This window comes from Streptomyces sp. SAI-127, assembly GCF_029894425.1.
Lineage (GTDB): Bacteria > Actinomycetota > Actinomycetes > Streptomycetales > Streptomycetaceae > Streptomyces.
In genome coordinates this window covers 9,368,465-9,481,342 of record NZ_JARXYJ010000001.1, presented here as the reverse complement: position 1 = coordinate 9,481,342, position 112,878 = coordinate 9,368,465, and the positions used below count along the sequence as shown (strand labels likewise).

Sequence of the window (112,878 nt, the reverse complement as noted above, 5' to 3'; positions counted from 1 at the left end):
TTCTCCCCCGGTTCCAGGGCGGCGCAGGAGCCGGCGCTGCTCGATGCCCTGTACCTGTCGCTCGTCACGGTGGCCACCCTCGGGTTGGGCGACATCGCGCCGGCCGAGGGATGGCTCCGTCTGGTCTCACCGCTCGAAGCCCTTGTCGGTTTCGCCCTCCTGACGGCCACCGTCTCCTGGGTATTGGAGATCTACCCGGCGCTGACCCGCAGGAGGGTCCTGGCCATCCGACTGGCTCTGCTGCGCGACGCGGATCCGGCAACGCGGCAGATCGACTGCACCTCGGGGGCACTGCTGCTGGACAGCCTGTCCACTGAAGTCGTGCGGGTCCGCATCGACTTCACCCAGTACGCCGAGGCGTACTACTTCCATGACGGGGAGGACCATTCGTCGCTGGCGGCCATGATCGGTTACGCCGCCGTGCTGGCCCAGCGCGGGGAGGCGGCTGGACGGCCGGAGGTGCGACTGGCCGGCACCCTGCTCGCCGGGGCGCTGAAAGACCTCGCCGACATCCTCGACCAGCGTTTCCTCCGTACGGGCGGCCCGCCGACGGAAGTGTTCGCCGCGTATGCCGCCGACCACGGCCGCGACGGCGCTCAGTCTTGAGCGAGCAGCCTGCCTCCCGCCAGGACCTGATGGGTGTGGAGCCTCTGTCTCTCACAGATCTGGTGATCGCCTATGCCCTGTCCGGCCCAGGCCATGAAACGTCATACGGCTCCGAACGCGATTGAGACCGTAACGGCCGCTGTGTGGCGCCCGCTGTCGGCCAGTACGTCGTCGAGCGGACCGCCACGCGATGAGGTGTCGGCCTGTTCCCCCGCAGGCGCAAGGGCGGAGAGGAGCCGCCACTGGCCAGGAGGACGAGACCGTCTCGCGCAGCCTGGCCCGCCCCGTCAGATCAGTCTTCGCCGGTGTCCGCATGACCGCAGCGTAACCAGCGACCGTGACCGTTACCGGGCATGTCTTCGATGGGCTGTACGAGTGCTTCCGGCAGGCGAGGTCGCTGGGCCGCGAACCGGCCTGACGGAACGGGATTCAGGAGATCACGCCTTCTCAAGGTGGCTCTGCCAGAGCCAAAAATCACAGCGATTGGCCCAGTTACGGGTCCGCCTTGTGCGTCGGTTTGTCAGGCGTCATCGAAAGGCTGGTTGGTTCTCGATCCATGCGAGCCCTCCGAGGTCCAGTTGATGCCGGGCGCGAGTGACGGCGACGTAGGCGAGACGGGCGTCCGTTTCGCTGACAGGTTCCGGGATCGGGTGGCCCCTGTCGTCCAGTTGATCGCTGTCCGGCGGCGGCAGAAAGTCGTCGGCAATTCTGACCTCGAGCCATTCTCGGCCTTTTGCCTTGTGAGCGGTGGAAACCGTCACCTCGGCTTTGTCTTCGCCGGTCAGCGCGTTGACGGCCGCGATGATGGCTTCGGGCCCGTGGGTGTCGACGAGCTCCACGAACGGCTGGAGATCTCGGCCGGCGGGATCGTATTCCGCGTACTCCTGCAATTCACCCCATGAGGCGAAGAGCACCAGTTCGGGATGGGATGTTCGTCGGCCCTCCTTGAGATCCCGGGCGGCGCGCGCCAGCGCGAGAAGTGTCTGCCCGCCCCGGGCCAGAGCTACCCGGCGGCCGGTTTCCAACTGCCCTATGACTTCGGTCATGGCGCCGATGTTGGTGCGCCACAGCACCGCGTTCGGACGCGTGACCTGGCCGACCTTCGTGGGAATGGTGTCGGAACCGGTCAGCCGGATCGGCGCGTCGGTGAGCGCGAGCCACCGGTTGGCTTGTTCGGCGAGGAGCGGGCCGAAGCGGAAGGAGCGGGTCAATGTGAGGTGGGTGGCGTCGAAGCCTGTCATCACGTCCCGGGCCCCGCGCCACCCGTAGATGGCCTGGGCGGAGTCGCCGACCATGACCAGCTGGGCGTGACCGCGCTGGGCGGCGAAGACCTGCTCCAAGACGGGATTGGTGTCCTGGGCCTCGTCGAGGAGGAGGAAGTCGGCCTGGATCTTCGGCTCGGTCAGGGCCCACATCTTCAGGTAGTGGTCGTGTTCGAAGCGGACCACGCCGTCATCGGGATTCTGCAGATCCTTCCATGCCTTTCCGACGAACGGCATGACGGCTTCCACGAGTTGGGCACGCTCGTTCGGAGTAACCAGCCTGCGGAGCGCCGGCACGTGGTGGGGAGCCGGGACTTTGTCGGCGGACTGGCAGAAGCGGGTGACCGTACGCAGCACAGTGTGGGACAGGGTCCGGTGGCTGATCTCGTGGTCACCGATGCGGACGGGGGATCCGACGCCGAGGGCGTGCCCGATCCGCCAGGCCGGCTGGCGCGGGCTGCTGAGCCGACGGGCGAACTGGTGGCCGACGGCTGCGAAGGCAGTAGCGTGCGCTGTCCTGCACTGCATGGAGCGCGGGAACCGGGCGGCGGCGTCGTCGGCAATGTCCTTGTTGAAAGCGAGATAGCGGCCTCGGCGTCGAGTACTCGCGGCCAGCAGCCCCAGCGTGCTGGTCTTGCCAGTGCCGGCGCCCGCCTGCAGCACCAAGTGGTGGCCCTCCCGGAAGGCGTCGACGGCGTGGGCCTGTTCGTCGGTCGGCGTGTGCAACAGGAGCTCCGCGGTGCAGAAGGGTCAAGGGGTCGTACGTGCGGCGCTTCGCGGCCTGTCGTCCACGTCGCTTGAGGAGTTCGAAGTTGGGCGCTGGTGGTCGAGCAAGGCACGTGCCGCGCAGGCGAGTACGGCTTCAGGGGTGTGATGGGCGAGGAGGCCCTCGAGCTGGGTGGTCAGGAGCCAGGTGCGAGCTCTCTGGTCCCGTCCAACTGCTTCCACGGCGGTTCGGGCTACGAAGTCTGCGGGCTTCCGCCCTTGAGCTGTCGCGGCCTGGCCGATCACGGAGCGCATGGCGCGGGTGAACGCGACGTTGAGCAGGACATGGCCCGATGCGTCGGGGTAGCGGGACGTCAAGACGTCGATGGGCAGGAGCCGATCGAGTTCGCAGCGGAGTGACCGCAACGCGCGTCCCGGTGACTTGGCCGTGCGCACAGCCATCAGGCGGGTCCAGGCCGCGTTCGTCGCGAGCGGCACCCTCCGACAGGCTCTTTGCGGCTCCGCTCGGGTAACCGGCCTCGTGAGAATGATTTCTACGGCGTGCTGCCTTCTCATCGCCGGGCCGCCTTCTGCGCTCCACCGCCAGGATGTGGCCGGCGGCTGTGAGTGGGGAGGCGTCGCTGTACGTGCGCGTGGTGGACGAGCGGGTCGAAGGGTTCCCAGTCAGTGAGTGCCAGGTCCGCGGCTGTTGGGGTTTCCGCGTGCTGGGGGGCAGCGCTGTGTTCGCCAAGGGCTTCCGTCGCGGCAGCGTCTCCCGGCGGAGCCAGGTCCACAAAATCCTCGTCACAGCAAGCTATCGCCGTACCCGCGGCATACCCAGACCGATCCACGAGATGATCTCCCGCTGGATCTCGTTGTTGCCCCCGCCGAAGGTGAAGATCACCGCCGAGCGGTAGCCACGTTCCAGCTCGCCGTGGAGGACATCACCCGCAGAGCCCTCCTTCAGTGCGCCGGCCGCCGCGACGATCTCCATGAGCCACGCGTAGGCGTCCCGGCGGGCCTCGGAGCCGTAGACCTTGACCGCGGAGGCGTCCTGCGGGGTGAGGGTGCCGTCCTCCACGGCGCCCACCATCCGCCAGTTCAGGAGCTTGAGCGCGTCGAGGCGGGTGTGGGTCTGGGCGAGGCGGCGGCGCACCCACGGCAGGTCGATCACGCGGCGGCCGTCGGCGAGCTTGGTCTCCATGGCCCAGCGCTGCACGTTCTGCAGGGCGCGGATCGCCATGGTGCCGTGGGCGGCGAGGGTGACCCGCTCGTGGTTGAGCTGGTTGGTGATCAGCCGCCAGCCCTGGTTCTCCTCGCCGACCCGGTGCGAGACGGGGACGCGGACGTTCTCGTAGTAGCTGGCCGTGGTGTCGTGCGAGGCGAGGGTGTTGATGACGGTGCAGGAGTAGCCGGGGTCGGTGGTCGGCATCAGGAGCATGGTGATGCCCTTGTGCGGCGGGGCGTCCGGATCGGTGCGCACGGCGAGCCAGACCCAGTCGGCGGTGTCGCCGTTGGTGGTCCAGATCTTGTGCCCGTTGACGACGTACTCGTCGCCGTCCCGCACCGCGCGCGTCTTCAGGGAGGCCAGGTCGGTACCCGCGCCGGGCTCGCTGTAGCCGATCGCGAAGTCGATCTCCCCGGAGAGGATGCGCGGCAGGAACCAGGACTTCTGCTCCTCGGTGCCGTACCGCATGATCGTCGGTCCGACGGTGTTGAGGGCCATCAGCGGCAGCGGTACGCCGGCCTGGGCGGCCTCGTCGAAGAAGATGAACTGTTCCATGGCGGTCAGGCCGCGGCCGCCGTACTCCTTGGGCCAGCCGACGCCGAGCCAGCCGTCCGTTCCGAGGCGCCGGATGGTGTCACGGTAGAAGCGCTTCTGGGCGTCGCGGTCGGTGAAGCGGGCGTGCGCGTTGTCCGGGACGAGCTCGGCGAAGTAGGTGCGCAGTTCGGTGCGCAGCCGCTGCTGCTCGGGTGTGTGGTCGAGATGCACGGCGCCTCCAGGGCTCCCCTGAACCGGTCCTGACGGCGCACACCGTAGAACGTGTTCCAGAAATTGGGAACGGCCAGGAGGGCTCCATAGGCTCTTTCAGACGAGGGTCGCCATGAAGTCCGTGCACGCCTGGGCGCACTCGCGGCACGCCTTGGCGGCGTCCTCGGCGCCGGCATGCCGGTCAAGGACCTGCGCGCACTCCAGGCAGACCGACCGGCACCATTCCAGCTGGACACGGATGCCGGCCTCGTCGAGATGGTTGTCCTCGGACAGCACACGGCAGGTGGCGTCGCACACCTCGGCGCACATGATGCCCTTGCGTCGCAGTAGTTCCTGCTCCTCGGTCCCGTCCGGATCGACCAGGCTCGCACGCAGCGCACAGGCCCGCGCGCACTCGGTGCACGCCTGGGCGCACGCGAAGCGGTCCTCCAGGAACCGGAAGAGCTCCTGCTGGGAAGTCGAAGTCGTCACACCAGGCGGGTAGCCTCGCTCCGAGCAGCCAAACCCGGTGTTCCCGGGGTTTCCTCCGTCCGGAGGACGAGTCGGTTCACCCGGGGTGCCAGGGGTACTCGCGTGGCATGAACCAAGCCCTGAACACCGAATGGATGGACATGGCCGCGGGCCGGGGCGCCCTTGCGGCGGGAGTGATCGCGGCGGGTGTCGTGGTCGTGGCCGTGCTGATCGGCGCCTTCTGGCTGGGTATCCGCGTCAAGCGCCGCGAGTCGCCGCCGCCCACCCCCGAGGAACAGCCGAGGCTGCCGGAGGGCGGACCGGTCCGTGAGGTCAGGGAGAACCGGGAGCCCGACGAGGTGCCCAGGAGCGACACCCGGTTGACCCCGCACGAGCTTCCGGGCCACGGCAACAGTCCGACCCGGACGGGCCCGGCAGGAGAGCGGCCTCGTTGGAACGAGGGCAGCAGCGGCTCGTTCGGCAGTGGCGGGCCGGGGGGCGGCTGACCTCCACAGCCGTATCGTCGCCCCAACCGTCCAGGACACGTCTGGAACAGCTGGAGGCGGGCGCGCGGCTCACTCACCGAGCCGGGCGGCCGTCTCCAGCAGCAGTGCGTGGACGAAGGCCTGCGGGAGGTTGCCGCGCAGCTGGCGCTGGGCGATGTCGAACTCCTCGGCGTACAGGCCGGACGCGCCGCAGGCACCGCGGTTGCGTTCGAACCAGCGGTACGCCTCGACGGTCCGGCCCTGCTGGTGTTCGGCGAGCGCCATGACGAACCCGCACAGCAGGAAGGCACCCTCGGCCTCTTCCAGAGGGCGCTCGTCGTGGCGGAAGCGGTAGAGGAAGTGCTCGTCGGCCAGTTCGCGGCGGCACGCGGCGAGGGTGGCCCGGGTGCGCGGGTCGGCGGCGGGCAGGGCGCCGCGCACTCCGGGCAGCAGCAGGGCGGCGTCCACCGATGGGTCGTCGGGGGTGCGCTGCCAGTGGCCGTCGGGGTGGAGGCAGGTTCGCCCGGCGGCGTCGAGGAGGGTGTCGGCCAGGGCGGTGCAGGTGTCGGCGAGTGGACGGCGGGGCGCCGCGGCGGCCACGGCCCGTAGACCGGCGACGCAGATGAGCCTGCTGTGGGTCCAGAGCCGGTCGCTCAACTCCCAGATACCGGCGTCCGGTTGGCGCCAGCGGTCGGCGACGGCCCGCACGGCGGTCTCGACGGCCTTCCAGTGCCCCTCGTCGAGACGCCCGTGGCGTTCGGCGGCCGCGAGCAGCAGCAGGGCCTCGCCGAAGCAGTCGAGCTGGAACTGCTCGCCGACCTGGTTGCCGACGCGGTCGAAGCCGCCGGGGTATCCGGGCAGGTCGAGTTCGCGCTGGGCGGGGACCGGGTCGCCGTGCACGGTGTAGGCGGGCACCAGGCTAGGGCCGTCCGCGTGCAGGCGTGCGGTGACGAAACAGACGGCGGCGTCGAGGAGGTCGTGGGCTCCTACGGCGGCAGCGGCCTGTCCGGCGTAGCTCTGGTCGCGGATCCACACGTACCGGTAGTCGTAGTTGCGGCCCTCCTCGGCGCGCTCGGGCAGGCTGGTCGTCGCCGCCGCGACCATGCCCCCGCCACGGGTGGTGAGGCCGCGCAGGACGGCGCACGCCCGCCGCGCGTCTCCGGGTGCGACGGTGTCGTCGAGCGCGGGGACCGTCTCGTGCCAGGCCGCTTCGGTCGCCGCCCAGGCCTGCTCAGGCTGCGGAAGGCCGGCGGGCAGTGGGGCTACGGCGCACTCCAGGACCAGTTCATGCCGATCGCCTGGCTTCAGCTCGATGTCGGCGGTGAGACCGCGCTCCCCGGCGACGGCCTGTGGGGCGCCCTGCCAGCGCAACCGGTGCCTGCCCGTGCGTAGTTCCCATACTCCCTCGTCGCTGCGGCGGACGGACTCGACCGGAGCTGTGCCGTACCCGCTGTGCGGGTCGAGGAGCACGGAGAGGCGGGCCGGCCCGTCGACCGCGCGCAGCTGCCGCAGCAGGACGAACCGGTCCGGGTCGCCGGGGAAGGCCAGCGCCTCACGGCACTCGACGATTCCGCCGTCGGTGACCCAGCGGCTGCGCCAGATGAGCGTGCCCTCTTCGTAGTAGCCACCGAAGACGTACCGGCCGGTGGGAGTGATGGCGTACGCGCCCCGTCCCCCGACCAGGTCGCTGAAGACAGCCTCGTCGTGCCAGGCGGGCGCACACAGCCACCCGATGGCGCCGTCGGGCCCGATGAGCGCCCCACGCTCTCCGTCGGCCAACAGCGCGTAGTCGTGCAGCGCATGGGGCGAGAAGGGGGAGCTCATGGCGCACGGGTACCCAGGGGGCGGGGAGGTCAACGGTGGTGGCGGAGGGCGGGGCGGGCGGGGGCGGGGACAGGGGGTACGGGGGCACCGGCCCCACCACCCAGTCCAGGCCGACGCCCAGACAACACCGCAACCCGCTGCAGCAACGCCCCGCCAACGCACACCGCTGGACCGGCCCCCACCACCCACCCCGGCCCGTCACACCTCAACCACCTCGACGGACGCCGCACCCCCCGCCCCACCCGACGCGGCGATCTGCGTGTGGCCCGCCCCCGCAGTCCGGGGCCGGCGCAGCAGCACGACGGCCACCACCGCGGCCAGCAGTGTGAGCGACCCCGCGACCGTCAGGCACAGCCGCAGCCCGTCCAGGAAGGCCTCCCCCAGGGCCCCCATGACGTGCCCCGTGTCCGCACCGAGGTCGAGCCCGGCGACCGCGCCCAGGCCTCCTTGGTCAGCCGCGGTCTCGATCCGCTCGCCCGCCGTCCCGGTCACCCCGGCGTCGGCGAGGTGAGCCGGGAAGCTGTCCAGTGCCCGCGTGGTCAGCAGCGCCCCCAGGACGGCCGGGCCGAGCGCACCGCCGAGCTGGCGGAAGGCGTTGTTGCCCGCCGCGGCCATACCGGCCAGGTGATGCGGCACGGAGGCCACGGCCGTCGCGGTCATCGGCGTCATGACGGCCCCCATTCCCAGCCCCAGCGGCGCCAGCCGCCAGGCCAGCGAGACGAAGGAGGTGTCCGCGCCGACACCGGTCAGCGAGAACAGCGAGGCGGAGACGACCAGCAGACCGACCGTGATCAGCACGCGCGCGGAGACCCGGTGCATGAGGCGTCCGACGGGCCCGCCGACCAGGATGGAGCAGGCGGTCACCACCAGCATCCGCCAGCCCGCCTGCAGGGTGTCGAGATGCTGCACCATCCCGAAGTAGAGGCTGAGCAGGAAGAAGAAGCCGATCAGTGCGAGAAAGGCGATCATCGCGACGAGCGTGGTCGCGGTGAAGGCCGGGCTGCGGAACAGCGCGAGGTCGAGCATCGGGCTGTCGCTGCGCCGCTCGGCGAGCACGAAGGCGACACCGGCCACGACGGCCACCGCGAGGGCCGTCAGCACCTTCGGGGCGGTGAAGGAGTCGGCGCCGCCCTCGATGACGCCGTAGACCAGGGCGGTGACCGCCAGCGTGGCGGTGATCTGGCCGGGCCAGTCCAGCCGCCGCTCGTAGGGCGCGCGCGAGTCGGTCAGCAGCCGTGCCGCGAAGACGGTCGCGAGCAACGAGACGGGGATCGCCAGCAGGTAGATCCAGCGCCAGGCGAAGTGGTCGAGGATCACTCCGGCGACGATCGGTCCGACGGCCAGCGCCGCCATGAGCGAGGTGGCCCACAGGCCGATGAACTTTCCGCGCTCCCGAGGGTCGGGCACCGCGTGACTGATCAGCGCCAGCGTGATGGGCAGCAGCGTGGCCGCGCCGAGTCCGGCGAGGGCCTGCCCGATCCACAGCACCCGCACCGACTGTGCGGTGAGCGCGACGACGGCACCGGCCGCGGAGAACAGCAGCCCTGCCTGGAACACCTTCTTGCGCCCGTGGACGTCGCCGACGACACCTGCGGTCAGGATGAACGCGGCCATGGGCAGGACGAACGCGTCCTGGACCCATGACAGTTGGGCGGTCGTCGCGCCGAGCGCCGACTGGATCGCGGGCAGGCTCACGGCGACCGTGGTGACCGGCAGATAGGCGACGAAGGCGCCGAGGCAGGCCATGACGAGCGTGGCCGCCCGCCGGTCCGCCGACCCGGTTGCCGGAGTCGTGACATTCACGGGGGACTCTCCTCTACGGCGACGCGCGCCGCGGTCGTTCAGTGGTTCTCTGGCGCCAGCATCGGTGACAGCGAGCCGGATCCCCAACGCCACAGCCACAAGTGGACATAAACATCCACGCAGACCCATCTCGATGACAGACTTCCCTCATGCCCGATGAGATCGACAGAAAAATCCTCCGTGCCCTGCACTACTCCCCCCGTGCCTCCTTCCGGCTCATCGGCGAGGTCGCCGGAGTGTCGGAGCAGACCGCCGCCCGCCGCTACCAGGCCCTGCGGCGCGACGGGGTGATGCGGGTGGTCGGCCTGATCAACCCGGAGGCGCACGGCCAGGCCCGCTGGATCACCCGCATCCGCTGCCGTCCCGACCGTGTCGCCCCGCTCGCGGACGCCCTCACCCGCCGGCCCGACATCGCCTACGTCGGTCTCGCCTCCGGTGGCTCCGAGATCATCTGCATGATCCGCTCAGCGTCCGACGCCCCTCGCGACGACGTCCTGCTGCGGCAGTTGCCCAAGACGGCCTCCGTGCTGGACGTCAGCATCGACCTGCTGATCCACACCTTCGGCACGGTCGGCCTCTCCGAGTGGGGCGGCTACGGCGGCCACCTCACCCCCGACCAGGTGAGCCTGCTCACCGCGGACCGGCCGCCCGCGCCCAGCGGCGCCCACCACCCGCCCACCGCGGAGGACGCCCCGCTCCTCGAAGCCCTCGCCGAGGACGGCCGTACCACCCACACCCGGCTCGCCGAACTCACCGGCTGGTCGAAAGCTCGCGTCGCCCGCCGGCTCGACGCCCTGGAGTCCTCGGGTGCCCTCTCCTACGACGTCGACCTGCTCGCCGAGCGCTTGGGTCACCACCTCAACGCCACGCTCTGGCTGCGGGTCGCCCCGGCTCACCTGCACCGTGTCGGCGAGGAGTTGGCCGGACACGACGAGGTGGCCTTCGTCGGCGCCATGAGCGGCGACCACAACATCATGGTCGTCGCCACCTGCCGTGACGCGGAGGACTTCTACCGCTACCTCACGACCCGCGTTGCGGCCGTCCCCGGCATCGACGCCTACAGCGTCAGCATCCGCGTCCGCCGCCTCAAGCAGGCCGCTTCCCTCATCTCCCACGGCAGGCTGGTCCCTCTGGGCCCGGCGTGAAGGCGCGCCGAGGTCAGCACAAGGGCTGGGGGAAGCGCGACGGCAGCTGTCATGGGGACGTCCCCGTTCAGCAGTCCGGCGCGCTCACAGGGTCGGATGGCGCCGCCTGCTGATCGATTCTTGATCGCGTCCCCTCGCCCGGCATCGGCCGTTCGGCCGGGAACCGCCGCCGATGGCACGGCGCCCGCTCGGCCGAATGACCGAGGCGGACCTCGCCGACGCCTGAGCCCCCTCGCGCGGTCGCCGCTTCTTCCGGGCGCCAACTGCTGTTCGGAGCACAAGCGTTGACCCGCCCCTGAGGCGACAGCAGAATGATCCCGCCACTTTGAGAGCGCTCTCACGCTGTGCTCGCACCTCCCGAGGAGACCCATGACCGGCCGACCCCGCCCACCCCTCAGCCGCCGTACGCTCATCGGGACAGGTCTCGGTGTCGCGGTCCTCACCGCGACCGGCACCGGCACGGCCCGCGCCGCGCAGCACACCTCCGCGACCTCCGCGCCACACCGCGCGCAGGCCTTCCTCGCCGCCGCCATGGACGCCTACCCGGACCACGGCACGATCCGGCTCACCCAGAGCTACACGGACCAGGCGGGACTGTTCAGCACGGCGTTCACGTACGACAACGCCCTCGCGATCCTGGCCCATCTCGCGTGCCCCGCGGGCGAGTCGCGGGCCGTGGCCCTCGGTGACGCGCTGCTGTACGCCCAGGCCCACGACCCCGTGTACGACGACGGCCGACTGCGGCAGGCCTACAACGTCGGGCCGTACACCTTCTACGACGGCTCCCCGCAGCCGGACGGGTTCGTCAAGGCGGACGGCACGGCCAACGTCGGTACACAGTTCGGCTTCACCGGGACCGCCGTGGGCGACATGGCGTGGGCGGGTATCGCGCTCGGCGCGCTCGCCGGGCGCACCGGTGAGCGGCGCTTCCTCACCGGCGCGGTGCGGATCGGCGAGTGGATCGAGCGGGTGGGGCGGACCGACGAGCCGCTGGGCGGCTACAAGTTCGGGGTCAACGGGGCCGACGAGAAACTGCCGTTCACCTCGACCGAGCACAACACCGACCTGATCGGCCTGTTCGGACGGCTCGCCCGGCTGACCGGGGACAAGGTCTGGCGGGAGCGCCGTGCGCGGGCCCGAGCCTTCGTCGAGAAGATGTGGGAGCCGTCGGGAGGCTTCTTCTACACGGGCACCAACGACGGCGTGACGATCAACAAGTCCCCGATCCCGGAGGACACCCAGACCTGGACCCACCTCGCCCTCGCCTCCCCGGCCCACGCCCGCTCCCTGGACTGGGCCGCCACCGAGCTGGCCGTGCTGGACACGGCCGACCGCCCCAACAGCACGGTTCCCTCCGGTCAGTCCTACGAAGGCGTCACCTTCAGCTCGGCGAGCCTGCTGGCGAACGAAGGTGTCCCGATCGCGGACGGCCAGCCCAGGCCGGACCGCAACGGCGTCTGGTTCGAGGGCACCGCCCACCTCGCCCTCGCCCTGCGCCACCGGGGACACTCCGGCGACGAGAAGCGCGCCCGCCGCCTGCTCGGCTCGATCGATCGTGCTCAGGACCTCCTCGGCGCCGCCCAGACCGTCGGTGGCACGGCCCTTCCCGCCCGCTCCGGGGTCGTCTCGGCGAGCAGCCCGCTCGACACCGGTTTCGGGTTCGGCTACTACCCCTACCGGCACGCCGGCGCCACCGCCTGGTACCTCCTGGCCGCGGCCCGCGCCAATCCCCTGCGGGCCTGACTCCCCGCCCGGTCACCACGGGGTCGACCGGCGGCGCGCGTCCTCGAGTTCGGCGGCGCGCCGCTTGCCGCCCCGCGGAGTTCGGCCGCCACCACGGCATGGTCGCCGAGGCCGGGGCGCGACGGCCGACGGCTCTGCCGCGCGCCAGGCGGCACGGAACGGCGGCACAGACCAGCAGTCCGCTGCCGACGGCTGCCGTCGGCTGATCGATCGCTCTGCCCTGCCCTGCCCTGGCCTGGCCTGCCCTGGCCTGCCCTGCCCTGGCCTGCCCTGGCCTGCCCTGGCCTGCCAGGTCAGCGTGGCGGCACCCGCGCCGGTGATCGTGATGGTCATCGGGCGGCGTCGCCCAGCCGGCCTCCGGTGGTGGTGCCATCCAGGGCAGGGCGAGGAGAACGGCGCCCGCCGGAATGCCGGCCCAGAAGGCGGCCGTCGGTCGGCTCGGGGTGGTGAACGCGCGCTGTCGGCGCCCTCTGCTCAGTCCGAGCCGCGCGCCGCACATCCCGATGACGGCGATCTTTGCTGCCCCATTGCGCTGACATGACCGGATAACTGCTGATCCATGACCGGACAGCGGCATACCCGCACGCATGATGGTCGGCGTAGGTAAGGCGTGCCTTCGCTAACCAAACGACGTCGGCGGCCGAGGACAACTGTCAGGAAGGGTCGCCGCAGCCATGTGGGACGACGCGTTTCCGAGCTTTCTCATCGGGCTGAGGGAGGGTCTCGAGGCCGGGCTCATCGTCTCCGTTCTCATCGCCACGCTGGTGCGGTCCGGTGCCCGGTCCCGGCTGCCGCAGGTGTGGACGGGCGTCCTGGCCGCGATCTCCCTCGCGCTGAGTTTCGGCGCGGTCTTGACCTTCACCGCCGCGTCCCTGTCCGCGACCGCCCAGGAGGCGTTCGGCGGTGCGCTGAGCGTGGTGGCCGTCGGGTTCGTCACCGCGATGGTGTTCTGGATGCGCCGCTCGGCGCGCACCTTCTCCAGTGAGATCCGGGAGAAGGTCACCGGAGCGCTGGGCATGGGGGCGGGCATGCTGATCGTCACCTCGTTCCTGGCGGTGGGCCGCGAGGGCCTGGAGACCGCGCTGTTCCTGTGGACCACGGCCCGCGCGGCAGGCGAGTCCGCGGGCCCGCTGACCGGCGCCGGGATCGGCCTGGTCCTCGCGGCGGGCCTGTGCTGGGCGCTGTACCGCCGCGTCCTGCACATCAACCTGACGAAGTTCTTCACCGCCACCGGTGCCGTCCTCATCGTGATCGCGGCCGGTGTGCTCGGGTACGGGCTGCGCGACCTCCAGGAGGGCAGGGTGCTGCCCGGCGGGACGTCGTACGCCGTCGATCTCGGCGCCGGCGTGGACGCGGGGGCCTGGTACAGCACCCTCGTGCAGGGCGCGTTCAACCTGACGCCGACCATGACCTGGCTGCAGGTGGCCGGGTACGCCGGCTATCTCGCGATCGTGATGACGCTCTTCCTGCGCGGCGCACCGACCCGGACGGCGGAGCCCGCCCCGAAGGCACGGAGGACGAAGCCCGCCGGTCCGGCGCCCGCTCGCGGTCGCCCCGCCTGGGTGGTGCCCGTCGCGGTCGTCGCCGCACCCGCCGTACTGGCGGGCGCAGCCGTCGCCCTCGGTGGTTCCCGGCCCGCCGGTGCCCAGACCGTGGCCGTGTCGGCGACGGACTGCGGCAAGGGCTTCACCGCGCCGAAACCCGGGCGGCGGACCTTCCAGATGCGCAACACCGGTGACAAGACCTCCGAGGTGTACCTGATCGACCCGGGCACCGGCGCGGTCTACGGCGAGGTCGAGGGCCTCGCTCCCGGCACCACCCGTGACCTGGTGGCGACCGTCGCGGGCGGCACGTACGCCTGGCGCTGTGTGCCCAGCAGCGGCAAAGCGGTCACCTCCCGCGCGGTGCGGGTCACCGGTGGCGGTGGGACCACCGCGGTCGTGCCCGTCTCCGCCCACGACCTCGCCGGGCCACTCACGTCGTACAAGGCGTACGTCAACCGGGGCCTGACCACCCTCGTCGCCCGGACCCGCCGGCTCAGCGACGACATCGCGGCCGGCCGTCTCGGTGCGGCCCGCACCGACTGGCTGACCGCTCAGCGCACTTACGCCTCGCTCGGTGCCGCCTACGGGACGTTCCAGGACTACGACCAGAAGATCGACGGAAGGCCCGACGGGCTTCCCGGTGGAGTGCACGACAAGGCCTTCACGGGCTTCCACCGGATCGAGTACGGACTGTGGCACGGCCAGAGCGCGAGCGAACTGACCGCGCCCGCAAAGGAACTCGCCGCCGACGCCGCCGGACTGCGCAAAGCCTTCCCCGCCCAGGACTTCGACCCCGGCGACCTCCCCCTGCGCGCCCACGAGATCCTGGAGAACACCCTCCAGTTCGAACTCACCGGCGACGCCGACCAGGGCAGCGGCACCGAACTCGCCACCGCCGACGCCAACCTCACCGGCACCCGCGAACTCCTCACCGTCCTGCGGCCGTTGCTGACCACCCGTGCCCCGCACCTGCTCCCCACCGTCGACGCGGACCTCGCCCGGCTGCAGAAGTTGCTCGACTCCGCGCACCACGGCGGGAGTTGGACCCCGGTCGACCGTCTCGGCGCGACCGCGCGGGCGCGGCTGAACGGAGCCACAGGGCAGCTCCTGGAGGACCTCTCGCCGGTGCCGGACCTGCTGGAGATCAGGAAGTCCGCGTGAAGACCCACGACCACGATCGCCCCGAAGGGAACCACCCCATGCCGTCCACCGAAGCATCAGGCTGTCCCGCGGGCGCCGGCCGCCGCTCCTTCGTGAGGACGGCCCTCGGTGCCTCAGCCGCGGGCGCGGCACTGGCCGGCGGCGCCTTCGCCCTGAGCGCGAGCGGCGGCACGGCCGAGGCGCAGGCCGCGGACGCCCCCGGCGCCGCGAAAGTGCCCTTCCACGGCGCCCACCAGGCGGGCATCCTCACCCCGGCACCGGCCGCGGCCACCTTCGTCTCCTTCGAGGTCATCACCGACGACCGCGCACAACTGGCAGACCTGCTGAGGACGATGACGACACGCGCCCGCTTCCTCACCTCCGGCGGCGCCCCGGCCGACCTCGGAGTCGGCGCCCCGCCCTCCGACAACGGCATCCTCGGCCCGGACGTCCCCGCCGACGCCCTCACGGTCACCGTGGGTGTCGGAGCCTCGCTCTTCGACGACCGCTACGGCCTGGCGAAGGCGAGGCCGCGCCGCCTCACTTCAATGCGGACCTTCCCCAACGACAACCTTGACCCGGCCGCCTGCCACGGTGACCTGTCCCTGCAACTCTGCGCCGCCCGCCAGGACACGGTGCTGCACGCACTGCGCGACATCGCCAAGCACACCCGAGGCGCGATGCAGATCAAGTGGCGCGTCGACGGCTTCCAGAACGTCCCCCGCCCCAGCGGCGCCCAGCGCAACCTCCTCGGCTTCAAGGACGGCATCGCCAACCCGGAGGTGACCTCGGCCCGTGAGATGAACCGTCTCGTGTGGGTCGGCGCCGGGCAGGGCGAGCCGGCCTGGGCGACCGGCGGCTCCTACCAGGTCATCCGTGTCATCCGGATGCTCGTCGAGTTCTGGGACCGGGTCTCGCTGTCCGAGCAGGAGCTGATGTTCGGCCGCCGCAAGGACACCGGCGCCCCGCTCGACGGTGCCAAGGAGACCGACGTCCCGCGCTACGCCAAGGATCCGCACGGCACCGCGATACCCCTCGACGCCCACATCCGCCTCGCCAACCCGCGCACCAGCGGGACCGACAACTCCCGCATCCTGCGCCGGGGTTACAACTACGACCGCGGGATCGACAACGTCGGCAACCTGGACATGGGCCTGGTGTTCTGCTGCTACCAGCAGGACGTACAGCGCCAGTTCGAGGCCACCCAGACCCGTCTGATCGACGAACCCCTCGTCGACTACATCTCCCCGACCGGCGGCGGCTACTTCTTCGCCCTGCCCGGCGTCCGCGACTCCACCGACTGGCTGGGCCGGGAACTGCTCACGACGTGAGGTGCGGCTCGGCCCGGCGCATGCCGTCCCGCTGAACTTCCGGGCGATGACAATCGTTGTATCCGGCGCGGAACATCGCGCACACGACACGACGAGGGGGTTTGCGGTGACGGAACGGGCGGCCGCGGTCGAATCGGTGGCTCAGCTTTCCACGGTCTGGCGGGCCATGGTGCTCGACCGCGACAAGGACGCGGACGTACGGGAACTCCCAGGTGTCACCGTCCGCTGGGCGGACTGCCGCTTCGCCTTCTGGAACGCGGTGACACTGACCGAGGCCGGTGCGGACGCGGCGCTCCTCGAACGGCGTATGGGTCAGGCGGCGGACATCATGCGGTCCAAGAAGCAGCCCGGCTTCCTGTGGCTCTTCGAGGACCTGCTCGCGGACGACGCGCGCGCGGCACGGGAGGAGGCGGCACAGCGAGCCGGACTGGCCCACGCCTTCCCCGGCACCGGGATGGCCGGCGACCTGCTGCCGATCCCCGAACCCCGGCATCCGGACCTGACGTTCGAGCGGGTGACCACCGACGAACACCTGCGGGCCTACGCGGACCTCAACTCGCGCGCCTACGGCTTTGCCTTGGAGGAGGGCCGGGACGGCCTCGTCGGCTCGACGCTGTGGAAGAAGGAGGTCTACGCCTACCTGGCCCTGCGCGACGGTGTCCCGGTCGCCTGTGCCGCGACGGTCGAGGCGGAAGGCCGGCTGTTCGTGCTGCTCGTCGCCACCGATCCGGACGCGCAGCGCCGAGGATACGGCGAGGCGGTGACGCGCAAGGCGCTGTACGAGGGTGCCCGGGCCACCGGACTGACCCGTGCCACTCTGCACGCGACCGTCGCCGGAGCTCCGGTGTACCCGCGGATCGGCTTCGAGCCGAACTCACCGATGCACTTCTACGGACTGGCGGACTGACCCGCCGACGGCGCCGTCGGCTACTGGCCACACTGGTTCTGAACTGTTAGAACGCAGACCACGAGCCCATCTGCCATCCTGACCCGGAGGAACTCATGAAGATGCTGATCAACGTCCCGGAAACCGTGGTCGCGGACGCCCTGCGCGGTATGGCGGCCGCCCATCCCGAGTTGACCGTGGATGTCGAGAACCGTGTGATCGTACGGCGGGACGCCCCCGTAGCCGGGCAGGTCGCCCTGATCTCCGGTGGCGGCTCGGGGCACGAGCCGCTGCACGGCGGTTTCGTCGGACCCGGCATGCTGTCCGCGGCCTGCCCGGGCGAGGTGTTCACGTCCCCGGTGCCGGACCAGATGGTACGGGCGGCGGCCGCCGTGGACAGCGGGGCCGGTGTGCTGTTCATCGTGAAGAACTACACGGGCGACGTGCTGAACTTCGACATGGCTGCCGAACTCGCCGAGGACGAGGGCATTCAGGTGGCGAAGGTCCTGGTCAACGATGACGTGGCGGTGACCGACAGCCTCTACACGGCCGGTCGGCGGGGCACCGGCGCCACGCTGTTCGTGGAGAAGATCGCGGGCGCCGCGGCGGCGGAGGGGCAGCCGCTGGAGCGGGTGGAGGCGATCGCCCGGCAGGTCAACGAGAACTCCCGGAGTTTCGGCGTCGCGCTGAGCGCCTGCACCACGCCCGCCAAGGGCAGCCCCACCTTCGATCTGCCGGCCGGCGAGCTGGAGCTGGGGGTCGGCATCCACGGCGAGCCCGGCCGGGAGCGGCGGGCGATGATGACCTCGCGGGAGATCGCCGACTTCTCGGTGCACGCGATCCTGGACGACATGAGCCCGCGCAATCCCGTCCTCGTCCTGGTCAACGGCATGGGAGCCACCCCGCTTCTGGAGCTGTACGGCTTCAACGCCGAGGTGCAGCGGGTGCTCACCGACCGCGGGGTCGCCGTCGCCCGCACCCTGGTCGGCAACTACGTCACCTCGCTCGACATGGCCGGCGCCTCGGTCACCCTGTGCCAGGTGGACGAGGAGCTGCTGCGGCTGTGGGACGCGCCGGTAAAGACGCCGGGGCTGCGCTGGGGAGTGTGAGCAAGCGATCAACGTACCGACCACGCAAGGAGATCCAGTGCTCGACGCCGACTTCTTCCGCCGTTGGATGACGGTGACCGCCGCCTCCGTCGAACGCGAGGCGGAACGTCTCACCGCCCTCGACTCCCCCATTGGGGACGCCGACCACGGCAGCAACCTTCAGCGGGGGTTCACCGCGGTGGCCGCGACCCTGGAGAAGGAGGCTCCGGACACTCCGGGGGCGGTCCTCACCCTTGCCGGACGGCAGCTCATCTCGACGGTCGGCGGTGCTTCGGGGCCTCTGTACGGGACCCTGCTGCGACGGACCGGCAAGGCACTCGGCGACGCCGGCGAGGTCAGTGAGGAGCAGCTCGCCGAGGCGCTGCGGGCGGGGGTGGAGGCGGTCATGACGCTGGGCGGGGCCGCCCCGGGCGACAAGACCATGATCGACACGCTGGTGCCGGCCGTCGATGCGCTGGGTACGGGCTTCGCCGCGGCCCGGACGGCCGCCGAGCAGGGAGCCCTGGCCACCACGCCGTTGCAGGCCCGCAAGGGCAGGGCGAGTTATCTCGGCGAGCGCAGCATCGGACACCAGGATCCGGGCGCGACCTCGGCCGCCCTGCTGATCGCCGCGCTCGCGGAGGCCTCAGGTGAGTGACGGGAAGCTGGTCGGAATCGTGCTGGTGTCGCACAGCGCGGAGGTCGCCGCGTCCGTCGCGGAGCTGGCGAAGGGGCTCGCGGGCGGTGGCGCGGAGGTGCCCGTCGCGGCGGCCGGGGGCACCGAGGGCGGCGGACTCGGTACGAGTGCGGAGCTGATCGCCGGCGCCGCCGCGGCCGTGGACCGGGGGGCCGGGATCGCCGTTCTGGTCGACCTCGGCAGCGCGGTGCTCACGGTCAAGGCGCTGCTGGCGGAGGGCGACGAACTCCCGGACGGCACCCGCCTGGTGGACGCTCCGTTCGTCGAGGGGGCGGTGGCCGCGGTCGTCACGGCGGCGACCGGAGCGGACCTCGCGGCGGTGGAGGCGGCCGCCGCGGAGGCGTACAGCTACCGGAAGGTCTGACAGCCCCCGCCAACGCCCCCTGTCCGACTCCACATCCCTATCCGACCCCTCCCGCAGCGACGGCGAGGGCCGCGCGCAGGGTCTCCATCAGCTCGGTCTCCGCCGTCGCACCGTCGGTGCCCGTGTCGGCGGTGCGCCACGCGTGGTGCTCGACCGCCGCGCGCAGGGCCGCGTTGAACATCGCCGCCTGGATCGTCGGTTCGAGTCCGTCGGCGGGGAGTCGGGCGCGCTCGGCCAGGCCGCGGGCGAACGCCGGCTCCGCCTCGTCGTACGTCTGGAGCCAGACGGCGCGCAGGCCCGGCTCGGTGCGGGTCAGGCGCACCAGGTCGCGGACCGTGGCCCGTTCGAGTCCGCCGATGACGCCGATCTCGGTCGCCAGGGTCCGGTCGAAGAGCCGCTCCAGGGGCTCGTCCGGCCCCCACTCCCGCAGCAGGGCCGCGATCAGCTCGATGCCCTCCGAGAACAGCGGGCTCACGCAGCTCTCCTTGCTGGGGAAGTAACGCCACACGGTCCGCGCGGAGACGCCGACGGCCTGTCCGATCTGTTCACCGGTGGTGGCCGCCACGCCCTGGGTGACGAACAGCTCCACGGCGGCGCGGGCGATCTCCAGCCGTATCTCGGCCCTGCGCTCCTCGGTGAGGGGCGGTCGTCCCGTGCGTCCGCGCGCTGTGGTCATCAGGTCCTCCGGCTCCGGTGATCACGGTGATCACGTGTCCCGTGCTCCCGGAAATTCTCCCTCACCATTTTATGTCACTCACCGACATTAAGTCGTATGGTGGCGACAGCGCAGGGCGGAGCGCTCGCGCGGGACCGGGCACTGACCGACGGGAGCACCCCATGGCCGGAGAATTCGAGGGACGCGGCGTCATCGTCACCGGAGCGGGTTCGGGCATCGGGCGCGCGACAGCGCTGGCGTTCGCCGCCCGGGGCGCCCGGGTCCTGGTCGCGGACCTCAATGCCGTGGCCGCGGAGACCGTCGTCAAGGAGATCGGCGAGGCGGGCGGCACCGCGGTCGCCGTCACGGGCGACCTCAGCGAGCAGACCGTGGTGGACCAGGTGACCCGAACGGCCGTGGAGCGGTTCGGCGGCGTGGACGTCCTGGTGAACAACGCCGGGATCATGGACCGGATGTCGGCGCTCGCGGACGTGAGCGACGCGGAGTGGGAGCGGGTCATACGGGTCAACCTGACCGCGCCGTTCCTGCTCACCCGGGCCGTGCTCCCGCACATGCTGGCGGCGGGCAGGGGCGCGATCGTGAACACCGCCTCCGAGGCGGCCCTGCGCGGCAGCACGGCGGGCGCCGCCTACACGGCCTCGAAGCACGGGATCGTGGGCCTGACGAAGAACCTCGCGGTGATGTACCGCAAGCAGGGGATCCGCGCGAACGCGATCGCCCCGGGCGGTACCGCGACCTCCATCGTGGTGGACGCCGACCGGGAGGCCCACGGCCCGGCGGCGCTCGGCCCGCACTTCGTCAATGCCGGCCGCCTGGCCGAGCCCGAGGAGCAGGCCGCCGCGATCGTGTTCCTCGCCTCGGACGCGGCGAGCAACATCAACGGCGTGGTCCTGCCCGTGGACGACGGCTGGTCGGCGGTCTGACGGATTCGCCCCGCCTCATCTCCCTGCGAACAGTCTCGCCAGCCGCTCCCCCGTCGCGACGGCGGCGGCATGGTCCTCGATCGGCTTCACCTGCGCGTCCTTGAAGACGATGTAGGTGACGCCGGAGGGCGCTCCGCCGCCGTGCGGATCGGGACGGATCCCGAGGGCCTTCGCGGTGGCGTAGGACGCCTCGCCGATGATGTGGCCCGGGCCCACGTCCCCGACTACGGCGTACTGCACCCGGTCCCCGTACACGACGGCCGCGACCGCGCCGCCGCGCACCCCGTGCTCGCGGTAGTCCCAGATCCCGCTCGCGGCCGGTACCACGATGTACGGCAGGCTGTCGGCGCTCAGGTAGCGGCCGTCGGACTGCTGGTAGGCGGTGGAGTCGGAGAACAGCGGGTCGGTGCGGCTGTTGCAGTGGCTGCCGGGCCGGCCGTCGCAGTCGATGTCCATGTCGGCCTTCCAGAAGACGGCCTCCCGGGTGCCGCAGACCGGGATGGTCGCGGCCGTGCCGTCGTCACTGCGGTAGCGGCCGCGTGAGACGGGGGCGCACTCCCGCACCCTGGCCAGGAGGTCGGCGGCCTCGACGGCGCCCTCTCGCCGCACCGCCGACTCCGTCCGGGTGGCGGCGAACTGCGTGGCGGGGGACGTCGTCGGGGCGAGCAGAGCGGCACTTGCCACGGCCAGCGTCAGCGACTGGACACGCACGATAGGGGACCCTCTCCTGGGAGGCATCGACGAGCACGCAGCCCAATCTGATGCCGTCTCAACAATGCGGCCACCGTAAGGGGTCCGGACGGGGCAGGGACCGAGGGCCCGAGCCCTCGACGGACCCGGGCCCCCCGGCCACCCGTACGGCGCGGGGACAGCGACGACAGCAGCCCGCGCCACCAGCACGAACTCCCTTTTCCTGCTGGAGAGTTCGGCCGTGAAGACCCTCAGCATACGTAACCCGCCCGAGCCGGCCCACACGGTCCGCCCTCTTGATACGAACACACAGCGGCGCCATATTGGTCCGGACCATTGCAGTGATGTCCTCACCGGGGAGGCAGCGACGTGCCCGTTCCCCTACGACGTTCCGGGCTGCTCTGCGCACTGCTCGCGCTGCTCACCTCCTGCGCGTGGGGCGGGACCGACGATGTCGAGAGCGGCCGGCTGCCCGCCGCACCCGTGGGTGTCACCGCCGCCGCGGGCAGCGCGACCAGCGTGCACGTGATGTGGAACGCCGTGTCCTCCGAGGCGGGCATCCACGGCTACGAGGTATATCGCGGCACTACGAAGGTCGAGGATGTGCCGGGTTCACAGCACATGGTGGATGTCACCAGGCTCAGGCCCGCCACCCCGTATGTCTTCAGCGTGCGGGCCCGCGACACGGAGGGACGCCTCGGCCCACCCAGCCGGGAGGTGCGGGCGACGACTCCGGCGGCCACGGCGGCGGACCGTTCCGCCCCGACCCGCCCCGGCGAGCTGCAGGGCCGGACGGCGGGCAGCCGGGCCGTCCAGCTGACATGGGCCGCCTCGGCGGACGACGGGGACGTGGTGTCGTACGACATCTATCAGGGCGATACGAAGATCCACAGTGTGGGCGGCAACCAGACGGCGGCCGTGGTCTCCGGGCTGCGTCCGGGCACCCGCTACTCCTTCACCGTCCGGGCCCGGGACGCGGCCGACAACCTCTCGCCGGCCGGGGACAGCGTCCGTCTGACCACGCCGGGCAGCGACGACGGCCGGGCCACGGCGCCGGCGGACTTCCGTGCGGCCACGCGGCGGGAGGCCGACGGCGCCTACTACCTCGACCTGGCCTGGGCGCCGCCCGAGACGGACGGTGTCGTCACGGAGTACCAGGTCCACCTCGACGGCAGGGCGGCCACCTCGCTCGTGTTCGGCGGGACGCCTCCGCGCGGGAGGGCGACGTACAGCTTCTATCTGGGACGCGAGGCCGGGCAGAGCCACCGGGTGCGGATCAGGGCCCGGCTGCCCGACGGCACCTGGGGCGGACTGTCGGCCGAAAGGACGGTGACGACGGGCACCGCCACGGACGGGTGACGGCTCCTCACGTCTGCGCCGGACGAGGGAACCCGTCACCTGCCCGGCGGCGCTCCGCATGCGGCCCGGCCCGTATGCACGTTGGCTCTCCCTGAGGCAGCACGGCCCTTCCCCCACCTCGGCGGCGCCACGGATGTACCGCCAACCGTGCCGCCGGAGGGCAGTCCATGCGCACTACTCAGCCACTTCTCCGCTCCGGCCTGACCGTCGCGGCCGTCGCCGCGCTGCCGCTCGCCCTGACCGCCGGGCCGGCCGCCGCCGCGCCGGGCATCTCCGTGAGCACCTCCGGATCAACGGTCTCCGTCACGACCACGGCATGCTCCCGCACCGCGCCCACCGGCGGCTGGGGCACCGCCTCGCTTCTCACCAGCAGCCAGGCGAACTTCAGCCAGGGCCGCCAGGCGGCCCTGTCGGGAACCACTTCGCTGCAGTCCGCGGCCTGGTCGAACGTGAGCCCCGGGACGTACACCGTCATCGTGAGGTGCGCCTTCAACAACAGCACGGCGGGCACCCAGTCGATCATCGTCTCGGGGGCCGCGACGCCCACGATCTCGGCGACGGCCACGGCCTCCCCGTCCCGCGGTGTCATGGGCGGCCTGGGCGGCGGCACCAAGGACTACGGCACCCTGACGCTGGCGGTCGGCGGCGGTCTGGTGGCGGTCGGCGGGGTGGCCGCGGTCTGGTTCCTGCGCCGCCGGTCACGGCCGTACCGCCTCTGAAGGCGCGGCCGTACGCCCCTGGAAACCTTCAGCTGTCCGGGAGTCCGGCGAACTCCTCCAGTGCCTCGGTGAGCCACTGCGTCCAGAAGGTCTCCAGCTCGATGCCCGCGCGCAGGACCAGGTGCTGAAGCCTGGCCTGCGCGCCGTCGTTCCCGGGCGGGAAGTCGCGCTTCTCGATCTCCTCGTACTCGGCCAACTGCCGCCGGTGCAGGTCGAGATGGCGGCGCAGGTCTGCTTCGAGGCCCTCCGTACCGACGACGGCCGCCGCGCGCAGCCGCAGCAGCAGCGTGTCCCGGTGCGGCTTGGGGTCCTGCGCCGCGGCCGTCCAGCGTTCGAGTTCGGCGCGGCCCGCGGGCAGGACCTCGTAGCTCTTCTTCTGCCCGCGGGTCGGCTGGGCCGCGGGCAGGGCCCGGATGAAGCCCTCGGCCTCGAGTTTTCCCAGCTCGCGATAGATCTGCTGGTGCGAGGCCGACCAGAAGTAGCCGATCGACCTGTCGAACCGACGGGTCAGGTCCAGCCCCGCCGACGGCCTTTCGAGCAGAGCGGTGAGGATCGCGTGCGGGAGTGACATGGGGTCATCCTAGGGACGCCCTTCAGAGGGCGGCCGCGACCTCGGTGCCCTGCTTGATCGCCCGCTTGGCGTCCAGCTCGGCGGCCACGTCGGCCCCGCCGATCAGGTGCGCGCTGCGGCCCGCGGCGACGAGCTCCTCGTACAGGTCCCGGCGCGGATCCTGCCCGGTGCACAGCACGACGGTGTCGACCTCCAGGACCGTGCTCTCCTCGCCGACGGTGACATGCACTCCGGCGTCGTCGATACGGTCGTAGCGCGCACCCGGGACCATGGTGACGCCCCGGTGCTTGAGCTCGGTGCGGTGGATCCAGCCGGTGGTCTTGCCGAGCCCGGCACCGACCTTGCTGGTCTTGCGCTGGAGGAGGTGCACGGTGCGCGGCGGGGCGGGGCGTTCGGGGGCCGCGAGTCCGCCGGGTGCCGTGTAGTCCATGTCGACGCCCCACTGGCGGAAGTACGTCTCAGGGTTCTCGTGCGCCTTGTCGCCGCCGTCGGTGAGGAACTCGGCGACGTCGAAGCCGATGCCCCCGGCGCCGAGGATCGCCACCCGGTCGCCGACAGGGGCGCCGTCGCGCAGGACATCGAGGTAGCCGACCACGCTGGGGTGGTCGACGCCCGGGATGTCGGGAGTGCGCGGGGTGACGCCGGTGGCCACGACGACCTCGTCGTAGGCGGACAAGTCCCCCGCGTCCACGGGGGTGTTCAGCCGTACGTCCACGTCGTGGGCGTCCAGCTGGTGGCGGAAGTAGCGGATCGTCTCGTCGAACTCCTGCTTGCCGGGGACCCGGCGGGCCACGTTGAGCTGGCCGCCGATCTCGCTCGCGGCGTCGAAGAGCGTGACGTCATGGCCGCGTTCGGCGGCGGAGACGGCGCAGGCGAGTCCCGCCGGGCCGGCTCCCACGACCGCCACGCGTTTGCGCAGCCGGGTCGGGGCCAGCACCAGCTCGGTCTCGTGGCAGGCGCGCGGGTTGACCAGGCAGGAGGTGATCTTCCCGCTGAAGGTGTGGTCGAGACAGGCCTGGTTGCAGCCGATGCAGGTGTTGATGGCCTCGGGACGGCCCTCGGCCGCCTTGTTCACGAACTCCGGGTCGGCGAGCATCGGGCGGGCCATCGACACCATGTCCGCGTACCCGTCGGCGAGCAACTCCTCGGCCAGTTCGGGGGTGTTGATGCGGTTGGTGGTGACGAGCGGGATCGACACCTCGCCCATGAGCCGCTTCGTCACCCAGGTGTAGGCGCCGCGCGGCACCGAGGTCGCGATGGTGGGGATGCGGGCCTCGTGCCAGCCGATGCCGGTGTTGATGATCGTGGCCCCGGCGGCCTCGACGGCCTTGGCCAGCGTGATCACCTCGTCCAGCGTCGAGCCGGCCGGGACGAGGTCCAGCATGGACAGCCGGTAGACGATGATGAAGTCCTCGCCGACGGCCTCGCGCACCTGCCGCACGATCTCCACGGGGAAGCGCATGCGGTTCTCGTACGACCCGCCCCAGCGGTCGGTGCGGTGGTTGGTCTGCGCGGCGATGAACTCGTTGATGAGGTAGCCCTCGGAGCCCATGATCTCCACGCCGTCGTAGCCGGCCTGCCGGGCGAGGCGGGCGGCGCGGGCGTAGTCGCCGATGGTCCGCTCGACCTCGGCGTCGGTGAGCTCGCGGGGCGGGAAGGGGCTGATCGGCGCCTGGAGGGGGCTGGGGGCGACCAGGTCCTGGTGGTAGGCGTACCGGCCGAAGTGCAGGATCTGCATCGCGATCCGGCCGCCCTCGCGGTGCACGGCCTCGGTGATCTGCCGGTGCTGCTCGGCCTCCGCGTCGGTGGTGAGCTTGGCGCCGCCCTCGCCGGGCCGCCCCTCCTCGTTGGGCGCGATGCCGCCGGTGACGATCAGGCCCACTCCCCCGCGCGCTCGCTCCGCGTAGAAGGCGGCCATGCGCTCGAAGCCGCGCTCGGCCTCCTCGAGGCCCACGTGCATGGAGCCCATCAGGACGCGGTTGGGCAGCGTGGTGAAGCCCAGGTCGAGCGGGTTCAGCAGGTGCGGGTAACGGCTCATGGGGCCCCTCCGTCGCGGTCTCGTGCCTCTCTGTTGTAGAGGACCGCACCATCTTTATGCAACTAGTTGCACAACCGGGGAGGGGTGATCCGAACCACGTCGGTGACCTCAGGTGTACGTGTTCTTGTCGGCGGCCTCGTCGGAGTGCGCAGCGTCCGCGGCGAGACTCCCGAGCAGGGAGAGCGCCTGCTCGGACGGGCTGCCCGGATCGGCCTGGTAGACGACCAGCTGCTGACCCGGAGCACTGTTGACGGTCAACGACTGCGCGACCATGGCGGCCGTCGCCCACCTCACGCGCAATCTGCGCGCCGAACTCGGGCCGCGCGGCGTCCGCATGAGGAACATCAGCCCGGGGTCACCTCCACCGAGCTGGGCACGGGCATGCGGGACGCCGAGACACGCGCGTCCCTGTCCCGCATGCGCACCGACCTCGATCCCCTGACCGCGCCGGACATCGCCGAGGCCATCGCCTTCTCGGTCGCGGCCCCGCCGAGCGGCAACGTCGCCGAGACGGTGGTGGTGCCGGTGCGGCGGGGCTGATCAGACCAACAACCCGTCAACGGCTCTCGAGCCGCACATGCAGCTCCCGCTCCTGATCTCCCGACGCGGACGCGAGGTCCCGCACCGTGAACATCGAGTCCAACGTCGTCCGAAGCCTCTCGATGGCCCAGTAACCTCCCTGCGCATCGGCCTCGACAGAGGACGACAACGGTGCCGGCGGCGGACATGAACGCGCTTCCGTCACCTCGAACGTCCCCAGCCACACCATCGGCCGCGACTCATGGAGCTGCTGCGGCACCTCGTCGGTACCCCGGTCGGACTCGAAGCACGCGGCCAGCGTGTCGAAGACGATCCGGGCGTCCTCCTTGCTGCAACCGCTGATCTCCAGGGAGACGGACTCCTCGTGTGCTCGCTCACGATCCATCGTGATCGCTCCTCTCATGGCGATGACCGGACCGCCGGGTTCCCCGCGAACCGCGCCACACCCTCAGAAAAGCACCACCTTTCGCGGAGCACTACCGGCGGCGGTGTCAGCGAGGCGGGCGATCGCGGTGCGGGTCGAACAAGGGAACGGCGATACCGGCGAGCACCAGACCCGCGGCCACGAGAATGCCCTCGGGCAGAGCCATCCCCGCGGCCAGGAGGGTCACGGCGACGGCGAGGCTCCCCCAGGCGCGGGTGCGCCGGTACTCGCGGGGCCGGGCGGGGCGGCCCGACCCCAGGGCGCGGGCGAACCGTGGGTCGTCACGCTCCAGCCGTGCCGCGAGATCGACCAGGTGTTCGTCATCGGGCTGGCGCATGACTCCTCCTTCGCAGGGGCCCTACCGTTCGGCGTCGGCGCCCACCGCGACCGAAACCGGCTCCGGTGTGACGTCGTCCCCCTGCTCGCGGGCACGACGTGACCCCAGCACCCGGGCCAGCAGCTGGGCCCGCCCCGCGGCCACCGGGCCGAGAACGGCCAGGACAAGGACATACCCGGCGATGAACGGCGCCAGACGTGCGTCGAGCCCCGCGCCGGCCGCCATCGCGCCGAGGATCAGGGCGAACTCCCCCCGGGCCACGAGGGTCGTGGCGATGTCGGCCGCGGGGTGGGCGCCGTAGCCGTAGAGACGGGCGACGAGCAGGCCGGCGACGACGTTCATCACGACGGTCACGGCCGCCGCGGCGGCTACGGGTCCGGCGACGGACGTGACGACTCCGGGGTCGATGGACAGCCCGAAGGCGAAGAAGAAGATCGCGGCGAAGGCGTCGCGCAGCGGGTGCACCAGTCGGCGGATGCGGGGGCCGGAGGGTGTGCCGGCCAGGATCAGGCCCACCATGAAGGCGCCGATGGCGTCGGCGACGCCGAGGACCTCGGAGACTCCGGCGACGAGGACCGCGGCGCCGAGGAAGCTGATGACCAGGAGTTCGTTGTCCCGGACGTGGATCAGCCGGCCGATCCAGCGCGTCCCGTACCGGGCGGCGACGGCCAGCACCAGCAGGAACCCGAAGGCCTTGCCCGCCTGCAGGAGCACCTCCATCGGTCCGCGCGCGCCGCTGACGACCGGCTGGAGCGCGGCGAGGTAGAGCGCGAGGAAGATGTCCTCCACCACGATCACGCCGAGGATCAGCCGGGTCTCGGGGCGGCCGATCCGCCCCAGGTCGATGAGGATCTTGGTGACGATCGCGGACGAGGAGATGCCGAGGACCCCGGCGAGCACCAGTGCCTCCCGGGTCCCCCAGCCCAGGGCGAACCCGAAGCCGAGACCGGCGCCGACGTTCGCCAGGAGGTAGATGCCGCCCGCGGCGAGCAGGCGCCTGCCGCCGGTGCGCAGGTCGTCGACGTGGAACTCCAGGCCCAGGTAGAACAGCAGCAGCACCAGGCCGAGCGCGGAGAGCATCTCGAAGTCGTGCGCGTCCTCGACGAGGACGAGGCCGGGGGTGTGCGGGCCGAGCAGAATACCGGCGAGCATGAACAGCGGGATGGTCGGCAGTCCGATCCGGCCGCCGAGGCGGGCGAGGAACGCGGCGGCCAGGAAGGCGCCGCCCATGGCGAGCAGGGTGTCAGCGTGTCCCATGGTTCACCTCCCGCGAGGGCGCAGAAGGACGTGCGGGCTGTGCTTCACGGGGATGGATGCGAGAACTCCCTTTGTGTGTCGGGGATGTTCGTGTCACCGTCGCATCCGGCCGCGGGGCCCCGCCATCGGTGCCGACCCTCATTTCCGCGAGGGTCGGCACCCGCCCGTGAGGGGCTCAACTCCTGGTGAAGCGGTACGTCTTGCTGTCCGTCAGCACACAGAAGCCCGGTGAGACGACGATCACACGCAGGGTTCCGGTACGGCGGTCGTAGTCGATGCCCTCCGCCTCGAACCCGCCCGAGCAGGAGCTCCTGAGGGGCAGTTGGCGCAGCGCCGTGACATGGCCGGTGACGTTCGCCGAGCCGGTCGGGGCGGCGGACAGGTCGATCTGGAGGAGCGGCTTGGTGTAGCCGAAGAGCGTGCCCGCGGGGTCGTCGGAGGAGCACAGCAGCCGGGTGGCGCTCAGGAAGTCGCAGCCCTGTACGTCGCGGACGGCGTGGTCGAGGGTGACGGTGGCCGCCTGCGGAAGGTTCGCCGAGGGCGAGGTGCTCGCGTTGACGCCGGGCGTGGGGAAGACCAGGAAGCGGCTCATGGTGCCGTACTCGCCGGAGAGCATCCACTGTCCGTCGGGCGAGATCGCGACCCAGGAGTTGTTCAGCGCCTCCCCGGAGCTGAGGGTGTGGACGTACTCGGACCAGGTGCCGTCCGGCGCCTGCACCCGGAACATCTTCGCGGTACCGGAGTCGGCCTGGTAGGGCTCGATGTAGTGGCCGTCGTAGGAGGCGTCGGGGTCGCCCACGTGGTTCCAGCCGCGGCTGGAGACGCCGATGGGGATGGTGCCGATGCCGGTGTACCGGTTGGCGGCTCCGGCGGGGACCTCGACCGAGGTCAGGCCCTGGCTCTCGGTGAGCGGGTTGGCCCGGTCGGAGCCGGTCTCCGTCCAGGTGTCGGCGGCGGAGGCCGGCGGGGCGGCGGCCAGGAGGGCCGTCGCGGTGAGGGTGACGAGGGCGGCGAGGAGCGCGTGACAACGCTGTCTGGCGCGCAGGGGCATGAAGGACTCCTGAGGCTCCTGGGGCGGAGGTGAGGTGGGTCGGCGGACAGTCTGGCGCCCTCAGGTGGTCATGTACAGGCCAATCGAATGAACAAGCGGTCTTCGTCACCCCGTCGGACTTCACCGGACGCGCGCCCCCGTGTTGAGGGATGGTGGAAGAACACGACCGCGTGGTCACGGAGACGGTTGAGCGCGGTAGAACAAGGGGAGTCGGCACGGGGGTACGGCGTGCCGCGAGGACGGTCTAAGGCGGTTCGTGCAATGGGTGCAGCCGGAATACCCGCGGCCGAGGGCGCAGAGCCCCCGCGTGGGGCGGTACGGCCGAGCGGGCTGCTCGACGAGTTGGGCATGGCCTCGGTGGTGCTGGACGCCCGGGGGCACATCGTGCTGTGGAGCCCGCAGGCCGAGGAGCTGTTCGGCTACACCGCGCGGGAGGCGCTGGGGCAGTACGCGGCGCATCTGATGATCCACGAACAGCATGCCGACCTGGTCGTCAAGCTGTTCGCCGACGTCATGGAGACCGGGCAGAGCTGGGCCGGCGCCTTCCCCGTCCGGCAGAAGGACGGCGGCACCAAGCTGGTCGAGTTCCGCAACATGCGGCTGCTGGACGACCACGGGGACGTCTACGCGCTGGGGCTGTGCGCCGACCAGCAGACCGTGCGCCGGCTGGAGCGGGACGTGGCGCTCTCGACGCGCATGGTCTCGCAGTCCCCGATCGGGCTGGCCGTGCTGGACACCGAGCTGCGGTACGTCTCGGTGAATCCGGCCCTGGAGCAGCTGAACGGTGTGCCGGCCGAGGAACACGTCGGGCGGAAGATCGGCGAGGTCCTGCCGCATCTCGACGTGGCCGCCTTCGAGGCCGCCGCCCGCGAGGTGCTGCGCACCGGCACACCGCTCGTCGACCAGCACACGGTCGGTTACACGCCCGCGGACCCGGACAGGGAGCACGCCTGGTCGGTCTCGCTGTACCGCCTCGAGGACGCGCTGGGGACCGTCCTGGGCGTGGCGGGCTCGGTGCTGGACGTCACCGAGCAGCATCTGGCGACCGTCGAGGCGGAGACGGCCCGGCGCCGCCTCGCGCTCGTGGCCGACGCCTCCGCCCGTATCGGCACCACCCTCGACCTGGACCGCACCGCCCGTGAGCTGGCCGACGTGGCCGTGCCGGAACTCGCGGACGTGGCGGCCGTGGACCTGCTGGAGGCGGTGGTGCAGGGCAGACCCAGCACCCTCGGCCCCGCCGAGCCCGCCGTGATGCGTCCCCTGGCCGTCGACGCGGCCGGTGCCCCCGAGGTCCTGAGCGCGGCCGATCCGCCCGGGCAGGTCGCCCGTTACGCCCCCGAGCGCCTGGTCACCGAGTGCGTACGCACGGGAAGCCCCGTCCTGGTGGCCCAGGTCGGGCCCGACGACCTCGCCCGTATCGCCCGCTCACCGGAGGCGGCCGCGCTGCTGGCCGAGGCCGGCGTGCGCTCCTATCTGGCCGTGCCGCTGATCGCGCGCGGCGAGGTGCTCGGCGCCCTCGACCTCAAGCGCGTCCACAATCCGGAGCCGTTCGGCGAGGACGACCTGCTGCTCGCGCGGGAGCTGGCGGCCCGCGCGGCGGTGCAGATCGACAACGCCCGCTGGTACCAGGACGCCCGCAACACCGCTCTCACCCTGCAGCGCAGTCTGCTGCCCAGCCACCCCTCCGTGACCGGCGGCCTCGAGGTCGCCTCGCGCTACCAGCCCGCGGGCGCCACCGCCGAGGTCGGCGGCGACTGGTTCGACGTGATTCCGCTGGGTGAGGGCAAGACCGCCCTCGTCGTGGGTGACGTGATGGGCAGCGGCATCACCGCCGCCGCGACCATGGGCCGGCTGCGCACCGCGACGAACACCCTGGCCTCCCTCGACCTCGACCCGGCCAAGCTCCTCGAACACCTCGACCGGATCACCGAGGACCTGGACCACTCCATCGCCACCTGCGTCTACGCCGTGCACGATCCGCGGCTCGGACAGTGCCGGATCGCCAACGCCGGGCACCTGCCTCCGGTACGGCTGCGCCCCGGCCGCCCGCCCGAACTGCTCGAACTGCCCACGGGGGCGCCGCTGGGCGTGGGCGGTGTCGCCTTCTCCACGACCACCGTCGACCTCGCACCCGGCGACCGGCTCGTCCTGTACACGGACGGTCTCGTCGAGACCCGGCAGCATCCGCTCGACGAGCGTCTGGACGCACTCCTCGACCTGCTCGACAGCCCCGACGGTCCGCTGGAGGAGGTCTGCGACCTGCTGCTGCGCACACTGCACCAGCCGGACAACTCCGACGACGTGGCGCTGCTGATCGCACGGGTGCAGACGCCTGTGACCTGACGGGGTCTGCGGGGTGGTGCCGTGCACGGCGAGGAGATCGACGGCGACCGGTGAAGAGCGACACCAGGGTGGTCCGCGACGGCACCTCCGGGACGCGGGGCGACACGGTCTTGGTGACCGGCAGCCTCACCGAGGCCACCAGGACCGCTGCCCAGGTCTTCACCGGCACCTGGGAGAACGCCCCGGCACGGCAAGGGAGACCGGCGTCAGGGGGACCCGGCGGAAGAGTGCAGGGCGTCCTGACTCGCCTCGGGCACGGCGGCGGGCCGCCGGGGCAGCAGGAGCGGGGTGGCCAGTAGCAGCAGCCCGGCCAGCGCGATCGCTTCACGGGTTCCGGTGAAGGTGGCGAGCACACCCCACAGGGCGGTCAGGGCCGCGGTGGTCAGCTTGCCTGTGACCGACCAGGCGGAGAGCGTGCGGACCAGACGGTCCGTCGGCGTCGTCTCCAGCCGGAAGGTGGAGAACACCGGGTTGAAGACCGCGCAGGAGGTGATCACCCCGAGCTCGACGGCCATCACGAGCAGCAGCCCGGCGGCACCGGGGCCGACGAAGGCCAGGCCGAGCGGCCAGCACGCGCGCAGGACGCCCGAGGTGAGCAGGACGCGGTGCCGTCCGAACCGGGCGACCAGCGGGCGCGCGATCCGTGAGCCGAGCAGGCCCCCGAGACAGGGCACCGAGAAGGCGAGGGCGTAATGCCAGGGGGCGAAGCCCAGCGGGCCGAGCATGAGGACGGTCAACAGCGGCACCGGCACCATGATCAGGGCGTTGACCAGGACCGTGTTGAAGAACAGCGGGCGCAGGACGGGACTGGCCAGGATGTACCGCCAGCCCTCCAGGAGGGACCCCTTCGCCGCCCCGGTGGGCGCCGGCCGTGGCTCGCCGCCACCGATCGCCCGGATCCCCAGCGCGGACAGCAGATAGCTGACGGCGTCGGCCAGCAGGGTCGTCACAGGACCGAAGAGCCCGATGGCGGCACCGCCGAGGGGAGGCCCGATCACGATGGTCGTCCAGTTCGTGGCCTCGAACCGCCCGTTGGCGATCAACAGGTCGTCCCCGCCGACGAGGGACTTGAGGAAGGCTCCCGAGGCGGCGCCGAAGGTGATGTCGGCCGCCGCCACGACCACCGACACGGCCAGCAGCTGGACGAAGCTGAGCACACCGAGCACGTATGCGGCGGGCACGCTCAGCAGGGCGGCGAACCGGACGAGGTCCATTGCGACCATCACCGGTCTCTTGCGGCGGAACTCCACCCAGGGTCCGAGCGGCACCGCCACCGCGGCCCCGACCGCGAGTCCCACGGCCGCCAGTGCGGACACCGCGGCAGGGCCGGAGTGCAGCACCAGGACGGCGATCAGCGGGAAGGCGCCGAACGACAGCGAGGTGCCGAACGCACTGACCGCGTAGGCCGCCCACAGCCACCCGAACCGCCGCCCCAGCGACCGCTTCCCGTTCACGCCCGAAACCCCCTCGTCGACAACCTCACGTTGACCGACGCCATCCAAGCGAGTGCCGGGCCCGCAGATCAAACAACCGCGGCACCTGCAGCCCACAACCCGCGGTTGTGGCATGACGGTCTAGGCTTCCGGCATGGATCTCGACGCCGTACGCACCTTTGTCGCCGTGGCGGACGCGGGGCGGTTCCAGGAGGCCGCCGACCGGCTGACGATCACCCAGCAGGCCGTGTCGAAGCGGGTCGCCGCGCTGGAGAAGGACCTCGGGGCGCGCCTGTTCACCCGCACGCCGCGCGGTGCCCGGCTCACCATCGACGGACAGGCGTTCCTGCCCCACGCCCGCGAACTGCTCCGGGCCGCGGAACGGGCGGCCGCTTCGGTGCGGCCGGGCAGCCGGGCCCTGCGCGTCGACGTGATCGGCCGCCGCCTCGCGCCGGCCGAACTGCTGCGCGCCTTCCACCGCACGCACCCCGACATCGAACTCGACGTCGTCACCCTCTTCGACGCCGACGCGGCCGTCGCCGCACTCCGGTCCGGCACGATCGACGCCACCTTCCGCGCGGTCCCGCATTCCGCGGGACAGTCGGCCGACGACATCGAGTCCGTACGGGTCTACGACGAGCCGGTCCAACTGCTCACCGGCCCCGGCCACGCGCTCGCGGGAGCCCGCTCGGTGGAGCTCCCCCGACTGGCCGGGCACCGCATCTGGATGCCCGGCCTGGTCACCGGAACCGAGTGGGGCACCTACTACGACGACCTCGCCGCCGCCTTCGGCCTCACCATCGAGGTCACCGGCCCCGACTTCGGCACCGACCCCCTTCTCGACACCATCGCCGACTCCTCGGCCCTGGCGACCCTCGTCGGCGAGCTGACCCGTCTGGTCTGGCCGTCCGGCCAGGACCTGCGCCGCATCCCGGTGCACGGGCCCACGCCGGTCTACCCCCACTCCCTGATCTGGCGCGCCGACAACGCCCACCCGGCACTCGCCGCCCTTCGGGCGCACCTGCACGCCACCCGGCCGGAACCGCCGGGCGTGGGGACGTGGGCACCTGGCTGGGCCTAGGCCCAGGTGCCGATCACGACGTGGGCGTAGTGCTCCTCGGAGACCGCGAGGCGGGGTGTCAGGCCGCTGCGGGTGAAGGCGTCGACGGCGGCGGAGGCCTGGCGTTCGCTGGTCTCGACGAGGAGGCAGCCGCCGGGGGCGAGCCAGTGAGGGGCTTCGGTGGCGACGCGGCGCAGGATGTCCAGGCCGTCCGCGCCGCCGTCGAGGGCGACCAGGGGCTCGTGGTCGCGGGCCTCGGTGGGCAGGAGGGCGACCTCGTCGGTGGGGACGTAGGGGACGTTGGCCGCGAGGATGTCCACACGGCCGCGCAGGTCGGCGGGGAGGGCGTCGAAGAGGTCGCCGGTGTGGGCCCTGCCGCCCGCGTCGGCGGTGTTGCGGCGGGCGCAGTCCACCGCGGCCGGGTCGATGTCGGCGGCGTGCAGCTCGACCGGGCCCAGCGCGGCGGCGAGCGCGGCGCCGACCGCACCCGAGCCGCAGCACAGGTCCACGACGACGGAGGCGTCCGGCGCCTGGGCGAGGGCCTGTTCGACGAGGAACTCGGTGCGACGGCGGGGGACGAAGACGCCGGGGCCGACGGTGATGCGCAGTCCGCGGAACTCCGCCCAGCCGACGACGAGTTCGAGGGGGTGTCCGGTGACCCTGCGGTCCACCATGCCGGCCAGTTCGTCCGGGGTGCGGGCGGCGGCGAGGATCAGGCGTGCCTCGTCCTCGGCGAAGACACAGCCCGCGGTGCGGAGTGCGGCGACGACGGAGTCGGCAGAGGTGAAGCGGGGAGAGAGTGAAGGCATGGAAGCCGAGAGCCTTTCGGGAGCCGAAGGGTGCTCCCGCGGTCACCTACGGGCGGTGATCCGCGCCGATTCGAGGAGAGAGCACCCGATCTGACACAGCGTCGATGGGTCTCACCTCCTTGGTCCCGCACGGCTGGGACCGCCCTCAGCCGGAGCGCCACCCTACCCCAGAACGGCACGAGTTGTACTCTGCAACCAGTACTGCGAGGGAGGTCCGGTGGAAGCAGCAACGGCCGTGGAGACGATCCAGCGCGAGATGACGGTCTTCGCGCGACGGGCCCGGGCCTCGGCGGGCCGCCTGCATCCCGAGCTGTCGCTGGTGTCGTACACGCTCCTCGGGCATCTCGAGGAGCGCGACGGCTGCCGCGCCACCGACCTGGCCGCCCACTACGCCCTGGACAAGTCCACGGTGAGCCGCCAGGTCGCCGCTCTGGAGCGGGCCGGTCTCGTCGAACGGCGCCAGGACCCGGAGGACCACCGGGTCCAGGTGCTGCATCTGACCGAGGCGGGTCGGCACATCCTGGGCCAGGTCACCGTGAGCCGCCGCGCGGCCGTCGGCGAGCGGCTCGCGGACTGGTCGCCGGAGGACCTGGAGCGGTTCGCCGGGTACCTGGTGCGTTACAACGCCTGGCCGCAGTCCGGCTGACGGGGACTAGGACACCGTCTCCGGCAACCGCTCGGGCACCCGTGCGGCGAGGAAGGCGGTGGTGCGCCGGAGCCGGAAGCCGAGGGACTCGTAGAGCCGGATGGCACCGGTGTTCTTCGCGCCCGTGTGCAGGAACGGGGTCTCGCCGCGCTCGCGTATGCCGTGCGCGACGGCGAGGATCAGCCGGGTCGCGAGACCCTGGCCGCGGACTCCGGCGTCGGTGCAGACCGCGCTGATCTCCGTCCAGCCGGGCGGGTGCAGCCGTTCCCCCGCCATCGCGACGAGGGCGCCGCCCCGGCGTATGCCCAGGTAGGTGCCCATCTCTATGGTGCGGGGCAGGAAGGGTCCCGGCCGGGTCCGTTCGATCAGGTCGAGGATCTCGGGGACGTCGGCGGGGCCGAGCCGGACCGCCTCCGGGTCGGGTGCGGTGGTGAGGCCGTCGTCCACCAGCTGGACGCCCTCGACGTGGAACGTGATCTCCCAGCCCTCCGGGACCTGTCCCGCGTAAGCCGTCAGCGGTACCTCTGCGCCGGGGCCCGCGAGCGCCGCGAGGTCGGCCCAGTCGCCGTCGTCGGGCTCGTCGGGCAGGGCCAGCCACGGCGAGACGTCGACGGGGTAACGGAGGACCCGGCCGCGCTTCTCGGCGAAGTGGGCGTGCGGGCCGGTCAGGGAGGCGAGGGCGGGGTTGTCGAGGACGTGCGGGGCGCCGGCGGTCATCGGGCGACCTCGATGACCGTCTTGCCGCGGGCATGGCCTTCCTCGACCGCGCGCAGCGCCTCGCCGGCACGGTCGAGGGGAAACGTTTCGGTGATGTGCGGGTCCAGGTCGCCCTTGAGCACGAGCCGCGCCAGCTCCTCCAGTACGGCCGCGTCGCGGGCCCTCGTCACGCGGGTGCCGCCCAGCCGCCGCACGTCCTCCTCCGGGGCGCCGGCGGTGATCAGCCTCGTCCGGTCGGTGAGCAACTCGGCGGCCTCGGCGAGCACTTCGCCGCCGACGAGGTCGTACACCCCGTCGATGCCGTCCGGCGCGGCCGCCCGGGCCCGCTCGGCCCAGGCCGGCCCGGAGGAGACGTGCTCGGCGCCGAGCGACTCGACGAAGTCCTTCTTGCCCTCGCTCGCGACGCCGACCACGCGAAGCCCGAAGGCACGGGCGATCTGCACGGCCGCCGCGCCGACTCCCCCGCCCGCGCCGGTCACCAGCAGCGTCGCGCCCCGGGGCAGATCGAGCTGGCGGACCCCGTCGTAGGCGGTCGCGGCGGCGACGGGCAGGGTGGCGGCGGCCACGTGGGACAGTTCGGCGGGCTTGTGCGCGGCGATCACGACCGGCACCAGGGTGTACTCGGCGTAGCCTCCGCTGAGCGTGTTGCCGAAGACGTCGTCCCCGACCGCGAACCCCTCGACATCCTCGCCGAGCTCCGCCACGACACCGGAGACCTCGCTGCCGAGCACCGCGGGGAAGGCACGGTCACCGCTGTCGCCGGGGCGCCGGTAGCCCGAGCGGATCTTCCAGTCCACCGGGTTCACGCCCGCCGCACGGACGGCCACCAGGAGCTGACCGGGTCCGGGGCTCGGCCGGTCCACGTCCACGAACGCCTCGGTCTCCGGTCCGCCGTACCGCGTGAAGACGTACGCCTTGGGCATCTGCTTCCTCGCTCTCCTCGCACTGTCACCGGGACACCGTCCCGGCACTCCAGCGCCAAGGAGCGGCGCGCGACGGCTATTCCCGGCCCCGCCCAGTGTTCATACGGCCGCAATGATCGGGGCACTGACCTGGGACGGAGCAGGGTGCGGCGACAGCGTACGGTTTAAGGCATGAACGTCACCCGAGGCTTCACCGGACGCCCCCGCGCCCAGAACACCGGGCTCCCGCCGGGCCAGTACGACGCGGGCGACGACTGGCCCGTGCTCTCCGCCGAGGTCACGCCGGACCTCTCGCCCGCCGACTGGACGTTCCGGGTGGACGGACTGGTCGAACAGCCGCGCACCTGGGACTGGGACGAGGCGCACTCGCTGCCCGCGTCGGCCTACGAGGGCGACATCCACTGCGTGACGAGCTGGTCGAAGTTCGGGGTGCGGTTCGCGGGTGTGTCGCTGGACGCGTTCCTGGCTGTGGTCCGGCCCCATGGGTCCGCCACCCATGCCGTCGCGTACTCGCACACCGGGTACACCACGAACCTGCCGCTCGCGGACCTGACCGGCGGGCGGGCGTGGATCGCGTGGGAGTACGACGGGAAGCCGCTGCCCGCCGAACACGGCGGGCCGGCGCGGCTGCTGGTGCCGCACCTGTACTTCTGGAAGAGCGCCAAGTGGGTGGCGGGGCTGACGCTGCTGGATCACGACGAGCCGGGTTTCTGGGAGCAGAACGGCTATCACGCGCGGGGCAACCCGTGGGAGGAGCAGCGGTACTCCGGTGACTGAGACCTTCGCCCCCGTCACGCGGTTCGCGGTGCCAGGACGTATCGAGGTGAGCAACCGCGCCGCCGAGTGGCAGACCGCCACGCTCACCGAGGTCCGCCGCGAGACCCCGTACGCCGCCACGTTCCGTTTCGCGGTGCCCTCCTGGCAGGGGCATCTGCCCGGCCAGCATCTGATGCTGAGGCTGACCGCCGAGGACGGCTACACGGCCCAGCGCCACTACTCGATCGCCTCCCCGCCGGAGGACTCCGGGCACATCGAGCTGACCTTGGACCGTGTCGAGGGCGGTGAGGTCTCGGGGTGGTTCCACGAGGTGGCGGAGCCCGGTGACGAGGTCGAGGTGCGCGGGCCGCTCAGCGGGTTCTTCGCCTGGCCCGGCGACCGGCCCGCGCTGCTGATCGGGGCCGGCTCCGGGGTCGTACCGCTGATGTCGATGGTGCGGCACCACCGGGCGCGAGGGCTGTCCGTGCCGCTGCGGCTGCTGGTGTCGGCGCGCAGCCCCGAGGAACTCATCTACGCGCGGGAGTTGGGCGCCGAGACGATCCCTGTGTTCACTCGGAGCGCTCCCCAGGGGGTGCCGGTGGGACGTATGGCGGCCGCACATGTGGCGCCGCTCCTGGCTGCGCAGCCCGAGGGTGGGTGGGAGGCTTATGTGTGTGGATCCAACGCGTTCGCCGAGCACGCCTCGCGGCTGCTGGTGGAGGCCGGTCAGCCGGTGGACCGTATCCGGATCGAGCGCTTCGGCTGACGGTGGTGCGCATGTGCGCTCCCCCACAAGTGAACGACGCGGATGGAGGGGTACTACATCTGTGTGACCACTCGCAGGCGGGCGTGGTGCGGAGGTCGACATGCGAACCCGGGTGCGCGGCTGGCGCTGGCGGCGTAATCCGCTCAGGCGCCGGTCGGACGTCGTCGAGGCGTGGACGGTGCTGGCCGTCACTGCTCTGATGCTGCTGGGTGCCCCGCTGGTGGGCGCGGTCGTGGGCTGGTGGGCCCATGACGACGCCCGTGCGGTGGCGGCCGCGCAGCGCTCCGAACGCCACCGGGTCCGCGCGGAGGTCGTCGGCAGGGTCCCGGACTCGCTGCCCACGGTCCAGGGCGGCCGGGAGCGCTCCTACCGGGTGACCGTGCGCTGGACGGAGGCCGGTGGCGCCGCGAAGACGGCCACCGCCCGGGTCCCGACGGGTACCGACCAGGGCGAGAAGGTCGACGTGTGGTTCGACTCCCGGGGCCGGAGCGTGGCCCCGCCGCCGGACGAGACCGCGGTCTGGCAGCACACGGTGACGATGGGTGCCTGTGGCGCGGGCGCCGCGATCGCGGTGATCCTCCTCGGCCACACACTCGTCCGCGGTGCGGCGGCCCGCCACCGGCTCGCCGAGTGGGAACGGGACTGGGCTCTCACCGAACCACTGTGGACCCGCCGCCGGGCCTGACCGAGCGGTCCGGGCCGGCTCCCTCACGTCCTCACCGACGGCCGACGCCTACGCCCCCTGCTGCATCCGGCGCGCGATCGTCCCGTGCGTACGCAGCGCGTCCGTGAGCCCCGGCAGCACGGGTTCACCCCGCTCCACGAGGATCCGCCCGCCGACCACCGTGATCCAAGCGCCGGGCCGGACCGAGCACGCCCGGCCGGCTCCCTCGGACGGCCGACGCCTACGCCCCCTGCTGCATCCGGCGCGCGATCTTCCCGTGCGTGCGCAGCGCGTCCGGGAGCCCCGGCAGCACGGGTTCACCCCGCTCCACGAGGATCCGCCCGCCGACCACCGTGGTCCAGGCGCGGGCCGGACCGCAGCGCAGCCACGCCTCCACCGGGTCGGTCAGCGCGCCCGCGAGCGCCACCTCGTGCAGGTCCCAGACGACCAGGTCGGCGCAGGCCCCCGGGCGCAGGTGACCGATCTCGTCCGCGCGGCCCAGACAGCGCGCCGAGCCGCTGGTCGCTAGGTCGAGCGCGTCGCGTGCGGTCATCGCGCCGGGTCCACCCCGGTAACGGCCGAGCAGCAGCGCTCCCCTGGTCTCCATCCAGAGCGAGGCGTGGTCGGTGGAGGCCGAACCGTCGCAGCCGATACCGACCGGCATCCCGAGCTCGCGCATCTCCGCCACCCGCGCGGTCCCCCCGCCGATGAGCATGTTGGAGCTCGGACAGTGGGCCACGCCGACACCCGCGGCCGCGAGGCGGCGCAGCTCGGCGTCGTTCGGGTAGATGCAGTGCGCGACCCAGGTGCGCTCACTCATCCAGCCGGTCTCCTCGAAGTACTCGACGGGCCGGCAGCCGTACGTCTGAAGGCAGTAGGTGTCCTCGTCGCGGTCCTCGGCGAGGTGGGTGTGCAGCCGGACGTCGTGGCGCTCCGCGAGTTCGGCGGTCGCCGTCATCAGCTCCTTGGTGACGGAGAACGGGGAGCAGGGAGCGAGGGCGACCCTGATGAGCGCGCCCGGCGAGGCGTCGTGGTGCGCCTTGATGAGTCGCTCGCTGTCGGCGAGGACCTCCTCGTCGGTCTGGGTGACGCTCCGCGGCGGGAGCCCGCCGTCCTCCACCGAGCGGGTCATCGAACCCCGCGTCGCGTGGAAACGGAAGCCGATGTCCCGCGCGGCACGGATCTCCGCGTCCACGAGGTGGGGGCGCGGATGGACGTAGAGATGGTCCGAGGACGTCGTACAGCCACCCATGAGCAGCTCGGCCATGCCGACGTACGCCGAGACGTAGGCGGCCTCCTCGTCGAGAGCGGCCCACAGGGGGTAGAGGGTGGTCAGCCAGTCGAAGAGGGAGCCGTTCACCGCGGGGGCGTAGGAGCGGGTGAGGTTCTGGTAGATGTGGTGGTGCGTGTTGACCAGGCCCGGGGTGACGAGGCGGCCGGCCGCCGAGAGGGTCGTCCGGGCCTCGGGCTCGGTGCCCGCGGTGCCGACTGCGGTGACCCGACCATTCGCGACGGCCAGCCAGCCGCCGGCGATCTCCCGCTCCCCGTCCACGACCAGCAGTCCGGCGTCCTTGACCAGCAGATCCACGGCTGTCGACATGGCGTCATGGTAGCCAGCCGGTGCCGCAAAAGGCCTGGCGAGTCGTCCGACCACGCACGTACGGTGTGATCATCCGGCACTGTCCCTTTCGCAAAGGCGGTCCTACATGGCCCTGTTCGACCTCCCCATCGACGAGCTGCGCGAGTACCGCAGCGAGTCCACCGAGCCCGAGGACTTCGACGCGTTCTGGTCCAAGACCCTCCAGGAGGCCCGCGAGTTCGACCTGAACGCCCGCTTCGACCTCGTCGACACCGGCCTGACCACGGTCAAGGTGTACGACGTGACGTTCGCCGGGTTCGGCGGCCACCCGGTCAAGGGCTGGTTCACGATCCCCGCCGAGGTCTCCGCCCCGGTGCCGGTGGTCGTGGAGTTCATCGGGTACGGCGGCGGGCGCGGTCTGCCGCACGAGCATCTGCTGTGGGCGTCGACGGGCCGGGCGCACTTCGTGATGGACACCCGGGGTCAGGGCAGTGCCTGGGGCGGCGGTGGCGGCACCGCGGATCCGGTGGCCGGCGCGCCCGCGTACCCCGGGTTCATGACGCGGGGCATCGACGCGCCCGAGAACTACTACTACCGCCGGGTGTTCACGGACGCGGTGCGTGCGGTGGAGGCGGCCCGTTCACACCCGCTGACCGACCCGGCACGCACGGTCGTGCTCGGCGGCAGCCAGGGCGGGGGCATCTCGATCGCGGTCGGCGGCCTGGTCCCGGATCTGGCGGCGGTCGCCCCGGACGTGCCCTTCCTGTGCGACTTCCCGCGCGCGGCGACCGTGACGGACCGTCACCCGTACCGGGAGATCGGCCTCTATCTCAAGACGCACCGCGGCCGCTTCGAGGACGTCCTCGGCACCCTCGCCTACTTCGACGGCGTGCACTTCGCGAGCCGCGGCCGTGCGCCGGCGCTCTTCTCTGCGGCCCTGGAGGACCAGACCTGCCCGCCCTCCACCGTCTTCGCGGCCTTCAACGCCTGGGGCCACGACGACAAGGCCATCGAGGTCTACGACTTCAACGACCATGAGGGCGGCGGCCCCTACCAGGAGGCGGCGAAGCTGGGCTGGCTGCGCTCCTACGCCTGAGTCCTGCCGGATGCCTTCCACCCAGTCCGACCAGTCGGTATGTTCTGGGAGCCCGGGTCGCGTCGCGGCCCGGGCTTCCGGCGACGACGGAGGGCCCATGTCCGAGCACCAGCCACTTGTCCACGGCCACTGCGACGAGCGCTTCATGGCAGTGCGCACGGCGTTCGAGGAGAACTTCCGGGACCGTGCCGAGCTGGGCGCAGCGGTGAGCGTCATGGTCGGCGGCGAGATGGTCGTGGACCTGTGGGGCGGCTGGGCCGACGCGGCCCGCACCCGCCCCTGGGAGCGCGACACGCTGGTCAACGTGTGGTCGACGACGAAGGGCCCGACGGCCCTGTGCGCCCACATCCTCGCCGACCGGGGCCTGCTCGACTTCGACGCCCCGGTGGCCGCCTACTGGCCGGAGTTCGCCGCCGCGGGCAAGGAGAAGGTCCTGGTACGGCACCTGCTGTCGCACCGGGCCGGGCTGTCCGGGCTGCGCGAGCCCCACTCCCTCGCCGAGCTCTTCGACTGGGAGCTGACGACGGAGCGGCTCGCCGCGATGGAGCCCTGGTGGGAGCCGGGCACGGTGTCCGGGTACCACGCGTTCACGTACGGCTTCCTGGTCGGGGAGGTCGTCCGGCGGGTCTCGGGGCTGCTGCCGGGCGCCTTCCTGGAGCGGGAGGTGACGGGGCCGCTCGGCATCGACTTCACCATCGGACTGCCGGAGAAGGAGGCCGGGCGGGCCGCCGAGCTGGTGCATCCGCCGGCCGCGTCGGCAAGCGAACAGGCCGCGATCTTCGCCCAGTTGGCGCCCGCGGCGATCGCCGCGCTGGCCAACCCCGGGGCGGGAGCGGCGGAGGCGAACACGCCCGAGTGGCGAGCCGCCGAGATCCCCGCCGCGAACGGCCACGGCACCGCCCGGGCCGTCACCGCGCTCTACGGGATCTTCGCGGGCCGCGGTGCCCACGACGGCCACCGGGTCCTGTCCCCCGAGGCCGCCGAGCGGGTCCGCGAGAGCCAGGGCAGGTGCCGCGACCTGGTCCTGGGCGCGGGACTCGGCAGCGATACGGAGCTCGGGCTCGGCCTGTGGCTCAGCGGGCCGAACGGCTCGTACGGGCCGAATCCGCAGGCCTTCGGACATGACGGCTTCGGCGGATCCTGCGGTCTGGCCGATCCGGAGGCGGGGGTCTCACTGGGCTATGTGATGAACCGGATGGGTCCTCACATAGCCGACGATCCCCGGAAGATGGCGCTGATCGACGCGTTGTACAGCGTGCTGTGACGGCGGGACGTCCGCGAGGGTTCACGACGGCCCGGACAAGGTGGGCATCCGGGCCGCCTGGACCGGACGCCTCGCCACGACCATCCGGACCCGTGGGCTGCCGTCCCGGCGCACGCCGAACTCGGGCAGGGCGTACAGCTCCACCCGGAGGCCTGCCCCTTCCAGTTCCCGTCGTACGTCCCCCAGCCGGAAGTCCCGGTAGTACATGACGAACGGCGGTCGCCAGAGGGCGTTGCGCACCCGCATCGCGGCGTCGAAACCGAGGAGCGTCCAGTAGGCGGGAGACGAGGGGCGGGGCGGGGCGACGACCGGGAAGGCGAAAGTGCCGCCCGGCCGGAGCACCTCGCGGGTCTGGGCGAACAGGCCGGGCAGTTCGGCAGGCAGGAAGTGGCCGAAGGCTCCGAAGCTCACGACGAGGTCGAAGGAGGCGGGGGCGAACGGCAGGGCGCGCGCGTCACCCCGTACCCAGGACACCCGCGGCCCCCCGGACCGCGTCCGCTGTCGGGCCACGTCGAGCATACCGGCGCTGAAGTCGACCCCGGTCACGCTCTCCCGGCAGACCCGGGTCAGCACCCGGGCTCCGGCGCCGGTACCGCAGCACAGGTCGAGCCCGGCGTCGAAGGGGCCCATGCGGCGCAGCGCGGACGCGACGGCGTCCAGCACCGAGTCCGGCGTACGGAAGGGGGTGTGGTCGAACTTGGGGGCGAGCAGGTCGTAGCCGCGCTCGACGGACGACAGCGCCTGCACGGCGAGTTCACGGAGGCTGGGGCCTTCTGGGCTGAACATCCGCGTCAGCTTAGGGGAGCGCGGCGTTTCAGAATGGCAAGAGCGCGCTCGCACCAGCGGATGACGTCCGTTTCGAGGGTGATTCCGCCCATGAGCGTGAGGTAGGGGCCGATCCGGTCGGCCTCCGCGAGATATCGCTCTTCGGTGCGGCCGTCCAGAAGCCTCTCCCGTAGACGCTCATAGCGGGCGAGTTTCCCACGCGCCCAGGACATGCGCTCCTCGACCAGCGCCCGGGTGGCCTCGGGGTCGACGCCGTCCATGGCCTGGATCTTGATCAGGAACTCGTCACGGAGGGCGGCCGGTCTGCGGGGCGGTTCGGCGGCGAACGCGCTCAGCTCGCATCGGCCGGTCTCGGTGAGGGTGAACAGCCGCTTGTTGGGCCTGCGTTCCTGCTGCACCACGCGAGCCTCGATCAGCCCGTCCTGCGCCAGTCGTTCCAGCTCGCGGTAGAGCTGCTGAGGTGTCGCGGGCCAGAAGTTCGCCAGCGAGACGTCGAAGGACTTGGACAGTTCGTAGCCCGAGGCCTCGCCCTCCAGCAGGGCCGCCAGGACGGCGTACTTGAGCGACATATGGACACGCTAGCAGCAGGTGATTAATCTACTCCACACCTACTCAACAAATTGACTATGGAGGCTCGATGCGAGCGTTCCGAGAAGCAGTCGAAGCCGGTGACCTCGACGCCGTGGAGGCCTTGCTGGCCGAGGACGTGGTCTTCACGAGTCCGGTGGTGTTCAAGCCGTATGAGGGCAAGGCCATCACGGCGGCGATCCTGGGCACCGTCATCAAGGTCTTCGAGGACTTCCGCTATGTGAGCGAGCTGAGCAGCGAGGACGGCCGCGACCACGCGCTGGTGTTCGCGACCCGGGTCGGCGAACGGGCGCTGGACGGCTGCGACTTCATCCACCTCGACGAGAGCGGCCTCATCGACCGGCTGATGGTGATGGTCCGTCCGCTGTCGGGCGCACAGGCTCTGGCGGCGGCCATGGGGGCGCGGTTCGAGCAGATCGCGAAGGAGGCGGAGGCACGGTCCGCGTCCGCTTCCTGAGCTGAGGGCTCCTGCTCTCACGCGCCGGTCAGGGCGAGCGCACCCGTGCCCGGTGAAGGCGATCACGAACGCACTCGACGGCGCGCGACGTCGGCTTTCGGCAGGGGCTCCGCGGTCCGGCTCCGCGGCGCGCGCAGCAGCACCAGCGCGCAGCCGATGCCGGCCACCGCGAGCGCGACACACGCGGTGAACGCCGCCTGATAGCCCGCCGTCAGGGCCGCGAGCCGCTCGGTGCCGACGGTGTGCGACACGCTCGCGGAGGTGACGACGGCGACCCCGAAGGCGCCGCCGATCTGGAACGCGGCCGTCTGGATGCCGGAGGCGACTCCCGAGTCCCGCTCGCCGACGCCGGTCAGGGCGGCGATGGACCCGGCGACCGCGCAGGCCCCGACGCCCGGTCCGAAGAGCAGCAGCGCGGGGAGCAGGTCGCGCAGGAAGCCGCCGCCCACCGGCACCCCGGACAGCAGCAGGGCGGCGAGTGCGGACAGCGACAGTCCGCCCACGGCGACGGGCCGGGCGCCGATCCGGGTGACCAGGGCCTGTCCGGCGTACGACCCGACGACCGCGCCCAGCGGCATCACGACGTTGGCGAGGCCGAAGCGCAGCGGGGACCAGCCGAGGACGCCCTGGCCGTACTGGGACAGCGTGTACGACATCCCGAAGGCGGTGGCACCGAGCAGGAACACGACCAGGTTGGCGCCGCTCACCGTCCGGGAACGCAGCAGGCGCAGGGGGACGAGCGGGGCCGCGGCTTTGGACTCGGTACGCAGGAAGACGAGGGCGAGGACGACGGCGAGGGCCAGCAGGCCCGTCGTCCGCGGCGACAGCCATCCGGCGCGGGGTGCCTCGACGACGGCGTACACACAGGCGACCAGGGCGCCGGTGGCGGTGAGGGCGCCGATCGGGTCGAAGGAGCGGGTGCGCGCCTCGGTGCGGCTCTCGCGCAGCAGCAGCGGGCTCAGGGCCAGCATGGCCAGGGCGACGGGTGCGTTGAGGAAGAAGACCCACTGCCAGCCGAGGACGTCGGTGAGGGGGCCGCCGATCAGCAGGGCGGCGGTGGCGCCGAAGCCGCCGCTGCCGGACCACAGGGCGAGGGCCTTGTTGCGCTCGGGGCCCTCCTCGAAGGTGTTCAGCAGGATCGACAGCGCGGTGGGCGCCATGACGGCGGCCGAGACGCCCTGCACGGCACGCGCGCCGACCAGCACGGCCGCGGTACCGGCGAACCCGCACAGCAGCGAAGAGAGCCCGAACAGCAGCGTGCCGGTCATGAAGACCCGGCGACGGCCCAGCAGGTCCGCGACCCGCCCGCCGAGCAGCAGCAGTCCGCCGAAGCTGAGCAGATAGGCACTCATCACCCATTGAGCGCCGCTCGCGGAGAAGCCGAGGCCGTCAGCGATCGACGGCAGGGCCAAGACGACGATCTGCGCGTCCAGGATCACCATGAAACCGGCGACACAGAGCAGACAAAGGGCGTACCAGCGGCGGGAGTCGGCGGCGGTCATGGGGGCCTCCGGTGTCTCGGGGCTGCCTTCACCCCACCGACGAACGGCAGCTACGGGGATCGACACTCCCCGAGGCGTTTTTCGAGGAAGTGCCGCTCGGCGTCGTTCTCCACCAGCTCCAGGGCCCGCTCGTACGCCTGCGCCGCCTCGGTCGTACGGCCGCTGCGGCGCAGCAGGTCGGCGCGCGTGGCCGGCAGCAGGTGGTAGCCGCTCAGCTCACCCTCCCGCTCCAGTTCCGCGACCAGCGCCAGTCCCGCCTCCGTGCCCTCCGCCATGCCGACGGCCACCGCACGGTTGAGGCGGACCACGGCCGAGGGCACGAAGCGGACCAGCTCGCCGTAGAGAGCGGCGATGTCGGCCCAGTCGGTGTCCTCGGCCGTGGCGGCGGTGGTGTGACAGGCGGCGATGGCGGCCTGGATCTGGTACGGCCCGGGACGGCCGCGGCGCAGCGCGGTCTCCAGCAGGGCGGCGCCCTCGTCGACCTCGGCGTGGTCCCACGCGGTGCGGTCCTGCTCCTCCAGCGTCACCAGTTCACCGTCCGCGTCCACGCGGGTCTCGCGGCGGGCGTCGTGCAGAAGCAGCAGCGCGAGCAGACCGAGGGCCTCGGGTTCGTCGGGCATCAGCCGGGCCAGCACGCGGGCCAGCCGGATCGCCTCCGCGCACAGGTTCCGTCGTACGAGATCGGCCCCCGAGGTGGCCGCGTACCCCTCGTTGAACAGCAGATAGATCACGCCGAGCACGCCGGTCGTGCGCTCGGGCAGGAGGTGGGCGGGCGGTACGCGGTAGGGGATGCCGGCGTTGCGGATCTTCTTCTTGCGCGCGCACCAGGCGCTGTGCCATCGTCGCCTCGGGGACGAGGAAGGCGCGGGCGATCTCCGGTGTGGTCAGGCCCGCGAGGGTGCGCAGGGTCAGGGCCACCCGGGCCTCGATGTGCAGCGCGGGGTGGCAGCAGGTGAAGATCAGCCGCAGCCGGTCGTCCTGGACACCGCTGTCGTCGTACGGCTCCTCGGGTGCCGTGAGCATCGCCGCCTCCCGTAGTTTCCGTGCCCCGACCGCCTCCCGGCGCAGCACGTCCATGGCCCGGTGGCGGGCGGTCGTGGTGAGCCAGGCACCGGGGCGGCGCGGGACGCCGTCGCGCCGCCACCGGTCGAGGGCCTGGGCGAAGGCGTCCTGCGCGCACTCCTCGGCGAGGTCCCAGTCGCCGGTCACCCGGATCAGGGTGGCGACGACCTGGCCCCACTCCTCCTGGAAGGCGGCTGCGACCGCGTCCTCAGCATTCACTCCCACACTGGCCGTACTTCCACCGAGCCGCCCCCGAGCACCGCCGGATGCCGGGACGCGAGGGAGATCGCCTCGTCCAGATCGGCGACCTCGATGAGGTCGATGCCGGCGATGTACTCCTTGGACTCGATGAACGGCCCGTCGGTGAGCAGGACCTCGTCGCCCTGGACGCGCACGGTGGTGGCGTCGGAGGCGGGACGCAGACGGGCGCCGCCCTTGACGAGGTCGCGGCTGCGGACCTCCTCGATGTAGGAGGAGAAGCGGGGGTCGTCGGCGATCTCGGCGGGGCTCAGTTCCTCGCCGCCGACGGGGGTGCAGATCAGCAGGGCGTACTTCATGACGTGGCCTCCGTGACGTGTTCGTGGACGATCAGCCAGCGCGGCCCGGCGTTGCGGTAGCCGGTGGTGACGCGCAGCAGGTTTCCGTCGCTGCGGATGAGGGCGTGGCCGAACGCGATGCTCTCGTCGACGTGGACCCGGAACTCCAGTACCTCGCGGGTGACCGGCCCGGTGGACGCCTCCGTCAGAGCCTTGCGGAGCGCTTCGGCGCCCCTGTGGTGCCGGCCCTGCGCCACGATCTCCGCGTCCGGCGCGTAGCAGGCGACCGTCCGCTCGACGTCCCCGGTGCGGGCCGCGTCCGTCAGTTCGGCGTCGAGGCGGCGGATCTCCCCCTCGGCGTCCTCGTCCTCCCAGAACGGCCGCACCTCCATCGCGCCGATCGTGGCCACGGGGTGCTTCGCGGCCGCCTCGACCGCCTCCTCCAGGCTGTCGCACTCCAGGATGTCGAAGCCGGCGACGTACTCCTTGGTCTCCGCGAACGGCCCGTCGGTGCGCAGTACTTCACCGCCGCGCACCCGCACGGTGACCGCGTCGGCGGGCAGCGCGAGCCGGTGCCCGTGCCGCCGTACGCCACGGTCGCCGAGTTCCTCGACCCAGGGTTCGACGGGGGCCATGCCCGAGGCGTCGTTGGTGTCGTCGCCGCAGACGAGCAGCATGTACTTCATGGATCCTCCCGGTCCTCATGAGCTTCCTACACCCACCCGACGAACAGGACCGACTCGAATCGACACCCGACGCGCACGAAAAATGAGGGACCGGAGATCCGGCGCGTCGCGGCCCGGTTCGCGGTTGGATGGTGCCATGACGTCCGACGAGCAGGCGCGGCTGATGCGGGCCAACCAGGCCAACTGGGACGCCCGCACCCCCGTCCACCTCGCCAGCCGGTTCTACGGCCTCGACCAGGACCTCGATCCCGAGCGCTGGTTCGCCGCCTTCGAGTGGGAGGACCTCGGCGACCTCGCCGGCCGTGACGTGCTCCACCTCCAGTGCCATCTCGGCACCGAGACTCTCGCCCTGGCCCGCCGCGGCGCCCGCGCCGTGGGGCTCGACTTCTCGGAGGCGTCGGTGGCGGCCGCGGCCGGCATCGCGGCGCGGGCGGGCGTGGCCGTCGAGTACGTGCAGGCGAACGTCTACGACGCCGTGGAGGCGTTGGGCGGGCGACGCTTCGACGTCGTCTACACCGGCAAAGGCGCCCTGTGTTACCTCCCCGACCTCGAGCGATGGGCAGGCGTGATCGCCCAACTGCTGCGTCCGGGCGGCCTGTTGTACGTCGTCGAGTTCCATCCGCTGCTCAACTCGCTGGGCCCGAAGCCCGCACCGGGCGAGGGACCCGAGCTGCTGCTGCGCCACGACTACCTGGGTGGCGAGGGGCCCGTGCACCGGGACGCGACCCACACCTACACCGACGGCCCGCCCGTCGAGGGGGCCACCGAGAGCTACGAGTGGATGCACGGAATAGGTGAGGTCCTGGGCGCGTTGACGGAAGCGGGACTGAGTGTCCGGCGGCTCCGGGAGAGCGAGGAGCTGCCGTGGCCCCGCTGGCCCCACATGAACCGCACGCCGTCCGGCTGGTGGCGGCTTCCCGAGCCGCGGATCCCGCTTCTCTACGGACTTCTGGCCCATCGCTGACAGTCGCGTGCTATTCTGCCGACAGCACTTGTGTACGCCCTGCTGTGGGCGCCGGTGCCAGTTCCTCCTCAGTTCGCCGGTCGATGTACCGGCTTCTCCTCACCATCTCGTGATCAGTGGCCCTGCCACACCCGAGGTGCTGTTTCCCGCCGCCGAAGGCGCTGTCCGCCTTCCCTCTCGCGGCTTCCCCCCTTCCTTCCGCATGTCCCATGCCTTCCGTCCTCGAAAGGACAGACCACCATGACCACCACTCTCGAACACCCTCCAGTCCAGCAGCAGCCCCCGGTCCGGGCCGTCACCGGCGTTCTCGACATCGACGCGAGCGGGAAGGGCCACCTTCGCGCCGCCGGCCTGCTGCCCTCACCCACCGACCTCCAGGTCTCCCCCGCGCTGATCCGCAGGTTCGGCCTGCGCAAGGGGGACCTCGTCGACGGGGTGCGCGGCACCCAGCGCGCCCTCACCGAGGTCGCCCGGGTCAACGGCCGCACGCCCGGCAGCAACCGCCGGGCCTTCCGGGACCTGACTCCGCTGCACCCGCGCGAGCGGATCCGTCTCGAACACCCGGCGTCCGGCCTGACCGGGCGGGTCGCCGACCTGATCGCACCCGTCGGCAAGGGCCAGCGCGGGCTGATCGTGGCCCCGCCCAAGACCGGAAAGACCGTACTGCTCCAGCAGATCGCGGCCGCCGTCGCCGGCAACCACCCCGAGTGCCGCCTGATGGTGGTACTGCTCGACGAACGCCCCGAGGAAGTCACCGACATGCGGCGCTCCGTGCGCGGCGAGGTGTACGCCTCCACGTTCGACCGCACGCCCAAGGAGCACATCGCGCTCGCCGAGCTGGTGATCGAACGGGCCAAGCGGCTCGTCGAGGCCGGCGAGGACGTCGTGATCCTGCTCGACTCCCTGACCCGGCTGTGCCGGGCCCACAACAACGCGGCCCCCGGCAACGGCCGCACCCTCAGCGGTGGCGTCGACGCCACCGCGCTGATCGGGCCGAAGAAGTTCTTCGGCGCCGCCCGGCTCGCCGAGGAGGGCGGCTCGCTCACCATCCTCGCCACCGCCCTGGTGGAGACCGGCTCGCGCGCCGACGACTTCTACTTCGAGGAGCTCAAGAGCACCGGCAACATGGAGCTCCGGCTGGACCGCGAGCTCGCCTCCCGGCGCGTCTTCCCGGCCGTGGCCATCAACCCGTCCGGCACCCGCCGCGAGGAACTCCTCCTGCCCCCGGCCGAGTTGGCGACCGTGCACGGTCTGCGCCGGGCACTGCAGAGCCGGGACGGACAGGCCAATCTGGAGACCCTCCTGGAGCGCATGCGCGAGACGCCGGACAACGCGACGTTCCTGCGCCGGATCCAGCCGACACTGCCCACCGGCTAGCCCGCGCACTCCGCGACACGCCGGGCAAGCGTGCGGCATCCGGGTGCTCGTGGCCGCCCCACGGCCCGGCCAGCGCGGTGGAGGGCCAGTCCGTTCCTAGCTTTGCGGTATGACTATCGGATTTCCCTCACGGTTTGCCGTCTCGGCCTGCGCACTGTGCATGACGGGACTGCTGGTGTGCGCCCCGGCGACGGCGGCCGCGCGCACGGGCTCCGACCCAGCCGCGCCCGGCGGACCAGGGGCCGCGGCCGCTTCGCCCGACCTGCTGTACCACTCCGGCACCCAGGTCCGGCCGCACCGGGACGCGCCCCGGGTCCCGGACGTGTCCGCGCTGTCGTGGGTGGTGGCCGACGCCCACAGCGGGGAGGTCCTCGCGGCGCACGACGCCCACCGCAGGCTGCCACCGGCCAGCACGCTCAAGACCCTGTTCGCCCTGACCGTCCTGCCGGTGCTGCCCGGCGGCCTCCGGCACACGGTCGGTGCGGAGGACCTCGCGGGCATCGGCCCCGGCAGCAGCCTCGTCGGGGTCGCCCAGGGGCGGACCTACCAGGTAGCCGACCTGTGGCGCGGGGTCTTCCTCAACTCCGGGAACGACGCCGTGCACGTGCTGGCCCGGCTCAGCGGCGGCTGGCGTACGACGGCCACCCGGATGCAGGCCAAGGCGCGCGCCCTGGGCGCCCGAGACACCCACGTCCGCTCCCCCGACGGCTACGACGCCCCGGGGCAGGTCTCCTCCGCGTACGACCTCGCGGTCTTCGGCCGGGCGGGGCTGCGCAACGCGGACTTCGCGCGGTACTGCGGCACGGCCGAGGCGAGGTTCCCCGGCCGGGGCGGATGGTCGTACGGGATCCGGAACACCAACCGGCTGCTGACCGGCGCCGACGGGGTGGAGCCCTATGACGGGCTGATCGGGATCAAGAACGGCTACACGAGTCAGGCCGGCAACACGCTCGTCGCCGCCGCCCGCCGGGGCGGCCGGACGCTGGTCGTAACGGTGATGAACCCACAGTCGGGCGGTGGCTTCGCGGTCTACGAGGAGGCGCGCCGGCTGCTCGACTGGGGGTTCGGCTCGGCCGGGCGGGTGGATCCGGTGGGCTCGCTGGACGCGCTGCGGGCGAGACCGAGACCGCGGCCGGGGCCCGAGGCCGTACCGGTCGCGGCGGCGGTCGCACCGGACGATGACGACGGGCCGGGCTGGCTGGAGACCTGGGCCATCCTGGGCGCCGCCGGAATCGGTGCGGGGTCGATGGCCGTGGCGTTGGGGTCCCGGGTCGGGCGTTCGGCTCGCGGCTGACCGACGGGCAGCCACAGCAGCAGGCCGAGGGTGATCCAGGTGTAGGTGTTGCTGCCGAGGAAGCCGTCGATGCCCGACGCGTCGTCGAACCACAGCCACACCACGCTGGTGCACAGCACGGCGTACAGGGCGCCCGCGATCCGCAGGTGCCCGGTACGCACGAGCACGGCGAAGGAGGGCAGCAGCCACACCAGGTGATGCACCCAGGTGATCGGGCTCACCAGACACGCGGTCAGACCGGTCAGCGCGAACGCGGCCGCCCAGTCCCCCGCCACCACGGCCCGCCGGCCCCGTACGGCCCACACGCCGAGGGTCAGCACCACGGCCACCGCCCAGACCGCGCGGTCCGGTTCGCCGAGCCGCGCCAGGATGCCCTGCAGCGACTGGTTGGAGACATAGTCGAGGCGGCCCACCCTGGTCGTGTCCCACATGGCGTCGGTCCAGTAGAAGCGCGAGGCGTCCGGGGCCACGACGGCCGCGAACCCCGTCGCAGACAGGGCCACGACCGTGGCGACCGCCGCCGCGCGCCAGCGCTTGGCGACCAGAAGCAGGCCGATGAAGAGGGCCGGCGTGAGCTTCACCGCGGCGGCCAGACCGATACCGACACCGGCCCGGCGTCCCCGGCCCGTCGCGAGCAGCCACGCGTCGACCAGGACGAGCGCCAGCAGCAGGAGGTTGACCTGGCCGAAGCTGAAGGTGTCGCGCAGCGGTTCGAACAGTGCGAGCACGCAGGCGCCGAGAGCGCAGCCGTACCAGCCGTGCCGCCGCCAGGCCCGGCCGGTGAGGAGGCGCACGACGACGGCCAGTGCCGCCAGGTTGAGCAGCAGGCCCACCGCGATCGCGGTGCGCAGGTCGAAAAGGGCCATCGGGAGCATGGCCACGGCCGCGAACGGCGGGTAGGTGAAGCCGTACGTCGTCCCCGGCACCCGGTAGTCGTAGAGCCGTCCGCCGTGGTGGACCCAGGTGTCGACGGCTCCGTGGTAGACGCGCAGGTCGAACCAGTCGCGCAGGAGCGGCACGGTCGCCGTGAAGGCGGTGACGGCTGTGACGGCGGCGAGGACCAGCAGCAGTCGGCCGCGATCCGTGGTCGGCGCCCTCATGCCGTACGCCCCGTCACCGGGGCCTGGGCCGTCTGGTGGGCCTGGACGAGCACGACCAGGGCGAGGACGCCTCCGGAGACGGCGAGGACGAGTTGCCCGGCGTCGGCCGGGCCGCCGCTCGGGAGGGTGGCGAGCGCGAGCACGCCCGTCACGGCGGCCACCCGGTGCCGTACCGAGGCGCTGGGCGCGGCAGCCGCTATCAGGAACAGTCCCCACAGGGCGTACCAGGGGCGGATCGCCGGGCCGAGGGCGGCGACGGTGGCGAGGCTCAGGCCCAGGGCGTAGACCGGGCGCGGGCGAAGGCGCAGCCATATGTGGCCGATGACGGCGACGGCGGTCACGACGCCGAGGGCGTGCCAGGCCGGGACGGCCAGCGGGGCCAGGTCGCTGCCGAGACGTTCCAGCAGGGCTCCGGTGGCGCGGCCGAGAAGGCTGGTGAGGGCCCAGTTCCCGGATGACACGGGGGTGTCGAGGGCGCCGATCCAGCCGTAGCCGGTGCCCGCGACGGCCGTGGCGGCGACCGTGGTGGCGGCTGCCGAGACGACGGCCGTCAGGACGGCCCTCGCCGGGTGGTCACCGGCCCGGATCCGCAGCACGACGATCGCCGCCAGCCCCAGGGCGGCGGGCGCCTTGACCAGCGCGGCGAGCGTCACGAGGACCGCGCCCAGGATCGGCCACCGGCCAAGGGCGGCCACCAGGCCGAGGCCGAGCAGACCGAGCATCACGGCGTCGTTGTGGGCACCCGCGACCAAGTGGAGCAGCACGAGCGGGTTGAGGGCACCGAGCCAGAGCGCGGCGGCCGGATCCGCGCCGCTGTGGCGGGCCAGGCGCGGCAGGACCGCCGCCATCAGAGCCACGCCGAGCAGGGCGACGAGCCGCATCCCGAGCAGACCGGCCGGGAGTTCGCCGTGGGACGCCTTGGCCAGCGCGGAGGCCACGCCGAGGAACACGGGGCCGTACGGGGCGGCCGTGTTGCGCCACATCGGGGCGACCTCGTCCGCGAGGGGACCGCCGAGCAGGGCCGGGCCATGGCTGTAGACGTCCATGTGGGCGTCGGCCATGGCGCCTTGGGCGAGGTAGCTGTAGACGTCCCGGCTGAACAGGGGCGGTGCGAGCAGCAGCGGGACGGACCAGATGACGAGGACGGCCATGAGCTCGCGCGTGCCGGGCCGCTTGTCGGGGCTGCGCACCAGGCGGCCGAGGAGGAGCCAGGCCGCGATCAGCAGGACGACGCCGAAATAGGCACCGACCAGGCCGAGTGCCGCTTGGGGCGAGGCAGGGGTGAGGAGTTCGCGGACGGGCAGAGCCCCTGAGGTCTCACCACCTGCGGCGAGGAAGGCGGTGCCGACCAGACCGAGGATCTGGCAGCGACGGAGATCTACGGGAACCTTGGCCAACACATCGGCAGCGTGTCAGTTTCGGGTGGCTGGAAGGCGACGAGGTGACGACCGGGGTATGACCGGTGCGTGGTCGGGTCCGGGATGCGCTCACCCGCTTCTCAGAACACCGAGAGACCCGTCAGCGTCGTGAACCGGTCCAGAGCCGCCACCCCCGCCACGGAGTTGCCCCGCTCGTCCAGACCCGGGCTCCATACGCACAGCGTGCAGCGGCCCGGGACCACCGCGATGATGCCGCCGCCCACACCGCTCTTGCCGGGCAGGCCCACGCGGTAGGCGAAGTCACCCGCCGCGTCGTACGTCCCGCAGGTCAGCAGCACCGCGTTGACCTGCTTGGCCTGGCTCTGGGTGAGCAGTCGCGTGCCGTCGGCGCGCACGCCGTGCCGGGCCAGGAACGTGGTGGCCAGGGCGAGATCGGCGCAGGAGGCCCGGAGGGAGCACTGCCGGAAGTACTGGTCGAGCAGGACCGGGACCGGGTTGCCGATGTTGCCGTACGACGCCATGAAGTGGGCCAGGGCGGCGTTGCGGTCGCCGTGCGCGGACTCGGAGGCGGCGACCTCCTTGTCGAAGTCCAGGGCGGGGTTGCCGGACTCCGAGCGGAGGAAGGCGAGCAGTTCGCCGGTCGCGTCGCCGGTACGGGTGTGGAGGCGGTCGGTGACCACCAGCGCGCCCGCGTTGATGAACGGGTTGCGCGGGATGCCGTTCTCGTACTCCAGCTGGACCAGGGAGTTGAAGGGGTTGCCGGAGGGCTCACGGCCCACGTGCTCCCAGAGTTGGTCGCCCTCGCGGGCCAGGTTCAGGGCGAGGGTGAAGACCTTGGTGATGGACTGCGTGGAGAACGGCTCCCGCCAGTCGCCCACCCCGTACACCGTGCCGTCCAGCTCGGCCACGGCCATGCCGAAACTGCGCGGGTCGCAGGCCGCGAGCGCGGGAATGTAGTCGGCGGGCCGGCCGCGGCCGGGGGTCCGTTCGATCTCGGCGGCGATGCGCTCCAGGACCGGTTGGAACTGCGAGGACATGAGCGTCATCATGCCGCACGCCTGTCTCGCGAGCGTCTCCGGGTCTCCGCCGGCGGTACCGGCAGGAGGCCAATCAGGCATGTCTTGAACCGAACTCCGCGTGCTGGCCCGCTGATCCCGGCCTCACACGTCAGGGTGAGTCTGCGGCCTCCATGAATCGGGGTCCGCTCGGCCATCGAGCAGACAGGAGCGATGTTGCGCCAGCGGAACGAAGGCGACGGAGCCACCGGCTTGCAGCGGTCGGCCCACCGGAAGAGCACGAGGGCGGTCGCCGGTCCGCTGCGGCGAAGTACCGCGGCCGGCCTGTGCGCGACGGCGTTGCTGCTGGCCGGGTGCAGCGCGCCCGCCCCGTACGTACCCCTGCTGGAGAACCCCAGGGACGGACGAACGTTCTATCTCAGTCCGCAGGGAGACGACCGCGACGACGGTCGGACACCGCAGACCGCCTGGCGCACACTCCTGCGCGCCGACGCCCTGCGGTTCAAGCCGGGCGACCGGCTGCGGCTGAAGGCGGGGGCACGTTTCCCGGGCAGACTGACCATCGGTCAGGGGGACGCCGGCAACGCCCGCAAGCCCGTCGTGATCGAATCCTACGGAGAGGGCCGCGCGACGATCGCGGCCCGCGGCACGCGCGCCATCGAGGTGCACAACACGAGCGGCGTCGTCGTCCGTGACCTGACCCTCGTCGGCGACGCCGCGTCCTTCAGATCGCACGAGGGCATCGCCTTCGTCAACGACCTGCCCGGCGACCGGAAGCTGCCGTACGTCCGGGTCTCGGATGTCGAGGTGTCGGGCTTCCGCAACGGCCTCCGGCTGCACGGCGGCACCGAGGCATCCGGCTTCCGCGACGTGGTGATCAGTGACTGCGCACTGCACGACAACCAGGACGCCGGTCTCGTGGCGGACGGCCCGCCCTTCTCCGCGGACGCGCCCGCCTACGCCCACGACGAGGTGACGGTGTCGAGGGTGACGGCGTACCGGAATGTCGGAGACCCCCTCGCGTCCGACCGCAACACCGGCAGCGGCATCGTCCTCGGCAGTGTCCACCGTGGCAGGGTGGAGCGGTCCGTCAGCCACGACAACGGGAGTTCGTCCTCGCCGGACGCCGTCGAGGGTCCCGAGGGCATCTGGACCTACGACTCGTCGTGGATGACGCTGGAGAGGAACGTCTCCTACCGCAACCACACCGGTTCCACGGTGGACGGCGGCGGGTTCGGCCTCGACAACAACGTGTCCCACTCGCTGGTGCAGTACAACCTGGCCTACGGGAACGACGGTTCGGGCTTCCTGGCCTACTCCGCCGCCCCGAACACGGCGCACCGGGACAACACGATCCGGTACAACATCAGCCACAACGACGGCCGCAAGCTCCCGCACTACGGCGGCATCGTCGCGCTGGGATGGCGGGTCGCCGACCTCTCGATCTACCAGAACACGGTGCTGACCACGGCGAACGGCGCCGTCCGCGCACCGGCGCTCCGGCTCGAGCCCAGCCTGCGCGGCGTCACCGTGCGCAACAACGTGTTCGTCACGGACGGCTCGCCCGTCGTCGCGGCGCAGGGGGCCTTCGACGCGTCGTCCGTGCTGATGCAGGGCAACGACTACCACAGTTCGGGAAACTGGGCCCTGCTGTGGGGCGGCCGCGAGTACCGCGACATGGCCACGTGGCGCCAGGCGACGAGTCAGGAGTCGGTGGGCGCGCAGCCCACCGGCACCGACCGCAACCCGTGCCTCGCCCAGGCCCCGGTGCCCGCGGCCGGTCCGAACCTGCGCGGCAGCGAACCGACGCGCGGCGCACTCGCGGGACGGTGTGTCGACACGCTGGCCGCTGCCGCGGTGGACCTGCGGGCCATGGGGATCGACCCCGGGCAGGTGGACTACTTCGGAGCGCCGCTGAGCGGATCGCCCGGCGTGGGAGCCGTGGAGACCGGTCCGCCCGCCTGAGGGATCGTCACCCGAAGGGTGTCGCCCGGCCCCGGCGTCGGAACGTGGACCGGGCGGCCCAGGGCGCGGACGTGCCAGCCGGCCTCCCGCCACAGGACCGGGTCCAGGGCGTTGCGCGCGTCGATCATCCGCGGGGCCCGGACCACCTGGGACAGCTTCACCGGGTCCAGTGCCCGGTACTGGCGCCACTCGGTCAGGTGCAGCACCAGATCCGCGTCCCGGCACGCCTCCATGACGTCCGTGGCGTAGGACGGTCCGGGCAGTGCCAGCCGCGCGTTGTCGATGCCCTCCGGATCGTGCACGCGGACGTCGGCGCCCTGGGCGACGATCTCCGCGGCGACGGCCAGCGCCGGCGAGTCCCGCACGTCGTCGCTGTCGGGTTTGAACGTGGCGCCCAGCACCGCGACCCGCCGTCCGGCGAACTCACCGCCCAGGAGCAGCCGGGCCAGGTCGACGGTCCGCCGCCGCTGCCGGTGGTTGATCTGGTCGACCTGGTGCAGGAAGGACACGGCCTCCCCCACCTGCAGTTCCTCGGCCCGAGCGAGGAACGCGCGGATGTCCTTGGGCAGACAGCCGCCGCCGAACCCGAGGCCCGCGGACAGGAAGGCACGCCCGATGCGGGCGTCATGGCCGAGGGCCTCGGACAGGGTCACCACATCGGCGCCCGAGGCGTCACACACCTCCGCCATGGCGTTGATGAAGGAGATCTTCGTCGCCAGGAAGGAGTTGGCGGCGACCTTCACCAGCTCCGCGGTGGCCGGATCGGTGCTGACGTAGGCGACACCGGCCCGCAGCATCGGTTCGTAGACGTCGCGCAGTGTCCGGTCGGCGTGGGGCGAGGTGACTCCCACGACCAGCCGGTCGGGGCGCAGCGTGTCCTGGACGGCGAATCCCTCGCGCAGGAACTCCGGGTTCCAGGCCACCTCGGCGTCGACGCCCGGGCGGACCTGGGAGGTCACCCTGCGGGTGAGCGTCCGGGTGGTGCCCACCGGCACGGTCGATTTTCCGACGATGAGGCTGTCGCGGGTGAGAAGCGGTGCCAGACCGTCGACGACCGCCTCGACATGGCGCAGGTCGGCGGCGAGGGAGTCGGCGCGTTGCGGTGTGCCGACGCACACGAAGTGCACGTCCGCGAAGTCGGCGGCCTCCTGCAGGGAGGTGGTGAAACGCAGCCGCCCGGCCCGGGTGTTGCGGATGAGGATCTCCGGCAGGCCGGGTTCGAAGAAGGGCGCCCGGCCTGCCGCCAGCGCCGCGATCTTCCCGCTGTCGGTGTCGACACCGAGGACGTCGTGTCCGATGTCCGCCATGCACGCGGCGTGCACGGCTCCTAGGTAGCCCGTACCGATCACGGTCAACCGCATGGGAGTACTCCTGTCTTGGGGCCGCCGAGTCGACGGGTCAGCGGGCGTAGCCGTGGGGGTTGAGTTCCTGGAACCGCCAGGCGTCACGGCACATGGCGGCGAGGTCACGCGTGGTGGTCCAGTCCCAGGCCTCGGCCACCGCGCTCGCGTCGGCGACGAGCTCGGCGACGTCGCCGGGTCGGCGGTCGACGACCTGGTAGGGAATGGGCCGGCCGCTCGCCTCTGCGAAGGCCGCGACCAGTTGCAGGACGGAGGTGCCGGTGCCCGTGCCCAGGTTGAACACCCGCATGCCCGTGCGGTCGTCCAGGTGCTGGAGGGCCACCCGGTGTCCTTCGGCGACATCCATGACGTGGATGTAGTCCCGCACTCCGGTGCCGTCCGGCGTGGGGTAGTCGTCCCCGAAGACGTTCAGCCGCTCCCGTCGGCCCACGGCGACCTGGGCGACATACGGCATGACGTTGTCGGGGACGCCCTGCGGGTCCTCCCCGAGCAGTCCGGCGGGGTGGGCTCCGACCGGGTTGAAGTAGCGCAGGGCGAGCACCTTCATGTCCGTCAGACGGGCGCAGACGTCCTCCAGGATCCGCTCGCACGTCAGCTTGGTGCGGGCGTAGGGATTCGTGGGCGCCACGGGGCTCTGCTCGGTCAGGGGCACGGTCCGCGCGTCGCCGTAGACGGAGCACGACGAGGAGAAGACCAGCCGGCGGACGGCGTGCTCGTGCATGACCGACAGCAGTGCGCAGGTGCCGCCCACGTTCGTGTCGTAGTACTCGACCGGCAGCGCCACCGACTCCCCGACCGCCTTGTGGGCGGCGAAATGGATGACCGCGTCCACCTGATGCGTGGTGAACACCTGCGCGAGGGCGGATCGGTCGCGCACGTCGACCTGGTAGGCGGCGGCGAGCGGTCGGCCCGCGGTCTTCGTGATGCGCTCCAGGGCGTGGGGAGAGCTGTTGACGTGGTTGTCGACGACGACGACTTCGTAGCCGTGGGCGAGCAGTTCGACGCAGGTGTGGCTGCCGATGAAGCCGGCGCCACCGGTCACCAGGACGGTTTCGGTCATCGGGAACCTCGTTCTTCGTCAAAGGAGTGGGACGTTGCGGGCGGGGCTCCGGGCGGCCACCGGCCTCAGCCGGAAAGGAACCCCCGCACATAGGTCGGGAACAGCATCAGCGCGAAACCCAGCGGCACGAGCACGACGAGACCCGAGGCCAGCGGCAGGATCGCCGTCCGCAGCGCCCGGTGCACTCCCACACCCGCGGACCTGGCGGTCTCACGGATGTGCAGCACGCTGACGGCGAGGGTCACCAGCGCGTAGGACAGCGAGCCGAGGAGACACAGGAACACATAGCCGACGGCGGGGCCGGTCAGCTGGCCGACCACGGCCGCGCCGGACAGGACGACGGTGATCAGGAGGTAGGGGAGCATCAGGCGCAGCGGCAACGGCTCCATGCCTTCGCGGACCTTGGGCGTCACCTTGAAGACGACCTTGCTCGGCCTCAGGCGCTGCACCAGCGCGGCCGCGGCTCCCCAGGCCACCCACGGCCAGCGGGTCAGCCCGAACAGCCAGCCCTCCCAGCTCAGCAGCGGCGCGTCGACGGGGCGCAGCAGGCCGCGTCTGCGCAGCAGCCAGGTGAGCAGGATCAGGAAGAACGACATGGCCCAGAAGTGCAGGAGGAAAGCGCCGTAGTTCACGTTGATCCAGGGCTGGCCGGTGATCGCGGCGATCGGCGGCAGCAGCAGGCCGGTGGTGGTCGTCAGCGCGAGCAGCGGATAGTAGGAGAGGGCGAAGGCGAAGCGGATCCGCAGCCGGCCGGGCATGCGCCACAGATGCTTCGGGAGCATGCCCAGCAGCATGTACACCAGGCTCCGCGACCACTGGAACTCCTGTGTCGCCATGGCGGCGAAGGTGATGGGCCCGTCGCCGTGCGCCTCCGCGTCGATGGCGAACGCCCCGTGCCAGCCCGCCGAGTTCAGCAGGAACGTGGTGGCGAAGTCCTCGGCCAGTTCGGGACCGAGCCCGCCGATGTCCTGGAGGGCGCGGGTCCGTACGGCGTAGTGGGAACCGATGCACAGCGGTGCCAGACCGTCGGAGTGGCCCAGTTGCATCGGTCCGTGGAAGGTGGCCTCGCGGTACAGCCGTCCGCGCGCCGACCACGAGGAGCGGGCGTTGGCGTCGCACACGCTGGGTGCGGCGACGTAGCCGACCGCCGGGTCGGCGAACGGCCGGACCACTTCCCCCAGGTAGCGGGGGTGCGGTACGTGGTCGACGTCGAGCTGGGCGACCACGTCGTAGTCGGAGTAGCCCCAGTGGTCGTAGAAGTGCGCGAGGTTGCCCTCCTTGCACCGGGTGCGGCGGGGCCAGACGTCGCGGTGGTACGACGCGACACCGCGGCGGCAGGACACGCGCACGGCGTTGGCCTCGCACCAGTCGAGGATCTCCTGGCTCGGGTCCTCGTCGCACAGCCATACGTCGTAGGGGTGCGGGAATTCCTGGCGCAGCATCGCGCTCAGGGTGGTGCGGGCGACCGGCCAGGGCTCCGACGGTGCCCGGGTCACCACGAACGCGGTCCGCAGCCGGGGCACCTCGACGGCGGGGTCGAAGGTGCGCAGCCTGACCATCACGACGACGAAGTACAGCGGCAGCACGGACAGGTACAGCAGGAGGGCGCTGTTCACCGCGAAGCCCACCAGGCCGATCCGGTGTTCCGGACGCAGCCACCACTCCCAGAAGGTGACGAGGGCGGCCCACCAGCCCACCGCGAGCAGGGACACCTTCATCTGGTCGAGGCGCCCCAGCCGTGGAACGCAGGACGCGGGCCCGGGCGTGAGTCGTTTGCGCGGTTTGGCGAAAACCGGTCCGTCGGCGGGCATGTCGACGACGTTGCCCGCCGAGAGGGTCCGCAGGTGGCTTCTCAGCATCGCCTCGTCGGTGTGCGCCGCATCCGGAGCACCGTCCAGGGCGGTGCCGGGCGTCCTGCCGTGATCCGTCTGGGTCACGACGCGGCGGCGACGGTTGCGCCGACCCCGCAGGAGGCCGCCGTGACGACGCCGTCCTGCTGCCCGCCCCGGATCGCGGAGAGCGCGGCGGCGATGTCGTCCGGCCGGGAGGCGAACCACTCCACCGTTCGCCGCAGACCGTCCTCGATGCCGACCTCGGGGCTCCAGCCCAGCCGCTGCGCCGCTCGGGCGATCGCGGGCCGACGGCGGGTGGGGTCGTCGACCGGCAGCGAGTGGAACTGGATCTCGGCCTGCGATCCCGTGAGGTCGAGAACGAGTTCGGCGAGTTGCAGGACCGTCAGTTCGACGGGATTCCCGAGGTTGACCGGTCCGGGTTCGTCGTGGTCGAGCATGGCGACGATCCCGCGCACCAGGTCGTCGACGTAGCAGAAACTGCGGGTCTGCTTTCCGTCTCCGTACACGGTCAACGGCTCCTGGGCGAGGGCCTGGACGACGAAGCTGGAGACGACCCGGCCGTCGTGCGGGCGCATGCGCGGACCATAGGTGTTGAAGATCCGCACGATTCCCGTGTTCGTTCCGCGGTTCGTCCGGTAGGCCTGGGTCAGTGCTTCGGAGAACCTTTTCGCCTCGTCATAGACGCTGCGCGGTCCGACGGGATTGACATGGCCCCAGTACGTCTCGTCCTGAGGGTGTACCTCCGGGTCTCCGTACACCTCGCTCGTGGAGGCGAGGACGAAGCGGGCGTCGTGGCGTGCCGCGAGCAGCAGCGCGTTCTCCGTACCTCGGCTGCCCACGGCGAGCGTCTCCAGCGGGCGGGCGAGGTAGTCGGGAGGCGAGGCGGGGCTGGCGAGGTGGGCCACCGCGTCGACGGTGCCCGACACCTCCACGGACAGACTGACGTCCCCGCGGACGAGTTCGAAAGCCGGGTCTCCGAGAAAGGGGGCGATGTTCGCCGGGTCGCCGGTCGAGAAGTCGTCGAGGCACACGACTTCGTCGCCGCGCCGAAGGAGTGCTTCGCAGAGATGCGAACCGAGAAAACCGCCGCCACCTGTCACGGCCACACGCATGAATTCTCCTGGACTCACCGAAGGGATTCCATCGCTCCGCCCGGCGCAGAGTGTGCAGGGTCTTCCACCAGGACAGGAGACGGCCTGTTTCGAAGGCCGCACAATTCACGATATGAGTATTAATAAGACTTTACCGGCAATAACGACACGGGCTGCGCCGATCAGCGGGTACCGCCCGAGGGGGCGCTGACTCCCGTCCTCCCGCCACCACTCGGATGTGTCGGGTGCACCACCCCCGGCGCGGTTCACCCCTGGGTGTGACGGCTTCGCGTGTCGGTGCGGCGCGGCACACCGGGACTCACGCGGCACGAGGAGACCGCCCGTCAGATCGCCCGTGCCGGGCCGCTGCCGGCGAGTACCTCCGGACGCAGGAGATCCGCCAGCCGCTCGGCCGGCAGCAGACCCTTCTCGAGGACGAGTTCGGCCACTCCCCGGCCGCTGGCGAGGGCCTCCTTGGCGATGTCGGTGGCAGCCGTGTACCCGATGTGCGGGTTGAGGGCGGTGACCAGGCCGATGGAGTTCTCGACCGTCCGGCGCAGCGCCTCGGTGTTGGCGGTGATGCCGTCCACGCAGCGTTCGGCGAGCGTGAGGCAGGCCGCGCGCAGGTGGGTGATGGACTCCGACAGGGAGTGCAGGATGATCGGCTCGAACGCGTTGAGCTGGAGCTGTCCCGCCTCCGCCGCCATCGTGATGGTCACGTCGTTGCCGATCACCTCGAAGGCGACCTGGTTGACTACCTCGGGGATCACCGGGTTGACCTTCCCCGGCATGATCGACGAACCCGCCTGCACCGGCGGCAGGTTGATCTCACCCAGCCCCGCGCGCGGCCCCGACGACAGCAGCCGCAGGTCGTTGCAGCTCTTCGACAACTTCACCGCGACCCGCTTGAGCACACCGGACATCTGCACGAACGCACCGCAGTCCTGCGTCGCCTCCACCAGGTTGGCCGCGGTCACCAGCGGCAGCCCGGTGATGGCGGCCAGGTGACGCCGGGCGGCCTCGGCGTACCCGACGGGAGCATTGAGTCCTGTCCCGATCGCCGTGGCACCCAGGTTGATCTCATGGATCAACTCGACGGCCTCGTCAAGACGGGACCGATCCTCGTCAATCATGACGGCATAGGCCGAGAACTCTTGACCCAGCGTCATGGGCACCGCGTCCTGCAACTGTGTACGGCCCATCTTGAGCACCTCGCGGAACTCCACGGCCTTTCGGGCGAACGCGTCCTGCAGTACAGCCATCGCCTGGAGCAGTCCACGTACCGCGAACACCGTCGCTATCTTGACCGCGGTCGGGTAGACGTCATTGGTCGACTGGCCCAGGTTGACGTCCTCGTTGGGGTGCAGGAAGGAGTACTGCCCTTTCTCGTGCCCCAGCAGCTCCAGCGCCCGGTTGGCCACGACCTCGTTGGCGTTCATGTTGGTCGAGGTACCGGCACCGCCCTGGATCACATCGACCACGAACTGGTCGTGCAGCTTCCCGTCCCGGATCTCCCGGCAGGCCTCGACAATCGCGGCGGCCTTCCTGGGCTCCAGCAGCCCGAGCTCCTCATTGGCGAGAGCTGCTGCCTCCTTGACGGCGGCGAGCGCGTCGATGAGGTGCGGGTAGGCGGAGATCGGCGTCCCGGTGATGGGGAAGTTCTCGGTGGCGCGCAGGGTGTGCACACCCCAGTAGGCGTCGGCGGGGACGTCGCGGTCGCCGAGGAGGTCGTGCTCGCTGCGGATGACGACGGTCATGAGGGTACGGGTCCTTGTCTGAAGGGGGTCAGGTGAGATCTTTCAGGGGCGCGGGACTGTATCGATGTGCGGCTCCGCCGCGCGGGCGCGACCAGCCACAGGCGACCTGCAGCCGCACAACGACATGTCGGCCCGAGCCCTTAGGCGCACGCCGAGGCAACAACCGGCTCCAGCGAACGAACGGGCCGCACACACCCGACCTCGAGGCCGCCTCCAAGAAGCGCCTCCCCCTGGAACTCCGTGAGCAGATCCGGCGAAACCCCGGCCCACGCCAGCGCCGCCGCAGCAACCGGCACCCGCGCCCGATTCGCCCCGTCGGAGATCTTCACGGCGACAGCGCGCCCATCCGGAAGCGCGGCGACCTGCACGCCCTCGAACCCGTCCTTCGCGAGCAGTCCGGGCACGGCCTTCATCAGCGCGGCCACGTCCCGCCCGGCCCCGGACGCCATCTCGGCATGCTCCCGCATCGCGTCGGCGACCCGGGCCTCAGGAGTACCGGGAGCCGCCGAGGTGATCCGTGCGGCGGCCCGGGCAAGGCCGTGCAGCGAGACGGAGAACAAGGGCGCACCGCACCCGTCGACGGTCACCCGCGCGATCCGCTGCCCGGTCAGGTCCTCGACGATCTCGGCGATCGCCTGCTGGAGCGGATGCGTGGGGTCGAGGTACCCCTCGAGTGGCCAGTCGTTGAGCACGCACGTGTACAGCATCGCCGCGTGCTTGCCGGAGCAGTTCTGCGCGAGCCGCGAGGGCCCGCGGCCCTCCCGGATCCACGCGTCCCTCACGGCCGGGTCGAACGGCATGTCCGGGACGTTGCGCAGGGCGTCCTCGGACACACCCGCGAGCTCCAGGATCCGCCGGGCCCCGGCGAGGTGGCGTTCCTCGCCGGAGTGGCTGGCCGCGGTGAGCGAGAGGAGCTCGCCGTCCAGCGGCAGCCCGGCCCGGACCATGGCGACGGCCTGGACCGGCTTGAGCGCGGACCGCGGATAGAACGCGGCCTCGATGTCGCCGAGTTGGAAACGGACGTCCCCGTCGCCGTCGAGGACGACGACGGAACCGTAGTGGGTGCCCTCGATCAGTCCACCGCGGATGAGGTGGGCGACGGGAGCGTGAAGGGGTTCACGGACCAGGGGTGCGGCCGCGACGGGACTGCTGTGCATCACTTCCTGCTTCTCCGGGAACGTCACGCGGGTCACGCGTGCGTGCCGGTCGGTTCGGGCTCGGTGTGCGCGCGAGCGATCACGCGCCGGTGGATTCGCTCTCGGTGGAGGTACGGGAGACCCTGCCCCGGACGGCGAACCACCCGGCGACCAGGGCCGCGACGATCAGCGGGAGGCACAGCACGGTGGTGCGGCCGGCGCCGCCGTCGGCGTACATGAGGACCAGGACGGAGGCGAGGAAGGCCAGCGTCACGAGTTCGGTCCAGGGGGATCCCGGCAGTCGGTAGCCGGGGCGGGTGAGGTCGCCCTTCTCGGTCTTCTGCCAGAAGAGCAGGTGACAGACCATGATCATGCCCCAGGTGGCGAGGATGCCGATGGCGGCGAAGTTCAGCACGATCTCGAACGCGTCGGCGGGGACCACGTAGTTGAGGCCGACACCGAGGACGCAGATGCCGCTGGTGAGCAGGATGCCGCCGTAGGGGACCTGGCTGCGGCTCATCACGCCGGTGAACTTCGGGGCGGAGCCGGACATCGCCATGGAGCGCAGGATGCGCCCGGTGCTGTACAGGCCGGAGTTGAGCGAGGACATGGCCGCGGTGAGGACGACGAGGTTCATGACGCCGCCGGCCGCCGGGATGCCGATGTTGGACAGGACGGTCACGAAGGGGCTCTCGTCGGCGGTGTACTTGTTCCAGGGCAGCAGCATCGAGAGCAGGAGGACCGAGCCGACGTAGAAGACGCCGACGCGCCACATGATCGAGTTGATCGCCTTGGGCATGATCTTCTCGGGGTTCTCGGTCTCGCCCGCGGCGACGCCGACCAGTTCGACCGAGGCGTAGGCGAAGACGACGCCCTGGATGATCAGAAGCATCGGCAGCAGGCCGCTGGGGAAGACGCCGCCGTTGTCGGTGATCAGGGACGGGCCGGGGTGGTGGCCGTCGATCGGGTGCTGGGTGGCCAGCAGGAAGATGCCGATCAGCATGAACGCCACGAGCGCGCCCACCTTGATGATGGCGAACCAGAACTCCAGCTCGCCGAACATCTTCACCGAGATGAGGTTGACGGTGAGGACGACCGCGAGCGCGATGAGGGCGATCACCCACTGCGGGATGTCGGAGAACATGCCCCAGTAGTGGGTGTACAGGGCGACGGCGGTGATGTCGGCGATGCCGGTGGTGGCCCAGTTCAGGAAGTACATCCAGCCGGCGACGTAGGCGCCCTTCTCACCGAGGAACTCCCGGGCGTACGACACGAAGGCGCCGGAGGAGGGCCGGTACAGGACGAGTTCGCCGAGGGCGCGCACGACGAGGAAGGCGAAGACGCCGCAGACCGCGTAGGCGATGAACAGGGAGGGGCCGGCGTCGGCGAGACGGCCGCCGGCGCCCAGGAAGAGGCCGGTGCCGATCGCGCCGCCGATGGCGATCATGTTGACGTGTCGTGACTTGAGGGACTTGCTGTAGCCCTCGTCTCCGGCGTCGACATGGCCGGAACGTTTCTGCACGCCGTCGTGCAGGGACTGCTCGCTCACGCCTGGGACTCGCCTTCCGTGGGGGTGTTCGTACCCGTGTTCGGGGAACGCACGATGTCGGTGAGGGTGGTCTCTACGCGGTCGAGGTGATGGGACATGGCCTCCACCGCATCGTGCTCGGAACCGTCGATCAGAGCCTCGACGATCGCGCGGTGCTCGCGGTTGGACTGCTCCCGGCGGCCGCCCAGCTCGTTGAGGAACGCCGACTGACGCGCCAGTGCGTCCCGGATCTCCTCGATGACCCGGCGGAAGACCGGGTTCTGGGCGGCCTCGGCCACGGCGAGGTGGAAGAGGGTGTCCATCGCGACCCACGCCGTGGTGTCGGTCTCCCGCTCCATCCGGTCCAGCAGGTGGGCCAGGTGGTCCAGGTTCTCGTGGGTGCGGCGCCGGGCCGCGTACCCGGCGACCGGGATCTCGACGTGGCGGCGCACCTCCAGGAGGTCGCTGGCCGCGTAGTCGCCGAAGGTGGGGTCCTCCACCGCGTTGGCCACGACGAAGGTGCCCTTGCCGGTCTTGGAGACGGTCAGACCCATGGTCTGCAGGGCCCTGAGGGCCTCGCGCAGGACGGGCCGGCTGATCTCCAGGGTGCGGCAGAGCTCCGCCTCGGAGGGGAGCTTGTCGCCGATGGCGTACTCCCCGCGCTCGATGGCGTCACGCAGATGCGCCAGCACCGCCTCCATGGCGCTGATGCGCCGTGGCGGCTGACTGGCTGTCCGGCTGTCTGACAGGTTCACGGGAGAGATACTCCGGGCGGCGAGAGGGTGCTGTCAAGGGGATGGGCGCACGGGGTGCGAGGAGTGAGAGCCGCCTCGCACCCCCGTGGCGGTCAGCTTCCGAGCGTCCCCGTGGCCAGCAGGCCGAAGAGCAGCAGGCCCACGACGATCCGGTAGACCACGAAGGCGTTGAAGGAGTGCTTGGCCACGAACTTCAGCAGCCAGGAGATGGAGGCGTAGGCGACGACGAAGGAGACGCCCGTGCCGACGGCGAGCGGAGCCGCCCCCACGCCCGTACCCAGGGCGTCCTTGAGCTCGTAGATGCCGGCGCCGGTGAGGGCGGGAATGCCCAGGAAGAACGACAGGCGGGTGGCGGCCACGCGGTCCAGGTCGAGGATCAGGGCCGTGGACATGGTCGCGCCGGAGCGGGAGAAGCCGGGGAAGAGCAGCGCGAGGATCTGCGAGCTGCCGACCAGCATCGCGTCCTTGAACGAGGTGTCGTCCTCACCGCGCTTGTGCCGCCCCATCTGGTCCGCCGCCCACATCACACCGCTGCCGACGATCAGGGAGCCCGCGACCACCCACAGGGAGGCGAGCGGCCCCTCGATGAGCGGCTTGGCGGCCAGGCCGACGATGACGATCGGAATGGTCGCGGCGATCACCCACCAGGCGAACTTGTAGTCGTGGTGGTAACGCTCCTCCTTGTTGACCAGCCCTCTCCCCCACGCGGAGACGATCCGCACGATGTCCTTGAAGAAGTACACGAGCACGGCGGCGATCGCGCCGACCTGGATGACGGCCGAGAACCCGACGACGGCGTCGTCGTCGACGGGGATGTTCATCAAGCCCTCGACGATCTTCAGATGGCCGGTGGAGGAGACGGGCAGGAACTCGGTCACCCCCTCGACGGCTCCGAGGACGACGGCCTGACCGACGCTGATGACGCTCATGGGATCCAGTTCTTCTCAGGGGAAGGCAGGTGCGGAGGCCACAGTCTTACTACACGCGGACAAGCGTCGAGGCCTACGCCCACACGGCCTGCGCCAGCGCCACCCCCGCGAAGGCCGCCCCGAGACCGGCCACCACGCTCGCGGCCACGTTGGCCGCGGCGTAGAAGCGCGCCCCGGTCTCGCCGAGCCGGAGGGTCTCGTAGGAGAAGGTCGAGTACGTCGTCAGGGCCCCGCACAGACCGGTGCCCAGGAGGAGCTGGAGGTGGGATCCGGCGGCCCCCTCCGCCACGGCCCCGGTCAGCACGCCGAGGATCAGACAGCCCGTGACATTGACGGCGAAGGTGCCCCAGGGGAAGACCGAGTCATGCCGGGACTGCACCGCGCGGTCAGTGAGATAGCGGAGCGGCGCACCGACCACGGCGCCCGCGACGACCAGCAACCAGTTCACAACGACTTCTTACCCTTCATGCCCGTTCCGCCCCGGTTTGCGTCCTGGGGTCCGTCGCGGCCGACGTACCGGATGACCTCGCAGTCGTCGAGGGTCACCAGGCCCTCGGTGATGAGCTCGTCGAGCTGCGGCAGGAACTCCCGTACGCGTGTCTCGGTGTCGACGATCACGACGGCCACCGGCAGGTCCTCGCTGAGGGACAGCAGCCGGGAGGTGTGGATCAGGGAGGAGGCACCGAAACCCTCGATGCCGCGGAAGACGCTGGCCCCGGCGAGCCCCGCCGCGTGGGCGCGGTGCACGATCTCGGTGTAAAGGGGTTTGTGGTGCCAGGTGTCGTTCTCGCCGATGTAGACGGTCACGCGCAGGGCGCTGCCGGTCAGCCTCGTCATGGCCGCCTCCACTTCAGGACGCGGCGGGCCGCTGTGGACGCGAGCCAGACCGCGGTGAGGGCCGCGAGCAGCGTCGCGGCGAGATAGGCCAGGCCGATGGCGGGCCGGCCGTGGTCGACGAGTTTCTGGATGTCGACGGCGTAGGTCGAGAAGGTGGTGAAGCCGCCGAGGACGCCGGTGCCGAAGAAGGGGCGGACCAGGCGGTGGGCGGCCCACACGTCGGTGATGACGACCATGAACACGCCGATGACGGCACAGCCGACGACGTTGGTCCAGAAGGTCGCCCAGGGGAATCCGCCCGGCGGGGTCGGCCAGTGGAGGGAGAGGGCGTACCGGGCGGCGGCCCCGAGGGCGCCGCCGACCGCGACCACCGCGACGACCGGCGCCTGACCGTGCCGGAGCGACGGGCGGCGCGCGGGTCCGGCGGGGACGCGGAGACTCTCCGGGGCTGTCATGGTCGTGTCTCTCCTACTCGCCGGGGCCCGGCACACGGGCGCGCTCCATCGCAAGTAGGGACCGTTGGCGGCGCCTTCGCCGCGGTTCGGGTACGGCGGGCCCCACCGCCGCGCCGCGAGGGTGATCGCGACCGAGGACCAGGGTAACGCCGGGGCGCCACCGGGTCACTTCGCGGCGGGCGGCTCGCACAGCGCGATGCCGCGCTCCCAGAGGCTGCCGAGGACCAGGTGGCCGGAGGCCTCGCAGACGCTGGTGACCATGCGGAAGCGGGAACGGTTGCGGGCGAGGTGGTGGACGACCTCGCCCGTGTCGTCGACCGCGAGGACGCCGATACCGCCCGTGGGACGGTAGGGGGCGCGTACGGCGATGCGGGCGGCGGCTCGGCGGACCGGTGGGGCGGCGCGGTGCAGCAGGTCGAGCGGGGGTACGCGGGGCCCGGCGAGGGAGACCCAGATCGGGCCGTCGGGTCCGCCGCGCCAGATGTTGTCGGGCATGCCGGGCAGGTTCTCGGCGAGGGGTTCGGCGCGTCCGGCCTGCGGTCCGTCGAGCCAGTAGCGGGTGAGTCGACGGGCCCCGGTCTCGGCGACGACCAGGAAGGACTCGTCGCCGCTCGCGGCGATGCCGTTGGCGAACTGCAGTCCCTCCAGCAGGACTTCGGGAGTGTCGTCGCCGGGCGCCAGGCGCAGGAGGCGGCCGGTGCCGGTGTGTTCGACGATGTCGCCGATCCACTGGTCCAGGGGGTAACGGCGGCTGGAGACGGTGAAGTACACGCTGCCGTCGGACAGCGCGACCACGTTGCTGGCGAACCGCAGCCTCTCCCCCTCCACCTCGCCGGCGACGACGCGTACGGTGCCGTCGGCGAGGTCGACGCCCAGTAGTCCGCGTTCGGCGTCGCACACCAACAGGCCATCGTCTGGGAGGAGTTCGAGGCCGAGCGGCCTGCCGCCGGTCTCGGCGAGTACCTCGACGCGGGCGGCGAGCGGTTCCGTCAGTCCGTCGATGCGCAGGATGCGGCCGTCCGCGACTCCGGTGATCACCCGGCCGCGGGCGTCGGCGACGACGTCCTCGGGGCCGTGGCCGCCGATCGCGACGTAGTGGCGGGGAGTCAGTGCGGTGGAACGGTCCATCAGGTGCCTGCCCTTCCGGTGGGGGTCGCTACCAGCCCTTCTCGAACATGCGCGCCACCTCGGCGATGCGCATCTCGTCGCGACGGTAGTACGTGCGCCACCGGATTCTCTTGGTACGCAGCAGGCCGAGGTTCACGAGCAGGCCGAGGTGGGTCTCCGCGACGGAGCGGGACACGCCGAGCTTTCGTGCGACCGTGCCGGCGGTGACCCCGTCCCGGGCGGGGTCGCCGTGCCGCTGCGGCGGGAAGTGTGCGGCCGGCTCCTTCAGCCACTCCAGGATGTCCAGGCGCCTCTGGCCGGCCGGGATCCTCAGCATCTCGTCCCCTCCGCCCCTCCTTCTGGGTGCGTCCACTGTCCCGCAGTCGAAGCGGCGCTGTCCCGGAGTCATCGAGCTTGTCCGAGATCGAACTCCTCTGAGAACAAAGGGCTGTTGGCGCGCACGGCGGTCCGGGGAGGAAAACGCGGCTGCGTCTGGAGGGCTCGGGGCTGGTGCGGCGTTTGGGGCTTGGGGCTGGATCCGGGCCTGGGGCGGGGTTAGGGGCCTGGGCGTGGACCCTGGTCTGGTCCGGGGTTCGGGGCCTGGTTGCGGGCCCGGGGCTGGATCGGGCCGTGCGGCCGATCGCGGGCTTGCGGCCCATCCGGACCGCGAGGCAGAACCGGGACCCGCGGGCCGGACCGCGAGGCCGGTCCGGCGGCTTGGGACCGACTCGGCTCCGGGGTTCGGGGCCTGATCCGGGACCCCGAGCCGGACCGGGCCGTGAGGCCACAATTCGCGGGCCCACGGCCGATCCGGACCGCAAGGCAGAGGCGGAACCCGCGAGCCGGGCCGCGAGGCCGATTCGGGCCGCGGGGGCCAATCCGCGGGCTTGTGGCTCATCCGGACCGCGAGACAGAGCCGGAACCCGAGAGCAGGGCCGCGAGGCAGAGCCGGCGGCTTGCTGCCGATCCGGCTCCGGGGTCCGGGACCCGAGCCGGACCGGGCCGTGAGGCCAATTCGCGGGCTTGCGGCCCATCCGGACCGCGAGGCAGAGCCGGGACCCAGGGCCGAGCCGGGCCCTGAGGCCGATTCGGGCCGCGGGCGGATACACGCCGCGAAGCCGACCCGGGCTCGCGGGCCCCCTGGGGTGAGCCCCCTCCGCCCGCGGCTCGTGGTCTCGCGGGCGGAGGGGAGTCGGTTCAGCCGTCGAGCCGTACGACCCGGACGGCGCCGGCCGGGACGGCGAGGCGGCCCGCGGCTCGTTCGCCGGTCAGCAGTTCGGTGCCCGCCGCGTCCAGGGGCACCTTGGCCTCCGACGCGGTGTGGTTGACCACGAAGACGTAGGAACCGGACTCTCCGTTCCGCCGGACCACCTCGACGTCGTGGGGGAGGTCGGCGCGCGAGGGGAGCTGGGCGTCCTCGGCGGCCCAGCCGAGCAGCGCGTCGAGGCCCTGGGCGGCCAGGCGCGTGGAGACGTACCAGGCCGTGCCCTCGCCGTGGCGGTGCCGGGTGACGGCGGGGTGACCGGCGGCCAGGCCGTCGGCGTAGGTCCACACCGTCTCGGCGCCGCGCGGCACGACGAACTCGGTCCACACGTCGCCGGTGAGCTCGGAGCCGTCGGGTCCGGTGATCCGGACCAGCTGGTCCGGCAGGAGCGGCGAGAACTCCTCGACGGTCAGGCCCAGGACGTCCCGCAGCGCGCCCGGATGGGCACCCGCGTGCACGGCGTCGTGCTCGTCGACGATGCCGGAGAAGTACGACACGACGAGGGTGCCGCCGTTCTCGACGTACTCCCTGAGGTTGTTCCCGGCGGTCTCCGTCATCAGGTACAGGGCGGGGACGACGACAAGGGGATAAGCCGACAAGTCGGCTTCCGGATGGGCGAAGTCGACCGTGAGGTGGCGGTCGTACAGGGCCTCGTAGAAGGCGTCGGCACGCTCGCGCGCGTCGTGGTCCTCGCTGGGGCGCCAGTCGAGGTTCTGCGCCCACCAGGAGTGCCAGTCCCACAGGACGGCCACGTCCGCCTGGGTGCGGGTGCCGCGGATCGTGCTCAACGAGTCCAGAGAGGCGCCCAGTTCGACGACCTCGCGCCACACGCGGGTGTCGGTGCCACCGTGCGGGACCATCGCCGAGTGGAACTTCTCGGCGCCGCGCCGGGACTGACGCCACTGGAAGAACAGGGCTCCCTCGGAGCCGCGGGCCACGTGCGCCAGGGAGTTGCGGGCCATCTGGCCGGGGGCCTTGGCGGGGTTGCGGGGCTGCCAGTTGACCCCCGAGGTGGAGTGCTCCAGCAGGATCCAGGGAGCGCCGCCCGCGACCGAGCGGGTGAGGTCGGCGGCCATGGCGAGGTTGACGTGGGTGCGGCGGCCGTCGGTGATGAGGTAGTGGTCGTTGGTGACGATGTCGACCTCGCGGCCCCAGGCCCAGTAGTCGACCGAGTCGCACTGGCTGAGCGCGGTCATGAAGTTGGTGGTGACCGGGACGCCCGGGGAGAGCCGGTGCAGAATGTCCCGCTCCGTCACGAAGTTCTCGCGCATGGTGGCGTCGGCGAACCGCTTGTAGTCCAGCGCCTGGCCGGGGTTGCCGACGGTGGCCGCGGTGCGCGGCGGGTCGATCTGCTCGACGCTCGTGTAGTGCTGGCCCCAGAAGGCGGTGCCCCAGGCCTCGTTGACGCCGTCGACGTCGCCGTACGTCACCTGGAGCCAGCGGCGGAAGTGGGCGGCGCAGGAGTCGCAGTAGCAGGCGGAGACGGGGACGCCGTACTCGTTGTGGACGTGCCACATCGCCAGGGCCGGGTGGTCGGCGTAGCGCTCGGCGAGCCGGGTGGTGATGTTCGCGGCGGCCGCGCGGTAGGCACTGCTGCTGTGGCAGATGGCGCCGCGCGAGCCGAACGCGAGGCGGGTGCCGTCGGCCGTGACCGGCAGCGCCTCGGGGTGGGCGCGGTAGAACCAGGCGGGCGGGACGACGGTGGGCGTGCCGAGGTCGACACGGATGCCGTTCTCGTGCAGCAGGCCGAGGATCCGGTCCAGCCAGCCGAAGTCGTACACGCCCGGTTCCGGCTCCAGGAGCGCCCAGGAGAAGATCCCTACGCTGACCATGGTGACGCCGGCCTCGCGCATCAGCCGGACGTCCTCGTCCCAGACGCTCTCGGGCCACTGCTCCGGGTTGTAGTCCCCGCCGAAGGCAAGCCTGGTGAGGCCCCTGGGGGTGGTCTCCGGCATCGTCTCTCCCGTTTCGAGTGGTTGGGAACGTGCACACACAGCTCCAGAAGTGTGCGGCCCAAGATAACCGCACAGAGGCGACCCTTGCCAAGTGCCTGACCGCGAGGTTTTCTGTGCACGATCCCAGCACGGTCGCATCCTGCCCGTACCGTCCCGCCGCTCGAGCACCCTCGTGCCGCCCACAGGGGCTTAGAGTCTTGACCATGAACAATGCGGGGGGCCGGCGCAGACCACCGACGATCCACGACGTGGCCCGCGAGGCCGGGGTCTCGCGGGGCACCGTCTCGCGCGTCCTCAACGGCGGACACTACGTCAGCCCGCCCGCCCTGGAGGCGGTCAACGCCGCCATCCGCAAGACGGGGTACGTCGTCAACCGGCACGCCCGCTCGCTGATCACCGGCCGCTCCGACTCGGTCGGCTTCCTGCTCACGGAGCCCCAGGAGCGGTTCTTCGAGGACCCCAACTTCAACGTGCTGCTGCGCGGCTGCACCCAGGCGCTGGCCGCGCACGACATCCCCCTGCTGCTGATGCTGGCGGGCACCGAGGACGAGCGGCGCCGGATCAAGCGGTTCATCACGGCGGGCCACCTCGACGGCGTGCTGCTGGTCACCAGCCACTCCGCCGACCCGGTGGCCGAGGAACTGCACAAGGCAGGCGTGCCCGTCGTGCAGTGCGGCAAGCCCATGAGGTCCGGCTCGAAGGTGAGCTACGTGGCCGCGGACGACCGCGACGGCGCCCGTGACATGGTGCGCCATCTGCTGTCCCTGGGCCGCCGCCGGATCGGCATCGTGACCGGCCCGCTGGACTCGCCGGGCGGTGTCGACCGTCTCGCCGGCTACAAGGAGGTGCTGGCGGAGGCGGGCATCGGGATCGACGAGCGGCTGATCGTCTCCGGCGACTACAGCCGGGCCGCCGGGCAGGCGGGCGCCGAACGGCTGCTGGCGCAGGCTCCGGACCTGGACGCCGTGTTCGTCGCCTCCGACCTCATGGCGCTGGGCGCCCTGACGGCACTGCGCCGAGCGGGCCGGCGGATCCCCGAGGACGTGGCCGTCGGCGGCTTCGACGACTCCATCGCCGCGACCGAGGCCACCCCTCCCCTCACCACGATCCGCCAGCCCTACGACCGCATCAGCGCCGAGATGGTGCGGGTGCTGCTGGCCCAGCTGGGTGGAGAGGATCCGGCAGCGGTGATCCTGCCCACGGAGCTGGTCCGGCGCGAGTCGACCTGAGATCAGGGGTCGGCGCCACGAATGACAGGGCCGCGGACAGTCGGTCCTGCTCGGTGATGTCGCCTAGCGTTCCTCGGGCCCAGCGGGATCAGCGCCGGCGTCGAGGAAGGCAGGGCCGAGAACAGCGGCAGCCACACGCCGTGCATGACCCGGGAGGCCTTGGTCTTCGCGCCCGCCTGGACGTTGGCGGAGCTGCGCACGATGACCGCGGTCATGGGCAGGGCACCGAGCGCGCCGGCGCCCGCCCGGGCGAGCTCTTCGAGCTGCGCGAACAGGGGGCTCCGGTAAGTGCCGGCGGTCCGTGGCGGGGCGACCGGATCGGCAAGCGCGTGGACGATCACACGGTCGGGCCGGGTTGCCTGAGCCGACGACGAGTGTGTCTCATCCCCAGGCGACGAGGACACACATCCGCTGGGCGTGAGAACTCGGCAGCCCGGTCGGGGCCGGTGACTTCGTCCACGGCGATCGCCTGCCCCGCCGCAGCCGACGCCCACGCCCACGCCCGAGGCGGCGGCGCCCGGCAAGCCGTAGAAGAGAAGGCGGCCTCGCCCGACCGGGCGAGTGTGCGCCGGAACGCCTCACGGCGACCTGACCCGGCGCCTTCGTATCCGGCGGGCGGGGACCGATCAGGATCGGAGAAGCGCGCCTGCCCTCCCCCGGCCTAGCGTGAAACCACCGACACCGACCGTCGGGAACCTCATGAAGGAGCACGCCATGACCGCCGGCCTCAAGACGATCATCTACCCCGTCAAGGACCTGACCGCGGCGAAGGCCCTGTTCAGCGCACTGCTGGGGGTGGAGCCGTATGCGGATGAGCCGTACTACGTCGGTTTCAAGGACGCGGGACAGGACGTCGGCCTCGACCCGAACGGGCACGCCCGGGGCATGACCGGCCCGGTGCCGTACTGGCACGTCGACGACATCCGGGCGACGCTCGCGGCGCTGGTGGCGGCCGGGGCCGAGACGCTGCAGGACGTCCAGGACGTCGGCGGCGGCAAGCTGATCGCCTTCGTCAAGGACGCGGACGGCAACCTGGTCGGGATCACCCAGGATCCGCAGGCCTGAGCGCGTTCCTTGCGTATGCACTAGTTGCACAGACAACAAATGGCGGCATCGGTGTTACCGTGCATGTATGGCGGTGAACACGGTCTCGACCGGCCTCGAGGAACGGTGGCGGGACATCCTGTCGGTGCACGCGCGCACGATGTGCGAGATCGACCGCGTGCTGCACCCGCACGGGCTGGGAGCGAGCGATTTCGAGGTGCTCGACATCCTCGCCACCGAGTCGCGCCGGGAGGGCGACCAGTGCCGGGTGCAGAACCTCGTCGGGCGGGTGCATCTGAGCCAGAGCGCGCTGTCCCGGCTCATCGGCCGACTGGAGAAGGACGGCCTGGTGGAGCGGTCGATGTGCGTGGAGGACCGACGCGGCGTGTGGGTGTCCCTCACCCGCAAGGGCCGTGACCTGCACTCCGAAGTGCTGCCGCTGCAGCGCGGAGTGCTGGCGAAGATGCTCGACGGCTAGGGACGCCTGCGTGGTGATCGAAGACGCGGACCGCTCGCATGCGTGACGGAGAGAGCGTGTCGGAGATCGTCGAGCACGAGGTGACGGCTCCCTGGGAAGGCGTCCTGCTGGAGCCGGCCGCGGGCAGCGGCGCCGGCGTCCTGGTCCTGGCGGGATCGAGCGGTCGTGTCGATCGGCGGCGAGCGCGCCTTCTGGCTCAGCAGGGCCTTGTCGCCCTGGCCATCCGCTGGTTCGGCGGGCCCGGACAGCCGCCCGGGATCTGCGAGATCCCTCTGGAGACATTCGTCGCGGGGGTGGCCCTGCTGCGGTCTCGCGGTGTGGAGCGAATCGGCGTACTCGGCGTGTCCAAGGGCGCCGAGGCCGCACTGCTCACGGCGATCCACGAGCCGCTCGTGGACGTGGCGGTGGCCGTGTCACCCACCTCGCTGGTCTGGTGCAACGTCGGGCCCGGCCTGGACGGCCGCCGGCATCCGTACCGCTCCTCCTGGACCTGGCGGGGGCGGCCGCTGCCTTTCGTGCCCATGGACGACTCCTGGCGACCGGCGGAGCGGGCCGACGGCCCGGTGGCCATCCGCGGGTGGTACGACCTCAGCGAACGGACCTTCGCCACGCACCTGGAAGCCGCCGCGATTCCCGTGGAGCGGGCGCGCGCCGACGTACTGCTCATCGCCGGTGGTGATGACGCCATGTGGCCCTCCCTGCGGTATGCCGAACAACTGGCCGCACGACGCCGCGCGGCCGGAGGCTCGGTTCGCCTGATCAGCCATGGCGACGCGGGGCACCGGCCGCGGTTCCCCGGCGAGGGCCCCGCCGAGACCTCGAAGACATTCCGCTACGGCGGGACACAACACGCCGACGCCTCACTCGGCGAGACCGCTTGGGCGCCCGTCATCGACGCGCTCCGTGCCGCGGGGACCGCTTCCGTCTCCGTGAGTGGCTGACACGCCCTGCACCAACAACTCCCGTACCGCGGCGAAGGCGGCCTCGACGGTTGCCGGGTCCGCGCCCGGGCGGGCGAGCGCGCTCATCGGGATCGGGGTGACCTCGGGCAGACCCTCGTAGGGGGTCAGCCCGTCGGGGGCGGGGCCGACCGCCGCCAGCAGCGCCACCCCCTGCCCCGTACGGGCGATGTCCAGGACGCCCGCCAGATAGCCGGCGTCCCCGACGACCGTGGCGGGCACTCCTCGCGCGGCCAGGGTCGCGATGGCCCGGCGGCGGATCGCGCACGGGTCCTCGATGGCCACCAGCGGCACCGGAGCGGGCGCCCGCGGCGGCTCCCAGCCGGGCACGGCGTGCCAGGTCAGCGGCAGGCCGCCGACGCGGGTTCCCTCGGTAGCGGCGGCCTCGGTGACGTACACCGCGACATCCACGCTCCCGCGCTCCACGGCCTCCACGAGCCGTGCGGAGCGGTCGATGCGGAAGCGGACCCGGCAGCCGGGCCGCACCGCCTCGACCGCGGCGGTCAGCCGGGGCAGGAACTGGTCGGCGGCGTGCTCGGTGGAACCGATCGTGACCGTGTCGCCGTCGGCACCGAGGAGCGCGCGTACGGCCTCGTCGTGGACGGCGATGATCCGGCGGGCCTGTTCGAGCAGCAGGCGCCCCTCGGGGGTGAAGCGGGTGCCGCGGCCCTCGCGCTCCACGACGGGCCGCCCCAGGACCTTCTCCAGTTTGCGCACGTGCTGGCTGACGGCGGACTGGCTCAGGGTGAGAGCCAGGGCGGCCCTGTGGAAGCCGCCGCAGTCGGCTATCGCGGTCAGGCTGCGCAGGGCCACGATGTCCAGGACGGGTTGGGGCATGCCGTGACCCTAGCCGCTCGGCGCGATCGATCGCGATCCCTGATCGGTTTCGATGCGGAATCGTCGTTGGACGCGGTGCGTCAGGGCCGGTCATGATGAACGCATGTTGCACGCGACCGCTACCGCTGCCCTTCTGACGCAGCGCCGAGTCATCGACTTCGGCGTGGCGTGCAGCGCGCGCTGTCGCTGATCCTCCGCAACCTCTCCTCGCGGTCCGAGTCGACCGCGTTCTCTTCCCGCTGACACGTGACAGCCGTCTCTGGCTGCTCCTTTCCGTACGGATGCCCCCTGCCCTGAAACGGGAGCTGACCCCCTCATGCCCTCATCCTTCTCCTGGGACGAACCCGAAGGTCTCGCCGCGCGCGGCACCCTGATCGTGCTGGCCGGCCGTGGCGAACACGGCGGTGTGTACGAGCGTTTCGGCCGACGGCTCGCCTTCGACGCCTACCGGGTCCGCGCGCTCGGCGACGCGTCCGCCGATCCGGCCGTGCTCGACGAGGCGGCCAAGCTCCTCGCCGACGAGTCGCTGCCCGGCCCGAAGGTGCTGGTCGGCTCCGACACCGGCGCGCTGTACGCCACCCGGTTGGCCGCCGAGCACCCGCCCGGTCTCGACGCCCTGATCCTCGTCGGGCTGCCCACCTCCCCCTGGACGTCGGGGAGTTGGGAGGCCGAGGTCGAGGCCCGTACCGGCTGCCCCACCCACCAGGGGCGCCTCGCGAACGACCCGCACTTCCGGCGGGGCGCGCTCGACTCGCCCCCCGAACTGCCCGAACTCCACCTCGACCGCGTTCACCTCCCCGTCCTGGCGCTGCACGGCAAGGACGACACGGTGAGCCCGGTCGACGAGGCCCTCGCCGCGTACGCGGGTGTCCGGACGATCCTGTTCAACGGTGGCCGGCACGACGTCCTCAACGACGCCCTGCACCGCACCGCCGCCGCCTCGGTCGTCCTCTTCCTCGAGCGATTGCGCCTTGCTCCCGAGCTGCCGCTGATCGCCGAGGAGCGGCCATGACCGTCACGACCACCGTCGCGGAGCTCCGCGAGCAGCTCGCCTCCGCCACTCCCCCGGCCCTGCTGGACGTCCGCTGGGCGCTGGGCGATCCACACGGACGCGAGCACTACGCCGAGGGACACATCCCGGGCTCGGTCTACGTCGACCTGGACACGGAACTCGCCTCCGCCCCGAGCCCCGGGGGCGGCCGGCATCCGCTGCCCGCGATCGGGGATCTGCAGGAGGCGGCGCGCGGGTGGGGCGTCCGGGAGGGCCGACCGGTCGTCGTCTACGACGACTTGGGCAACACGGCCGCCGCCCGGGCCTGGTGGCTCCTGCGGCACGCGGGGCTCGACCGGGTGACGCTGCTCGACGGGGCACTCGGTGCCTGGCGGGCCGCCGGACTGCCCCTGAAGTCCGGGCTTCCGGCGGATCCGTCGCCGGGTGACGTCGTCCTGCGAGCGGGCGCGCTCCCCGTTCTCGATGCGGAGGAAGCCGCCGGACTGCCCCTTTCCGGGCTGCTCCTGGACGCACGGGCGGGCGAGCGGTACCGCGGGGAGGTGGAGCCGGTCGACCCCCGCGCGGGTCACATCCCGGGCGCCGTGTCCGCACCGACCGGGGAGAACCTCGCCGCGGACGGCACCTTCCTGCCGGCCGAGGAGCTCCGGAAGCGGTTCGAGGAGCTGGGTGCCGGTACGGCGGACCGGATCGGCGTGTACTGCGGCTCGGGCGTCACCGCCGCACACCAGATCGCCGCGCTGGAGATCGCCGGGTTCGAGGCGGTCCTCTTCCCCGGTTCCTGGTCCGCGTGGTCCGCCGACCCGGACCGCCCCGCCACGAAGGGAAGCCGGCCATGACGACGCATTCGCCGGCACTGCCGACCGCCTTGGACAAGCCCGCCCGGATCACCATCCGCGGGGCCACGAAGACGCGCGGTCGTGTCACGATCCCCCGTTCCGTGCGGAGGGCCGCGGGCCCCGTGGGTCTGGTCCTGCTCTGGTTCCTCACCTCGGCCACCGGGGTCCTCCCGGAGTCCGTCCTGGCCTCGCCGGTCGACGTGCTGAAGCAGGCTGTGGAGCTGACCAGGAACGGCGAACTCCCCAGCGCCATAGCCGCGTCGGGCCGCCGCGCCGCGACCGGCTTCCTCATCGGAGCGACGATCGCGCTGAGCCTGTCCCTGCTCGCCGGGCTGTTCCGGCTCGGCGAGGACGTCATCGACTCCTCGATGGGCATGTTCCGGGCGATCCCGTGGGTGGGTCTGATCCCGCTGTTCATCGTGTGGTTCGGTATCGAGGAGACGCCGAAGATCGCCCTGGTCGCGCTCGGCGTGACGTATCCGCTGTACTTCAACATCTACGGCGGCATCCGCTCGACCGACTCCCAACTCGTCGAGGCCGCACGGATGATGGGGCTCGGCAGGCTGGGTCTGATCACGTACGTGATTTTGCCGAGCGCGCTGCCCGGCGCCCTCGTGGGGCTCCGGTACGCGCTGTCCACCGCCTGGCTGGCGCTGGTCTTCGCCGAGCAGATCAACGCGGACGCGGGGCTCGGCTATCTGATGAGCAACGCCCAGCAGTACTTCCGCACGGACGTCATCGTGCTGTGCCTCGTCGTGTACGCGCTGCTCGGTCTCGCCTGTGACTTCGCCGTACGGATCCTTTCGCGCCGCCTGCTGACCTGGCGGGCCAACTTCGAGGGCGAGGCGTAGACATGGCCGACAGTGTGGAGATACGGGGGCTTTCGCGGGCCTTCGACGGCAACACCGTGCTGCACGCCCTCGATCTCGACATCCGGGAGGGCGAGTTCGTGGCCCTGCTCGGCCACAGCGGCTGCGGAAAGTCGACGCTGCTGAGGATCCTCGCCGGGCTCGACGAGGAGATCGGCGGTGAGGTCACCGTGCCCGCCCGCCGCAGTGCCGCCTTCCAGTCGCCGAGGCTGCTGCCGTGGCTGAAGGTGTGGCGCAACGTCGTCCTCGGGCTGCCCGGGCGTCCGGACCGTGCCCTGGCCGAGCGTGCCCTCGCCGAGGTCGGTATCGCCGACCGGGCCTCCGTGTGGCCCAAAACGCTCTCCGGGGGCCAGGCCCAGCGCGTCTCCCTGGCCCGCGCTCTGGTCCGCGAGCCCGAACTGCTGCTCCTGGACGAGCCGTTCGGCGCCCTCGACGCCCTCACCCGGGGCCGGGTGCAGCAGTTGGTGGCCGAGCTGTGGCAGCGGCACGGCTGCGCGATCCTCCTGGTCACCCATGACGTGGAGGAGGCGCTGCTGCTCGCCGACCGGGTGCTGGTGATGGACGAGGGCCGTATCGCCCACGAACTCACCGTCGACCTGCCCCGCCCCCGTGATCTGACCGCCCCCGAGTTCGTCTCCCTGCGCGCCCGCCTCCTGAACTGGCTCGGCGTGACCCGTACGTTGGAAGGAACCCCGTCGTGATCCGCAGAATCGCAGCCGCCGCACTGAGCTTCTCCGCCCTGCTGGCGCTGACCGGCTGCGGCGCGGATTCCTCCGCGGACGCCTCGTCGAAGGACGGCACCCTCGTCATCGGCGACCAGGCCAAGACCCTTCAGACGATCGTCGCCGCCTCCGATGCCCTCAAGGGCGCCAAGTACAAGGTGAAGTGGGCCGAGTTCGAGGGCGCGGCTCCGCTCTACCAGGCCGTGCAGGCGGGCGCCGCCGACACGACGTACTCCGCGGATCTCCCCGCCCTCCAGGCGCTCAGCGGTGGGGTGAAGTTCAAGAACGTGGCCGCACTGAAGAACGACGGCCGGCATGTCGGCATCGTCGTGGGCAAGGACTCCGGCATCGACAGCGTCAAGGACCTCAAGGGCCAGAAGGTCGTGGTGTCCTCGGCGAAGGGCAGCATCGCCGAGTATCTGCTGGCCAATGTGCTCGAGCAGAACGGGCTCAGCTACTCGGACGTGAAGGTGCAGTACCTGCTGCCGACCGACGCGCAGGCCGCCTTCGCCTCCGGAAAGATCAAGGCCTGGGCGACCTTCGGCGTCTACCAGGCCGTCGGCCTGGAGCAGGGCGGCAAGCTGCTCGTGGACGGTGCCGACGGCCGGGTCAGCGGCTACGGCTTCGTCGGCGCGTCCGAGGAAGCCTTGGCCGACCCCTCGAAGAAGGCCGCGCTCGCCGACTTCCTCAGGCGGCTCGGTACCGCCCTGGAATGGACCAGCACCCACCAGGACGCCTACGCCAAGGCCATCGAGGCCCGCAACGGCGCCGACGCCTCCGTGGCGAGGACGCTGGCCTCGGCGGCGTACGGCAAGGTCCTGCCGATCACCGACGACGTGAACAAGACCGTCCAGGACGTGGCCGACCTCATGAACGGCATCGGCGTTCTGGAGCCGAACGTGGACGTGGCGAAGTCGGCCGACACGTCTCTTCTCAACTAGGAGCCCCCATGCCTGTCGAGTTCATCAGTGCCGTCCACACCGACTCCGGAGCCTCCGGTCCCGCTGCCGCGAGCCGCACCGGCTTCGACCGGGACCACCTGCGCAGGTACGCCCGCGCCCTGGACGACGGCGGCTTCGACCACACCCTGGTCGCCTATCACTCGGCATCGCCGGACGCCTTCCAGGTCGCCCAGTTCGTCGCGACCCACACCGAACGCATCCGCCCGATCCTGGCCCACCGGCCGGGCGTCGTCTTCCCCACGCACGCGTCCCGTGCCCTCGCCACCCTGGACCGGATCAGCGACGGGCGGCTGAGCGTCCACATCATCTCCGGCGGCAGCGACGAGGAACAGCGCCGGGAGGGCGACTATCTCAACAAGGCCGAGCGGTACGAGCGTTCGGACGAGTACATCCAGATCCTGAGGAAGGTGTGGCAGGCCGACGGGCCGGTCTCGCACGAGGGCAGGCACTTCCGGTTCGAGGGCTACTACTCGGACGTGAAGCCGGTGAACGGGCTGATCCCCATCTCTGTCGGCGGCTCCTCGCCGGACGCGTACCGGGTCGGCGGACAGCAGGGCGACATCTTCGGCCTGTGGGGCGAGCCGCTGAAGGAGACCGGCGAACAGATCGCCGCCGTGAACGCGGTCGCCGATGCCGTCGGCCGCCCCCACCCGCGTATCTGGGTGTCGTTCCGCCCGATCATCGCGCCGACCGACGAACTGGCCTGGGAGAAGGCGCACCGCACGCTCGGCGTCCTCAAGGACCAGGCGCGCAACACCGAGTTGCTGCGGCACTACCGCACCACCGGGCGCCCGGCCAACGTCGGCTCGCAGCGCCTCCTCGACATCGCCGAGCGGGGCGAGGTGCACGACCGCTGCCTGTGGACCGCCCCGGCGGTCGCCACCAACGCGGCCGGGGCGTCCACCGCCCTGGTCGGCTCTCCGGAGACCGTGGCGCAGGCCCTGCTCGACTACGTCGACATCGGCTGCGACCTGCTGTCGATCCGCGGCTACGACCCGCTCAACGATGCCATCGACTACGCCCGTCACGTCCTGCCGCTCGTGCGGCAGGAACTCGCCCACCGCGCCGCCACCGGCCAGGCCGCCTGACGGAGACCCCGTGCACACGCCCCAGGAGGACATCACTCTGCTCGCGATCGGAACGAAGGCGCTGAACCCATGACGGCAACGCGGGACACCACCGTGTCGGCACGCTTCCTGGGGCTGCTGGCCCGCGATCTTCCGCCCGACAGGCTGAGCACGGACCCGGGTGTGCTCACCGCCCACGCCACCGATCGCTCGGGCACCCGGCTCACCGGCGAGCCGCTTGCCGTGGTGCGTGCCCGGCGCACGGAGGACGTGACCGTCACGCTGCGGCACGCCCACGAACTGCGCGTCCCGGTCGTCCCCCGGGGCGCGGGCACCGGTCTGTCGGGCGGGGCGACGGCGGACGAGGGCGCCGTGGTGCTGGATCTCTCCGGGATGAACCGCATCCTCGAACTCTCCGCCGACGACCAGCTCACCGTCGTCGAACCAGGCGTGATCACCGCCGAGTTGGACCGGGCCGCGGGCGCGCACGGACTGCGGTACGCGCCCGATCCGGCGAGTGCGGCCCTGTCCACGATCGGCGGGAACATCGCAACGAACGCGGGCGGGCTGCGGTGCGCCAAGTACGGGGTGACCCGGGACAGCGTGCTCGGTCTGGAGGCCGTCCTCGCCGACGGTACGGTGATCGGCACCGGCCGCCGTACGGTCAAGGGGGTCACCGGCTATGACCTCACCGCCCTGCTGACCGGCTCGGAGGGCACCCTCGCGGTGATCACCGCGGCGACGCTTCGCCTCAGGCCGGTTCCCGTGGCGACGGCTACCCTCGCCGCGTACTTCCCGTCCTTCGAGGCGGCGGCCGAGGCGTCGTACACGATCGCTCGGGCCGGGGTCGAACCCGCGCTGGCCGAGCTCGTCGACGGGCCCGTACTGCAGGCCATCGACCCGGCGCTGCGGGAGCGGGGCGCCGCGCTGCTGGTGGTGCAGTGCGACGGGGCGGGTGCGGCGGCCGAGGCGGCAGCCGTCGCCGGGCTGCTCGGGCCCCTCGCCTCGACGGTGGAGACGACCGAGGATCCCGCCGAGGCCGAGGCACTGCTGGCCGCCCGCCGGCTCGCGCTGCCCGCTCTGGAGCGGCTGGGCCGCCCGCTGATCGAGGACATCGCGGTGCCGCGCTCCCGGCTCGCCCGGGCCGTGCGGGAGATCCGGGCGATCTCGGCCCGCCACGACGTTCCCGTGTTCACCATCGCGCACGCGGCGGACGGCAACCTGCACCCGATCATCGTCGTCGACCCGGACCTTGACCGGCTGCCGGATGCCGCGTGGGAGGCGGCCGGAGAGATCTTCGCGCTGGCGCTCAGGCTCGGGGGCACCCTGACCGGCGAACACGGGGTGGGAGTGCTCAAGCGGCAGTGGGTGGCCGAGGAACTCGGGCCCGCCGCACATGCGTTGCAGCGTCGGATCAAGGAGGTGTTCGATCCGCGGGGCATTCTCAACCCCGGAAAGGCGCTGTGAAACCGCGCCCGCTCCTGCCGGGCATGACCGCCGGTCCGCGGGTCATGTTGAACAGCAGACGCCGAGCGGGGAAGGGGGTGGACGCCTTGGCCGTGGGAGAGGACCGGGCGGCCCAGTTCCACAGCTACGCGACGAACTCCCTGGAGGAGGCGCACGACGCGATCGCGGCCCACTACTACGATCTGCGTCTCGAAGTCGTCGGCCAGGCAACGGAGTTCGAGACCAGGCTCAGTGTCGTCGAACTCGGCGCGCTCACCGTGGGCGACGTCCGCTTCGGCACCGAGATGCGGATGAGCTTCGGCGAGCCGGGCGTGTACCACGTCGCCGTGCCCTTCGGCGGCTGCTTCAGCGTCCAGGAGGGGCACGGGGTCACGGACTTCGCAACCGAGCGGCGGGCACTGGTCTTCGATCCGGCGCGGGAGATCCACATCGACACCTGGTCCGCCGACTGCCAGGCACTCACCGTCAAGATCGACAAGGCGGCCGTGCTCAGGCAGTTGGAGGTGCTGCTGGGCCGGTCGGTGCGGCGCCCGCCGCGCTTCGGGCCGTACATGGACGTCTCGCGGGGGCCCGGCCTGAGCTGGGTGCGCCTCGCGATGTGGAACCTGCTCGAGCGGAACGTCCCGCTCGGGCTGCTGAGCCACCCGATGATCCGCGGCCGTCTCGAACAGACCCTCCTGGAGGGAATGCTGCTGGCCACCGACCACACCTTCCGCGACGCCTTGGAGGCCCCTCCCCCGCCGATGCGCCCGGCGTCGGTGAAGCGGGTCATGGACGCCGTACAGGAGCTGCCCGCCGAGCCGTACGACGCGAACCGGCTGGCGGCCATCGCCCAGGTCAGTCTGCGCACCCTGCAGGAAGCTTTCCGCAGCAATGTCGGCATGTCGCCCATGGCATACGTCCACGAGGTACGGCTCCAGCGCGTCCACCGGCAGCTGCGGGCGGCGGCGCCGGGCACGACGACCGTGACGGAAGTGGCTCATGCGTGGGGGTTCGTCCATCTGGGCCGGTTCGCGCGGCGGTACCGGGAGCGCTACGGGGAGTCACCCTCACAGACACTGCGCGCCACGTGAGCCGTTGCGCCCGCCGATCCGCCGCGTTTTACGGACATGCGCCACGCATTCCGGAGCGACGGCCTGCCGGATCGGTCCTATGGTCGGGTCACGGCGATCGCACAGCGCACCGGGGATGAGCAGGGTCGGCGCCGCTCATCTCTGTTTTCGCAGGCGATAACCGGGGTGCGGCGGCGGGAGCAGGTCCGCGCCCCTCTGCGGGCCCGGCCGCGCCCCCTCCGTCGCATGTGGTGGCCGGGCCCCACTGTGTGATCGGCCCTACGGCCGAGCCAGCAGCGTGCGCACGCCCTCGGACGTGAGCGTCAGCGGGTGCGACGAGCTGGCGTCGATCGAGAGCGACAGATCGCCGTCCGGCCACTGCGCGGCGAGCGCGCCCAGCGGCACCAGACGGTAGCGGGACACGAACGGAAGCAGTTCGGCCATCTCCGTCTCCGAGGTGAACACGGGCACCACAGGAGCGCCGTCCTGCTGTTCCAGCACGGGCAGCGCCACGGTCGTGTCCTCGTCCGCGGCGTCGTCGGGCACCGGAATGAGCACGTCGCTGGTGGCGAGCGTGTCCAGCGCCGTCGCGTCCTCGGTGTTCTGCGTCAGCGCGTCCAGCGCCCGCTGGGCCGGTGTGACGGTGTTGTCGTTGGCGGGTGTGTCCATGGCAGATCCCCTGGTAGCGGCGGTCGTGCGGCCCCGCCCGCGGGCATGATCGCCCAAGGCGCGGTGCTGCTCGCGTACCCGAGCGTGCCGAGAGCATGCGTTCGGGACGTCAGGGAATCAGCGCGATGTGCTCCGAGGGCAGACCGAGGGTGTCGCATCCGACCCGCCGTAGAAGAGGCTCGTACATGCTGGGTCCCACATGGGTCCAGTACGTGGCCGCGTCCCGGAAGTAGCGCTGCATCCGTTCGCCGTCGCGCGCGTGGCGGGAGCCTGCCGTGCGGAACAGGATGCCCTGGAGGACGTCCCAGGCCATACGCCCCGCGTTCAGGAACGTCAGGGCGAGCCGGTTGTCCTCGACGGCCGTGAAGGGTGCCTCGCCGCTGACGTTGCGGCGGCAGGCATCCATCCAGTCCTCGGCGGTCTGCCTGAGGGCCGCCTCGGCCAGGTGGATCACGCTACCGGACGTAGTACGCCCGCCAGGCGCCGGCGGGCTCGTCGGGGGCCACGAAGCGGGTGAACGTGACCCATTCGGCGAAGGCCGGCAGCAGCCGCCGTACGCCTGCCGCCGCCTCGGCGAAACGAGGGGTGGCCCAGGGACTGCCGGGCTCGGCGAAGACGCGCTGCATGTCGATGACGGCGGGCAACCCGGTCGTCATACGACGCCCTCCTGTGCGCGGACCCGCCCGCGGCCGAGGGCCAGCGTGCCGAGGAAGCCGAGCGCCAGGGCGGCCAGCACTCCGAGGTTGGCGTACGCCCAGGCACCGGACTTGCCGCCGAGGCCGAAGGGGTCGAGCAGATAGCCCTGCCAGTCCAGCCAGCTGGCGGCCGAGTTGGTGACCAGGCCCCAGCCGAGGGCGGTGGCGAGAACCGTCAGGATCAGCGGGGTGGGCGGCATGTCGCCGTAGCGGCCGCTCGGACGGTAGAGGTCGGCCTCGTCGTAGTCACGGCGGCGCAGGGAGAGGTCGGCGAGCATGATGCCGCACCAGGCGGCGATGGGGACGCCGAGGGTGGTGAGGAAGCCCATGAACTGGCCGAGGAAGTCGTCGGCGAAGAACACGATGTAGACGGAGCCCGCGATCATCAGGACACCGTCGACGAGTGCCGCGAGCGGGCGCGGGATCCTGAGGCCCGCCGAGAGCAGGGCGAGGCCCGAGGAGTAGATGTCGAGGACCGCGCCGCCGACCAGGCCGAGAACCGCGACGACGGCGAAGGGCACCAGGAACCAGGTGGGCAGGATGGTGGTGAGCGCGCCGATCGGGTCGGCGGCGACGGCCTGGTTGAGCTTGGTGGACGATCCGGCCAGCAGCAGTCCGAAGACCAGCAGGAGCAGTGGGGCCACGGAGGCGCCGAAGGTGGTCCAGCCGACCACGCCCCGGCTCGACGAAGTGCGGGGCAGATAGCGGGAGTAGTCGGCGGCGGCGTTGACCCAGCCGAGACCGAAGCCGGTCATCATGAAGACCAGCGCGCCGATGAACTCCTGGGCGGAGCCCGCCGGGAGGGCGCTGACGGTGCTCCAGTGGATGTGGTCGGCGACCAGCCCGATGTAGACGACGGTCAGTACGCCCGTCACCACGGTGATCACGGTCTGGAGCCGCATGATCAGGTCGAAGCCCATCACCCCGCCGACGACGGTGAGCCCCGCGACCACGATCAGGGCGATCACCTGGGTCTCGGTGCCGCCGCCCCAGCCGAGCCGTCCGAAGACGGTCGCCGTGGCCAGGGTGGCGAGGGAGCACAGCACGGTCTCCCAGCCGACGGTGAGCACCCAGGAGACCACCGACGGAAGGCGGTTGCCGCGCACTCCGTAGGCGGCGCGGCTGAGCACCATGGTCGGCGCGGAGCCCCGCTTGCCGGCGACCGCGACGAAGCCGCACAGCAGGAACGAGAAGACGATCCCGATCACGCCGGCCACCAGTGCCTGCCAGAAGGAGATCCCGAAGCCCAGCGCGAAGGAGCCGTAACTCAGGCCGAGGATGGACACGTTGGCGCCGAACCACGGCCAGAACAGCGTCCGCGGGGTGCCCTTGCGTTCGGCGTCGCCGATCACGTCCAGCCCGTGGGTCTCGACCTGGAGCTGCCGGGCGGTGGATCTGCTGTCGGGGGATCCCGAGGAGTCTGTCATCGTCGACCTGCCTGTTCAGACGTGTTGGGGCGACGGTAGGCAGGGGGCGCGGGGGCGTCAATCACGCATCGCCCGCAAGAGGCGCCCTATGACCTCCGAGGATCACAGCCGTCCCGCGCTCCCCTCTACTGGATTGCGAGCCGACGAGGAGTCGGAAACGGCTGAGCCCGATGCGGTACTGCCGGGCGAAGGACGGGGGTGTCCGCGGTGCGGGCTTCGAGGTTTCTCTCCGCAGTGGCGCTGTCCGTGTGTGCGGCCACCCTGGCGGGCGGTTGCGCGGACGGCGGCGACGGGAGCGGCCCGGGGCCCGTACCGCGGTCCGTCCGCGCCCAGGACGATCTGCTGAAGAGCGCCGAATCCGCGCTTGTACGACGGTGTCTGACGGAGCGCCAAATAGCGGCGCGTGCCGACGGCAGCGACGGGCAGGGGCGGGGGGTCGCACCGCGACGGGAGTTCCCGTACGGGATCGACGATCCCGGCTGGGCGGCCCGGCACGGGTTCGGTATCCCCGTGGAGCGTGGCCCGCGGGAGCAGGAGGTCAGCGCTTCGAAGGAGCAACAGCGCCTCTCCGACGCCCTGTTCGGCACCGGGCGCCGTGAGCTGTCCACCCGCACGGCCACCGGACTGGTCGTCCGGGCCAACAGCGACGGTTGTCTCGCCGAGGCACAGCGGGTCCTCTACGGCGACCTGGGCCGCTGGTTCCGCACCGAGGTCACGGTCAACAACCTCGCTGCCACCGCTCACCGGCGGGTGACCCAGGACCCGGTCCACCGGGCCGCGCTCGCCCGCTGGTCGCGCTGTGTCGCACCCGTACAGCACGCCGACAGCCCCGGGGAGCTGCGCGGTGCGTGGCAGCGCCGGGCCCGTGACCTCGCTCCACGGGAAGCGACCGCTCTGCAACAGCGGTACGCCGTGACCGAGGCACGGTGCGTGCGGCGCACGGACCTCGCCCTGACCGGTGCGCGGCTGGAGAAGCGGTACGCCGCCGAACTGCGCGCCGAGTACGCCGACGTGATCGCCGAGCACCGTCAGCTGCGGGACCACGGGCTGCGGTACGCCGTGCGGCACGGCCTCTGAGGCTCTTTCCTGTCACCTCACCAACACCACATCGAAGGGATCGACATCATGCGCAAGACCTTCATCACCGCGGCCGGACTGTTCCTCGCCGCCGGCACCGCCCTGGCCGTCGTGCCGGGCACGGCCCAGGCCGCCGCACCCTGCGGCCAGGGGAGCTTCTGCGCCTACACCGACGCCAACTACGGCGGACTGGCGGTGGGTTGGACCGGCGACGACGGCTGGTGGGAGAGCAACATCGCGGACGAGGACAGCTCGTGGGCCAACCACGGCATCTCGGGCCCGGGCATCAAGGACCACGTCAAGGTGTACGCCAGTGCCTGGCAGGGCGGCGGTGTCACCATCTGCCTGAGCCCCGGGCAGGAGGTGCCGTACAACGCGGGCGCCAACGACCGGGGGGACTCGCACACCTGGACCAGCAGCTGCTGAACGCACGGATCCGGCCGCTGGAGGGTGGGGGCGAACCTGCCCCCGCTCATCCCCGGCACGCCGGCCTGCAGCGGCGGCCCGAGCCGGGCCGGCGTCATCGCCGCTGCGGCCGGTGCCGTGGCCCACGGCTGAGGGGCGGTCTCCCTGGCCCGTTTCGTGCCGGTGGTCCGCGCCCTCGCCTCGCACTTCGCGGGCACCGACAGCCCGCCCTACCGGGCGTGCCAGCGGAGAGGGTCGGGGCGGCGGGCAAGGGTGCCGGCCGGGCCCACCAGGGCGGTCAGCCGTACGAGTTCAGCGGTGCTTGATGCCGGCCTCGGCGCCGGGGGCGAGGGTGGGTTCGGTGACGGGGACGTCGCCGAGTGCCTGGCCGACGGCGGTCAGCAGGTCGTCGGACAGCTCCACGCCGGACGCGGCGGCATTGGCGTGGACCTGGTCGGGGCGGGAGGCACCGGTGATCGCGGAGGCGACCTCGCCGCGGCGCAGGACCCACGCGAGCGCCAGGGTGGCCATGCTCATCCCGGCCCCCTCCGCGATCGGGACGAGGCGCTGGACCGCTTCGAGGATGGCGTCGCTGTAGACGAGGTCCTGGGAGACCGCCATGTCCGCGGAGGCGAACCGGCTTCCTTCGGGGACGGGCTGTCCGGGCTTGTACTTGCCGGTGAGCACCCCCTGCGCCAGCGGCGACCAGACGATCTGGGAGACGCCGTTGGCGGCGCACAGGCCGAACACCTCGGCCTCGGGGGCCTGCCAGAGCATGGAGTACTGCGGCTGGGAGGAGACGAACAGATCGGGGCCTGCGAGGTCGATCGCGGCCCGGATCTGTTCGGGGGTCCACTCGCTGAAGCCGATGTAGCGGGCCTTGCCCTGCTCGACGACCTTCTGGAACGCCTCGACGGTGTCCTCGATCGGCACGCCGGAGTCGAAGCGGTGCGCCTGGTACAGGTCGACGTGGTCGGTCCTGAGGCGGGTGAGGGAGGCGTCGATCTGCTGGGCGATGTGGGCGGGGGACAGTCCACGGTCGGCCGGGTCGTCCGACATCGGGAAGTAGACCTTGGTGGCAAGGATGTAGGAGTCACGGGGGTGGCCGGACAGGATCTCGCCCCAGGCCGTCTCGGCGGCTCCCCGTCCGTAGGCGTTGGCGGTGTCGAAGAAGTTGATGCCCGCGTCGAAGGCCGCCTCGGTGCAGGCGCGGGTCGCGTCCGCCTCGACGCCGCCGGAGTAGGTGAGCCAGGACCCGAGCGAGATCTCCGAGACGTTCAGGTCCGAGCTGCCGAGTGTGCGGTACCGCATGGTTGTCGCTCCTTGTGTCGGGTGGGCCGCCGGCTCCCGGGCAGGCTTACGAGGCTGCTGTCCACTGCACTGACGACCATGCCACGCGTCCGTCGACACCGTCGTCAGCGGTCGGTGTCACTCGGCGTCGAGCTGGTGGTCGGCCCAGACGTAGCTCTCGGGCAGCAGGTCGGTGATGCGCACGGTCCGGGGGCGGACGTCATCGCCGACGATGACCTCGATCTCGGGGAAGTAGTCGAGAAGAACCTGTCGGCACCGGCCGCATGGCGGGACGACCCCTCGGTCGCGATCCCCCACAGCGACGATCGTCTCCAGTTCGTAGGCGCCCTGGGCGGCCGCCGCACCGATGAGGACCAGTTCGGCGCAGGGGCCTCCTGTGAAGTGGTAGGCGTTCACGGCGGTGATGATCCGCCCGTCCCGGGCACGGGCCGCGGCTGCCATGGTGTGGTTGTCGCCTCGGCAGCGCGTGCGAGCGACGTGCGCCGCGGCCTGGACGAGTTCGTGATCGACGGGGTGGGTCTGCGTGGTCAACTTCTCTGCCTCGGTCGTTGGTTCAGGCGACGTCGACAGTATCGGCGGTGGGCCGGCTCCTGGAGTCACGCGCGCTCGAAAGGGATCACACGGACCTGTGCGACAGCCGGAGGGGCAGCCGACTCACCCTTCGCGCAGCGCCTTGTGGATCTCGCCCAGTGAGTCGGTGAGCCGTACGTAGTCGTCGCGGGCCAGCTGCTACTTCCCGCTGGTGGAACCGGCCACGCTGAGCGGGATCGACGCGGCCTCGGCCCGTGTCCTGGCGGACGGCACGGACAGCGCCGATCCGGTGTTCCTGAGCACCCTCAGAGCCGACCGCGAGGCGTTCAGGGCACGCCACCCGAAGCTCACGGCGGATGCCGACGGAGCGCGCGTCCTGCGCAGCGTCCTGATGAAACCGGACTCCGAGCACCACGTGGAGCACGTACACGCCCGGGTCGAACAGCTCGCACGGGCCGTCTCCCACGGCTCCTCACCTGCCCGTCTACTGCGATCGCAGTAGAGGCAAGTGTCTGCGAACGGCCAACGACGAGAGAGTGCGGGACTGCGAGCGTGAGAGCGGGCCGGGATTGCCGGCCCGATCACGTGGTGCACCCCTCGAAAGGCTCGTCGATGTCCCCTCTCGCCCGCTGGTGCCACCGGCACCGGCTCGCCGTCGTCCTGGCCTGGGTGGGCCTGTTGCTCGCCCTTGGGGCCGGAGTCGGAGCGGCCGGCAGCGCCTTCGGCAACAGCCCGACCTCGCAGAACACCGACTCGGCCAAGGCATCGGCCCTGCTGGAGCAGGCCTCCGACAGCGCGGCGGGCAAGAGCGGCAGAGTGGTCTGGCAGGCCGGCGGCGACAAGGTCACCGGGCCCGCAACCGAGCGGACGATGAACGGTGTGCTGGGGCGTATCTCCGACGCTCCGGGAGTCACCTCCGTGACCAGCCCGTACACCGCGGCCGGATCGGCTCAGGTCAGCAGGGACGCCAGGACGGCCTACGCCACGGTCGCGTTCGACCGTGAGGTGAGCGACGCCCAGATCGACCACGTCAAGGAGCTCGCGACCGCTCCGGAGTCGGGCGATCTGCACATCGCGCTCAACGGGCAGGCGTTCACCGTCACCCCCGAGCCGAACGCGGTCGCCGACGCCATGGGCATCGCCCTCGCCTTCGTCGTGCTGCTGTTCGTCTTCCGTGCGGTCTGGGTGGCGGTGCTGCCGATCGTCACGGCCATCGTCGGCGTCGGCACCTCCGCGGTCGCGGTGATGCTGCTCAGCCACCTCATCACGCTGTCCGACACCACGCTGACCCTCGGTTCGCTGATCGGCCTCGGTGTGGGCATCGACTACGCCCTGTTCATCGTCAACCGGCACCGTGCCCACTTGAAGGCGGGCATGGGCGTCGCGGAGTCGACGGCCAAGGCGCTCAACACCTCCGGCCGGGCGGTGGTGTTCGCCGGGCTGACCGTCGTCGTCGCGCTGCTCGGCATGCTCACCCTGAACGTCGGCATCATCAACGGCATGGCCATCGGCGCGGCCGTCACCGTCGTACTGACCGTCCTGGCCGCCATCACTTTGCTGCCCGCTCTTCTCGGCATGATCGGACCCCGGGTCCTCAGCCGCGGTGAGCGCCGCGCACTCGCCGTACACGGGAGCGGTCCGGAGAGCGGGGCCGGTCTGTGGGCCCGGTGGGCGCAGCGGGTGCAGGACCGGCCCAAGGCCCTCGGACTGCTCGCCCTGGCCGTGCTGGCGGCGCTCGCGTTCCCGACTCTGTCGCTGCGTCTGGGCGCTTCCGACGACGGCAACCTGCCCACGACGTCGACGAACCGTCAGGCGTACGACATGATCGCGGACGGTTTCGGACCCGGCTTCAACGGCCCCCTCGTCCTCGCCGTGCAGGCCCCCACCGCGGCCGACAGGGCGGCCGAGGCGAAGCTCGTCACCGCGCTCGGCAGGGTCGACGGTGTCGCCGGTGCCACCGCCGCCCCGATGAAGGAGGGGCAGACGGTCGGGGTGATCTCCGTCGTCCCGACGACCTCACCGCAGTCGGCGGCCACCTCCGATCTGATCGGCCACCTGCGCGAGGACGTGATTCCGCAGGCGGAGCAGGGCACGTCGCTGAAGGTCTACGTCGGCGGGACCACCGCGAGCAACGACGACTTCGCGTCGGTCCTGATGTCCAAGCTCCCGGTGTTCGTGCTGGTGATCGCGGCGCTCGGTTTCCTGCTGCTGACCGTCGCCTTCCGCAGCCTGCTCATCCCCGCCGTCGGTGCCGTACTGAACATCCTCAGTATCGGGGTGGCCTTCGGCGCGATCGTCGTCGTCTTCCAGTACGGCTTCGGCGCCTCGCTCCTCGGGCTCGGCGCCGCCGGACCGATCGAGTCGTTCGTGCCGATCCTGGTCGTCGGCATCATGTTCGGCCTGTCCATGGACTACCAGGTCTTCCTGGTCAGCCGGATGCGCGAGGAGTGGGCCCACACCGGTGACAGCCACCGGGCCGTGCGGGTCGGCCAGGCCGAGACGGGCAAGGTGATCACCGTCGCCGCCGCCATCATGTTCTGTGTCTTCGGCTCCTTCGTGTTCGGCGGCATGCGGGTGATCTCCGAGTTCGGTGTGAGTCTCGCCGTGGCCGTCGCCCTGGACGCGCTCCTGATCCGGATGGTGGTCGTCCCCGCGCTCATGCACCTGTGCGGGCGCGCGAACTGGTGGCTGCCGCGACGGCTGGACAAGGCGCTTCCCAACGTGTCGGTGGAGGGGCCCCCGGACGAGCCGGCCCGACCGCGGCACCCGGTCCGGGAGCCGCAGCCGGCCGGACTGACCGACTGAGAACGACCGTCACGTCGTAGCGACGACACACACGCGGGCCGTTGGCAGGCCGGGGTGGACCCGACTGTCACCGGCCCGCGCTCCATACAGTGAGGACATGCAGGTGACAGCTATGAGGCGGTGGGCGGCCCGTCATGACCGGATCAGGGACGCGTCTCCCGCGGTGGTGCTGATCGTCGTCGCCGTGGCCGCGGCGGCCGCAGGGAACTCCGGCTGGCACGCGCCCCGAGCCGCGGGGGTGGCCTGGACGGCGCTGTCCTGTGTCCCCCTCGCGTTCCGGAGCCGTTGGCCGCTGCCCGTCGTCGTGCTCACCCTGGCGGTCGAACTGACCGCCATGGCCCTGGTTCCCGACCGCGTGTCGACCCCGGCGGCGAGCCTCGTCGCCCTGTACACACTCGCGACCCGCAGCGGCCGGCGCACCGCCTGGACCGTCGGCGTCATCGCCGCTGTCGCCATCACCGCTGTCTACGCGACGACCCACCAGGAGCCGCTTCTCGTGGGGACCAGTCTGCTGCGGTTCGACTTCGCGATCGCGGCCACCGCCCTGGGCGACGCGGTCCGCAGCCGTCGCCTGCACCTCGCGCGGGTCGAGGCACGCGCGGAACGCGCCGAGCGCACAAGGGAGGAGGAGGCCCGTCGGCGCGTCGCCGAGGAACGCGTCCGCATCGCGCGCGACCTTCACGACGTGGTGGCTCACCACATCACCCTCGTCAACGCCCAGGCAGGGGTGGCCCATCACCTCATGCGCACCGACCCCGACCGCGCCTACGAAGCCTTGGCCCACATCAAGGAGACCAGCCGCGCCGCGCTGGACGAACTACGGGCCACCGTCGGCCTGTTGCGCCAGCCGGACGACGCGCCCGACTCCCGGGCGCCGCTTCCGGGACTCGCCGACCTCGACGCTCTGATCGGCGGTATCCGCGCCGGCGGCCTGTCCGTGACGGTGACCCGCACCGGCCTGCCCCGGCCCGTGGCCCCGGCGACCGAACTGACGGCCTACCGCATCATCCAGGAGTCCCTCACCAACACCCACAAGCACGCCCGCGCGGCCCACGCCGACGTATTCCTGGACTATGGTGCCGCGACCCTGCGCGTGACCATCGGCGACGACGGCCGCGGCCACACCCCCAAGGGGCCCGGCACCGGCCATGGACTGATCGGCATGCGCGAGCGCGCCACCGCCATCGGCGGCACCCTCACCGCCGGTCGAACTCCCGACGGCGGGTTCCGGGTCGTCGCCGAACTGCCGCTGTCCCTCACCCCCGCGATCGCCTGACCACCCCGAGGAAACACCGCCCATGACGATTCGCGTACTGCTCGCCGACGACCAGGCCCTGCTGCGCGGCACCTTCCGCCTGCTCATCGACGCCCAGCCGGACATGGAGGTGGTCGCGGAGGCGGCCAACGGCCGCGAGGCGGTCCGACTGGCCCGGTCCGAGCGTGCCGACGTGGTGGTCATGGACATCCGCATGCCCGAAGTCGACGGCATCGAGGCCACCCGTCTCATCGGCCAGGACGAGGACCTGGCCGGAGTCAAGGTCCTCGTCCTGACGACCTTCGAGGTGGACGAGTTCGTCATCGAGGCGCTTCGGGCGGGCGCGAGCGGCTTCCTCGGCAAGGGGGTGGAACCGGCCCAACTGCTCGACGCCATCCGTCTCGTGGAGGCGGACGAGGCGCTGCTGTCCCCCGCGGCCACCAAGAGCCTCATCGCCCGCGTCATGGCCCAGCCCGCCGCGGGCGACCTCGCCGACCCCGGCCGCCTGACCACGCTGACACCCCGGGAACGCGAGGTGATGTCCCTGGTGGCCACCGGCCTGTCCAACGACGAGATCGCCGAACGCCTCTTCGTCACCCCCGTCACCGTCAAGACCCACGCCAACCGCGCCATGGCCAAACTCGGCGCCCGGGACCGCGCCCAACTCGTCGTCATCGCCTACGAGACCGGCCTGGTCCGCGCCGGAGAGCGACGGGAGTGATCGCCCCGCCCGTTCGCACACGGTCACCACGCCCTACTCTTCCTCTGTTCGAAACACCCACGGACACAGGGGCAAGGCGGGGGAAGCGACATGAACTACCGGCGCGCGGTCATACCAGCCCTGGTCGGGGCGCTGCTGATCACGCTGTTGCTGTGGTGGGCGGGAGCGAGCGCGCAGGCACTGCAACTGCGCGGCAGCACCAGCGTGTTCGACATGGACTCCGTGAACGAACTCCGGCGCTGGCTCATGCCCTGGTCGTACGACTCCTCGGTGGCCGTGCCGTCCGACGGATCCGCGGACGCGGGCACGGGCCTGACCGGAGACACCCCGTACGCCGGTCTGTACAGCACCGCGATGCAGATCAGATTCGTGGCCGTCTTCGCCTTCTTCCTGGCCGGCACGTTGCTTTTGCTCCGCAGGATCCCGCCGGCGCGGGGCCGTACACCGGCCACGCTGCTCGCGCTGTGGGCCTGGGGACCGGTGTCCGCGACCTTGGCGGTGACGGTCTCCGCGCCCTGGCTGATCGCGTCCCGGGAGCACGGCAGCTACCGGGTCCTGCCGCAGCTGGCGGGGGTGATCGCCTCGAGCGGACCGGTCCCGGTGTTCGCGGGGTTGTTGGCCGCCCTGCTCACGGTGCTCGTGGCACGCGTCTCCGCCAAGGACGCCGAACCACTGCCCCGGCGCGATGTGCCGGCGCGCGCCGCCCGTCTGGCGGCGAGCGCCGGAACCGCGGTGGTCGCGCTGTCCCTGGTGGTCCTGTCGTACCAGTCGGTGGCGGCCTGGATACAGACCTCGTTCAGCGGCGTCGGCCTGCTGTCCGAGCCGGGTGATCTGCTGCGCCAGTGGCTGCTGCTCGGGGCCTGGTCGGGTCCGGCGACCACATCGCTCGGACACTGGCTGCTGTACCGGGCCGCCGACGTGCTCCTGCTGGCCGTGGTGTGGTGGTCACTGCGTCTGCTGCCCGGCCTGCTCACCCGGACCACCGTGCCGGCGATGGCGGTGGGCGCGGTCTGCGCGACCGTGCTGGGACTGCTCGCGAGCCAGGTCCTGCACATGGCGATCGACGACACCGCCGCCGTGTGGGGTCCTGTGCATGTGTTCTCCGCTCTCGGCACAGGAGTCCCCGCCGCCCTCACCTTCGGCCTCACGGCGGGACTGGCGGCCCTCGCGACCCTGCGGCTGGCCGGGGACCGTGACCCCCTGCCGTCGTCTGTCGTCCCTGCCTGACTCCCTGGCAGCATGCGGTGATGCGCATCGACACCGCTTACGAGGGCGCCCTCGGTGACTACTTCGCCGACAACGCGACCGACGGCCCCGGCTACGCGACCACGGCGGGAGGCTGCGCGTCGACGCCGACCCGCCTCCGAGGCACAGGCCGATCCATCGCGCCCGGGCCTCCCGCAGGTCTTGACCCGGCTCCCTCGGCCACGTACAACGTTCTCCAGTAGAAAACGTTTACTCAACGGAGAGGCCGCGTCCGCCATGAGAACCACACAGGACCGGGAAGAGCCCGCGGGGGTCAGAGCCGGTAGCCCGGGGGCGCTGTCGCGTCGGGGTGTCCTCAAGGGCACGGCCGTCACCGTCGGTCTGGCCGCGGCGGGGGTCGGCATCGCGCAGCCGGTGCATGCGGCCGAAGGAGCGGCTGTCCCAGGGCAGTCGGACTGCGCGACCGCACGCATGGGCGGCAACGCCATCACGGTGTCGGTGGTGGACGGAGCACTCCGGTGGTCCGTCCAGCACCACGGCAGGACCGTCGTCGACACGTCCGTCCTGGGCCTCGCACTGAGCGACGGGACCGTCCTCGGCAGCGACGTGACGGTGGCACGCAACCAGCACGGGACCTCCCGCACCATCTGGAACCCGGTGTACGGGCGCAACGCCTCCGTCACCGACCACTACCAGGAGCAGCGGTGGGACCTGCGGGACACCGCCTCGGGGACCCGGTTCGGCGTCCAGATCCGCGCCTACCGGACCGGTGTCGCCCTGCGCTACCTCCTGCTCGACGAAGGCACCGCCACCGTCTCCAACGAACTGACCACGTTCGCCTTCCCCGACGACACCACCGTCTACAGCGCCCGCGACGAGGACGCCTACCTCCCGGTGGCGCCGGGCTCCATCCCGGTCACCGGCACCTCCACCACGGACAACGGCCCCCTCACCGACCTGCCGCTCACCGCCACCCTCACGGACGGGCTCATCGCCTGCGTCTGCGAGTCGGCCCGGCTCGACTTCCCGCGCCTGATGCTGAGTTCGACCGACGGACAGCCCGGCACCCTGTCCGCCTTCCTGATGGAGCACACCGCCCGCGGCACCGGCCCGGTCGAGCCGACCAACACGGTCACGACCCCCTTCGCCACGCCGTGGCGTGCGGTAGTAATCGGTTCCACCCATGCCGAACTGGTCGACAACGCCGAGCTGATCCTCAACCTGGCCCCACCCGGCGCCCTGGCCGACACCTCGTGGATCAAGCCGGGCAAGGTCTTCCGCTGCGAGCTCAGCACCGCGGCAGGCCTGGCAGGCGTCGACTTCGCCGTGACTCGTGGCCTGGAGTACATCGAGTACGACGCCGGCTGGTACGGCCCGGAGTTCACGACCACCGACGCGACCAAACCGATAGCGGCCATCGACCTCCCGTCCGTCATCGCGTACGCCACGAGCAAGGACATCGGTGTCTTCCTCTACGTCAACCGGCTCGCGCTGACCGACGCGGACTCCCTCTTCGGCCTCTACAAGGGGTGGGGCGTCGCGGGCATCAAGCTCGGCTTCATCAACGACGGTACGCGGACGATGACCGACCGGATCACCGACTGGGCGAAGACAGCAGCCAAGTACCAGCTGCTGATCGACATGCACGACGACGTGCGGCCGTTCGGCTACGAACGCACCTACCCCAACTGGATCAGCCTGGAAGGCGTCCGGGGCAACGAGCAGTTCCCGACCGCCACGCACAACGTGACGCTGCCCTTCGCCCGCAACATCGGCGGCCCGATGGACTACACGATCTGCTACGGCCAGTCACGGGACAAGACGACCAACACCCATCAGATGGCCATGGCCGCGGTGTACTACCAGCCCCTCAACTTCCTCTTCTGGTACGACAAGCCGTCCAAGTACGCCAACCCGGCGAACTGGCCGGGACTGCCCTGGTTCAACGCCGCCCCCACGACCTGGGACGAGAGCCGGACCCTGGCCGGGTCGATCGGCGAGTACGTGGCGGTGGCCCGCCGGAGCGGCGACACCTGGTACCTCGGGGCCATGACCGACGAGACCTCCCGGACCCTGTCGATCCCGCTGTCGTTCCTGGGCAGCGGCACCTACACGGCAACCGTGTACGCCGACGGCACCCCCGGGGCCGCCCCGTACCAGACTCCGGTCGTGGTCAGCACCCGGTCCGTCACCGCGGAGAGCACACTGAGCGTGGCCATGGCCCCGGCGGGCGGCCAGGCGGTCGTCCTGAAGCCGAGCTGACCCTGCACCCGGAGTCAGCGCTGGACATACAGGCCGGTGCCGGACATCCGGCCCGTAAACAGCTTCTACAGTAAACGTTTCCTGCAGCAGGGAGTGCAGTCCGGCCGAGGGAACTCACAAGCGTGAGACGGTGCAGTAACGTCGGAGCCGTGACGGACGAGGAAGAGGGGCCATTCGGCGCCCAGGAGCCGAAGAAGGCGAAGCGGAAGAGGAAACCGCCGGCGGACAGGCCCAGCACGATCCGTGACGTCGCCGCGAAGGCGGGGGTTTCCGTAGCAACCGTTTCCCGGACGCTGGCGGGCAACTACCCGGTGTCCGCGGAGACCAGGGAGCGGGTCATGGCCGCCGTCGACTCCCTCCACTACGTCGTGAACGTCCACGCCAAGGCACTGTCCGGCCGGGTCGCCGGGCCCATCGCCCTCGTCCTGCGTGACATCACCGGCCCCTCCCTCGCCCACGTGGCAGCGGGGGTGGAGGAGGAAGCCGGCCGCCGGGGTCGCCTCAGCCTGGTCTGCTCGACCAAGGACGACACCAAGCGCGAGGACGACCTGGTCCAGCTGATGCGGGAGCAGCACGCGGCGGCGGTCCTCCTCGTGGGTGGCACCGTGACGGACGACGCCTATCACCGTCGTATGGCCGGCTATGCCAAGGCGCTGGACTCCGCCGGGTCCCGGCTGGTGCTGTGCGGCAGGCCGCCGCTGCCCGCGGGTGTGCCGGCCACGGTCGTGGACTACGACAACCGCGGCGGCGCCTTCCAGGCCACCGCGCACCTGCTGACGGCCGGCCACCGGCGTGTCCTCTTTCTCGGCGGCGCGCCGGGCTTCAGCAGCGCGGAGGAGCGCCGCCTCGGCTACCGGGACGCGCTGCGCGCCCATGGCATGCCGTACGCCGATGAGCTGGACACGAGCGGGGACTACACCCGCGCCTCGGGTTACCTGCGCACCCGGGAAGCGCTGAGCGCGGGCGTCGAATTCACGGCGGTGTTCGCGGGGTCCGACGTGGTCGCGCTGGGCGCGCTGGCCGCCCTGCGCGAGGCCGGTCTGAGCGTCCCGCGCGAGGTCTCCGTGGTCGGCTTCGACGACGTCCCGTTCGCCGCCGACCTGACCCCGGCCCTCACCACGGTCCGGGTCCCGTACGAGGAACTGGGCCGCACCGCCGTACGCCTCGCCCTGGACCGCGAGGTGGGGTTCGCCTCCGACAACCACGTCGTGCTGAGCACGCAGCTCGTGATCCGGGATTCGGTGCGTCCGGCTGCCGACTGAGAGAGCGCTGTGAAGCAGGCAGCGGTTGTCGGCGGCGTCGACGAAGGCGTGTCAGTGGTGGTGACCGCGTCGGCCGAGGGTCTGCACCGGGGTCGTGCCGGGCCGGGTCCACTGGGGCACGGGACGGCCGGTCGGGCCCCAGGTGGGGTTGCCCTCCGCGTCGGAGCGCCAGGTCCAGCACGCACCGCGACCCTTGGGCCAGCCCTCGGTATTGTCCTCCCAGGTCTCACCGCGGCCGTAGGGGGTCATGTCGAGCAGGCCGAGGGACCCGCTGACCCGCTCGTTGCCACGGCCCGTTGTGGAGCAGGGAGGAACACGCGATCGCCGTCGCGCAGGAAACAGGTGAGGTACCCCATGTCACCGCCGACCGGCCCGTCCACGCCATGCACTCCCCGCGGACGGTGCACAGCCACATCGAGCACCTGCTCCGCAAGACGGGTGCCGCCTCCCTCGCCGAGGCCACGGCTCTCGCGGTCCGCGACGGGCTGCTGCGCCCGGCCCCGGACCACCTGGCGTTCTTCGTCGAACGGTGAGGCACTTGGTATCCACCTCGATTCGCCGCACAGCCGCCGGGCCCGATCGGGTCTCGCCACGCCGACCACGGGACCGGTCGGCCGTGCTGCCGCCGGCCACCCTCCCGGACGGGGCAGCTCCGGTCAGCTCTGGCAGGCGCACCCGGTGTCGCTCTTGGCCTCGCCGACGGTGACGGACGGGTCGGTCGGCTGCTCGGACGGTGTGCAGCAGGCGGTGACGCCGCAGCAGGAGTCGTCCGTCGCGGGCGTCGCGCCGGTGTCCGGGCGGGCGACGGGCTTCGTGGCGCGGACGATGGCGGAGTGCATGCCGTCGGCGACCTGGTGGGTCGGGACGATCTCGATGCCGGTGAAGCCGGCGGCCGCCAGGCCCGCGCGGTACTCGGCGAAGGACAGGGCTCCCGCGATGCAGCCGACGTAGTCCCCGCGTTCGGCCCGCTGTTCGGCGGTGAGGGTGTCGTCGGCGACGACGTCGGAGACTCCGATGCGGCCGCCGGGCCTGAGGACCCGGAAGGTCTCGGTGAAGACGGCGGACTTGTCGACCGACAGGTTGATCACGCAGTTCGAGATCACGACGTCGATCGTGTTCTCGGGCAGGGGGATCGCCTCGATGGTGCCCTTGAGGAACTCCACGTTGGTGGCGCCCGCCTTCGCCGTGTTGGCCAGAGCGAGGGCGAGCATTTCCTCGGTCATGTCCAGCCCGTACGCCTTGCCCGTCGGCCCGACGCGGCGGGCGGAGAGCAGGACGTCGATGCCGCCGCCGGAACCGAGGTCGAGGACACGCTCACCCTCGCGCAGTTCGGCCACGGCGGTCGGATTGCCGCAGCCGAGGGAGGCGGCGACGGCCTCGGCCGGCAGCGTGTCGCGCTCGTCCGCGGCGTAAAGGGTCGAGCCGAAGTTCTCGTCGACCTCGACCGGCTCGGGTCCGCAACAGGCGCTGCCGCCCTCGCTCACCTGCACGGCGGCGGCCGCATACCGCTGCCGGACGGTCTCACGCAGGTGGATGGAGTGCTCACTCATGATCTCTCCCCTGCCCATATTGACGTTTGTTGATACAAGCGTGCAGCTTGAATCGAAAAACGTCAACATAGAGGAACGTCGAAACAAGCGGATCCGCGGATCCGCAGATCCGGGATCAGCCGCCGGCCCTGGCCCCCTGGATGTGGAAGTTGAAGTCGCCGTGGCCGAGCGTGCCGTACAGGTGCAGCCAGATCGGCAGGAGCATCTCGACGCCGCGGGCGGTGGTGATGTCGCCCAGGTCGATGACGCTCGCTTCGGGCCAGCCGAAGGAGCCCAGCAGCGCCGTGACGGCCTTCTTGGCCCCGGTGTCGTCACCGCTGACGAACACGGTGTGCTCCCCTGCCACGCGGGCCGGCTCCACCATGACGAAACAGTTCATGGTGTTGAGGGTCTTGACGACCTTCGCGGCGGGGAAGGCCCGCTGAATGCGCTCGCCGAGGCTGTCGGTGTTGACCGGATCCAGCGTCGGCCTCCCGGCGGAGAAGTCCAGCGGGTTGGCGACGTCGATGAGGACCTTGCCGCTCAGACGGGGTGCGCCGGCCGCCTGCAGCGCATCGAGGCTTCCCTTACCCGCGGTGGTGTTGACGACCGACTCGCCGAAGGCCGCCGCGTCCTCGAAGGTCTCCAGACGCACCTGGCCGTGGCCTGCGTGCCACTGCGCGAACGGCGGGTTGCCCATGCCGTCGGGTTCGGTGCGGGCGAGGGTGGCCCCGGGATCGCGGGTGCCGATGACGACGTCGTGACCGAGGGAGGCGAGCTTGCCGGCTATGGTCCGGCCGACGATGCCGGTACCGAGGACTGCGTAACGCATTCGAGTGGGTCCTTCCGGGGCGTCGGGCGATCGGCCGGGGGCCGCGCCCATGAGGAAACCAACCAGGTCGTTCGCTGTCGCGTGATGACGGTAGCTGTCGAGTCGGCGGCCCGTTCCCATCTATCGTGGAAAATCACATCATGATGGCTCGTGTCGAGGCAGGCTGCACATGAGGAAACCGCAGATCGATTACGCGGCGGTATTCCGGGCTCTGCCCGGCATGGTGGCGTTGCTGACGCCCGAGCTGGTGTACGTCGACGTCAACGACGACTTCCTACGGCTCACCGGTCGCGCCCGCGAGCAGTTGGTGGGCCACTACATCTTCGACGTCTTCCCCGAGAACCCCAATGATTCGGCCGCGGCCGGGATGCGGGAGACGCGGGCGTCGATGCTGCGTGCGGTGGCCACCGGGGAGCGCGACACGATGGCGGTTCTCCGCTACGACATCGAGGATCCCCAGCGGCCCGGCCACTGGCAGGAGCACTTCTGGAGCCCGGTCAACGCGCCCGTCCTCGGCACCGACGGGAAGGTGAAGCTGCTCGTGCACCGGGTGGAGGAGGTCACCGAACTCATTCGCGCCCGCGGCGGACCGGGCGGCGACAGCCGGGCACGCGTGCTGGAGGCCGAGCTGTACACCCGCGCCCGGGAACTCCAGGAGGTCAACGAACGCCTGCGCAAGGCACACGCCCGCGAACGCGAGGTCGCCCTGGCTCTGCAGGAGGCCCTGCTGCCCGCCCCCGGACCCCTCGGCCACCATCAGGCGGCCGTGCGCTACCGGCCCGCCGTCGGCTCCCTGAACGTGTGCGGTGACTGGTACGACCTCGTCGACCTGCCCGACGACTGTCTCGCGGTGGCCGTCGGTGACGTGGTCGGCCACGGACTGGCGGCCGCCTGCGTCATGGGCCAGCTGCGCAGCGCGCTGAGCGCCGCCACCCGCGTCGCCGACGGCCCTGCCCGGGCGCTGGAGGCGCTCGGGCTGTACGCCCGCTCCGTCGACGGCGCCGAGTCGACGACGGCGGCGACGGCCTTCATCGACTGGGGCGACCACTCCCTCACGTACAGCAGCGCGGGCCACCTCCCGCCCGCCCTGCTCCACCCGGACGGCACGGTGGCCTTCCTGGACCGGGCCACCGACCCGCCGCTCGGTGCCAGCCTCGAACACACCATCCGCCCGGAGGCCGTCACGCACTTCGACGAGGGCGCCACGCTGGTGCTCTACACCGACGGTCTGATCGAGCGCCGCACCGAGGACATCGACACCGGCCTGGCACGCCTCGCCGACACGCTCACCCGCCACCGCCACGCCGACCCCGAGGACTTGGCCGACGCGCTCCTGGCCGAGCTGCTCCCGCTCACCGGCAACGCCGACGACACCGCTCTCGTCGTGATCCGCCTGTGAGACGAGCCGGTGGAACAGCCCTCAGTCCTCGGCGGGCATCACCCGGGTCACCTTGCCCTTGGTGTTCGCCTCCAGGTAGCCGGTCTGGCTGTACTCGTTGCTCAGGTAGACGGCCAAGCCGAGGGGGGTGTCGAAGACGTCGTTGGGCTCTCTCACCATCACGTATCGCGTGTCCGGATGGTCGACGTTGAGCTTCTTCCGGGCCTGTTCCAGAAGCGTGGGCACCTTGTCCCAGTCGAAGCCGTCGAGGGCGAAGGGCTGGTCGCCGCCGGACAGGGTGCCCTTGATGATGCCCTTCTCCACGCCCTGTCCCGGACGGTAGGTGTAGCTGTCGTACTTGCTGTCGCTGCCGTTGACCATCAACTCGGCCGACACGAAGTCCTCGTAGACGGTGAAGTCGCCGAACCTGTCCCGGCCGCTCTCCTGCTTCAACGCCTTGATGGCGGTGCGAATGCCGTCGGGGGTGAGCAGGCTCGCGGTCGTCGCATCCTTCGACTGCTGGACGGCCGGGGCGGCGGCCGGGGAGCCGGTCGACCCGGGGGCCGCCGTGGCGGAGGAGGAGGCGGAGTGGGAGGCGGCGGCAGAGGAGGCCCCGCCGTCCGCCGCGTCACCCGATCCGCCCGAGTCTCCTCCGAAGGGCAGCAGCCACCACATCAGGACCAGGGCACCGGCCAGCGAGGTCCCCGAGACGCTGAGCAGGACACCCAGTCCGGGCCGGCTCCTACGTCCCGCCCGGACGGGTGAGGTCACCGGCTGGCCGGGCCCGGCGGGGACAGGCGGCGGCCCGAATCGGCCAGGGCCTGCTGCACCCACCGGAGCCGGGGCACCGGCGAGGGGGGCCGTGGGCGTGGCGAAGGCACCCGGGTACGAAGGGGCCGCACCGGCGGACGACGGGTTCAGCGGGTACGAGGTGGGGGGCTGGTGCCACGCGGTCACCGGACCGGCGGACCCCGACTCGATCTCGGCCAGCCGTCGGTCCAGCACGGCGGACGACGGCCGCGCCGCCGGATCCCGTACGAGCACGCTCATCAGTACGTCACCCAGGGCACCGGCCCGCACCGGCGGCGGCACCTCCTCGTTGAGGACGGCCGCGAGGGTGGCGAGGGTGCTGCCCCGGCGCAGCGGGTGGTGACCCTCCACAGCGGCGTACAGCATCATCGCGAGAGACCACAGGTCGGAGGCGGCGCCGCCCTCGTGGCCCGAGATCCGCTCCGGTGCCATGAAATCGGGGGTGCCGATGATGGAGCCGGTGACGGTGAGGCTGGTCGTCTCACGGATCGCGGCGATGCCGAAATCGGTGAGGACGGGGCGCCCGTCGGACCTGAGCAGGACGTTGGCGGGCTTGACGTCCCGGTGCTGAATTCCCGCGTCGTGCGCGGCCGCCAGCGCGGCCAGCACGCCCCGGCCGATCCGCGCCGCCTCGGCCGGCGGCATCGGTCCCCGCCCCAGCCGGTCGGCGAGCGAGCCGCCGCTAACCAGCTCCATGACGATCCACGGGTAGGTGCCCTCGCCGCCGTCGACGATGTGGTGGACGGTGACGACGTTGGGATGGTCGATCCGGGCCAGGGCCCGCGCCTCGCGCAGCACCCGCTCGCGCAGCGTCCGCGCACTGTCGGGGTCGTACTCGGCGAGGTCCCGGTCGGGCGGGCGGACCTCCTTGACCGCGACCATCCTGTGCAGCACCAGGTCCCTGGCCCGCCAGACCGTACCCATCCCGCCGCCGCCGAGACGGGCTTCCAACTCGAAGCGCCCGTCGACGACTCGTCTGCCGGGGACCTCGTCTGCCTCACTCATGGGCGGGAGCTTAGTTGCCCCCATAGACAGCGTTCGCCGCCACCTGGATCACGGACACGGGCCGGAACGCTCCCGCAATCACCGTTCAGGCGGCGGTGTTTCGTCGATGACATGCCGCCCCGCGCCGCAACACGCTTCTGCTGTACGGTCGTTGGCCCGCCGTGATCGGCGGTGGGTTCGTCGGCCAAGCCGAGGAGACCGTCGCCGGGCCAAGGACGCCGTACGGGGGCTCAGTGGGCCAGGTTGCTCTCGGCCGTCGGCTGTGCCGCCGTGGTCTCTTCGGGCGCGGCCTGGGCGGCGGTGCTCTGCGCGGTCCCGTCCTCCTTCATCGCCTTGGCCTCGCTCTTGAGGATGCGCATCGACTTGCCGAGCCCGCGGGCGGCCTCGGGCAGCTTCTTCGAGCCGAACAGCAAGATGATCATGATCGCCACGACCAGCAGATGCCAGGGCTCCAGTCCGTTGCGCAGCATGCCGCACGTCCCTTCTCCACACTCACGGTTGCCAACTTGCGCAACTGTACAACCGCAGGCCCGCGTTCGCCCTACTCGTCGGAGTCCTTCTTGTCGGGCGCGGCCGCGTACGCCTGCTCCGGCGTCATCGCGACCCCGTTGAGGGAGACCGTCTTGTAGGGGCTGACCTTGGCGCAGGTCTTGGCCTCGTCGGCGGTCTGGGCGTGCGCGTTGGAGACCGCGGCCTTCGTGTCGGCGGGCGCCGGCGAGGACGAACCGCCCGGATACGTGGTGCCGCTCGTCCAGTCGCTGCCGATCACCAGGGTCAGGCCGGTACCGGTGCCCTCCTCGATGTGCTTGGTGGGCAGCCCGAGCGCCTTGGCGGCCGTCTGGGCCTCGGCCTTCCGACCGGTGCCGTAGGTGAGGGTGGTGGTGGTCGCCGGGCTCGGCGCGTTGGCGGTGGTGGTCGCGGAGCTGAAGCCCTGGCCGGTGAGCGCGTTCGCGATCGCGGAGGCGCGGCCGGTGATCTCGGTGCCGTTCTCGACGGTCACGGCGATCTCGGAGGCGGGTACCGCCGCGGCCGTGGCCGTCGCGGAGGCCGCCGCGGACTTCTTGCCGGAGCCGGTGCTCAGGGACTGGTCGTCGGCGATGCTGGAGAAGAGGGCCTTGGCACCCGCGCCCACCACCACCCGGTTGGTGTCGTTCGGGTCGGCGGCGGTCTGCATCGTGGTGAAGGTCATCCGCTTGGTGGGGACCTTGTTCACGTCGGCCGCGAGCCCGATCAGCTTCTTGACGCTGCCGAGGCCGTCGTCCACGGTGAGCGCCTTGGTGGCGGCGTCGGCGAGGTCGTAGACCGCGGTGGGATCGGTGAGCGTGCCGGCGCTCTTGAACTTCCGGATCATCGCGCTGAGGAAGATGTGCTGGGAGACCGTACGGCCGAGGTCGCTGCCGTCCCCGAAGCCGTGGCGGGAGCGGACGAACTCCAGGGCCGCCTCACCCTTGAGGGTGTGGGTGCCCCTGGACAGTTTCAGGTGCGAGTAGGTGTCGTACACGTTGTGGTCGACGCACACGGAGACACCGCCGACCGCGTCGGACATCTTGACCACGCCGGAGAAGTCGAGCTTGACGAAGTGGTCGATGGGGATGCCGGTGAGCTGGTGGATGGTGGCCACCTGGCAGGCGGGACCGTACTGGAGGGCGCTGTTGATCTGGCCGTAGTAGCCGGACGTGGACTGGCCGCTCTCACTGTCCTTGCAGGCCGGGACGTCGACCATGGTGTCGCGGGGGATGCTCATGACGGTGGCGTTGGAGCGGTCCGCGGATATGTGCACCACCATCTGTACGTCAGCGTTGCCGTTTCCGGTCTGTACGCCGGTCTGGGAGCAGCCGCCGCCCAGCTTGCAGTCCGCCTTGCTGGTCCGGCCGTCCGAGCCCATGACCAGGATGTTGATCGGGGTGCGGCCGAACGCGTCGGCCTTCTCCGAACCGCCCTTGCCGTCGAGCGAGACGCTGTTGATGTTGCCGTTGAGGTGCTGGTAGAACCACCATCCGGCACCGGCCGTGGCCAGGACGAGAATCGCCAGACACATCCCGACGATCTTCAGCACCCGCCTGCCGCGCCGTACCGGACGGGCCCGGCGACGCGAGCGCTTGCCACCGTGCGAGCGGGCCGCCTGCCGCGCCGCGGCCCGGCCTCCGGGCCGATGCGCTCCGCCAAACTCGTCCGCCCGCTGCTCCGGCACCCGGCCGGTGCGGCTGCGCGTGGCCTGACCGCCCGGGCCGTTCCACGGGTCGCTCATCTACCACTCCCAGGAAACGGTCGGGCCTCTCGGGCCGGGCCATGGGGTGGGCGGCCGGGCGAGCGCGGCGGTGTACAGGCAGGCCAGGGACAGGAGCCTCGGCCTGGGTTGCGTAGTTGCGCAATCTAACAAACCCCTGGCCCGGCCAGGACAATGCCCGCCGCATTTCACAGGTGAGAGATCTCATGGAGGAATGCGGCAACCTCGTGGACATATTCGTCTTCACCTACGACGCCTCCCGCGCCCACGAGAGCACCTGGCGCAGGAGGCGGATCAAGGCCTGCGCGAGCCGGAACCGTGCGCTGCGGCCGGGACGGTACGGGCCGTGAGCTGGCCGACCATGACGCGGACCACGGTCACGATGTCGGGGTCGTCGACGTAGTAGACCTGCCGGCGGCCCTCACGGCGGGAGCGGACCAGCCCGGCGAGTTTCAGTTTGGCCAGGTGCTGGCTGACCGCGGGCAGCGCGCCGCCGACCCGGTCGGCGAGGTGGGTGACATCGCTCTCGCCCTGGGACAGTGCCCACATGATGTGCAGTCGCGCGGCGGAGGCGAGGAGTCCGAACGCGGCGGCAGCCTCTGTCAGCACTTCGGCGGACGGATCCTCCAAACCACCGGCGAGTGTCGCCACGGTCCCCTCCCGTCCCGTTCCCCGGTCACTGTCGACGCACGTGTGCTGTCTCAGTGTAAGGGCGGCGGGGCGCCGTCCACGAGAGCGCCTCCAGTTCATCGATTGCGCAATGTAATAAGCGTGTGAAAGAACATCGACGACTTGTCGCCAGGCGCGGCAGAGCAGGTGAGCCCCTCCCTTAAGTCCTTAGGCTTGCGCAATCAGGCAACTTCTAGGTGTCGGTGCCCGGCGGAATCGCCCCGGCCCCGACCCGACTGGAGGACTACAACGTGGGCATCATCGGCTGGATCATCCTGGGTCTGCTCGCCGGAGCCATCGCCAAGATCCTGCTGCCGGGACGCGACCCGGGCGGCCTGATCGGCACCACGCTCATCGGGGTCGCTGGAGCGTTCGTCGGCGGCTGGGTCTCCTCTCGCTTCCTCGACCGCCCGGTGGAGAGTCACTTCTTCGACCTCTACACCTGGGGCGCGGCCATCGGCGGCTCCCTGGTACTGCTGATCGGCTATCGCCTGCTGTTCGGGAACTCGCGGAACTGATTCGAGGGGATGGTCCACCGATCGGGCCGAACTCGGCGGCTGGGGCGGCGAGGCGCAGTCCGTACCCGATGAGGAGGAGAAGGGCCGCCGCGGGAGCCGACACGAGCGGCGCGAGTACGGTGTCGGCGGCGTTGGCGTTGGCGTTGGCGTTGGCGTTGGCGTTGGCGTTGGGAAGTCTCGCGCGCCGGTCCTGCCCCCGATGCCGGGCAGGCTGGCTGGCAGACCCTTCTGTCGACCCGTGTC

Annotated in this window: 104 protein-coding genes and 6 pseudogenes (1 of these 110 running past the window's edge); 52 read left to right on the top strand and 58 right to left on the bottom strand. The window is 71.4% G+C overall.

What is annotated here, in order from left to right; genetic code table 11:
- On the top strand, nt 1-606 hold the 3' portion of the coding sequence (locus M2157_RS43395) for a potassium channel family protein (RefSeq protein ID WP_280867930.1). It extends 273 nt beyond the left edge of the window; 606 of the gene's 879 nt are visible here — the last part of the coding sequence; the start codon falls outside the window, past its left edge; it ends in the stop codon at nt 604-606.
- Nucleotides 607-1,133: 527 nt separating this feature from the next.
- Here M2157_RS43395 and M2157_RS43390 read toward each other — a convergent pair.
- From M2157_RS43390 to M2157_RS43380, 3 genes are all read right to left on the bottom strand, one after another.
- On the bottom strand, nt 1,134-2,594 hold the full coding sequence (locus M2157_RS43390; protein ID WP_280867929.1) for a UvrD-helicase domain-containing protein: 1,461 nt from the start codon (nt 2,592-2,594) through the stop codon (nt 1,134-1,136).
- Nucleotides 2,595-3,387: 793 nt separating this feature from the next.
- Nucleotides 3,388-4,566: an acyl-CoA dehydrogenase family protein gene (locus tag M2157_RS43385; RefSeq protein WP_280855662.1), complete on the bottom strand. Its 1,179-nt coding sequence runs from the start codon at nt 4,564-4,566 to the stop codon at nt 3,388-3,390.
- 96 nt (nt 4,567-4,662) lie between these two features.
- Nucleotides 4,663-5,037, bottom strand: a complete 375-nt coding sequence (locus M2157_RS43380) for a ferredoxin (RefSeq protein ID WP_059208767.1) — start codon at nt 5,035-5,037, stop codon at nt 4,663-4,665.
- A 107-nt stretch (nt 5,038-5,144) separates the two neighbouring features.
- Between M2157_RS43380 and M2157_RS43375 the strand changes: the two genes are divergently transcribed.
- Nucleotides 5,145-5,522 carry a DUF6479 family protein gene (locus M2157_RS43375; protein ID WP_062050250.1) on the top strand — a complete coding sequence of 126 codons (378 nt, stop codon included), beginning with the start codon at nt 5,145-5,147 and terminating at the stop codon, nt 5,520-5,522.
- Nucleotides 5,523-5,591: 69 nt separating this feature from the next.
- Here the strand turns inward: M2157_RS43375 and M2157_RS43370 are convergent, their stop codons facing one another.
- Together M2157_RS43370 and M2157_RS43365 are read right to left on the bottom strand one after the other, a co-directional pair.
- Nucleotides 5,592-7,325, bottom strand: coding sequence for a glycoside hydrolase family 15 protein (locus M2157_RS43370; RefSeq protein ID WP_280867928.1), 1,734 nt, complete (start codon nt 7,323-7,325; stop codon nt 5,592-5,594).
- Between the two features lie 198 nt (nt 7,326-7,523).
- Nucleotides 7,524-9,071, bottom strand: a complete 1,548-nt coding sequence (locus M2157_RS43365) for a DHA2 family efflux MFS transporter permease subunit (protein ID WP_280868352.1) — start codon at nt 9,069-9,071, stop codon at nt 7,524-7,526.
- A gap of 206 nt (nt 9,072-9,277) precedes the next feature.
- On the opposite strand from M2157_RS43365, the gene M2157_RS43360 reads away from it, so the two are divergent.
- The 8 genes from M2157_RS43360 to M2157_RS43325 all read left to right on the top strand — a co-directional run bounded on the left by M2157_RS43360 (nt 9,278) and on the right by M2157_RS43325 (nt 19,066).
- Nucleotides 9,278-10,273 carry an Lrp/AsnC family transcriptional regulator gene (locus tag M2157_RS43360; RefSeq protein WP_280855664.1) on the top strand — a complete coding sequence of 332 codons (996 nt, stop codon included), beginning with the start codon at nt 9,278-9,280 and terminating at the stop codon, nt 10,271-10,273.
- A 369-nt stretch (nt 10,274-10,642) separates the two neighbouring features.
- Nucleotides 10,643-12,016 (top strand): Tat pathway signal sequence domain protein, encoded by a 1,374-nt coding sequence (locus M2157_RS43355; RefSeq protein ID WP_280867927.1) that lies wholly within the window; start codon nt 10,643-10,645, stop codon nt 12,014-12,016.
- A gap of 674 nt (nt 12,017-12,690) precedes the next feature.
- On the top strand, nt 12,691-14,721 hold the full coding sequence (efeU, locus tag M2157_RS43350) for an iron uptake transporter permease EfeU (protein WP_280867926.1): 2,031 nt from the start codon (nt 12,691-12,693) through the stop codon (nt 14,719-14,721).
- A gap of 38 nt (nt 14,722-14,759) precedes the next feature.
- On the top strand, nt 14,760-16,031 hold the full coding sequence (gene efeB / locus M2157_RS43345) for an iron uptake transporter deferrochelatase/peroxidase subunit (protein WP_280855667.1): 1,272 nt from the start codon (nt 14,760-14,762) through the stop codon (nt 16,029-16,031).
- Between the two features lie 106 nt (nt 16,032-16,137).
- The gene (locus M2157_RS43340; RefSeq protein WP_280855668.1) at nt 16,138-16,938 is read left to right on the top strand and encodes a GNAT family N-acetyltransferase; all 801 of its coding nucleotides are present in this window, start codon (nt 16,138-16,140) and stop codon (nt 16,936-16,938) included.
- Nucleotides 16,939-17,033: 95 nt separating this feature from the next.
- Complete coding sequence (dhaK, locus tag M2157_RS43335; protein WP_280855669.1) at nt 17,034-18,026, top strand: dihydroxyacetone kinase subunit DhaK; 993 nt, start codon at nt 17,034-17,036, stop codon at nt 18,024-18,026.
- Nucleotides 18,027-18,063: 37 nt separating this feature from the next.
- The gene (dhaL, locus tag M2157_RS43330) at nt 18,064-18,663 is read left to right on the top strand and encodes a dihydroxyacetone kinase subunit DhaL (protein ID WP_280855670.1); all 600 of its coding nucleotides are present in this window, start codon (nt 18,064-18,066) and stop codon (nt 18,661-18,663) included.
- Complete coding sequence (locus tag M2157_RS43325) at nt 18,656-19,066, top strand: PTS fructose transporter subunit IIA (RefSeq protein WP_280867925.1); 411 nt, start codon at nt 18,656-18,658, stop codon at nt 19,064-19,066. Before dhaL ends, M2157_RS43325 begins: the two co-directional genes overlap by 8 nt.
- A gap of 37 nt (nt 19,067-19,103) precedes the next feature.
- Here M2157_RS43325 and M2157_RS43320 read toward each other — a convergent pair whose 3' ends face one another.
- Nucleotides 19,104-19,742 (bottom strand): TetR/AcrR family transcriptional regulator, encoded by a 639-nt coding sequence (locus M2157_RS43320; protein ID WP_280867924.1) that lies wholly within the window; start codon nt 19,740-19,742, stop codon nt 19,104-19,106.
- A gap of 161 nt (nt 19,743-19,903) precedes the next feature.
- Here M2157_RS43320 and M2157_RS43315 point away from each other — a divergent pair, with 161 nt between their 5' ends.
- Complete coding sequence (locus M2157_RS43315) at nt 19,904-20,665, top strand: glucose 1-dehydrogenase (protein WP_280867923.1); 762 nt, start codon at nt 19,904-19,906, stop codon at nt 20,663-20,665.
- Nucleotides 20,666-20,680: 15 nt separating this feature from the next.
- On the opposite strand, the gene M2157_RS43310 is transcribed toward M2157_RS43315, so the two are convergent.
- Complete coding sequence (locus M2157_RS43310; protein ID WP_280855672.1) at nt 20,681-21,376, bottom strand: glycoside hydrolase family 75 protein; 696 nt, start codon at nt 21,374-21,376, stop codon at nt 20,681-20,683.
- A 348-nt stretch (nt 21,377-21,724) separates the two neighbouring features.
- Here M2157_RS43310 and M2157_RS43305 point away from each other — a divergent pair, with 348 nt between their 5' ends.
- Entirely contained in the window at nt 21,725-22,714 is a 990-nt protein-coding gene (locus tag M2157_RS43305) for a fibronectin type III domain-containing protein (protein WP_280867922.1), read from the top strand.
- A 167-nt stretch (nt 22,715-22,881) separates the two neighbouring features.
- Entirely contained in the window at nt 22,882-23,433 is a 552-nt protein-coding gene (locus M2157_RS43300; RefSeq protein WP_280867921.1) for a hypothetical protein, read from the top strand.
- Between the two features lie 28 nt (nt 23,434-23,461).
- Here M2157_RS43300 and M2157_RS43295 read toward each other — a convergent pair whose 3' ends face one another.
- The 3 genes and pseudogenes from M2157_RS43295 to M2157_RS43285 all read right to left on the bottom strand — a co-directional run.
- Nucleotides 23,462-24,004, bottom strand: a complete 543-nt coding sequence (locus tag M2157_RS43295) for a PadR family transcriptional regulator (protein ID WP_280855675.1) — start codon at nt 24,002-24,004, stop codon at nt 23,462-23,464.
- A gap of 22 nt (nt 24,005-24,026) precedes the next feature.
- Nucleotides 24,027-26,042 (bottom strand): NADPH-dependent 2,4-dienoyl-CoA reductase, encoded by a 2,016-nt coding sequence (locus M2157_RS43290; protein WP_280867920.1) that lies wholly within the window; start codon nt 26,040-26,042, stop codon nt 24,027-24,029.
- Between the two features lie 108 nt (nt 26,043-26,150).
- A pseudogene (locus M2157_RS43285) lies at nt 26,151-26,306 on the bottom strand (transcriptional regulator); the annotation flags it as partial.
- A gap of 117 nt (nt 26,307-26,423) precedes the next feature.
- Here M2157_RS43285 and M2157_RS43280 point away from each other — a divergent pair.
- Nucleotides 26,424-26,582 (top strand): hypothetical protein, encoded by a 159-nt coding sequence (locus M2157_RS43280; RefSeq protein WP_280867919.1) that lies wholly within the window; start codon nt 26,424-26,426, stop codon nt 26,580-26,582.
- Between the two features lie 16 nt (nt 26,583-26,598).
- On the opposite strand, the gene M2157_RS43275 is transcribed toward M2157_RS43280, so the two are convergent.
- From M2157_RS43275 to M2157_RS43260, 4 genes are all read right to left on the bottom strand, one after another.
- Nucleotides 26,599-26,967 (bottom strand): hypothetical protein, encoded by a 369-nt coding sequence (locus tag M2157_RS43275; RefSeq protein ID WP_280855678.1) that lies wholly within the window; start codon nt 26,965-26,967, stop codon nt 26,599-26,601.
- 106 nt (nt 26,968-27,073) lie between these two features.
- Nucleotides 27,074-27,343, bottom strand: a complete 270-nt coding sequence (locus M2157_RS43270) for a DUF3040 domain-containing protein (protein ID WP_280855679.1) — start codon at nt 27,341-27,343, stop codon at nt 27,074-27,076.
- A 21-nt stretch (nt 27,344-27,364) separates the two neighbouring features.
- A complete protein-coding gene (locus M2157_RS43265; RefSeq protein WP_280867918.1) occupies nt 27,365-28,600 on the bottom strand; it encodes a cation:proton antiporter in 1,236 nt (411 codons plus the stop codon).
- Between the two features lie 175 nt (nt 28,601-28,775).
- Nucleotides 28,776-29,651 (bottom strand): hypothetical protein, encoded by an 876-nt coding sequence (locus M2157_RS43260; RefSeq protein WP_280867917.1) that lies wholly within the window; start codon nt 29,649-29,651, stop codon nt 28,776-28,778.
- A gap of 261 nt (nt 29,652-29,912) precedes the next feature.
- On the opposite strand from M2157_RS43260, the gene M2157_RS43255 reads away from it, so the two are divergent.
- A complete protein-coding gene (locus M2157_RS43255) occupies nt 29,913-31,994 on the top strand; it encodes a SpoIIE family protein phosphatase (RefSeq protein WP_280867916.1) in 2,082 nt (693 codons plus the stop codon).
- A gap of 206 nt (nt 31,995-32,200) precedes the next feature.
- On the opposite strand, the gene M2157_RS43250 is transcribed toward M2157_RS43255, so the two are convergent.
- Nucleotides 32,201-33,448 (bottom strand): MFS transporter, encoded by a 1,248-nt coding sequence (locus tag M2157_RS43250; protein WP_280867915.1) that lies wholly within the window; start codon nt 33,446-33,448, stop codon nt 32,201-32,203.
- A gap of 133 nt (nt 33,449-33,581) precedes the next feature.
- Here M2157_RS43250 and M2157_RS43245 point away from each other — a divergent pair, with 133 nt between their 5' ends.
- A complete protein-coding gene (locus M2157_RS43245) occupies nt 33,582-34,508 on the top strand; it encodes a LysR family transcriptional regulator (protein WP_280867914.1) in 927 nt (308 codons plus the stop codon).
- Here the strand turns inward: M2157_RS43245 and M2157_RS43240 are convergent.
- Nucleotides 34,505-35,296, bottom strand: a complete 792-nt coding sequence (locus M2157_RS43240; protein WP_280867913.1) for a putative protein N(5)-glutamine methyltransferase — start codon at nt 35,294-35,296, stop codon at nt 34,505-34,507. The genes M2157_RS43245 and M2157_RS43240 overlap by 4 nt on opposite strands.
- Before the next feature lie 217 nt (nt 35,297-35,513).
- Between M2157_RS43240 and M2157_RS43235 the strand changes: the two genes are divergently transcribed.
- Complete coding sequence (locus M2157_RS43235; protein ID WP_280855689.1) at nt 35,514-35,942, top strand: MarR family winged helix-turn-helix transcriptional regulator; 429 nt, start codon at nt 35,514-35,516, stop codon at nt 35,940-35,942.
- A gap of 6 nt (nt 35,943-35,948) precedes the next feature.
- Here M2157_RS43235 and M2157_RS43230 read toward each other — a convergent pair whose 3' ends face one another.
- On the bottom strand, nt 35,949-36,659 hold the full coding sequence (locus M2157_RS43230; RefSeq protein ID WP_280867912.1) for a GNAT family N-acetyltransferase: 711 nt from the start codon (nt 36,657-36,659) through the stop codon (nt 35,949-35,951).
- Nucleotides 36,656-37,582: an NADP-dependent oxidoreductase gene (locus M2157_RS43225; protein ID WP_280867911.1), complete on the bottom strand. Its 927-nt coding sequence runs from the start codon at nt 37,580-37,582 to the stop codon at nt 36,656-36,658. Before M2157_RS43225 ends, M2157_RS43230 begins: the two co-directional genes overlap by 4 nt.
- Before the next feature lie 171 nt (nt 37,583-37,753).
- Here M2157_RS43225 and M2157_RS43220 point away from each other — a divergent pair, with 171 nt between their 5' ends.
- The 3 genes from M2157_RS43220 (at nt 37,754) to M2157_RS43210 (ending at nt 39,789) form a co-directional block, all read left to right on the top strand.
- Nucleotides 37,754-38,359, top strand: a complete 606-nt coding sequence (locus M2157_RS43220) for a sulfite oxidase-like oxidoreductase (RefSeq protein WP_280867910.1) — start codon at nt 37,754-37,756, stop codon at nt 38,357-38,359.
- Nucleotides 38,352-39,104 carry a ferredoxin reductase gene (locus M2157_RS43215; RefSeq protein WP_280867909.1) on the top strand — a complete coding sequence of 251 codons (753 nt, stop codon included), beginning with the start codon at nt 38,352-38,354 and terminating at the stop codon, nt 39,102-39,104. The genes M2157_RS43220 and M2157_RS43215 overlap by 8 nt, the downstream gene beginning before the upstream one ends.
- Before the next feature lie 100 nt (nt 39,105-39,204).
- On the top strand, nt 39,205-39,789 hold the full coding sequence (locus tag M2157_RS43210; protein ID WP_280855696.1) for a hypothetical protein: 585 nt from the start codon (nt 39,205-39,207) through the stop codon (nt 39,787-39,789).
- Nucleotides 39,790-40,009: 220 nt separating this feature from the next.
- Here the strand turns inward: M2157_RS43210 and M2157_RS43205 are convergent, their stop codons facing one another.
- Nucleotides 40,010-41,368, bottom strand: a complete 1,359-nt coding sequence (locus M2157_RS43205; protein WP_280867908.1) for an 8-oxoguanine deaminase — start codon at nt 41,366-41,368, stop codon at nt 40,010-40,012.
- A gap of 106 nt (nt 41,369-41,474) precedes the next feature.
- Here M2157_RS43205 and M2157_RS43200 point away from each other — a divergent pair, with 106 nt between their 5' ends.
- Complete coding sequence (locus tag M2157_RS43200) at nt 41,475-42,443, top strand: acetylxylan esterase (protein WP_280855698.1); 969 nt, start codon at nt 41,475-41,477, stop codon at nt 42,441-42,443.
- Between the two features lie 97 nt (nt 42,444-42,540).
- Nucleotides 42,541-43,707 carry a serine hydrolase domain-containing protein gene (locus tag M2157_RS43195; protein ID WP_280867907.1) on the top strand — a complete coding sequence of 389 codons (1,167 nt, stop codon included), beginning with the start codon at nt 42,541-42,543 and terminating at the stop codon, nt 43,705-43,707.
- Between the two features lie 21 nt (nt 43,708-43,728).
- Here the strand turns inward: M2157_RS43195 and M2157_RS43190 are convergent, their stop codons facing one another.
- Both M2157_RS43190 and M2157_RS43185 read right to left on the bottom strand, forming a co-directional pair.
- Nucleotides 43,729-44,493, bottom strand: coding sequence for a class I SAM-dependent methyltransferase (locus tag M2157_RS43190; protein WP_280867906.1), 765 nt, complete (start codon nt 44,491-44,493; stop codon nt 43,729-43,731).
- Nucleotides 44,494-44,498: 5 nt separating this feature from the next.
- The gene (locus M2157_RS43185) at nt 44,499-45,062 is read right to left on the bottom strand and encodes a PadR family transcriptional regulator (protein WP_280867905.1); all 564 of its coding nucleotides are present in this window, start codon (nt 45,060-45,062) and stop codon (nt 44,499-44,501) included.
- Between the two features lie 68 nt (nt 45,063-45,130).
- On the opposite strand from M2157_RS43185, the gene M2157_RS43180 reads away from it, so the two are divergent.
- Complete coding sequence (locus M2157_RS43180; protein ID WP_280855703.1) at nt 45,131-45,538, top strand: nuclear transport factor 2 family protein; 408 nt, start codon at nt 45,131-45,133, stop codon at nt 45,536-45,538.
- Between the two features lie 62 nt (nt 45,539-45,600).
- On the opposite strand, the gene M2157_RS43175 is transcribed toward M2157_RS43180, so the two are convergent.
- The 4 genes and pseudogenes from M2157_RS43175 to M2157_RS43160 form a co-directional block, all read right to left on the bottom strand.
- The gene (locus M2157_RS43175; protein ID WP_280867904.1) at nt 45,601-47,040 is read right to left on the bottom strand and encodes an MFS transporter; all 1,440 of its coding nucleotides are present in this window, start codon (nt 47,038-47,040) and stop codon (nt 45,601-45,603) included.
- A gap of 50 nt (nt 47,041-47,090) precedes the next feature.
- Nucleotides 47,091-48,321: pseudogene (locus M2157_RS43170) on the bottom strand (RNA polymerase sigma factor).
- The gene (locus tag M2157_RS43165) at nt 48,318-48,659 is read right to left on the bottom strand and encodes a YciI family protein (RefSeq protein WP_280867903.1); all 342 of its coding nucleotides are present in this window, start codon (nt 48,657-48,659) and stop codon (nt 48,318-48,320) included. The pseudogene M2157_RS43170 and the gene M2157_RS43165 overlap by 4 nt, the downstream one beginning before the upstream one ends.
- A complete protein-coding gene (locus M2157_RS43160) occupies nt 48,656-49,324 on the bottom strand; it encodes a YciI family protein (protein ID WP_280867902.1) in 669 nt (222 codons plus the stop codon). The genes M2157_RS43165 and M2157_RS43160 overlap by 4 nt, the downstream gene beginning before the upstream one ends.
- A gap of 136 nt (nt 49,325-49,460) precedes the next feature.
- On the opposite strand from M2157_RS43160, the gene M2157_RS43155 reads away from it, so the two are divergent.
- The 3 genes and pseudogenes from M2157_RS43155 to M2157_RS43145 form a co-directional block, all read left to right on the top strand.
- A complete protein-coding gene (locus tag M2157_RS43155; protein ID WP_280867901.1) occupies nt 49,461-50,288 on the top strand; it encodes a class I SAM-dependent methyltransferase in 828 nt (275 codons plus the stop codon).
- 240 nt (nt 50,289-50,528) lie between these two features.
- Nucleotides 50,529-51,665: a transcription termination factor Rho gene (gene rho, locus M2157_RS43150; protein ID WP_280855708.1), complete on the top strand. Its 1,137-nt coding sequence runs from the start codon at nt 50,529-50,531 to the stop codon at nt 51,663-51,665.
- A 109-nt stretch (nt 51,666-51,774) separates the two neighbouring features.
- A pseudogene (locus M2157_RS43145) lies at nt 51,775-52,659 on the top strand (serine hydrolase); the annotation flags it as partial.
- Nucleotides 52,660-52,694: 35 nt separating this feature from the next.
- Here M2157_RS43145 and M2157_RS43140 read toward each other — a convergent pair.
- The 3 genes from M2157_RS43140 to M2157_RS43130 all read right to left on the bottom strand — a co-directional run bounded on the left by M2157_RS43140 (nt 52,695) and on the right by M2157_RS43130 (nt 56,487).
- Nucleotides 52,695-54,059: a glycosyltransferase 87 family protein gene (locus tag M2157_RS43140; protein WP_280855709.1), complete on the bottom strand. Its 1,365-nt coding sequence runs from the start codon at nt 54,057-54,059 to the stop codon at nt 52,695-52,697.
- Nucleotides 54,056-55,459, bottom strand: coding sequence for a polyprenol phosphomannose-dependent alpha 1,6 mannosyltransferase MptB (gene mptB, locus M2157_RS43135; RefSeq protein ID WP_280867900.1), 1,404 nt, complete (start codon nt 55,457-55,459; stop codon nt 54,056-54,058). Before mptB ends, M2157_RS43140 begins: the two co-directional genes overlap by 4 nt.
- Before the next feature lie 98 nt (nt 55,460-55,557).
- Nucleotides 55,558-56,487, bottom strand: a complete 930-nt coding sequence (locus tag M2157_RS43130; protein ID WP_280858917.1) for a glutaminase — start codon at nt 56,485-56,487, stop codon at nt 55,558-55,560.
- Nucleotides 56,488-56,667: 180 nt separating this feature from the next.
- Between M2157_RS43130 and M2157_RS43125 the strand changes: the two genes are divergently transcribed.
- Nucleotides 56,668-58,419: a right-handed parallel beta-helix repeat-containing protein gene (locus M2157_RS43125; RefSeq protein ID WP_280867899.1), complete on the top strand. Its 1,752-nt coding sequence runs from the start codon at nt 56,668-56,670 to the stop codon at nt 58,417-58,419.
- Here M2157_RS43125 and M2157_RS43120 read toward each other — a convergent pair.
- From M2157_RS43120 to M2157_RS43050, 15 genes are all read right to left on the bottom strand, one after another.
- Nucleotides 58,353-59,780, bottom strand: a complete 1,428-nt coding sequence (locus M2157_RS43120) for a UDP-glucose/GDP-mannose dehydrogenase family protein (protein ID WP_280855712.1) — start codon at nt 59,778-59,780, stop codon at nt 58,353-58,355. The genes M2157_RS43125 and M2157_RS43120 overlap by 67 nt on opposite strands.
- Nucleotides 59,781-59,817: 37 nt before the next feature.
- Nucleotides 59,818-60,840 carry a UDP-glucose 4-epimerase GalE gene (gene galE, locus M2157_RS43115; protein WP_280867898.1) on the bottom strand — a complete coding sequence of 341 codons (1,023 nt, stop codon included), beginning with the start codon at nt 60,838-60,840 and terminating at the stop codon, nt 59,818-59,820.
- A 65-nt stretch (nt 60,841-60,905) separates the two neighbouring features.
- Nucleotides 60,906-62,777, bottom strand: coding sequence for a glycosyltransferase (locus M2157_RS43110; protein WP_280867897.1), 1,872 nt, complete (start codon nt 62,775-62,777; stop codon nt 60,906-60,908).
- Nucleotides 62,774-63,805 carry a UDP-glucuronic acid decarboxylase family protein gene (locus tag M2157_RS43105; protein ID WP_280855715.1) on the bottom strand — a complete coding sequence of 344 codons (1,032 nt, stop codon included), beginning with the start codon at nt 63,803-63,805 and terminating at the stop codon, nt 62,774-62,776. Before M2157_RS43105 ends, M2157_RS43110 begins: the two co-directional genes overlap by 4 nt.
- A gap of 323 nt (nt 63,806-64,128) precedes the next feature.
- Entirely contained in the window at nt 64,129-65,541 is a 1,413-nt protein-coding gene (gene aspA / locus M2157_RS43100; RefSeq protein ID WP_280855716.1) for an aspartate ammonia-lyase, read from the bottom strand.
- Between the two features lie 140 nt (nt 65,542-65,681).
- Nucleotides 65,682-66,698: an asparaginase gene (locus M2157_RS43095; protein ID WP_280855717.1), complete on the bottom strand. Its 1,017-nt coding sequence runs from the start codon at nt 66,696-66,698 to the stop codon at nt 65,682-65,684.
- A 79-nt stretch (nt 66,699-66,777) separates the two neighbouring features.
- The gene (locus M2157_RS43090; RefSeq protein WP_280855718.1) at nt 66,778-68,226 is read right to left on the bottom strand and encodes an amino acid permease; all 1,449 of its coding nucleotides are present in this window, start codon (nt 68,224-68,226) and stop codon (nt 66,778-66,780) included.
- Nucleotides 68,223-68,906, bottom strand: coding sequence for a FadR/GntR family transcriptional regulator (locus M2157_RS43085; RefSeq protein ID WP_280858918.1), 684 nt, complete (start codon nt 68,904-68,906; stop codon nt 68,223-68,225). Before M2157_RS43085 ends, M2157_RS43090 begins: the two co-directional genes overlap by 4 nt.
- Nucleotides 68,907-69,052: 146 nt before the next feature.
- Nucleotides 69,053-69,889: an undecaprenyl-diphosphate phosphatase gene (locus M2157_RS43080; protein ID WP_280855719.1), complete on the bottom strand. Its 837-nt coding sequence runs from the start codon at nt 69,887-69,889 to the stop codon at nt 69,053-69,055.
- A gap of 73 nt (nt 69,890-69,962) precedes the next feature.
- On the bottom strand, nt 69,963-70,337 hold the full coding sequence (crcB, locus tag M2157_RS43075; RefSeq protein ID WP_280855720.1) for a fluoride efflux transporter CrcB: 375 nt from the start codon (nt 70,335-70,337) through the stop codon (nt 69,963-69,965).
- Entirely contained in the window at nt 70,334-70,726 is a 393-nt protein-coding gene (locus M2157_RS43070; RefSeq protein ID WP_280855721.1) for a DUF190 domain-containing protein, read from the bottom strand. Before M2157_RS43070 ends, crcB (M2157_RS43075) begins: the two co-directional genes overlap by 4 nt.
- Nucleotides 70,723-71,181, bottom strand: a complete 459-nt coding sequence (gene crcB / locus M2157_RS43065; protein ID WP_280855722.1) for a fluoride efflux transporter CrcB — start codon at nt 71,179-71,181, stop codon at nt 70,723-70,725. Before crcB (M2157_RS43065) ends, M2157_RS43070 begins: the two co-directional genes overlap by 4 nt.
- Before the next feature lie 165 nt (nt 71,182-71,346).
- Nucleotides 71,347-72,309 carry an SMP-30/gluconolactonase/LRE family protein gene (locus M2157_RS43060; RefSeq protein ID WP_280855723.1) on the bottom strand — a complete coding sequence of 321 codons (963 nt, stop codon included), beginning with the start codon at nt 72,307-72,309 and terminating at the stop codon, nt 71,347-71,349.
- 28 nt (nt 72,310-72,337) lie between these two features.
- Nucleotides 72,338-72,625 carry a helix-turn-helix domain-containing protein gene (locus tag M2157_RS43055; protein WP_280855724.1) on the bottom strand — a complete coding sequence of 96 codons (288 nt, stop codon included), beginning with the start codon at nt 72,623-72,625 and terminating at the stop codon, nt 72,338-72,340.
- Nucleotides 72,626-73,485: 860 nt separating this feature from the next.
- Entirely contained in the window at nt 73,486-75,507 is a 2,022-nt protein-coding gene (locus M2157_RS43050) for a beta-galactosidase (RefSeq protein ID WP_280867896.1), read from the bottom strand.
- 197 nt (nt 75,508-75,704) lie between these two features.
- Between M2157_RS43050 and M2157_RS43045 the strand changes: the two genes are divergently transcribed.
- Nucleotides 75,705-76,736 (top strand): LacI family DNA-binding transcriptional regulator, encoded by a 1,032-nt coding sequence (locus tag M2157_RS43045; RefSeq protein ID WP_280855726.1) that lies wholly within the window; start codon nt 75,705-75,707, stop codon nt 76,734-76,736.
- A gap of 80 nt (nt 76,737-76,816) precedes the next feature.
- Here M2157_RS43045 and M2157_RS43040 read toward each other — a convergent pair.
- Nucleotides 76,817-76,972 (bottom strand): annotated as a pseudogene (locus M2157_RS43040) (SulP family inorganic anion transporter); the annotation flags it as partial.
- 478 nt (nt 76,973-77,450) lie between these two features.
- Between M2157_RS43040 and M2157_RS43035 the strand changes: the two are divergent.
- The 3 genes from M2157_RS43035 to M2157_RS43025 all read left to right on the top strand — a co-directional run bounded on the left by M2157_RS43035 (nt 77,451) and on the right by M2157_RS43025 (nt 79,199).
- Nucleotides 77,451-77,801, top strand: coding sequence for a VOC family protein (locus M2157_RS43035; protein ID WP_280855727.1), 351 nt, complete (start codon nt 77,451-77,453; stop codon nt 77,799-77,801).
- A gap of 67 nt (nt 77,802-77,868) precedes the next feature.
- Nucleotides 77,869-78,258 carry a MarR family transcriptional regulator gene (locus tag M2157_RS43030; RefSeq protein ID WP_280867895.1) on the top strand — a complete coding sequence of 130 codons (390 nt, stop codon included), beginning with the start codon at nt 77,869-77,871 and terminating at the stop codon, nt 78,256-78,258.
- Nucleotides 78,259-78,296: 38 nt separating this feature from the next.
- Nucleotides 78,297-79,199: an acyl-CoA thioester hydrolase/BAAT C-terminal domain-containing protein gene (locus M2157_RS43025; protein WP_280855729.1), complete on the top strand. Its 903-nt coding sequence runs from the start codon at nt 78,297-78,299 to the stop codon at nt 79,197-79,199.
- Here M2157_RS43025 and M2157_RS43020 read toward each other — a convergent pair.
- The gene (locus M2157_RS43020; protein WP_280855730.1) at nt 79,119-80,054 is read right to left on the bottom strand and encodes a LysR family transcriptional regulator; all 936 of its coding nucleotides are present in this window, start codon (nt 80,052-80,054) and stop codon (nt 79,119-79,121) included. The two genes, M2157_RS43025 and M2157_RS43020, sit on opposite strands and share 81 nt — an antisense overlap.
- A 316-nt stretch (nt 80,055-80,370) precedes the next feature.
- Here M2157_RS43020 and M2157_RS43015 point away from each other — a divergent pair, with 316 nt between their 5' ends.
- The 8 genes from M2157_RS43015 (at nt 80,371) to M2157_RS42980 (ending at nt 88,062) form a co-directional block, all read left to right on the top strand.
- On the top strand, nt 80,371-81,066 hold the full coding sequence (locus M2157_RS43015) for a lysophospholipase (RefSeq protein WP_280867894.1): 696 nt from the start codon (nt 80,371-80,373) through the stop codon (nt 81,064-81,066).
- The gene (locus M2157_RS43010; RefSeq protein ID WP_280867893.1) at nt 81,063-81,902 is read left to right on the top strand and encodes a sulfurtransferase; all 840 of its coding nucleotides are present in this window, start codon (nt 81,063-81,065) and stop codon (nt 81,900-81,902) included. Before M2157_RS43015 ends, M2157_RS43010 begins: the two co-directional genes overlap by 4 nt.
- The gene (locus M2157_RS43005) at nt 81,899-82,753 is read left to right on the top strand and encodes an ABC transporter permease (protein ID WP_280855733.1); all 855 of its coding nucleotides are present in this window, start codon (nt 81,899-81,901) and stop codon (nt 82,751-82,753) included. Before M2157_RS43010 ends, M2157_RS43005 begins: the two co-directional genes overlap by 4 nt.
- A 2-nt stretch (nt 82,754-82,755) precedes the next feature.
- Nucleotides 82,756-83,472 (top strand): ABC transporter ATP-binding protein, encoded by a 717-nt coding sequence (locus tag M2157_RS43000; RefSeq protein WP_280855734.1) that lies wholly within the window; start codon nt 82,756-82,758, stop codon nt 83,470-83,472.
- Nucleotides 83,469-84,434 carry an ABC transporter substrate-binding protein gene (locus M2157_RS42995; protein WP_280867892.1) on the top strand — a complete coding sequence of 322 codons (966 nt, stop codon included), beginning with the start codon at nt 83,469-83,471 and terminating at the stop codon, nt 84,432-84,434. Before M2157_RS43000 ends, M2157_RS42995 begins: the two co-directional genes overlap by 4 nt.
- 8 nt (nt 84,435-84,442) lie before the next feature.
- A complete protein-coding gene (locus M2157_RS42990) occupies nt 84,443-85,543 on the top strand; it encodes an LLM class flavin-dependent oxidoreductase (protein ID WP_280855736.1) in 1,101 nt (366 codons plus the stop codon).
- Nucleotides 85,544-85,612: 69 nt separating this feature from the next.
- Entirely contained in the window at nt 85,613-86,989 is a 1,377-nt protein-coding gene (locus M2157_RS42985) for an FAD-linked oxidase C-terminal domain-containing protein (protein ID WP_280867891.1), read from the top strand.
- A gap of 92 nt (nt 86,990-87,081) precedes the next feature.
- Nucleotides 87,082-88,062, top strand: coding sequence for an AraC family transcriptional regulator (locus M2157_RS42980; RefSeq protein WP_280868351.1), 981 nt, complete (start codon nt 87,082-87,084; stop codon nt 88,060-88,062).
- A gap of 258 nt (nt 88,063-88,320) precedes the next feature.
- Here the strand turns inward: M2157_RS42980 and M2157_RS42975 are convergent, their stop codons facing one another.
- The 4 genes and pseudogenes from M2157_RS42975 to M2157_RS42960 form a co-directional block, all read right to left on the bottom strand.
- Nucleotides 88,321-88,710 carry an SseB family protein gene (locus M2157_RS42975; RefSeq protein ID WP_062050704.1) on the bottom strand — a complete coding sequence of 130 codons (390 nt, stop codon included), beginning with the start codon at nt 88,708-88,710 and terminating at the stop codon, nt 88,321-88,323.
- Nucleotides 88,711-88,819: 109 nt separating this feature from the next.
- Nucleotides 88,820-89,164, bottom strand: a complete 345-nt coding sequence (locus M2157_RS42970; RefSeq protein WP_280867890.1) for a hypothetical protein — start codon at nt 89,162-89,164, stop codon at nt 88,820-88,822.
- A gap of 10 nt (nt 89,165-89,174) precedes the next feature.
- Nucleotides 89,175-89,366: pseudogene (locus M2157_RS42965) on the bottom strand (cysteine hydrolase); the annotation flags it as partial.
- A complete protein-coding gene (locus tag M2157_RS42960) occupies nt 89,363-90,832 on the bottom strand; it encodes a cytosine permease (RefSeq protein ID WP_280855742.1) in 1,470 nt (489 codons plus the stop codon). The gene M2157_RS42960 and the pseudogene M2157_RS42965, both read right to left, overlap by 4 nt.
- 234 nt (nt 90,833-91,066) lie before the next feature.
- Here M2157_RS42960 and M2157_RS42955 point away from each other — a divergent pair, with 234 nt between their 5' ends.
- Complete coding sequence (locus tag M2157_RS42955; protein ID WP_280855743.1) at nt 91,067-91,909, top strand: hypothetical protein; 843 nt, start codon at nt 91,067-91,069, stop codon at nt 91,907-91,909.
- A gap of 48 nt (nt 91,910-91,957) precedes the next feature.
- The gene (locus tag M2157_RS42950) at nt 91,958-92,335 is read left to right on the top strand and encodes a peptidase inhibitor family I36 protein (RefSeq protein WP_280855744.1); all 378 of its coding nucleotides are present in this window, start codon (nt 91,958-91,960) and stop codon (nt 92,333-92,335) included.
- Nucleotides 92,336-92,626: 291 nt separating this feature from the next.
- On the opposite strand, the gene M2157_RS42945 is transcribed toward M2157_RS42950, so the two are convergent.
- Both M2157_RS42945 and M2157_RS42940 read right to left on the bottom strand, forming a co-directional pair.
- Nucleotides 92,627-93,625: an aldo/keto reductase family protein gene (locus M2157_RS42945; RefSeq protein ID WP_280867889.1), complete on the bottom strand. Its 999-nt coding sequence runs from the start codon at nt 93,623-93,625 to the stop codon at nt 92,627-92,629.
- 117 nt (nt 93,626-93,742) lie between these two features.
- Entirely contained in the window at nt 93,743-94,156 is a 414-nt protein-coding gene (locus M2157_RS42940; RefSeq protein WP_280867888.1) for a cytidine deaminase, read from the bottom strand.
- A 211-nt stretch (nt 94,157-94,367) separates the two neighbouring features.
- On the opposite strand from M2157_RS42940, the gene M2157_RS42935 reads away from it, so the two are divergent.
- From M2157_RS42935 to M2157_RS42900, 8 genes are all read left to right on the top strand, one after another.
- Nucleotides 94,368-94,658, top strand: a complete 291-nt coding sequence (locus tag M2157_RS42935) for a hypothetical protein (protein ID WP_280855747.1) — start codon at nt 94,368-94,370, stop codon at nt 94,656-94,658.
- 110 nt (nt 94,659-94,768) lie between these two features.
- Entirely contained in the window at nt 94,769-96,961 is a 2,193-nt protein-coding gene (locus tag M2157_RS42930) for an MMPL family transporter (RefSeq protein WP_280867887.1), read from the top strand.
- Between the two features lie 97 nt (nt 96,962-97,058).
- Nucleotides 97,059-98,237, top strand: a complete 1,179-nt coding sequence (locus tag M2157_RS42925) for a sensor histidine kinase (RefSeq protein WP_280855749.1) — start codon at nt 97,059-97,061, stop codon at nt 98,235-98,237.
- A gap of 22 nt (nt 98,238-98,259) precedes the next feature.
- A complete protein-coding gene (locus M2157_RS42920; RefSeq protein WP_280855750.1) occupies nt 98,260-98,937 on the top strand; it encodes a response regulator transcription factor in 678 nt (225 codons plus the stop codon).
- 90 nt (nt 98,938-99,027) lie between these two features.
- Nucleotides 99,028-100,164 carry a hypothetical protein gene (locus tag M2157_RS42915; RefSeq protein WP_280867886.1) on the top strand — a complete coding sequence of 379 codons (1,137 nt, stop codon included), beginning with the start codon at nt 99,028-99,030 and terminating at the stop codon, nt 100,162-100,164.
- A 20-nt stretch (nt 100,165-100,184) separates the two neighbouring features.
- Nucleotides 100,185-100,385, top strand: a complete 201-nt coding sequence (locus tag M2157_RS42910) for a hypothetical protein (protein WP_280867885.1) — start codon at nt 100,185-100,187, stop codon at nt 100,383-100,385.
- Nucleotides 100,386-100,419: 34 nt separating this feature from the next.
- Complete coding sequence (locus tag M2157_RS42905; RefSeq protein ID WP_280867884.1) at nt 100,420-102,405, top strand: glycoside hydrolase family 97 protein; 1,986 nt, start codon at nt 100,420-100,422, stop codon at nt 102,403-102,405.
- A 293-nt stretch (nt 102,406-102,698) separates the two neighbouring features.
- Complete coding sequence (locus M2157_RS42900; protein WP_280858920.1) at nt 102,699-103,667, top strand: LacI family DNA-binding transcriptional regulator; 969 nt, start codon at nt 102,699-102,701, stop codon at nt 103,665-103,667.
- Between the two features lie 51 nt (nt 103,668-103,718).
- On the opposite strand, the pseudogene M2157_RS42895 reads toward M2157_RS42900, so the two are convergent.
- Nucleotides 103,719-104,047: pseudogene (locus M2157_RS42895) on the bottom strand (DUF899 family protein); the annotation flags it as partial.
- On the opposite strand from M2157_RS42895, the gene M2157_RS42890 reads away from it, so the two are divergent.
- Nucleotides 103,988-104,200, top strand: a complete 213-nt coding sequence (locus tag M2157_RS42890) for a hypothetical protein (RefSeq protein WP_280858921.1) — start codon at nt 103,988-103,990, stop codon at nt 104,198-104,200. The pseudogene M2157_RS42895 and the gene M2157_RS42890 overlap by 60 nt on opposite strands.
- Nucleotides 104,201-104,323: 123 nt before the next feature.
- Here M2157_RS42890 and arsM read toward each other — a convergent pair whose 3' ends face one another.
- The gene (arsM, locus tag M2157_RS42885) at nt 104,324-105,217 is read right to left on the bottom strand and encodes an arsenite methyltransferase (protein ID WP_280867883.1); all 894 of its coding nucleotides are present in this window, start codon (nt 105,215-105,217) and stop codon (nt 104,324-104,326) included.
- A gap of 115 nt (nt 105,218-105,332) precedes the next feature.
- Entirely contained in the window at nt 105,333-106,028 is a 696-nt protein-coding gene (locus M2157_RS42880) for an NAD(P)-binding domain-containing protein (RefSeq protein ID WP_280855755.1), read from the bottom strand.
- A gap of 169 nt (nt 106,029-106,197) precedes the next feature.
- Here M2157_RS42880 and M2157_RS42875 point away from each other — a divergent pair, with 169 nt between their 5' ends.
- Nucleotides 106,198-107,427 (top strand): SpoIIE family protein phosphatase, encoded by a 1,230-nt coding sequence (locus M2157_RS42875; protein ID WP_280855756.1) that lies wholly within the window; start codon nt 106,198-106,200, stop codon nt 107,425-107,427.
- A 21-nt stretch (nt 107,428-107,448) separates the two neighbouring features.
- Here M2157_RS42875 and M2157_RS42870 read toward each other — a convergent pair whose 3' ends face one another.
- The 4 genes from M2157_RS42870 to M2157_RS42855 form a co-directional block, all read right to left on the bottom strand.
- Entirely contained in the window at nt 107,449-109,221 is a 1,773-nt protein-coding gene (locus tag M2157_RS42870) for a serine/threonine-protein kinase (protein WP_280867882.1), read from the bottom strand.
- A 230-nt stretch (nt 109,222-109,451) separates the two neighbouring features.
- Nucleotides 109,452-109,691 (bottom strand): Sec-independent protein translocase subunit TatA, encoded by a 240-nt coding sequence (gene tatA / locus M2157_RS42865; protein WP_280867881.1) that lies wholly within the window; start codon nt 109,689-109,691, stop codon nt 109,452-109,454.
- A gap of 71 nt (nt 109,692-109,762) precedes the next feature.
- Entirely contained in the window at nt 109,763-111,469 is a 1,707-nt protein-coding gene (locus M2157_RS42860) for an LCP family protein (RefSeq protein ID WP_280867880.1), read from the bottom strand.
- A gap of 273 nt (nt 111,470-111,742) precedes the next feature.
- Complete coding sequence (locus M2157_RS42855) at nt 111,743-112,099, bottom strand: metalloregulator ArsR/SmtB family transcription factor (RefSeq protein ID WP_280855760.1); 357 nt, start codon at nt 112,097-112,099, stop codon at nt 111,743-111,745.
- Nucleotides 112,100-112,368: 269 nt separating this feature from the next.
- On the opposite strand from M2157_RS42855, the gene M2157_RS42850 reads away from it, so the two are divergent.
- Nucleotides 112,369-112,635, top strand: coding sequence for a GlsB/YeaQ/YmgE family stress response membrane protein (locus tag M2157_RS42850; protein WP_280858922.1), 267 nt, complete (start codon nt 112,369-112,371; stop codon nt 112,633-112,635).
- Nucleotides 112,636-112,878: the final 243 nt, after the last annotated feature.

Bases quoted from the DNA above. Each gene is read 5' to 3' on its own strand.
- M2157_RS43375 (WP_062050250.1), top strand. From the start codon at position 5,145: ATGAACCAAGCCCTGAACACCGAATGGATGGACATGGCCGCGGGCCGG.
- M2157_RS43370 (WP_280867928.1), bottom strand. From the start codon at position 7,325: ATGAGCTCCCCCTTCTCGCCCCATGCGCTGCACGACTACGCGCTGTTG.
- M2157_RS43365 (WP_280868352.1), bottom strand. From the start codon at position 9,071: ATGGCCTGCCTCGGCGCCTTCGTCGCCTATCTGCCGGTCACCACGGTC.
- M2157_RS43360 (WP_280855664.1), top strand. From the start codon at position 9,278: ATGCCCGATGAGATCGACAGAAAAATCCTCCGTGCCCTGCACTACTCC.
- M2157_RS43355 (WP_280867927.1), top strand. From the start codon at position 10,643: ATGACCGGCCGACCCCGCCCACCCCTCAGCCGCCGTACGCTCATCGGG.
- efeU (WP_280867926.1), top strand. From the start codon at position 12,691: ATGTGGGACGACGCGTTTCCGAGCTTTCTCATCGGGCTGAGGGAGGGT.
- efeB (WP_280855667.1), top strand. From the start codon at position 14,760: ATGCCGTCCACCGAAGCATCAGGCTGTCCCGCGGGCGCCGGCCGCCGC.
- dhaK (WP_280855669.1), top strand. From the start codon at position 17,034: ATGAAGATGCTGATCAACGTCCCGGAAACCGTGGTCGCGGACGCCCTG.
- M2157_RS43320 (WP_280867924.1), bottom strand. From the start codon at position 19,742: ATGACCACAGCGCGCGGACGCACGGGACGACCGCCCCTCACCGAGGAG.
- M2157_RS43315 (WP_280867923.1), top strand. From the start codon at position 19,904: ATGGCCGGAGAATTCGAGGGACGCGGCGTCATCGTCACCGGAGCGGGT.
- M2157_RS43300 (WP_280867921.1), top strand. From the start codon at position 22,882: ATGCGCACTACTCAGCCACTTCTCCGCTCCGGCCTGACCGTCGCGGCC.
- M2157_RS43295 (WP_280855675.1), bottom strand. From the start codon at position 24,004: ATGTCACTCCCGCACGCGATCCTCACCGCTCTGCTCGAAAGGCCGTCG.
- M2157_RS43290 (WP_280867920.1), bottom strand. From the start codon at position 26,042: ATGAGCCGTTACCCGCACCTGCTGAACCCGCTCGACCTGGGCTTCACC.
- M2157_RS43280 (WP_280867919.1), top strand. From the start codon at position 26,424: ATGCGGGACGCCGAGACACGCGCGTCCCTGTCCCGCATGCGCACCGAC.
- M2157_RS43275 (WP_280855678.1), bottom strand. From the start codon at position 26,967: ATGGATCGTGAGCGAGCACACGAGGAGTCCGTCTCCCTGGAGATCAGC.
- M2157_RS43270 (WP_280855679.1), bottom strand. From the start codon at position 27,343: ATGCGCCAGCCCGATGACGAACACCTGGTCGATCTCGCGGCACGGCTG.
- M2157_RS43265 (WP_280867918.1), bottom strand. From the start codon at position 28,600: ATGGGACACGCTGACACCCTGCTCGCCATGGGCGGCGCCTTCCTGGCC.
- M2157_RS43260 (WP_280867917.1), bottom strand. From the start codon at position 29,651: ATGCCCCTGCGCGCCAGACAGCGTTGTCACGCGCTCCTCGCCGCCCTC.
- M2157_RS43255 (WP_280867916.1), top strand. From the start codon at position 29,913: ATGGGTGCAGCCGGAATACCCGCGGCCGAGGGCGCAGAGCCCCCGCGT.
- M2157_RS43245 (WP_280867914.1), top strand. From the start codon at position 33,582: ATGGATCTCGACGCCGTACGCACCTTTGTCGCCGTGGCGGACGCGGGG.
- M2157_RS43240 (WP_280867913.1), bottom strand. From the start codon at position 35,296: ATGCCTTCACTCTCTCCCCGCTTCACCTCTGCCGACTCCGTCGTCGCC.
- M2157_RS43230 (WP_280867912.1), bottom strand. From the start codon at position 36,659: ATGACCGCCGGCGCCCCGCACGTCCTCGACAACCCCGCCCTCGCCTCC.
- M2157_RS43225 (WP_280867911.1), bottom strand. From the start codon at position 37,582: ATGCCCAAGGCGTACGTCTTCACGCGGTACGGCGGACCGGAGACCGAG.
- M2157_RS43220 (WP_280867910.1), top strand. From the start codon at position 37,754: ATGAACGTCACCCGAGGCTTCACCGGACGCCCCCGCGCCCAGAACACC.
- M2157_RS43210 (WP_280855696.1), top strand. From the start codon at position 39,205: ATGCGAACCCGGGTGCGCGGCTGGCGCTGGCGGCGTAATCCGCTCAGG.
- M2157_RS43205 (WP_280867908.1), bottom strand. From the start codon at position 41,368: ATGTCGACAGCCGTGGATCTGCTGGTCAAGGACGCCGGACTGCTGGTC.
- M2157_RS43200 (WP_280855698.1), top strand. From the start codon at position 41,475: ATGGCCCTGTTCGACCTCCCCATCGACGAGCTGCGCGAGTACCGCAGC.
- M2157_RS43195 (WP_280867907.1), top strand. From the start codon at position 42,541: ATGTCCGAGCACCAGCCACTTGTCCACGGCCACTGCGACGAGCGCTTC.
- M2157_RS43190 (WP_280867906.1), bottom strand. From the start codon at position 44,493: ATGTTCAGCCCAGAAGGCCCCAGCCTCCGTGAACTCGCCGTGCAGGCG.
- M2157_RS43185 (WP_280867905.1), bottom strand. From the start codon at position 45,062: ATGTCGCTCAAGTACGCCGTCCTGGCGGCCCTGCTGGAGGGCGAGGCC.
- M2157_RS43180 (WP_280855703.1), top strand. From the start codon at position 45,131: ATGCGAGCGTTCCGAGAAGCAGTCGAAGCCGGTGACCTCGACGCCGTG.
- M2157_RS43175 (WP_280867904.1), bottom strand. From the start codon at position 47,040: ATGACCGCCGCCGACTCCCGCCGCTGGTACGCCCTTTGTCTGCTCTGT.
- M2157_RS43165 (WP_280867903.1), bottom strand. From the start codon at position 48,659: ATGAAGTACGCCCTGCTGATCTGCACCCCCGTCGGCGGCGAGGAACTG.
- M2157_RS43160 (WP_280867902.1), bottom strand. From the start codon at position 49,324: ATGAAGTACATGCTGCTCGTCTGCGGCGACGACACCAACGACGCCTCG.
- M2157_RS43155 (WP_280867901.1), top strand. From the start codon at position 49,461: ATGACGTCCGACGAGCAGGCGCGGCTGATGCGGGCCAACCAGGCCAAC.
- rho (WP_280855708.1), top strand. From the start codon at position 50,529: ATGACCACCACTCTCGAACACCCTCCAGTCCAGCAGCAGCCCCCGGTC.
- M2157_RS43140 (WP_280855709.1), bottom strand. From the start codon at position 54,059: ATGAGGGCGCCGACCACGGATCGCGGCCGACTGCTGCTGGTCCTCGCC.
- M2157_RS43130 (WP_280858917.1), bottom strand. From the start codon at position 56,487: ATGATGACGCTCATGTCCTCGCAGTTCCAACCGGTCCTGGAGCGCATC.
- M2157_RS43125 (WP_280867899.1), top strand. From the start codon at position 56,668: ATGTTGCGCCAGCGGAACGAAGGCGACGGAGCCACCGGCTTGCAGCGG.
- M2157_RS43120 (WP_280855712.1), bottom strand. From the start codon at position 59,780: ATGCGGTTGACCGTGATCGGTACGGGCTACCTAGGAGCCGTGCACGCC.
- galE (WP_280867898.1), bottom strand. From the start codon at position 60,840: ATGACCGAAACCGTCCTGGTGACCGGTGGCGCCGGCTTCATCGGCAGC.
- M2157_RS43105 (WP_280855715.1), bottom strand. From the start codon at position 63,805: ATGCGTGTGGCCGTGACAGGTGGCGGCGGTTTTCTCGGTTCGCATCTC.
- aspA (WP_280855716.1), bottom strand. From the start codon at position 65,541: ATGACCGTCGTCATCCGCAGCGAGCACGACCTCCTCGGCGACCGCGAC.
- M2157_RS43095 (WP_280855717.1), bottom strand. From the start codon at position 66,698: ATGCACAGCAGTCCCGTCGCGGCCGCACCCCTGGTCCGTGAACCCCTT.
- M2157_RS43085 (WP_280858918.1), bottom strand. From the start codon at position 68,906: ATGGAGGCGGTGCTGGCGCATCTGCGTGACGCCATCGAGCGCGGGGAG.
- M2157_RS43080 (WP_280855719.1), bottom strand. From the start codon at position 69,889: ATGAGCGTCATCAGCGTCGGTCAGGCCGTCGTCCTCGGAGCCGTCGAG.
- M2157_RS43070 (WP_280855721.1), bottom strand. From the start codon at position 70,726: ATGACGAGGCTGACCGGCAGCGCCCTGCGCGTGACCGTCTACATCGGC.
- crcB (WP_280855722.1), bottom strand. From the start codon at position 71,181: ATGACAGCCCCGGAGAGTCTCCGCGTCCCCGCCGGACCCGCGCGCCGC.
- M2157_RS43060 (WP_280855723.1), bottom strand. From the start codon at position 72,309: ATGGACCGTTCCACCGCACTGACTCCCCGCCACTACGTCGCGATCGGC.
- M2157_RS43055 (WP_280855724.1), bottom strand. From the start codon at position 72,625: ATGCTGAGGATCCCGGCCGGCCAGAGGCGCCTGGACATCCTGGAGTGG.
- M2157_RS43050 (WP_280867896.1), bottom strand. From the start codon at position 75,507: ATGCCGGAGACCACCCCCAGGGGCCTCACCAGGCTTGCCTTCGGCGGG.
- M2157_RS43035 (WP_280855727.1), top strand. From the start codon at position 77,451: ATGACCGCCGGCCTCAAGACGATCATCTACCCCGTCAAGGACCTGACC.
- M2157_RS43030 (WP_280867895.1), top strand. From the start codon at position 77,869: ATGGCGGTGAACACGGTCTCGACCGGCCTCGAGGAACGGTGGCGGGAC.
- M2157_RS43025 (WP_280855729.1), top strand. From the start codon at position 78,297: ATGCGTGACGGAGAGAGCGTGTCGGAGATCGTCGAGCACGAGGTGACG.
- M2157_RS43020 (WP_280855730.1), bottom strand. From the start codon at position 80,054: ATGCCCCAACCCGTCCTGGACATCGTGGCCCTGCGCAGCCTGACCGCG.
- M2157_RS43015 (WP_280867894.1), top strand. From the start codon at position 80,371: ATGCCCTCATCCTTCTCCTGGGACGAACCCGAAGGTCTCGCCGCGCGC.
- M2157_RS43010 (WP_280867893.1), top strand. From the start codon at position 81,063: ATGACCGTCACGACCACCGTCGCGGAGCTCCGCGAGCAGCTCGCCTCC.
- M2157_RS43005 (WP_280855733.1), top strand. From the start codon at position 81,899: ATGACGACGCATTCGCCGGCACTGCCGACCGCCTTGGACAAGCCCGCC.
- M2157_RS43000 (WP_280855734.1), top strand. From the start codon at position 82,756: ATGGCCGACAGTGTGGAGATACGGGGGCTTTCGCGGGCCTTCGACGGC.
- M2157_RS42990 (WP_280855736.1), top strand. From the start codon at position 84,443: ATGCCTGTCGAGTTCATCAGTGCCGTCCACACCGACTCCGGAGCCTCC.
- M2157_RS42985 (WP_280867891.1), top strand. From the start codon at position 85,613: ATGACGGCAACGCGGGACACCACCGTGTCGGCACGCTTCCTGGGGCTG.
- M2157_RS42975 (WP_062050704.1), bottom strand. From the start codon at position 88,710: ATGGACACACCCGCCAACGACAACACCGTCACACCGGCCCAGCGGGCG.
- M2157_RS42960 (WP_280855742.1), bottom strand. From the start codon at position 90,832: ATGACAGACTCCTCGGGATCCCCCGACAGCAGATCCACCGCCCGGCAG.
- M2157_RS42950 (WP_280855744.1), top strand. From the start codon at position 91,958: ATGCGCAAGACCTTCATCACCGCGGCCGGACTGTTCCTCGCCGCCGGC.
- M2157_RS42945 (WP_280867889.1), bottom strand. From the start codon at position 93,625: ATGCGGTACCGCACACTCGGCAGCTCGGACCTGAACGTCTCGGAGATC.
- M2157_RS42930 (WP_280867887.1), top strand. From the start codon at position 94,769: ATGTCCCCTCTCGCCCGCTGGTGCCACCGGCACCGGCTCGCCGTCGTC.
- M2157_RS42925 (WP_280855749.1), top strand. From the start codon at position 97,059: ATGCAGGTGACAGCTATGAGGCGGTGGGCGGCCCGTCATGACCGGATC.
- M2157_RS42920 (WP_280855750.1), top strand. From the start codon at position 98,260: ATGACGATTCGCGTACTGCTCGCCGACGACCAGGCCCTGCTGCGCGGC.
- M2157_RS42915 (WP_280867886.1), top strand. From the start codon at position 99,028: ATGAACTACCGGCGCGCGGTCATACCAGCCCTGGTCGGGGCGCTGCTG.
- M2157_RS42910 (WP_280867885.1), top strand. From the start codon at position 100,185: ATGCGCATCGACACCGCTTACGAGGGCGCCCTCGGTGACTACTTCGCC.
- M2157_RS42905 (WP_280867884.1), top strand. From the start codon at position 100,420: ATGAGAACCACACAGGACCGGGAAGAGCCCGCGGGGGTCAGAGCCGGT.
- arsM (WP_280867883.1), bottom strand. From the start codon at position 105,217: ATGAGTGAGCACTCCATCCACCTGCGTGAGACCGTCCGGCAGCGGTAT.
- M2157_RS42880 (WP_280855755.1), bottom strand. From the start codon at position 106,028: ATGCGTTACGCAGTCCTCGGTACCGGCATCGTCGGCCGGACCATAGCC.
- M2157_RS42875 (WP_280855756.1), top strand. From the start codon at position 106,198: ATGAGGAAACCGCAGATCGATTACGCGGCGGTATTCCGGGCTCTGCCC.
- M2157_RS42870 (WP_280867882.1), bottom strand. From the start codon at position 109,221: ATGAGTGAGGCAGACGAGGTCCCCGGCAGACGAGTCGTCGACGGGCGC.
- tatA (WP_280867881.1), bottom strand. From the start codon at position 109,691: ATGCTGCGCAACGGACTGGAGCCCTGGCATCTGCTGGTCGTGGCGATC.
- M2157_RS42860 (WP_280867880.1), bottom strand. From the start codon at position 111,469: ATGAGCGACCCGTGGAACGGCCCGGGCGGTCAGGCCACGCGCAGCCGC.